The sequence below is a fragment of the Paraburkholderia sp. BCC1885 genome, from assembly GCF_900996235.1.
In the GTDB taxonomy this organism is placed as follows: domain Bacteria; phylum Pseudomonadota; class Gammaproteobacteria; order Burkholderiales; family Burkholderiaceae; genus Paraburkholderia.
In genome coordinates, this window is sequence record NZ_CAAJGM010000208.1 from 114,503 (window position 1) to 229,845 (window position 115,343).

A 115,343-nucleotide genomic window follows, 5' to 3' on the forward strand; every position below is an offset into this window, starting at 1 on the left:
TCAACAAGCACGTGGGCGACGTGCTCGGCAATCGTGAGGCGCTGTCGGGCCTGTCGCCGGCCGAGTTCGTCGACGATCGCTTCGGCCTGCCGACCGTGCGCGACATTCTCACCGAACTCGAAAAGCCGGGCCGTGATCCGCGCCCCGAGTTCAAGACGGCCACCTTCCGCGAAGGCGTCGAAAAGGTCTCCGACCTGTCGCCGGGCATGGTGCTCGAAGGCGTCGTGACCAATGTGGCGGCGTTCGGTGCGTTCATCGATATCGGCGTGCATCAGGATGGTCTGGTCCACGTGTCGGCCATGTCGACGAAATTCATCAAGGACCCACACGAAGTCGTGAAGGCCGGCCAGATCGTCAAGGTGAAGGTGCTCGAAGTGGACGTGAAGCGTCAGCGTATTGCGCTGACCATGCGGCTCGCCGACGAGTTCGGCGCAGCGGCGAGCGGCGCGGCGCGCAGCGGCGGTCAACAGGAACGTGGCGGCGCCCGTCCGGGCGGCAATGGGCGCAACGGCGGCGCACCGCAGCGTTCACGCGAGCCGGAACCGGGTGGCGCGATGGCTGCGGCGTTTGCCAAGCTCAAGCGGTAAGAAGGCGGCGCGCGGCAACAGGCTTCATAAAACGAAAAGCCCACGCGAAAACGCGTGGGCTTTTTGCTTTTGTTCGACCCGCCCGTTGCCTCCACCGCCCCGCCGCACACGCAACGTGGCCGCGGCGAGCGGCGCCGGCACAAATTCAAATCTCGATCTTGGTCCCCAACTCGACCACCCGATTGGCCGGAATGCTGAAGAAATCGGTCGGCTTGGCGGCGTTCTGATGCATCCACGCGAACACCCGCTCGCGCCACACGGACATGCCGGGCAACTGCGTCGGCACCACGGTTTCGCGTGCGAGGAAGAACGACGTGTCCATCAATTCGAAGGTCATGTCGTGCGAGCGGCCCACATCGGTTAGCACCGCTTTCACGTCAGGCGTCTCGTTGAAACCGTAGGCCGCCTTCACCAGGAACAGGCCGCCGCCGATCTCTTTCATCGAGACACGGTCGGCGTCGTTCACGTAGGGAATGTCGAGCGTCGAGAAGGTCAGGAAAATGGTCCGCTCGTGCAGCACCTTGTTGTGCTTCAGATTGTGCAGCAGACTCACCGGCACCAAAGTGTCGCTGCCGGTCAGATAGATCGCCGTACCCGACACCCGATGCGGCGGATGGGCTAGCAGGCCCTGCAGGAACGGCATCAACGGAATACCGTCGGCGGCCGTGCGTTCCTTGACGATCATCCTGCCCTTGAACCACGTCATCAGCAGGAAGAACAGCAGCGCGCCGATGCCAAGCGGCAGCCAGCCGCCCTCCGCGACCTTCAGCAGGTTGGCGCCGAAAAAGCCGAGGTCGACCACCAGCAGGCCGGCGATGATCAGCCCCACCAGCACCTTGTTCCACTTCCACACGTTCACCATCACGACGCAGGCGAGAATGGTGGTGATCACCATGGTGGCCGTCACGGCGATACCGTAGGCCGCGGCAAGATTGTCCGAACTCTTGAAGGCCACCACGATGCACAGGATGATGAACAGCAGCAGCCAGTTCACCACCGGCACGTAGATTTGCCCAATCGCCAGGTCAGAGGTGTGGAGGATCTTCATGCGCGGCACGTAGCCGAGCTGGATGGCCTGGCTCGTCAGCGAATAGGCGCCGGAAATCACCGCCTGCGAGGCGATCACAGTCGCCACCGTCGACAGCACCACCAGCGGCAGCAGCGCCCAGTCGGGCGCGAGCAGGAAGAACGGGTTTTCGATGGCCTTCGGGTCGTGCATCAGCAGCGCGCCCTGGCCGAAGTAGTTCATCACCAGCGACGGCATCACCAGCGCGTACCAGGCCATGCGGATGGGCCTGGCGCCGAAGTGGCCCATGTCGGCATAGAGGGCTTCCGCGCCGGTCAGCACCAGCACCACCGAGCCGAGCACCACATAGGCCTGCAGCACATGCGCGGCCATGAACGAATACGCGTAATACGGATTGAGCGCGCGGATCACATTGGGCGACTGCACGATATGCGCAAGCCCGAGCACGCCGATCACCACGAACCAGAGCACCATGATCGGCCCGAACAGACGCCCGACCAGCGCGGTGCCGTGCCGCTGGATCCAGAACAGCACGATGAGTATGACGATGGTGAGCGGCAGCACCAGATGCGACAGATTGGGCGCCGCGATCTCCAGCCCTTCGACCGCGGAGATCACCGAGATAGCGGGTGTAATCACCGCGTCGCCGTAGAACATGCAGGCGCCGAAGATGCCCAGCATCACCAGCAGACCGGCCAGCTTCTTTCTTGGATCCACCGAGCGCAGTGCCAGCGCCATCAGCGCCAGCACCCCGCCCTCGCCGTTGTTGTCGGCGCGCATGACGAACATCACATACTTGACGCTGACCACGATCACGATGGCCCAGAACAGCAGCGAGATCACCCCGAGGATGGACTGCTCGGTCAGCGGAATACCATGCGCCGGGCTGAACGCCTCTTTGAGCGAATACAACGGGCTCGTGCCGATATCACCGAACACCACTCCGATCGCAGCCAGTGCGAGCGAGGGCAGAGGCTGTTTGTGCAAGTGATGAGTATCTGTCATAAACGCGAAGGATCCGTTCCTGATCGGAAAAACGAGCGCTATTCTAAACTGCCTGTAAGGTAGCACTCCGGCCTGTTGTGCCTACACCACTGCATGCAGCAGCACTCATTCCACGTATGTTGTCCATACAGTGTAGTCGCTGGATTCGGGTCTGACAGAAGCTGGAGGCGCCTTCATGTACAGCCATCAGAACGACCAACACGTTGCCCGCATGCACGTTGCATTGCCCTACACGAACAGCCTGCCAAGGCCGTCGCGCACGAAAAAAAACGGAGCCGCAAAGGGCTCCGTTTTGACGGATTTGGCACGACACGCGAATCGTGTCCATTTGCATCACTGATCCGATCGTTCCTGCGCGGTACCGCGCTTGATCCACGCGCCGAGGTTATGCGGACGCACCGTGTCCCATTCCTCGAACGGTTGATGAATCCACGGATTGGTGGGCAGGAACTGCACGTGATAATCGGGCGTCACCTTCGAGCAGCCCTTGTACCAGAGCACCGCCGAACGCACCGCCGTGATGGCCGGATAGCGGTCCTTCAGATGCTGCTGCACGCGTGCCAGCGTCACGCCCGAGTCCACCAGGTCGTCGACCAGCAATACGTTGCCCGACAGCTCACCGCGCGTCATGGTGATGTATTGCGCGATGTCGAGCTCGCCCTGCTCCGTGCCGGCCGCTTCGCGGTACGAACTGGTGGCGAGAATCGCCAGCGGCAGATCGTAAATGCGCGAGAGCTGGTCGCCTACGCGCAGACCGCCGCGCGCGAGGCACAGGATCTTGTCGAACTTCCAGCCCGACTCATGCACCGCCAGCGCCAGCAGTTCGATCAGACGGTGATATTCGTCCCAGCCCACCCACAGGTTCTTGTCGTCATTGCGCGGGTCTTTCATCGCAATCATCGGTACACCCTGCGTCATGAGTTAAACCTTGAACGGGTGACGAAGCAGAATCGTCTCGTCACGATCCGGACCGGTCGAAACCATGTCGATCGGCACGCCCGCCACTTCCTGCACGCGCGTCAGATAAGCGCGCGCATTCGCCGGCAACTGATCCCACTCCTTGATGCCGACGGTGCTTTCCTTCCAGCCGCCGAAGGTCTCGTAGACCGGTACGCAACGCTCCACTTCCGTGGCGCCGCGCGGCAGGATATCGCAGTCCTTGCCGTCCACCGTGTAGCCGACGCACAGCTTCACTTCGTCGAGACCGTCGAGCACGTCGAGCTTGGTCATGCACAGGCCCGAGATGCCGTTGATCTGGATCGAGCGGCGCAACGCAGCGGCGTCGAGCCAGCCGGTGCGGCGCGGACGGCCGGTGACCGAGCCGAATTCCTTGCCGACCGTGGCGAGCGTCAGGCCCACCTGTTCCTGGCGGCTGGCGTTATCCGCATCGTACAGTTCGCTCGGGAACGGGCCCGAACCGACGCGCGTGCAGTACGCCTTGGTGATGCCGAGAATGTAGTTCAGCTTTTGCGGACCGACGCCCGCGCCCGCGGAGGCCGCACCGGCCACGCAGTTGCTCGAGGTGACGAACGGATAGGTGCCGTGGTCGATGTCGAGCAGCGTGCCTTGCGCGCCTTCGAACAGCAGGTTGCTGCCTTTGGCGTTCGCGTCGTACAGGCGGCGCGAAACGTCCGTGACCATCGGCTTCAGACGGTCGGCGTAGCTCAGCATCGTGTCGAGCGTTTGCTGGAAGTCGACCGCGTCGACGCCCAGGTATTTCGTCAGCACGAAGTTGTGATAATCGAGATTTTCGCGCAGGCGTTCAGCGAAACTTTCCGGATCGAACAGGTCCTGCACGCGCAGGCCGCGGCGCGCCACCTTGTCTTCGTAAGCCGGCCCGATGCCGCGGCCGGTGGTGCCGATCTTGGCCGCGCCACGGCGCTTTTCGCGGCCCTGGTCGATGGCGATGTGATACGGCAGGATCAGGGTGGTGGCTTCGGAAATGAACAGGCGCTTTTGCACATCCACGCCGGCGGCTTCGAGCTCGCCAATTTCCTTGAACAGCGCTTCCGGCGACAACACGACGCCATTGCCGATGTAGCACGCGACGCCGGGATGCATGATGCCCGACGGAATCAGACGCAAGATGGTTTTCTTGCCGCCGATGATGAGCGTGTGGCCGGCGTTGTGACCGCCCTGGAAGCGAACGACGCCGTGGGCGTGGTCCGTCAGCCAGTCGACGATCTTGCCCTTGCCCTCATCACCCCATTGGGTCCCCACGACGACGACGTTACGTCCGGGGTTCACATTCACAGCGCTGGCAGACATGTTGTTTCGTATGCTGGTTAAAAACGTATTCTACCTATGTTCGCGGAAGCTACCGAATTTTTCCGTTTCCGCTCAACGGTATGGACGTTATTCTGGGTATAGGTAAACGACGCGGCTTTCTCGCCGCGCCGCACTTTGCAGTGCTCAGGAACGCGGCTCGCTGGGTTCCACCACCCACGCGCCGTTGCGCTCGACGAGCACGCGGTCGCAGGCAAATTCGTCGAGCGCGTGATCGTGACCGGGCAACGCCTGGATCACCACTTCGCCCGCGTCGCGCAAGGCGGCGACGCTCGCTCGCAGCGCGTCGTCGTGTTGCCACGGCGCGAGAATCGCGCTGCTGCGCCCTTCGACCGGCGAAATACGCGCCACTTCGCGCAAGTCGAGCGAGAAGCCGGTGGCTGCCCGCGCGCGGCCGTAGGCCTGACCCACGTGATCGTAACGGCCGCCGCGCGCCACCGCGTTCGGCACGCCGTCCACATAGGCGGAAAACATCACGCCGCTGTGGTATGCGTAGCCGCGCAAATCGGCCAGATCGATCATCACTTCCGCGCCTTCCACCTGATTGGCAAGGAACGCGAGGTCGTCGAGCGCGCGGGCGATTTGCGGCGTGTTGGGCAAACGCGCTCGCGCGTCGGCGAGCACCGAGGCATCGCCATACAGCGACGGCAAGGCGCGCAATGCATCGCGCGTCACCGGCGTGAGCTTCGCGCTCAGTTCGGCCAGACGCGGCACGTCCTTGCCAGCAAGCGCTTCATACAGCGACTCGCCGAGCGCCGCCGCCGCGGGCTCGGCGTCGACCAGCGCCGCCAGCACGCCCGCGTGGCAGAGGTCCAGACGCACCTTGGCGAGCCCCGCGAGACGCAGCGCGTCGAGCATCAGTTGCTGGATTTCGAGGTCCGCTTCGAGCCCGGCGTGCCCGTAGATTTCCGCGCCGATCTGGATCTGCTCGCGGGTAGCGTGCAGGCCGCGCGGACGCGTGTGCAGCACGTTGCCGGCGTAGCACAGGCGCGTCACGCCCTGACGGTTCAGCAGGTGCGCGTCGATGCGCGCCACCTGCGGCGTCATGTCGGCGCGCAGGCCGAGGGTGCGGCCCGACAACTGATCGACCAGCTTGAAGGTACGCAGATTCAGGTCGTGGCCCCCGCCCGTCAGCAGCGACTCGAGGTATTCGAGCAGCGGCGGCATGACCATCTCGTAGCCGTAGACGCGAAAGCGGTCCAGCAGATGGCGCCGCAGCTCTTCGATCTTGCGGGCTTCCGACGGCAGCACGTCGGCAATATTCTCGGGAAGTAACCAGGTCGACATCGATACAGTCCTACGACGGTGAACACGGCGTCTGGGCGCCGGCCAATAAGGGTGAACGGCCCCGCCGGGCCATGCATATGTGCATCTGCGCGCCGGCCTGCTCGCCCCGGATGGGGGCGCGCGCATGCGTGACATGCGCGGGGCGGCGACGATGGACCACGCGCGCCGGGGCAGATCGTGCCCCGGGCTCAAACGCGTCCTCGGTCGCGAATTCAGGTCGCGATAAACAGCAGCAGCAGCCCGAGCGCCATGACGATCAGCCCGCCAATGCGGATCTGTTGCGGCGAACGCTGCGCTATTTTACGAAACGTGTCGCTCCAGGCGCTCGGAAAAATGAAGGGGAACATTCCCTCGATGATCAGCATCAGTGCGATCGCGAGCAACAACGAGCCGGCTATATCCATGCGAGTGAGGGTGCCGCGATACACACGCCGCGGCGCTCCGGTAATCAGTGTTTGCGCGGTGCCGCGACGGCGTCCGGCGACAGGTCACCGGTCGGGCTACGCATGAAGCGGAAAAACTCGCTGCTCGAATCGACCACGATCACATCGTTCGGCTTGAAGGTGTTCCGGTAGGCCAGCATGCTCTGGTAGAACTGGTAGAACTGCGGGTCGCGGCTGTAGGCGTCGGCGGCGATCGAGGCGGCTTTGCCGTCACCCTCGCCCTTGATGGTCTGCGCCTGCATGTAGGCGTCCGCCAGCAGCGCCTGCTGCTGGGTGGCCGCCTCCGCCTTGATCTGGTCGGCTTCGGCCACGCCCTTGGCGCGCTCCTGGTTGGCGGCCTGCTCACGCGCCGCGCTCATGCGCTTGTAGACCGAGTCGGCCATTGCCGCCGGAAAGTCGACGCGGGCGAGCTGAATGTCGATCACTTCGACCCCCAGCGAGTCCGCCGCAGCCGACATCGTGGCGCGCGCTTCATCCGCGAGTGCCTGCTGTTTGCCGAGCGCGTCGGCCAGCGTCACCTTGGCGAACGCGTCGCCCAGCGCGCTGCGCGAGAGCAGCGCGAGCCGGTCCGGCAGGCTCTGGTCGTCGCCTTTGGTCTGCGCGAACAGCTTGAGCGGATCAGTCACGCGAAACTTGATGACCGGGTCGACCAGCAGGTCGGTTTTGTCGGACGTGACGTAGCGGTCTTCGTCCGGCGTATCCAGCGTCTGGATCCGGCTGTCGACCAGCATCACGCTTTGCAGCGGCGGCGGCAGCCTGACGTGCAGGCCGGGGCCGAGCAGCTCCGGCGTTGCATCGCCACGCCCGGACAGCACCGCCATATGACGCTGGTCCACCACGAACACGGTCGACGACGCCGCAAACAGCAGCAGGACGACAACCACGACGAGCGCAATGATCCGATTCATGTTCGCGCTCCTCATTGGATGTCGTCTTCGCGGCCGCGGCTGCGGAACGCATCGCGCGAACGCAGCGGGTCGCTGGCGGCGTCGGGGTCGCTCGCCGGCCCCGCCGGGCTCGCTGCGGTGGCGGCGGATGCTGCCGCCGAGGCTACGGCGCTGCTCGCCGCCTGCGGCACGAGGGCGGCTGGCACCGAACCCGTCGCGCCGGCTGCTGCGCCGGACGCCTCGCTGGCGGCGGCCGCGTCGGCGGCATGCTGGCGGGTGGCGTCGACCAGCTTGTCGAGCGGCAGATACATCACGTTGTTGCCGGCCTTGCTGTCGACAAAGACCTTCGTCGAATTCGAATAGATGTGCTGCATGGTGTCCAGGTACATGCGCTCGCGGATCACAGCCGGCGCTTTGGAGTACTGCTCGTAGACCTGCTTGAAACGCTCGGCGTCGCCTTGCGCCTGCGCCACCACCTGGTCGCTATACGACCTGGCCTCGTCGACGAGGCGTGCCGCGTCGGCCTGGGCGTGCGGCAGCAGATCGTTGGCATAGGCCTGCGCGTCGGCTTTCGCACGTTCGCGGTCCTGATGCGCTTTCGCTGCGTCGTCGAAGGCGGCCTGCACCTGGTCGGGCGCCTGCACGCCCTGGATCGTCACGCCGGTCACGACCAGACCCGTTTGCGATTCGTCCAGGGAATGCTGGATCGCATCGGACAGTTGCTGGCGAATTGCTTCGCGATCCTGATAGAGGATGTCGTCCGTGCTGCGCCCGCCGACGATGCCCCGCACCGCCGCCTGCGCGGCCAGCGTCACGCTCTGATCGGGGTCGACGCTGCGGAACAGATAGTCGGTGGCGCTGCGCACCTGATACTGCACGGCAAAGCGCACGTCGACGATGTCCGCGTCGTGCGTGAGCAGCGAGGAATCCTTGACGTTGGCAAGCCGCACGACATTGTTGCGGCCAATTTCCACCTGCCGCACGTCGCCGATATTGACGAGCTCATGCGCCTCGAACGGATACGGCAGACGCCAATGCACGCCCTGGGTCGCGGTATAGCGATACTTGCCGAACTGCGTGACGACACCCGCCTGGCCGTCCTGCACGACGAACACGCCGCTGCCGAGATAAATGGCGACCAGCACGCCGATCACGATGCCCACGCCGATGCGCGCGCCGCGGCCGTTGTCGGGACGGCCTGCGCCGCCGCCCGTGCCTTTGCGGCCGAACATGCTGCTCAGGCGGCGATTGAAGTCGCGCCACATCTCGTCGAGATCGGGCGGCCCGTCGCTGTCCTTGCCGTTCGGTGGACGCTTCGAATCGTTTGGCCGTTGCCGTGCGCCATTGCCGTCACCCCGGCCCCAGCGCGGATCGTTCATCGAAAGAATGGCGCGCAGGCGCAGCCAGATACTCCGCTCGTTGTAATCGTTCACCTGTGTTCGTTCACCAGAGTAGACAGCGGGTCAGTGCAATTTGGCACGGGTCGGTTCAGTGCCCGAGTTCTGGGACCTTGCGGTCGTCGCGCGGTTCTGCAAGCCGGTGATCTTCTTCCGGCCCCACGCGCGGCTCGTCGGAGAGAGTTTCGGCAGCCGCGATTTCGGCGATGGCAGCGCGCAGTGTGTCCAGCCCCTGCCCGGTGCGCGCGCTCAAAAAGACGCGCGAAATATTACCATACTCGTCCCGCTCGACCGCCTCGCCGCGGGCCGCCAACTCAGGCACCGCGTCGATCTTGTTGAAGACCAGAACCTGGCGGATCGTGTCGGCGCCGATTTCGTGCAGCACCTCGTTGACCTGATCGATCTGGTCGAGGCGCACGGCGCTCGATGCATCCACCACGTGCAGCAGCAGGTCGGCGTGAATGGTTTCTTCGAGCGTGGCGCGGAAAGCGGCCACCAGTTGGTGAGGCAATTCGCGGATGAAGCCGACCGTGTCGGACACCACCACCTGCCCCACCTCGTCGCCGAGATAGACGCGCCGCGAAGTGGTGTCGAGCGTGGCGAAGAGCTGGTCCGCCGCATACGCCTGGGCTTTCGTCAGGGCATTGAAAAGCGTCGACTTGCCGGCATTGGTATAGCCGACCAGCGACACCGACATGGTGCGGTTGCGTTCGCGCGCGCGCCGCTGCGTGCCGTGCTGGCGGCGCAGTTTTTCGAGCCGTGCCTTGAGCGCCTTGATGCGCTCGCCAATCAGCCGGCGGTCGGTTTCAAGCTGGGTTTCACCCGGACCGCGCAAACCGATACCGCCTTTTTGCCGTTCCAGGTGGGTCCATGCGCGGATCAGCCGCGTGGACAGGTACTGCAATTGTGCGAGTTCGACCTGCAGCTTGCCTTCATGGCTGCGGGCGCGCTGCGCGAAGATATCGAGGATCAGACTCGTGCGGTCGATCACACGCCTGTTAAGCGCTTGCTCCAGATTACGCTGCTGGGCAGGCGCGAGCGCGTGATTGAAGATGACGAGTTCGATGTCGTTGGCCTCGCACGCAAGACGCAGTTCTTCGACCTTGCCGCTGCCGACGAACATCTTGGCATCGGGGCTGGACCGGCGTCCGGTGAGGGTAACGATGGGATTCGCGCCCGCGCTTTGCGCGAGCAGGCTGAGTTCTTCGAGACTGGCTTCGAAATCGATCTTACCGAAGTCGATGCCGACAAGCGCTGCGTTGGTCAAATTGGAGGGTATCAAAATGAAGCGGCCGGGAGAGATCGCCAACGGGCGACGCTACGCCGGCCGCGACGAGAGGTTAGGACTGTTCGGAATCCGGGTGGAAATTCACCGGACGGGCAGGCACGACAGTCGAGATTGCGTGCTTGTAGACCATCTGGGTGACCGTATTCCGGAGCAACACGACGTACTGGTCGAACGATTCGATGTTCCCTTGAAGCTTGATGCCGTTGACCAGGTAGATCGACACCGGCACATGCTCTTTACGCAGTGCGTTCAAAAACGGGTCTTGTAACAATTGCCCTTTGTTGCTCATAGCAAACTCCGTATTTTTTTGCAGGTTGACTAAATTGACGACGAAGAAAAAGAAATCCGTCGTCAACCGCTACACTATAGCCGATTTTCGTTTTTGCGCGCGTGGCCTGGCCATCCGGCCAAACCCAGCACACACGCGGGTTTCAGCCTTTGTCCGCGTAAGGGTTCGTGGATGATCTGAACTCTATGCGCAATGGAGTCCCGGTCAGGCCGAAAGTTTCCCTAAAGCGGTTTTCAAGGTAGCGTTTATACGTTTCCGTGATCGCGTCGAGCGCGTTGCCGTGAATCACGATGATCGGCGGATTCTGCCCCCCCTGGTGGGCGTAACGCAGTTTCGGACGCACCGGACCCCGGCGGCGCGGCTGCTGGAATTCCACCGCGTCGATCAGGGCGCGCGTCAGTTTCGGCGTGGGCAGCTTCGACATTGCGGCGGCATAAGCGTCGTCCACCGAGCGCATCAATGCGCCAATTCCGGTTTTTTCCGCCGCCGAAATGAAGTGGAATTTGGCGAAGTCGAGAAATTTTAGTTTGCGCTCGAGATCCGCCTTGGTGCGCTCGCGCACATGCGGGTCGAGACCATCCCATTTGTTTACGCCAACCACTAGCGCGCGGCCCTGCTCCACCACGAAACCGGCAATATGCGCGTCCTGATCGGAGATGTCCTGACGGGCGTCGAGCAGCAGGATCACCACGTTGGCATCGGAAATGGACTGCAGCGTCTTCACCACCGAGAACTTCTCGATGGCTTCGAAAACCTTGCCGCGCCGGCGCAGGCCGGCCGTGTCGATCAGCGTGTAGGGCTTGCCCTGACGCTCGAAGTCGACGTAGATCGAATCGCGTGTCGTACCGGGCATGTCGAACGCGATCACGCGTTCCTCGCCCACCAGTGCATTGATCAGCGTCGACTTGCCGACATTCGGACGGCCAACGATGGCGATCTTGATGCCACGCGCAGCCTTTTCCTCATCGCTCTCTTCCGGCTGGCCCGCGTAGGCCACTTCCAGCGCCTCGTTGATCATCTCCGTCACACCGTCGCCGTGCGCCGCCGAAATGGCGCGCGGGTCGCCGAGACCGAGTTCGTAGAAATCCGCGGCCACGGCGCTGTACTTCATCCCCTCGGCCTTGTTGACGACGAGGAAGATCGGCCGGCCAACCTTGCGCAGGTAGTCGGCAATCGACTTGTCCTGGGGCGCGAGACCGTTGCGGCCATCGACGATGAACACGACGATGTCCGATTCCTCGACCGCCTGACGCGTCTGACGCGCCATCTCATGGAGAATGCCGTCCTTCGCGACCGGCTCGAAACCGCCCGTGTCGACGACGAGGTACGGCCGCTCGCCCGTGCGCCCCTCGCCGTAGTGACGATCGCGCGTGAGGCCAGGCAGGTCGGCAACCAGCGCATCGCGCGAGCGCGTGAGACGGTTGAATAGCGTGGATTTCCCCACATTGGGGCGCCCCACAAGGGCAATAACGGGTTTCATCAGATGTTGTTCACGGTGAAACGCGAGGCCGAAATCGACCACCCCGCGCGCGACGCCATGCGGCCGCGTCGCGGCTGCGTTTGACGCAAATTATCACGAATTCGGCCGGCCCCGGATACGCCGCATCTATGCGCATCCAGGCGGACGTTGGACTGGTTGTATGGACGGCGCCGCTGCGCCGCCGGGTTCCGGGCTGCGGACGGCTCCGCTCCCGTACCACCATTCAATGGCCCGGCGCCTGGATGGATCAGGCGGTTCGGGCGCCGCCGCACCACCCTGCAAGGCGTTGCGGCCAAAACGCACGCGGCCGGCTAAGCCGGCCTGCGCGCCTCGCGGCCAGCCTGCGCCGCGCTTATATGCCGCAATTAGCGCGGACGGAAGCCGTACAGATCGCCGTCGTGCGTCTGCACGACGAGCGTTTCGCCGGCCAGCACCGGCGCGGCGGTGATCGCACTGCCGTCGGTCGGCATGCGCGCGACGAATGTGCCGTTGTCACGCGACAGGAAATGCACGTAGCCCTGGAAATCGCCCAATACGGCAGCGTGGCCCAGCAGATACGGCACGCTCACTTGACGGTTCTTCAGCTTGTCGTTGGTCCAGAGCTGGTTGCCGTTGGTCGCGTCATACGCGCTCACTACCGACCAGTCGTCGCCGCCCACCACCGTGTTCTCGTCCTGCGCGACGCCCGTCGTGCTCGAGAACGGCTTTTGCCATACCGGGCGGCCCGAGTTGGCGTCGAAGCAGGCCATCTGCCCCTGGAACGTCACCGCGCAGGTCTCGGCGCCGACCAGCGTGGGCGGTCCGGTCACGTCATTGATACGCTCGACCTCGGTGACGCCCTTCGGATACGACACCGGCGTTTCCCAGAAGCTGTCGCCCGTTTGCAGGTTGATGGCCGCGAAGGTGCCGCCCGGGAAACCGGCCAGCACGGCCTGAGCACCCGCGAACGTCATGCCCGAGGACACGCGCAGATTGAGCGGCACCGCGCGGTTGCGGTACACCCATCGCTGCTCGCCGGTTTGCGCGTTGAAGGCCGTGATCTGGCCGTCGACGGTACGCACGATCACGTAGTCGTTGCCCACCAGCGGCGGCGAGATGATTTCGCCAGGCGCCGTGTTCTTCCACAACAGCTTGCCGTCCTCGCCGAGCACGAAGACTTCGCCCTTGAGGCCGCCGACCGCGGTCAGCGTGCCGTCGCTACCCACACCGGCGGACAGGTCGCTGCCGACCTTGATGCGCCAGACGTCCTTGCCGGTTTGCGCGTCGATCTTCGCGACCGAGCCATTCGCACCCGCGGCGAAAACGAAGTTGCCGACCGCCACCGGCGAGAACAGGTAACGCCCTGCCTTGCCGACGCTGGACTTCCAGGCCTGCTGTACGTTCAGCACGGATTTGAACTCGGTGAGCGGCGTCGGCTCGCGGCGCTCGTCTTTCGTGGCGCAAGCCGCCATCATGAGGACGGTCATCGCACAGGCAACGGGCACAGCGTAGCGTTTCAGCAGATTCATCGATTGACGTTGCATTTAGGAAGATTAATCAAATGGGACTGGTTGAGCTTCGTATGACGCTCAACCGCCCAGCGCGTCCAGCTTGAACTGGATCAACTGGCGCGAGGATGCATCGGACTTCGACAGGGAATCGAGAGCGAGCTGATAGGCCGCCCGCGCGTCGGCACGCTTGCCTTGCGCTGCCAGCAGATCGCCGCGGCCGTTCGCCACCGCGCCCTTGAAAGCGTCGGATTGCGGCTCGCCCAACAGCGCGAGACCCTGGTCGTAAGCCTTGTCGTCGAGCAGCAGCGAGGCGAGGCGCAGCTTCGCGATCTGCTTGAATTCGTCGTCCTTGGCGTGGTCGATGGTCCATTGCAACTGGGCCTTCGCACCGGCTTCGTCACCGGCTGCGTAGAGCGCCTTTGCGGCGAGCAGCGCGCTCATCTGCGCATAGGCGGTGCCGCCGAACTTGTCTTCCATGTCGCCGGCCACGCGCGCGACCAGCGCCTTGTCGCTGCCGTTGACAGCCTGTTGCACCTGGTCGAACAGCACCGCGGCTTCCGCCGCCTGATGCCGCTGCCAGTAGTTCCAGCCGTTCCAGCCGGCGGACGCGAGCAGCGCCACCAGCACGATCCACGTGGTGGAGTTGCCCCACTGGGCCCACCAGGCTTTCAGACCTTCAATTGATTCTTGTTCGTCGTGGTAACTCATCGCCAGGCGATTCCTTCTCTTTATTACCTTGTATGTGTCGGACCGCATGGCCGACGACATTGCATTTAGTCGTCGCCGTCTTCGGCGGATGCAACCATCGCATTGATTAGAAATTCGGTCAAGTCTTCGGCCGGCACGTTCTGTTGCTCGCTCTTACCGCCGTCCTGGCTCACATTGCGCAGCGGCTTCACGCCCACCGTGGCGTTGGCGATCTCGTCCTCGCCGAGGATCACCGCGAACGCCGCACCGCTTGCGTCGGCCCGCTTCATCTGCGACTTGAAGCTGGCCGGCTGGCCGTCAGCGCTGCAATGCAGGATCACGTCGAGACCGGTATCGCGCAGGCGCTCGGCAATGATGAAGGCCTGTTCGCGCGCGGCCTCGCCCTGATGAACCAGGTAGACGTCGCAGCCTTCGTCTTCCGGCACGAGATTCTCTTCCTTCAGCAATTCGAGAATGCGCTCGATGCCCATGGCCCAGCCGCATGCCGCCGTCGGCTTGCCGCCCAGTTGCTCGATCAGCGGGTCATAGCGGCCGCCGGCGGCCACCGTGCCTTGCGCGCCGAGCTTGTCAGTCACCCATTCGAACACGGTCTGATTGTAATAATCGAGACCGCGCACGAGACGCGGATTGATCTTGAACGGCAGGTTGTTTGCCTTCAGCAAACGCTGCAGCCCTTCGAAGTGCGCGCGCGATGCCTCGCCGAGGAAGTCGATCAGCTTCGGTGCATTCTGCGCGACTTCCTGCATGGCCGGGTTCTTCGTATCCAGCACGCGCAACGGGTTCGTATACAGGCGACGCTTCGCTTCTTCGTCGAGCACGTCCATGTGCTTTTCGAGATACGCGATCAGTTCGACGCGGTGCGCCGCGCGTTCTTCGGCCAGCCCCAGCGAATTGATTTCGAGACGAATCCCGGTCAAGCCCAGGTCGTCCCACAGACGCTGGCACATCATGATGATTTCAGCGTCCGTATCCGGGCCGGCAAAACCCAGCGCCTCGACACCCACCTGATGAAACTGGCGATAACGGCCGCGCTGCGGACGCTCGTGGCGGAACATCGGCCCGATGTACCACAGACGCTTTGGGCCGTCGTACAGCATGTTGTGTTCGATCGAAGCGCGCACGACCGCTGCGGTATTTTCCGGACGCATCGTCAGATTCTCGCCGTTCAGCGCGTCGGTAAAGCTGTACATCTCCTTCTCGACGATGTCCGTCACTTCGCCGATACCGCGCGTGAACAGTTGCGTATGCTCGACGATCGGCGTGCGGATATTCTGGTATCCGTAAGAACGGAGCATCGACTTGACGGTTGTCTCGAAAAACTCCCACAGACCTGCTTCCTGCGGGAGGATGTCGTTCATGCCCTTCACACCGGACAATTTCTCGAGCTTTTTCTTCTGTTCAGTCATCTGTGTTCGCTTGATACTTCTCAGTTGAGCGCAGTCACGCGGCCGTAGGTCCGCTCGACGTAATCGCTCACGATTTGCTGGAATTCTTCGGCGATATGCTCGCCGCGCAGCGTCTTGACCTTCTCGCCGTCGATGAACACCGGCGCGGCCGGATTCTCGCCCGAGCCCGGCAGACTGATACCGATATTGGCCTGCTTCGATTCACCCGGCCCGTTGACGATGCAACCCATCACCGCGACGTGCATCTTTTCGACGCCAGGATACTGGTCGCGCCACACCGGCATCTGCAACCGCAGATACGTCTGGATCTGCGAGGCGAGTTCCTGGAACAGCGTGCTGGTGGTCCGGCCACAACCGGGGCAGGCAATCACCATCGGCGTGAACGAACGCAGACCCATGGTCTGCAGGATTTCCTGACCGACGATCACCTCGCCGGTGCGCGGGCCGCCCGGCTCCGGCGTGAGCGAGATGCGGATGGTATCGCCAATGCCTTGCTGCAAGAGCACCGACAGCGCCGCCGTCGACGCCACGATGCCCTTCGAACCCATGCCGGCTTCGGTCAGGCCCAGGTGCAGCGCGAATTCGCAACGGCGCGCGAGTTCGCGGTAGACCGCGATCAGATCCTGCACGCCGCTCACCTTGCACGACAGGATGATCTTGTCGCGCCCCAGGCCCAACTCCACGGCGCGCTCGGCCGAGCCGATGGCCGACTGGATCAGCGCTTCGTACATCACGCTCTGCGCTTCCCACGGCGTGGCCCGCGCGGCGTTTTCGTCCATCATCTTCGCGAGCAGGTCCTGATCGAGACTGCCCCAGTTGACGCCGATACGCACCGGCTTGTCATACTGGACCGCGGCTTCGATCATCTGTGCGAACTGCGTGTCACGCTTCGCGCCATGGCCGACATTGCCCGGATTGATCCGGTACTTCGACAGCGCTTCCGCGCACGCGGGGTAATCGCGCAGCAGCAGATGGCCGTTGTAGTGGAAGTCGCCCACCAGCGGCACCGACACGCCCATGCGGTCGAGCTGGTCGCGCACGGCCGGCACGGCCGCAGCCGCCTCCGGCGTGTTGACGGTGATACGCACCAGTTCCGAACCCGCCTGGGCCAGTTCCTTGATCTGGATGGCCGTGCCGATTGCATCCGCGGTATCGGTATTGGTCATCGACTGGACCCGCACCGGCGCATCGCCGCCAATGGTCACCAGATTGCCGCCCCAACGGACATCGACAGCATGCGACTTGCGCCGCGCCGCCTGGCCGCCGAAAACCGGCTCGTTCGAACTAATCTGACTTGCAGACTGAATGCTGGATTGGGATTGAGCTTCGGAGTGCATCGAAAAACCCATTTACGCCGCATGCGCTGCGCCACGCGCATGCCGCATGAATTGAAAAAGCGCCGCGTTCCGGCTGGAACGCGACGCGTACCGTGTATCAAGGCAGCGTCAAGCGCGCCACATTGCCCTTGGCAGAAGCATATTTTGCCGGGTCGACCGGCTGGCCGTCGAGCGACATCGATTCAAGCCCGGCCTTGTTGCCGACCGTGACCTTGAAAGGTCCCACGCCGGTGACTTCCTTGCTGTCGCCCGCGTGCACGAGGCCGGAGAAGATCTCCTTGCCATCGCTCTGACGCACGCTGAACCAGCTATCCTGCGTCACGCGCACCGCGACGATCGACTCGCCCGCCGCCGCCTCGGCTTCGCCCGACGCGCCGTTGGCCGCGGTCGCCACGACCGGCGCACTGGCAGCCTTGGCCACGGCCGGCGTTGCGGTCTGTGGCGCTGCTGTTTGCGCATTAGCCTGGGACGCCGCCTTCGGCGCCGCCGTCACAGCCGCTGCCGAGCTGGCCGCGTCGACCGTCGGCAACGGCGCCGGCAGTGCTGCCGCCGATGCCGCGTTATCCGTTGCGGCCTGGCCCGCGTCCGGCGCCGACGCACCCGGCGCCGCTTCGTCCGCGACAGCTTCCGAACCGCCCGCCTGCCCTTGCGCCACGGCGCCCGACGCACCGCTCGCGTTGCCTGCCGCACTATTGGCGCTCGCCCGCAGACGGGCCAGCCACGCCGACGATTCGCCGCCATTGGTATGCCACATGCCGAGCGCGATCACCGCGACGATCACCGCCGCGATACCCCACAGCCACGAACGATGTTTCTGGCCACCGCTGCCGCCCAGCGACAGCGATACGCGACCGCGCGGCAGATCGCGCCCCGACGAAGCCGGCATCGACAGATCCGGCGCCGGCACGCCTTTCTCACGCCGCAGCGCCTGGGTGAAGGGCGCCGGATCGGCGCCGAGCATCTTGGCGTAGCTGCGCACCACACCGAGCGCGAACGTGGTGTCGGGCAACTGGCTGATGTCGCCCGACTCGAGCGCCCGCAGTTTGGCCGCCGATACCTTCAGACGGGCCGATACGTCGTCGATCGACCAGTTCTTCGATTCACGGAGTTGCGTCAGTCGCGCCCCGACCGCCGCCAGCGAGTCCAATCCCGTCTGCAATGCAGGCTGCACCACAGGCCGCGCGGCGGCCGGCGCCGGATGGCCTGCGTGGGTCCCTGTGTCCTCCGGGTGCGGGTGCTGCGGCTCACTCATCCCAAATCCTTTCGCGTCGATTCTTTTTCACGTGCGCACCACCGAGGCGCCATGCCTCGAGTCGCCTGCGCAAACCGTTTATAACAAAATGTGCGGCCTCATGTGCCGCTTCCGATCGCTTCTGCAAACTTTCTTTTCAATTCTGCATCGCACGGCAGGTTTTTTGCGCTTCGCGAAAAACTCGCAAAGCGCACTCCCCGCCACCGTGCTCACACCGCGCGGACCTCGATGATCTTGCCCGCCTTGCCTGTGCGTTCGGCCAGACGGGTGCGGTCCTTGACCGCGCCCGCCAGTTGCCCGCACGCCGCGTCGATGTCGTCGCCGCGCGTCTTGCGCACGGTGGTGACCACGCCCGCGTCCATCAGCACTTGTGCAAAGCGCTTGATCTGTTCGTTCTTCGAGCGGATCAGGCCCGACTCCGGGAACGGATTGAAAGGAATCAGGTTGAACTTGCACGGCACGTCGCGCGTCACGGCCAGCAGTTCGCGCGCTTGCGCTTCGCTGTCGTTGACGCCGTCCAGCATGCAGTATTCAAACGTAATGAAATCGCGCGGCGCAACTTTCAGATAACGCTGGCACGCCGCCATCAATTCGCGCAACGGATACTTCTTGTTCAGCGGCACCAGCATGTCGCGCAGCGGATCCGTAGGCGCATGCAGCGACACCGCCAGCGCCACCGGCAGATCCGCGCCGAGCCGGTCCATCATGGGCACCACGCCCGAGGTAGACAGCGTGACACGCCGGCGCGACAGGCCGTAGGCGTTGTCGTCGAGCATCAGGCGCATGGCCGGCACCACCGCGTCGTAATTCAGGAGCGGCTCGCCCATGCCCATCATCACGACATTCGTGACGACCCGCTCGCCCTTGCCTTCGCCCCCCGCCGCCCGGCCGCCCGCGACACCCAGCGAGGCGCGCAGCGCGAATTCAGCCATGCGCAACTGGCCGATGATTTCGCCGGTGGTGAGATTGCGTGAGAAACCTTGTTTGCCGGTGGAACAGAAGCGGCAGTTGACCGCGCACCCGGCCTGCGACGACACGCACAGCGTGCCGCGGGTTTCTTCCGGGATGAAGACGGTTTCAACCGCATTGCTGTTGCCGACGTCGATCAGCCACTTGCGTGTGCCGTCGGTAGAGATGTGATCGCTGACGATGCCCGGCATCGTCATGGTTGCACGGCCCTTGAGCTTTTCGCGCAACGACTTCGCCAGATCGGTCATGCCGTCGAAGTCTGCAGCGTTGTACTGGTGAATCCAGCGCTGCAATTGTTTGGCGCGAAACGGCTTCTCGCCCAGGCTGTCGCAATATGCGACGAGCCCCTGGGCGTCGAGATCGAGAAGGTTGACGGTTGGACTGCTCGTCATATCGAATCCTGCCATTTCAGTGCGAGACTTTCGTTCATGCAACAAGCTGCATGAACGCTTTGGCCGTTCGCGCCCGTTCCTGCTGCTTTACCTTACTACTTCGCCGAGCGATTAGCGCGAGTAAACGTTGACTTCCGGGAAGAAGAACGCGATCTCGACCTTGGCCGTTTCCGGTGCATCCGAACCGTGCACGGCGTTTGCGTCGATGCTGTCTGCGAAGTCAGCGCGAATCGTGCCCTTTTCGGCCTTCTTCGGATCCGTTGCGCCCATCAGGTCGCGGTGCTTCAGGATAGCGTTTTCACCTTCCAGCGCCTGCACGACCACCGGGCCGGAGATCATGAAATCGACGAGGTCCTTGAAGAACGGACGTGCAGCATGCACAGCGTAGAACTTCTCTGCGTCAGCACGCGACAGATGAACCATGCGCGAAGCGATGATCTTCAGACCAGCGTTTTCGAAACGGCTGTAGATCTGCCCGATCACGTTCTTGGCCACTGCGTCCGGCTTGATAATCGACAGGGTGCGTTCGATCGCCATAAAAACTCCAGAAAATTAAGAGGTTACAGATTCAAATGAATCCGCTATTGTAGCATGTTCCCATGTATGATTGCGATTGAACCCTTACGGCACTGAAAGACTCCAACGAGGGCTTGTATTTGTCCGTAACAGAGCGCAGCCGGGGATTGAAACTCCTTAAGTCGGCGCTAATCTTAGGGTTGTACAGTACAGTCAAGCGACCGGCGGCGAACTTGCTGGCCGGCGCGGCATAAACCACGGCGAGTCATTTGCCTGATGCAAGGAGAAACCATGAACGACCATCCCTATAGCTTCGGCCGCAACGGTGCGGTCAGCACGGCCGAAACCCGCAACCGCGTGCTACGCAATACCTACTGGCTGCTGGCGCTGTCCATGGTGCCAACGGTGCTGGGCGCATGGGTGGGTGTCGCTACGGGTTTCTCGCTGTTCGCGGCTACCAGCCCGGCCATGAGCATGCTGGCGTTCTTCGCCATCGCGTTCGGCTTCATGTTCGCCATCCAGCGCACCAAAGACAGCGCGGTCGGCGTGTTCGTGCTGCTCGGCTTCACGTTCTTCATGGGCCTGATGCTGTCGCGCATGCTGAGCTTCATCCTCGGCTTCTCGAACGGTCCGTCGCTGATCATGATGGCGTTCGGCGGCACGGGCGTGATCTTCACCGCCATGGCCACGATTGCCACGGTCAGCAAGCGTGACTTCTCGGGCCTCAGCAAGTGGCTGTTCATGGGCGTGATCGTGCTGATCCTCGCTTCGGTCGCCAATATCTTCCTGCATCTGCCGGCGCTGATGCTGACGGTGTCGGTGCTGGCCATCGTGATCTTCTCGGCGTACATGCTGTTCGACGTGCAGCGCGTCGTGAACGGCGGCGAGACAAACTACATCACCGCGACGCTCGCCATCTACCTCGATCTGTATAACGTGTTCGTGAACCTGCTGGCGATCCTCGGCATCTTCGGCGGCAACCGCAACTAAACGTAGAGCCAGGCGCGTAGCCGGCCACAAACCGGCGCGCCGAACAAAAAACGCCCATGACAGTTGTCTGTCATGGGCGTTTTCTTTTGCGCTCGCGCAGCCGCTGCGACAAGCCGCTAGCCGCTAGCCGCTACATCGCTACAGGGCCGCTACAGCTGCAGTCTCACGCCGCCTCAAAGGGTCAGCCAGTCGAATCCATCGTCCTGCGACGCCACCACCACCTCGGTCGCCGCGGCGCCCAGCACGCCCGCCATTGCCGCCTGCGCGAGTTCCGGCGAATTGTTCTGCTGACTCAGATGCGCCGCCACCAGATGACGCAGCCGCGAACGATCGAGCGAAGCAAGGATCTCCGCCGCCGCCTCGTTGTTCAGATGGCCATGATTGCCGCCGATGCGCGCCTTCAGCGACTGCGGATAGCGGCTCGCCGCCAGCATCCGCACGTCGTGATTGCATTCGAGCACCAGCGCGTCGCAGCCGCTCAGCACATTGCTGATATGCGGCGTCGACGTGCCGACGTCGGTCAGCACGCCCAGCCGGCTCGCGCCGTCGGACATCACATATTGCAAAGGCTCGCGGGCGTCGTGCGGAACGGTATAAGGCAGCACGCTAAGATCGCCGATCGCAACCGCCTCGTCGCCCCACAGGACATGCAGCTCGACCTCGGCCTCGTCGGCGCCGACTGCGCGCGCCGTGCCCCAGCTCATGTGCAGGGGAATCGACCACTTGCGCGCCAGCGTCAAGGCGCTGCCGATGTGGTCGCTGTGTTCGTGGGTAATGAGAATGGCGTCGAGGCCCTCGACGCCCAAGCCGAGCCGCGCAAGACGGCGCTCGACTTCTTTCGCCGAAAAGCCGCAGTCCAGCAATACGCGCGTGGTGGTCGCGCCGCTTTGCACTTCCACGAGCAAGGCATTGCCTTCACTGCCGCTTCCCAGGCTGGCGAACCGCACGGCTCGCCTTAGTTCAGTTGCGCATGCAGCAACGAAACGATGCGCTGCGCGTCCGACGAGGTGTCCACCTGACCATTGGCGTCGACCACCGCCACCTGGCTTTGCGTGTCACCCTTCGGACGCACGTTCACGAGGAATTCCTGCGCCGGCTTCTTCGAATTGCCGCTGTAGAACAGCTTGCCGAACAGGCCGTCTTTCTTCAGCTCCTGCGCCGAATCCGCGTAACGCACGTAGTAGATGCCCTTTTCGCGATCGCGGTTGTCGACAGCAAAGTTGGTGCGGTCGAGCGCGAGGCCCACACGCAGCCAGGCGCGGTCGAACGATTCCTGCAGGTCGAGCGTGGCGGCGCCGCCGGCGGCCAGGTCCACCGTGACCGGCGCGGTAGCCGGACGGGCGTCCGTGATCAGTTGCTTCGACTGCGCGTCGGTCAGACCGAATTTCTGCATCAGCTTGGCGAGGAACAGCGCTTCCAGCGCCGGATCGCGCGGACGCTCCACCCAACGCGACGAAGTCTTGTCCTGGCCCGTCAGCATTTCTTCCATCGCGCTATGCGTGATGGAAATGTCGGTGACGTCGTTCGAACCGCGCGAAACCAGCGTGCGGAAGCTGTCACGAGTTCCCGACGAGTACGCGAAGTCCACCACCTTGCCGATGGTTTTGCGGAACCAGTCGTCCGGAATATTGGCGCGGTTCTCGGCCCAGTCGGTGGTCATGATGCCGGTGGTCGGCGCGTCGGTCTTCAGGACAAAGCCATTGTCCTGCCAGAACTCCTGCAACTGCGGCCACAGTTGTTCCGGCGTGCGGCCGTCGACCACCAGCCAGCGATGATCGCCGTCGCGCTCGATGTGCATGCCGAGCGGGTCTTGCGCATTCGGCACGCCTTCGGTCGCGTTGCCGGCGGCCGTCACGTTACGCGTGGGCGCGCCGCCGAGCGCCAGGTTGGTGGGCGGCGCCACGTAGATCTGCGTGGTCGGCGTGGCCTGCAGGTCGCTCGGGACGTTGAGCGGCGGAGCTGTGCCCGCGCCCTTGTAGTTGACGCGGTCGGAGGCAAACCAGTCGTTCAGCGTGTCACAGCCGGCGAGCGTCACCAGGGCAAGCGCCAGCGCCGCCATGCGGGTTGCGTGGAGGGAAAGTGCGGAACGTTTCATGAGGTCCTTCGTGAAGCTGGAACGCGGTGCCTGGTTCAATGCCGGGAACGCGGGCGATGTCGACGTCGGTTAAGGAAATGCCGGTGACGGGCTGCTCGATGCTGAAACTCTCAGCCGAGCAGGCCCGCTTCGCGCAGCGCAGCACGCACCACTTCGTGGTAGCGCGCATCGAGCGGGGTGAGTGGCAGGCGGATACCGCCCTGCACCCGCCCCAGTTGCTGCAACGCCCACTTCGCAGGAATCGGGTTCGATTCGATGAAGAGGTTCTTGTGCAGCGACAGGAGTTTCAGGTGAATCTCGCGCGCGGTTTTCGCGTCGGCCGCCAGCGCGGCCTTGCACAGCTCGCTCATATCGCGCGGCGCAACGTTCGCCGTGACCGAAATATTGCCGTGGCCGCCCAGCAGCATCAGGGCGATCGCGGTCGGATCGTCACCGCTGTAAATGCCGAAATGCGCGGGCGCGGACTTGATCAGGTGCGCGGCGCGGTCGATACTGCCCGTCGCTTCCTTCACGCCCACGATGCCCGGCACCTGCGCGCAACGCAGAATCGTCTCGTTCGACATATCCGCGACCGTGCGGCCGGGGACGTTATACAAAATCACCGGCAGGTCGACCGTTTCCGCGATTTTGGCGAAATGGCGGTAGATGCCTTCCTGGGTCGGCTTGTTGTAGTACGGCACCACCTGCAGGGTCGCATCCGCGCCCACCGCCTTGGCCTGCTGGGTCAGCTCGACCGCCTCGGTAGTGGAATTGCCGCCCGAACCGGCGATCACCGGGATCCGGCCAGCCGTGTGTTCCACGGCGGTTTTGACCATCAGCACATGTTCTTCGACCGACAGGGTGGCCGATTCGCCGCTCGTGCCGACCACCACGAGCGCGTTCGTGCCCTCTTCGATATGCCAGTCGATCAGCTTGCGAAACGCCGGCAGATCGAGGCTGCCGTCTTCGAGCATCGGGGTGATGATGGCGGGAATGCTGCCGCGAATCCGCGGACCGTCGCTGGGGTTGCCGCCGTGAGTGCCGTTAGTCATGAAACGCCATGAATTTAATCAGTAAACCGCGATTGTAGCGGATTAGCCAGCCAGTTCGTAACAAGGCGGGGGTAATGCCTGAGTGTCACCGGAAGCTGGCTCCGCCTCCAGAATTGCGCAGATCCGCTGGACGTAAGCCGGACGCGGCTGCGCAAGAAAACCATCCTGAAACGCCACCACCCGCAGACGCGGACGAACCGTGTCGAGCAACTCGCCCGGCGCCAGCAGGAACGCCGGATTGGACGGCTTGCCGACCGTCTGGTTGCCGTGCGCGAAAGTCTCGTAAATCAGCACGCCGCCGGGCGCGAGCGCCGCGAGCAGTTGCGGGAACAACGGGCGATGCAGGTAATTCGTCACCACCACCGCGGCGAATTTCGCCTCGCCGGGCAATGGCCAGGGCGCGCCTTCGAGGTCGGCCGCGAGCGTCGTGATCAGCGGCTCGTCATGCATGGCGGCAAGCGCTGCCGCGTCGCGATCGAGCGCGGTAACTGGATGACCGTGGCCGGCAAACCAGCGCGCGTGCCGCCCCGCACCCGAGGCGACATCGAGCACCGCGCCGCCGGCCGCCACGAGGTGCGTCCAGCGGCGCACCCAGCGCGACGGCTCGCCGGGCGGCGCGTGAGAAACGGACATAACGGGTTCGCTCATGGCCTGCAAAAAGCGCTGCGCGCGGTAGGTGCCGGACGCCTCGGAAGCGCCAAAGGCATCAATTGTACGAGAGGCCCATTGCCTCACGCACATCGCGCATCGTTTCGGTGGCGAACCGGCGCGCCTTGTCGCAGCCGTCGGCGACGATCGCGCGCAACAGCGACGGGTCGTCCATGTATTTCTGCGCGCGTTCGAGCATGGGCTGCTGTTCGCGCAGGATGCCTTCGATCACCGGCTGCTTGCAATCCAGACAGCCAATGCCGGCCGAGCGGCAGCCCTTTTGCACCCACTCGTGGGTGGTTTCGTCCGTGTAGACCTGGTGCAGTTGCCATACCGGACACTTGTCCGGGTCGCCCGGATCGGTGCGGCGCACGCGCGCGGGATCGGTCGGCATGGTGCGGACTTTCTTGCCGATGGTCTCCGCGTCTTCGCGCAGGCCGATCGTATTGCCGTAAGACTTCGACATCTTCTGGCCGTCGAGTCCGGGCATGCGCGACGCTTCCGTCAGCATGGCCTGCGGCTCGACGAGGATGATCTTGCGCGAGCCTTCGAGGTAACCAAACAGGCGCTCGCGGTCGTTCATCGACAGGCTCTGCGACTCCTGCAACATCGCCCGCGCCTGTTCGAGCGCTTCGTCGTCGCCTTCCTGCTGATAGGCATTGCGCAACTCGTGATAGAGCTTCGAGCGCTTGCCGCCCAGCTTCCGGGCGGCTTCGTTAGCCTTCTCTTCGAAGCCCGGCTCACGGCCGTACAGGTAGTTAAAGCGGCGGGCGATTTCACGCGTCATTTCGACGTGCGGCACCTGGTCTTCGCCGACCGGCACGAGCGAGCCGCGATACAGCAGAATGTCCGCCGCCATCAGCACCGGATAGCCGAGGAAGCCGTAGGTCGAAAGATCCTTATCCTTCAGCTTCTCCATTTGCTCCTTGTAGGTCGGCACGCGTTCCAGCCAACCCAGCGGCGTGCTCATGCCGAGCAGCAGCGCCAGTTCCGCATGCTCGGGCACCTTGCTCTGGATGAAGAGCGTCGCCTGAGCCGGATCGATGCCCGACGCGAGCCAGTCGATCAGCACTTCCCAGACGTTCTTTTCGATGACCTCGGGCGTTTCGTAATGCGTGGTGAGCGCGTGCCAGTCGACCACACAGAAAAAGCACGGATACTCGGACTGCAGCCGGACCCAGTTTTTCAGCACGCCGTGATAGTGGCCGAGGTGCAGGGAGCCGGTAGGCCGCATGCCGGAGAAGATACGGTCAGGGAACATGGTTTTATTGAAAAAGCGAAGCGATAGGGGTCAGGACGGCGGTCACGGCGTCATAACCGAGACTGACGAGCGGGCTCAGCCAGAAGCGGGTCAACAGGCCGGTGAACAGCAGCGCCATCACGATAAAAAAACCATACGGCTCGAGGCGCGCCAGTGCAATCGCCTGACGCGGCGGCAACAGCGCGGTCAGCACACGCCCGCCGTCGAGCGGCGGCAGCGGAAACAGGTTGATCACGCCAAGCACCAGATTGACGCCGACACCGGCCGCCGCCATGCGCGTGAAAAACGGCTCGTCGACGCCGGCCACGCCGAGCGCCACGCTGAACACGCCCCACAGAAGCGCCTGCACGAAATTGCACAGCGGCCCGGCGAGTGCGACCCACAGGCTACCCCAGCGCGGATTGCGCAGATTGCCGAAGGCGACCGGCACCGGTTTCGCGTAACCGAACATGAAGGCGCCGCTGGTGGCGAAGTACAGCAGAAGCGGAATGGCGATGGTCCCGAGCGGGTCGATGTGCCGCATCGGATTGAACGAAACGCGCCCGAGCGCGTAAGCGGTATTGTCGCCGAGCATGCGCGCAACATAGCCGTGAGCGGCCTCGTGCAGCGTAATGGCAAAAATCACCGGCAACGCGTAGACCGCGATTGTCTGTATCAGGGAAGATTCCATAGCCTGCTATTGTAACAACGCCATTGCGTGCGTCTGTCCGCTTTCGCTCATGCAGGCGCCCCTGCGACTGGCCGTCCTGCTGCAGGCACAACCCTGCGGCCCTTCATGCCGGCTGTTCGAGTCCAAAGGGTGCGAGGCTGCCGCGCCCTGCCCGCACCAGTACCGGTTCTGCGCCCGTCAGATCGACGATGGTCGACGGCTCGCAAGGGCATGCGCCGCCGTCTATCACCAGATCGAGCTGTTTTTCAAGGCGCGCGCGAATTTCTTCCGCGTCGTTGAGCGGCTGGCTTTCGCCCGGCATGATCAGCGTCGTGCCGAGCAGCGGCTGGCCGAGTTCTTCGAGAATCGCCAGCGTGATGGCGTGATCCGGCACCCGCAGCCCGATGGTCTTGCGCGACGGATGCGACAGCCGGCGCGGCACTTCCCGGGTGGCTTCGAGCACGAACACGTAAGGCCCCGGTGTGACCGACTTGATCAGGCGGAATTGCCGGTTGTCGACCATCGCGAAATTGGCCAGCTCCGACAGGTCGCGCACCAGCAGCGACAGCAACTGCCGCTCGTCGAGGCCGCGAATCCGCCGCAGCCGTTCCACGGCGTTTTTGTCGTCGAGATGGCAGGCGAGCGCGTAGCTCGAATCGGTCGGCATGGCAACCACGCCGCCGTCGTTGATGATCTGCACGGCCTGCTTGATCAGGCGTGGCTGCGGATTATCCGGGTGGATCCGAAAAAATTGGGACATGGTCGTTATGGCGAGAATCGGGGCCGTGCGCCGCGCAGGCTCACAGCCAGCGTTCCCAGACAGGCGTCAGATCGGACGGCAGTTGCGGCAAGCCGCCTAGCTCGACCCGGCCCTCGCCCGCCGCGTGGAAATCCGAACCGCGCGAGGCTTCGAAACCGAAGCGGCGCGCCACCTCCGCATATTCGCGATACTGGTCCGGCGTATGGCTGCCGGTCACGACTTCGATGGCCTTGCCGCCGAGATCGATGAACTCGCCGAACAGGGCGTCGAATTCCACCTGGGTGTATTCGTAGCGCCCCGGATGGGCGATCACCGCTTCACCGCCCGCTGCCTGAATCCAGCTTACCGCGTCGGCCAGTTTCGACCAGCGGTGGGAAATGTAGGCCGGCTTGCCGTCGCCGAGAAAACGGGTGAACGCGTCCTGGGTCGATCTGGCATAACCGGCGTCCACCATGAAGCGCGCGAAATGGGTGCGCGACATCATGTCGGGATTCGAGACGTACTTCAGCGCGCCTTCGTAGGCATCCGGCACACCGAGCGTGGCGAGTTTCTCGCCGATCGCTTCGGCGCGCGCGGCGCGGCCGTTACGGGTTCGCTCGAGACCGTCGATCAGCGTCTGGCAGGCCGGATCGATATTCAGTCCGACGACGTGCACCGTGCGCGACGCCCATGTCACCGAAATCTCCACGCCGCTCAGATAGCGCATGCCGAGCGCCTCGGCGGTCTGGCGCGCTTCCGCCTGGCCGCCGAGTTCGTCGTGGTCGGTCAACGCCCACAGCGTGACGCCGCCGGCAAGCGCGCGGCGCGCGACGTCGGCGGGCGCGAACTGGCCGTCGGAAACAGTGGAATGGCAGTGGAGATCGGCGTTCATCTGGGTCTTAAGAGGGTTCTGCGTTCATTTTACTGCAACGCAGTAAGCCCAGCAGACGATTCGCCGACGCGCAAGCCTTCGCCGAAAAATCCTCAGAAGAAAAATATTATGCGCAAAAGGCCTCGATCAGCGCAGCAACCTGCTCCGGCTGATCGTGATGGACCATGTGGCCGGCGTCCTCGATGATTTTTTCGCGCCAGTCGGGAAAGGCGCTGAAGCGGGCCTTGAACTCGTCGAGCGACACCTCGCCGGCGATCTGCGCGAGGGTCGGCGAGCCGGCGGCTTCGACATGCAACACCCTGGCGCGGACGTTCGCCCACACCGCCATGATCTCGTCGAGACGGTACAGCAGCGGGCTGCGCAGCTTGTGCGCCGGATCGGCCTGCAGCATGAAGCGGCCCTCGCCGTCGGGCATGGACCAGTGCCCGGCGAGATAGCGGGCGCGTGACGGCGCGAGGCGCGGGTTGGTCCTGGTCAGACGCGCGGCGACCTCGTCGAGCGAGGCGTAGTGCTTCAATTGGGGCGGTTCGCGCAACTCGTCGAGCCAGCCGCGCAGGCGTTTCGGCGACTGACCCGGATGGGCGGCAGCGAGGCCGAAGCCTTCCAGATCCACCACCCGTCGAACCCGCTCCGGGCGCACGCCCGCATACAGGCACACGACGTTCGCGCCCATGCTGTGCCCGACCAGGTTGACCTCGCCGGACGGCGCGTAATGGTCGAGCAGCGCGTCGAGATCGGACAGATACTCCTGAAACCAGTAGCTGCCGCCGCCGCGCTCGGCGACCGGCCAGTCGGACAGACCGAAACCGCGCGCGTCTGGCGCGATTACCTGCCAGTCGCCGCCGAGCGCGTCCACCACGAACTGGAACGACGCTGCGACATCCATCCAGCCGTGCAGCATGAACAGCGTCGGGGCGGTCGGGTTGCCCCAGCGCCGCACGTGCAGGCGCACGCCGCGCACGGTGATGAAATCGGACTCTGGAGTGTTCATGAGCAAACCGCGCCTAAAAAAGAATGGTCGTTCGATTATAACGAGATGGGCGCCAAACGGAAGGCGCGGCGCCGGCGTGGCCTGTCGAGGAAAGACTCAGACTGTCGACGGCGGCGGCTCTTCGAGACCCGCGAGCGCGGCCAGTTCCGCCTCGTCGAAACCGGCGTCGCGGCGCGCCGCGAAATTGAACGGACCGCGTAATTTCGGAGCGTGATACTGCCCGGCAAGACGGACGTAGGTGGTATGTGGGTCCAGACCGCCCGTTTCGCACAGGTGACGGAACCAGCGGTTGCCGATCAGCACGTGGCCGATCTCGTCGCGCAGGATCACGTCGAGAATCGCCGCGGAGGCATGATCGCCCGCCTGCTGGAGCCGCGCGCGGATCGGCGGCGAGGCGTCGAGGCCGCGCGCCTCCAGCGTGCGCGGCACCAGCGCCATGCGCGCCAGCACGTCGCCGCGTGTGCGCTCGCACATATCCCACAGGCCGTCATGAGCGGGAAAATCGCCGTATGCATGATCGAATTCGGCCAGACGGGCGACCAGCAGCGAGAAGTGATGCGCTTCTTCGGCCGCCACCTTGAGCCAGTCGGTGTAGAAGGCGGCGGGCATGCCGTCGAAGCGCCAGACGGCGTCCAGCGCAAGATTGATGGCGTTGAACTCGATATGCGCCAGCGCATGCAGCAGGACCGCGCGACCCTCGGGAGATTGCATGCCGCGGCGGCCGAGCTTGCGCGGCTCGACCAGCTCCGGACGCTCGGGTCGCCCTGGCAAGCCGGACGGTTCATCGATCGATGCGCCCGGCGAGCAGCTCGCGCGGCCTTGCTGGACGCTGGCGTAGAGCGCGCGCACCGCGTCGGCCTTGGCGCGCGGATCGCGCTCGCATAGTGCGTGGAGCGCCGCGGTGCGAGCACAGGCCGGCGGATGGTCCGTGGGACCAGAGACAGCGGGGACGGCGGAGACAGCAGAATTCATCGTGGCGGAACGGAAAAACGGCTAAGGGAGGCAACGGCAAGCGGACGAATGGACGCGCGGGTTGGCAGCTCGCCGCACACCGCGGCACCGGACGGGCGGCGCGCCGCGGTCCATCCACACAACCGTTTACAATACGCCATTCGACCTTACGGCGCGGGCTTTGGCAGCACGCCCGCACGAACTAACCGCAATATCGTTGCATGGGATCGGAGACACTGTGGCAATTTACAAGCTCGGCGATACAGCCCCCAACATCCATGAAAGCGTATTCGTGGCGGACACCGCGACCATCATCGGCAAGGTGTCGCTCGAGGAAAATTCCAGCGTCTGGTTCGGCGCGGCGATCCGCGGCGATAACGAGCTGATTTCGGTCGGTCCGGGCAGCAACGTCCAGGAAAACGCCGTCCTGCATACCGACCCCGGCTACCCGCTGACCATCGAAGCCAATGTGACGATCGGCCATCAGGCCATGCTGCATGGCTGCACCATCAAGGAAGGCACGCTGGTCGGAATTCAGGCGGTGGTCTTGAATGGAGCGGTAATCGGCCGCAACTGTCTGGTCGGAGCAGGCGCCATCGTCACCGAGGGCAAGGTATTTCCTGACAATTCGCTGATTCTGGGCGCGCCGGCCAAGGTTGTGCGCGAACTGACGGAAGCCGACATCGCCGGCATGCATCGAAGCGCGGCCAAATACGCTGAAAGGCGCGCATATTTCAAGGCGCAGCTCGTGCGTATCGGCTAGCAGGCCGCACACGTAGCATCGAGTTGTGCCATTAGACCGAGGAAAAGTTGTGAACGACCAGTTGCAAAAATTCATGTTCAGCGCGGCGCCGGTGCGCGGCGAAATCGTTTCGCTGCGCAACACGTGGCAAGAAGTGCTGACCCGCCGCGATTATCCGGCGCCGGTGCGCACCATACTCGGCGAAATGATGGCGGCGTGCGCGCTGCTGTCGGCGAACCTGAAGTTCGACGGCACGCTCATCATGCAGATTTTCGGCGACGGCCCGGTCAAGATGCTGGTGGTGCAATGCAGCTCGGATCTGTCGATGCGCGCCACCGCCAAGTTTTCCGGCGAAGCGGATACCACCATCGCCGACGACACCACGCTCGTCGAACTGGTCAACGCCAGCGGCCATGGCCGCTGCGTGATCACGCTCGATCCGCGCGTCAAGCAGCCGGGCCAGCAGCCGTATCAGGGCATCGCGCCGCTGTCGGGTATCGACGGCCCGCTCAAGTCGATGGCGGAAGTGCTCGAACACTACATGCATCACTCGGAGCAGCTCGACACGCGGCTGTGGCTCGCGGCCAATACCGAGCGCGCCGTCGGCCTGCTATTGCAGAAGCTGCCGGGCGACGGCGGCATCGTCCCGCATCCGGGCGAGCTCGACGCGGATACGTGGGAGCGGGTCTGCACGCTGGGCGGCACGCTGTCGCAGGACGAACTGTTGAAAGAAGAGCCCGAGACCGTGTTCCGGCGTCTCTTCTGGCAGGAGAACGTGCAGCATTTCGAACCGGCGCCGGCGCGTTTCGAATGCAGTTGTTCGCGCGAGAAAGTCGGCGCGATGCTGAAAATGCTCGGCCGCGAAGAGGTGGACAGCGTGATCGAGGAACGTGGCCACGTCGAGATTCATTGCGAGTTCTGCAACCAGCGCTATGAGTTCGATCCGGTCGATGTGGCGCAACTTTTTGTCGCCGCCGAGCTTTCACAGGGCGTCTCGCCCGCGGCGGACCAACGGCATTGAGAGACTGACGCGGCGGCGAGCGCGGTGCGCGGAATCGGAACAGTCAGCCGCCCTGCTCCGTTGAAAGCCGCCGCCCGCGCCAATGCGATGCCGCCGGGCGTCGCCTCACCGCAGCGCATTGCGTAACCTCAATGCGCCGGCTTCTTCTCTTTCGAACCCTTGTCTTTTGCGTCCTTGCCGCCGTGCTTGCGATCCGGCTTCGCGCGCGATTCCGGATTCGGCACCACCCGCACCGGCGCGGCCGATACCTCGCCGCGTGTCGAGGTGGTCGTGGCGGTGTTATTCGTCGGCGCCGGCAGTGGCGCATTCGGCGCGACGAACTGCACGAACACTTCGCCGTCCTTGACCATACCCATCTCATAACGGGCACGCTCCTCGACCGCGGCCGTGCCGTTCTGCAGATCCTGCACTTCGCCCGCAATGCGTTCGTTGCGCAATTTCTCGTCGGCGTTCTTCTGCGCCTGCTGCGCCAGTTCGCCTTGCAGTTCGTGCACGCGCAACCAGCCACCATGCCCCCACCAAAGCGGGTACTGGATCAGCGCCAGCAGAATGATCAGGACAGCAGTGACGAGCCGCATGAAGTAAGCACAATAAATACACGCCGCCCTGCGCTATACGCAGGGCGGCGTGCTGAATCGGAAACGAAAGAGAACCGGCTCAAGGTTCAAGCCTGATGGTCAGGTCCGGTGTTCAACGCAGATTGTAGAACGCCGACTTGCCCGGATAGCTGGCGATATCGCCCAGGTCCTCTTCAATACGCAGCAACTGGTTGTACTTCGAGATGCGGTCGCTGCGCGACAGCGAACCCGTCTTGATCTGACCGGCGTTCAGGCCGACGGCGATATCGGCAATCGTCGAATCTTCCGTTTCGCCCGAGCGGTGCGAGATCACCGCCGTGTAGCCGGCGCGCTTGGCCATTTCGATGGCCGCGAAGGTTTCCGTCAGCGTACCGATCTGGTTGATCTTGATCAGGATCGAGTTGGCGATGCCCTTCTCGATGCCTTCCTTCAGGATGCGCGTGTTGGTGACGAACAGGTCGTCGCCCACCAGCTGGATCTTCTTGCCGAGCTTGTCGGTGAGGGTCTTCCAGCCGGCCCAGTCGCTTTCGTGCATGCCGTCTTCGATCGAGACGATCGGGAACTTGTCGGCCAGATTCGCCAGATAGTCCGCGAATTCCGTCGACGACAGTTGCAGGCCTTCGCCCGCCAACTGGTACTTGCCGTCGTGGTAGAACTCGCTCGCGGCGCAGTCCAGTGCCAGCAGCACGTCTTCGCCAGCGCGGTAGCCGGCTTTCTCGATGGCTTGCAGGATCGTCGACAGGCATTCGTCGTTGCTGCCGAAGTTCGGCGCGAAGCCGCCTTCGTCGCCCACGGCCGTGCTCATGCCGCGGTCGCTCAGGATCTTCTTCAGCGCGTGGAACACTTCGGCGCCGCAGCGCAGTGCTTCGCGGAAGGTCGGCTGGCTGACCGGCACGATCATGAATTCCTGGATGTCCAGGCTGTTGTTGGCGTGTGCGCCACCGTTGACGATGTTCATCATCGGCACCGGCAGTTGCATGGCGCCCGAGCCGCCGAAGTAGCGGTACAGCGGCAGACCGGCTTCTTCAGCCGCGGCCTTGGCCACCGCCATCGACACCGCCAGCATCGCGTTCGCGCCGAGACGCGACTTGTTGTCGGTGCCGTCGAGTTCCAGCAGGGTCTTGTCGAGGAAGGCTTGCTCGGAAGCGTCGAGGCCCATGATCGCTTCGGAGATCTCGGTGTTGATGTGCTCGACAGCCTTCAGCACACCCTTGCCGCCGTAGCGGCCGGCTTCGCCGTCGCGCAATTCGATCGCTTCGCGCGAACCCGTCGATGCACCCGACGGGACCGCAGCGCGGCCCATCGTGCCCGATTCGAGCAGCACGTCGCATTCGACGGTGGGGTTGCCTCGCGAATCGAGAATCTCTCGACCGATGATATCTACGATAGCACTCATGGTTTCCTCAAGAAATGACGTTGGATTCTTAGGTTGAAACAGTGTCTGACGCGCGGGGCGCCGCCCCTGACCAGACACTTTGGACGACCATTGGGTTCAACTCGGGGTTCAATTCGGGGTTCAACACGCATTCAGACGCGCCGCGCCGGCTCATGAGTCGACCCGGCGCGCGCACCTGCATCAGTTGAAATCGCTTTCGAGAAACGGCGCGCGCTTCACGGCCTGATCGAGCGTAACCAGCGTCTCCAGCAGATCGGCCATACGATGCAGCGGCACGGCGTTGGGACCGTCCGACATCGCCTTCGCCGGATCCGGGTGCGTTTCCATGAAAAGACCAGCCACGCCGACCGCCACCGCGGCACGCGCCAGCACCGGCACGAATTCGCGCTGGCCGCCGGAACTGGTGCCCTGGCCGCCCGGCAACTGTACCGAGTGAGTGGCGTCGAACACGACCGGCGCACTGGTTTCGCGCATGATCGCGAGCGAGCGCATATCGGAGACGAGGTTGTTATAACCGAACGACACACCGCGCTCGCAGGCCATGAAGCGGTCTTCCGAGAGGCCGGCTTCACGTGCGGCGTCGCGCGCCTTGTCGATCACGTTCTTCATGTCGTGCGGCGCGAGAAACTGGCCCTTCTTGATGTTGACCGGTTTGCCCGAGCGCGCGCAGGCGTGGATGAAGTCCGTCTGACGGCACAGGAAGGCCGGCGTCTGCAGCACGTCGACCACCGAGGCGACCTGCTCGATCTCGTGTTCCGAGTGCACGTCGGTCAGCACCGGCAGGCCGAGCTGGCGTTTCACTTCGGACAGGATGCGCAGGCCTTCGTCCATGCCCAGACCGCGAAACGACTTGCCGCTACTGCGATTGGCCTTGTCGTAAGACGATTTGTAGATGAACGGGACGTTCAGCTTCGCGCAGATTTCCTTGAGCCGGCCGGCCACGTCGATCGTCATCTGTTCGGATTCGACGACGCAGGTGCCCGCGATCAGGAAAAACGGCTTGTCCAGCCCGATTTCGAAATCGCCCAGTTTCATGCTTTCTCCTCGACGAGCGACTGCTGATGCGCCAGCGCCGCCTCGACGAACGATTTGAACAGCGGATGCCCGTCACGCGGCGTGGACGTGAATTCCGGGTGGAACTGCACGCCGACGAACCACGGGTGCATGCTGCGCGGCAATTCCATCATTTCCGGCAGATCTTCGCTCGGAGTACGGGCGCTGATGATAAGACCGCCGCCTTCGAGCTGGGGCACGAAGCGATTATTGACTTCATAACGGTGACGGTGGCGCTCGTTGACGTCCTTGCCGTAGATCTCTTCGGCCATCGTGCCGGGTTTGATCGGGCAACGTTGCGAACCGAGGCGCATGGTGCCGCCCAGGTCCGACTCTTCGGTGCGCTTTTCGACCCGGCCGTCACGGTCGTACCACTCGGTGATCAGCGCGACCACGCGGTTCGGCGTGCCCGGATCGAACTCGGTGCTGTTCGCGTCCTTCAGGCCGACCACGTCGCGGGCGAATTCGATCACCGCGAGCTGCATGCCGAGGCAGATGCCGAGGTACGGCACCTTCGCTTCACGCGCATAACGGATGGCTGCGATCTTGCCTTCGGTACCGCGCCGGCCGAAGCCGCCCGGCACCAGCACGGCGTCGAGATGCTTGAGGCTTTCGACGCCCTGCGTTTCGATCTCTTCCGAGTCGATGTATTCGATGTTGACCTTGGTCGACGTGTGGATCGACGCATGGCGCAGCGCTTCGATCAGCGACTTGTACGACTCCGTCAGGTCGACGTACTTGCCGACCATGCCGATGGTGACTTCGTGCTGCGGATGTTCGAGCTTCTCGACCATGGCCGACCACATGGAGAGATCGGCGGGCTTCGGCGTGAGCTTGAGCTCGTCGCAGACGATCGCGTCCATGCCCTGGTCGTGCAGCATTTGCGGAATCTTGTAGATGCTGTCCGCGTCCCACACCGAGATCACGGCGTCTTCCGGCACGTTGGAGAACATCGAGATCTTCGCGCGCTCGTCGTCCGGAATCGGACGGTCGGCGCGGCACAGCAGCACGTGCGGCGAGATGCCGATTTCGCGCAGCTTCTGCACGCTGTGCTGGGTGGGCTTGGTCTTCAGTTCGCCGGCCGTGGCGACCCAGGGCACCAGCGTCAGGTGCACGAAGCACGCGCTGTTGCGGCCGAGGCGCAGGCTCATCTGACGCGCCGCTTCGAGGAACGGCAGCGATTCGATATCGCCCACCGTACCGCCGACTTCGACGATGGCCACATCCGGCTCGCCGCACGTCGCAGACGCTGCGCCGCGTTCGACGAAAGCCTGGATTTCGTTTGTGATGTGCGGGATCACCTGCACGGTTTTGCCCAGATAATCGCCGCGGCGTTCCTTGCGGATCACCGATTCGTAAATCTGGCCCGTGGTGAAGTTATTGGCCTTGCGCATCTTCGTGCTGATGAAGCGCTCATAGTGGCCAAGGTCGAGGTCAGTCTCCGCTCCATCTTCTGTCACGAACACTTCGCCGTGTTGAAACGGGCTCATCGTGCCGGGGTCGACATTGATGTAGGGATCGAGTTTGAGGAGGGTGACTTTCAGACCGCGCGATTCGAGGATCGCGGCGAGGGAAGCGGCGGCAATACCCTTGCCGAGGGAAGAAACTACGCCGCCGGTGACGAAAACATATTTGGTCATCGCTGGATGCTCGCGGGAAAAACGGATTATACCGTAAAGCAGGGTCTCAACCCAGCGAATTGCGCTTGCCCCGCGACGATCCCGCACCGATTTTCGCGCCGCCCGCTGCTCAGGCGCGCTGCTCCAGTTCGCGCAACATCCGCTGCACTGCCCGCGCGGTTTCCAGCGGCTTCTCCATTGGATACAGATGGCTGCCCTCGATCCATTCCAGGTGGCCGCCGGTTGCACGGCGCGTCGCATCCAGCCCGACCTGGCGAATTTCGCGGGAATGCGTGCCGGCGATGAAACCCACCGGCACCGGCGCGCCGCGTGCGAGCCGCGAGCCGAGCGTGTGCGGCAAGGTCTTGTAAATCCGGTACTCGACAAGGCGGTCGAAGGCGAGCGTGCGCGTGCCGTCAGGCGAAGTCTGCGGAATGCCGAACTCGATGTAGTCAGACAGCATGCGCTCGTCCCAGCGCGCGAAGGCCGGCTTCGAGTGGAAGTGCCGCCAGGCTTCGTCGCGGCTCGCCCATTGGGTGCGGCGCGTGCGCGTGGCGGCCGCGGGCGAGAGGCGCTCGTCAAGACCGGTCCATTGCGAGACGCGCAGCACGCTGCTGCGCCAGCCGGCCAGCACCGGCGAATCGAGCATCACCACCCCTTTCACCCACTGCGGCTTTTTCAGCGCGGCCATCAACGAGAGATAACCGCCGAGCGAATGGCCGACCAGCCAGACCGGCTGCTCATAGGAGCGGCTGATGTCGTCGAGCAATTGTTCGACCAGATGCGGCCAGTCCTGCGTCACCGGAAAGCGCGCATCGTGACCGATACGCTCGATGAAACGCACGTCGTAATCGTCGGCAAGCTCGGCGAAAATGGTCCGGTAGGTCGAGGCGGGAAAACCGTTCGCGTGCGAGAAGTGAATGATGTTTTTCAAGTGCGGCTGTCTCCGTTCCTGATTCTGTGTGGCGAGGCATGCACGGCTGGTTGCAACGCGCACGGCCTTCATTGATCCATCCAGTACCGGTGCTGCGAGGTGCGGTAGCGGTCGACCCAGAGCGTCGGGCGCGTGGCCTCGTCGTCCGGCGCCGGCGCGGCCTGCGCTGCTCGCGCCGTTGCCGGCCCGTAGCCCGCCAGAATCTGCACTGCGCCGTCCTCGTCGCTGCGCGCCAGTTCGATGTGGCGCGCCAGATAGCGTTCGAAGACGCCCGGATTGGGATGGTGAAAACGGTTGCGATAGCCTACCTGAAATACCGCGACAAGCGGCTCGATAGAGTCGAGGAACGGCTCGGTCGACGAAGTCTTGCTGCCGTGGTGCGGCACGAGCAGGATCTGCGCGCCCAGAGCGGCACGGTCGCGGGCGAGCAGGATGCGCTCGACGGGCGCTTCGATGTCAGCGGCGAGCAGTGCGGCGAGGCGGGGCTGCGGGGCGGACGTGGACGTGGTCACGTGGTTGGCCGCGTTAGTCGCGTTGCTCGCGTTCACTGCATTGGCCGCGTCGACTGCGGGCGTTGCAGCGTCATTCGAAGGACGTGCTCCCGCCGTGCTGACCCGCAGCACGCAACAATGGTCATTCGGCTTGCCCTCTAGCGGACCCGGATCCGGCCAGAGCATGCTGAACTCGACGCCGTCCCATTGCCAGCGCTGCCCAGCCGCACAGCGCAGCGTCTCGGCCCCAACCGCGCGAGCTTTGTCCCACAACCCGTTCGACGGCTCCAGTCCGGCCAGCAACTGGCGCACTTCCACTCCATCGAGCACGGCCGGCGCGCCGCCCGCGTGATCGGAGTCGGAATGGCTGATCACCATCGCATCCAGTCGATAAACGCCGTTGGCCTGCAGATAAGGCACAACGACCCGCTCGCCGGCATGCGTCGACTCCGGTCCAGGCCCCGCGTCGAACAGCAGCGCGTGATGCGCGGTTTCCACCAAGATCGATGAGCCTTGGCCGATGTCGAGCGCGGTCAGCCTGAACGTGCCCGGCGCCGGACCGGGCGGCGCCGGCAGGAGGAGCGGCAGCCAGGTGAGCGGCGCCGCCCAGCGCAGCGGCCAGCCGCGCGGCGCCAGACACCACGCGACACCGGCCGCCGCCGCGGCCAGCGCCCAGCCGTTCGGCTGCGGTAGACGCCATAGCGCCCAACTGAAGCCCGACAACATCTGCAAGCCGGCGCAGAGCAGTTCGAGCAGGCTGTGAGCGGTGCGAAAGGCATAGGCATCCAAAGGCGCCGGTAACGCGACGCCCGCCAATACCGCGGGTGTCACGAACAGGCTCACCCACGGAATCGCAAATGCATTGGCAAGCGGCCCGATCAGTGGAATCTGCGAGAACCAGTAAACGGTCAGCGGCGCGAGCGCGATCGTCACTGCCCACTGCACCTGCACCGCGCTGCGCAGGCGCGCGATCAATGACCTGACGCGAACACGCAGCGCGGCAAGCATTCGCGTGGCGACGACGCGTGGGCGCGACAGCCGGCGCGGCGACACAGCCGCAGAGGCATCCACGGACGGGTCCAGAACCACCTCCACCGCTTCACCCTCTTTCTCTTCGCGCCGCCGTTCGTCGCGCAGACGAGGCCGTCCCGACATGGCATACACGATCGCCGCCACCGCGCAAAACGACAGCCAGAACCCGGCCGACACCACCGCCCACGGATCGAGCAGCAGCACCAGACCCAAGGCCCACGCCAGCACCCACGACGGCGCGACGCTGCGGCCGCTGACGAACGCCAGCGCCACCGCGCCGGCCATCCATAGCGCGCGCTGCGCCGGCACGTTGAAGCCGGCGAGCGCGGCGTGCATCGCGGCGAACAGCACGCCCGCGCCGACCGCGACTTTCTGCGCCGGGATCTTGAGCGGCCAGTTGCGCCCCACGAAACAGGAGCGCCGCCATAACGCCCCGGCCAGCCACGCGGCGAGTCCGGCGACGAAACCGATATGCAGCCCGGAGATCGCCACCAGATGACTCGTGCCGGTCGCGCGCAGCAGCGCCCAATCGGCGGCGCTGACCTCATCCTGCGCGCCGACGGCAAGCGCCACCACGACGCCGCGATGCGGCGCGTCGGCCAGTACCGAATCGATGCGGGCTCGCAGCGCGGCACGCCAGCGGTCGACGCCGACGCCGACGACACCCACGCCGCTCGCCAGCCCCGCCAGCCGATGCGCCGTCTCCGGTTTGCTGACGTAACCGGTCGCCCGGACATTGCGCGCCAGCAAGCCCGCTTCGGCATCGCGCACGCCGTAATTGGCATTGCCATGCGGGCGCTTGAGGCGCACCGTCAGATGCCAGCGCGCGCCGGGTTCCAGCAGCGGCGGTGGCGGCCCTTTTTGATCGATCCACGAAAGTTGAATGGTGCGGGGAAAATGCGCGATCGGCGCAGCGACGGAAGCGACGTCGAACAGGAAGCGCACGCCCTTGTCGTCGCGATTCGGCAAGCCGCGCACGCTGCCTTCCACCTCGAGGTCACGCCCCTCCCATGCAACGGGCAGGCTCACAGCAAGACGCCACTCCGCACGCCACGCCGCATAGCCAAAACCCACGCAAGCGGCCGCCAGCCAGACCGCGCACCAGCCGCCGCGCGTGCGCCAATGCCGCGACTCGTCACACCGCAAACCCCAGACGGCCCACGCAAGCGTGCCGCACAAGATCAACCACAGCACCAGCCAGCCACGCCATCCAGGCAACGCCGCCTGCTGCTGCAAAGCGATCACGCCCAACCCAAATCCACCCCACACTGCCCGCATTCGCCCTCCACCCTGACTTGCCGAACGCAGCCCGGCGCGCCGCCCGGCTGCCGCCGGGCATCGCCATCAGACACAGGTCAGAACGCTATTTCAGACGAACGGCCGGACGCGGATTCGGCCCGGCGCGAATCCCTCTGGAGATTATGCAGACGAAAGCGCGAGCCGCGGCAACGCAGCGTGAGCGTTAGCCGTTGTGCCTATGGCAAGCTCGTCGATATCGATGCCGCGCAGTTGCGCGAGTCCCGCGCCGATGGCGGGAATCTGGTCGGGCGTATTGCGTTGGCGGTAAAGCCAGGAGGGAGCAATATCGGGCGCGTCGGTTTCGACGACGAGCGCGTCGAGCGGCAATTGCGCGGCGAGACGGCGAATCTGCAAGGCGCGCTCGAACGTCAGATTGCCGCCGAAGCCCAGATGCATGCCGTGATCGATAAATGCCTGCGCCTGCTGAAAACTGCCGTTGAATGCGTGCGCAATGCCGCGATGCACGCGCTGCCGGCGCAACCCCTTGAGCACCTGATCCTGCGACTTGCGCACGTGGCAGATCACCGGCAGATCGAATTCATGGGCGAGCTTCAGTTGCTCGTTGTAGAAGAACTGCTGGCGCGCATCGTCGAGGCCAGGCACGAAGTAATCGAGGCCGATTTCGCCTAAGCCGACGAACAGCGGATCGTCGAGACTCGCTTCGATTTCCATGCGCAGGGCGTCGAGATCGGCGTCCTGCGCATGGGGCGTGAAGAGCGGATGAATCCCGAGCGCATACGCCCCGCCCGTCACGCGATGCGCGAGTTCACGCACCCGCGCGAAGTTCATGCGCGCCACGCCCGGAATCACGATGCGCCCCACCCCGCACGTATGGGCCGCGGCCGCCACGGCGTCGCGGTCCGCGTCGAATTCCGACGCGTCGAGGTGGCAGTGCGTATCGATCCACATGCTCGCGGCCCCGCGCGGAAAGTGCGTTACACCGCCAGCGGCGGCTCTTCGTACAGCACGCCGTCGCGCAGACGCATGGTGCGGTCGCAGCGCGCCGCGAGGTCCGGATCGTGAGTGACGATCACGAAGCTGGTGTCGAAGGTTTGCGACAGTTCGAGCATCAGATTGAACACGGTGTCGGCGGTGCCGCCGTCGAGGTTGCCGGTGGGTTCGTCGGCCAGCACGCAGGCCGGGTTGGTCACCAGCGCCCGTGCAATCGCCACCCGCTGGCGCTCGCCGCCCGACAGTTCGCCCGGACGATGTTTCGCGCGATGCGACAGGCCCACGCGCTCGAGCGTCTGCAGCGCGGTACGGCGTGCTTCGTCGGTGGGCATGCGGCGGATGCGCAGCGGCATCGCGACATTGTCGAGCGCCGTAAACTCCGCCAGCAGATGATGGAACTGATAGACGAAACCGAGCGCGCGATTGCGTAGCTCGTTGCGCTCGCGTTCCGACAGTTTCGTGAACGGCTTGCCGAGCACCGACACTTCGCCCGTGCTCGGATCGTCGAGGCCGCCCAGCACGTGCAGCAAGGTGCTTTTGCCCGACCCGGAGGCACCGACAATCGCGAGCTTCTCGCCACGCCGCACCGAAAGTTGCGTGTTGTTCAGCACCTGCACGTTCAGGCCGCCCTGCACGAACGACTTGGAAATGCCGGTCGCTTCGAGGACGTAGGGATGCAACGCGCTGTCAGAGGGCATGGATTGGGGAATCGAACGGTCATTCATAGCGCAGCGCCTCCGCCGGACGAACCTTGGCGCCGCGCCAGCTCGGATACAGCGTGGCGAGCGAAGCCAGCACGAAGGCGATCACGCCGATTTTGGCGACGTCGCCCGGCACCAGCTCCGACGGCAACTCACTGATGAAATACACCGACGGCGGCAGAAACTGCACGCCGAGCAGATGCTCGATCATCGGCACCAGCCACGGAATGCTCCACGCAATCAGACAGCCGAGCGCCACGCCCGTCGCCGTGCCGATAAAACCGATGGTCACGCCCTGCACCACGAAAATCTTCATGATCGAGCCCGGCTGCGCGCCGAGCGTGCGCAGAATTGCGATGTCCGCCTGCTTGTTGGTCACCGTCATCACCAGCGACGACACCAGATTGAACGCCGCCACCGCGATGATCAGCGTCAGGATGATGAACATCATGCGCTTTTCGATCTGCACGGCCGAAAACCAGGTCTTGTTCTGCTGGGTCCAGTCGCGGATATAGAGGTCGCCCGACAGGGTGCGCGCCAACTGGTGCGCGACCTCCGGCGCGCGCTGCATGTCTTTCAGGCGCAGACGCACGCCGGTCGGCGCGGGCAGCCGGAACAATACCTGCGCGTCCTGAATGTTGATGAGCGCAAGCGTGCTGTCGTATTCGTAGTGTCCCGATTCGAAGATGCCCACTACCGTGAACTGCTTCAGACGCGGCAGCATCCCGGCCGGCGTGATGGTGCCTTCGGGCGCCACCAGGGTGATCTTGTCGCCGATCATGACGCCGAGATTGGCCGCGAGATCGGTGCCGAGCACGATGCCGAAATCGCCCGCCTTCAGATCGGACAACTGGCCGCCGCCCTTCATCTCCTTATAGATATCGGAGACCTGCGGTTCGAGCGTGGGATCGACACCGCGCAGCGCCACGCCGCTCACGGCGTCCTGACGCGTGAGCAGCGCCTGGGCGTCGACATACGGCGCCGCGCCGATCACTTCCTTGTTCTGATGCGCCTCTTTCGCCGTCAATTGCCAGTTCGGCATGGAACCGGTAGGCGAAAAGATTTCGACGTGCGCCAGCACCGACAGCATGCGATCGCGCACCTCTTTCTGGAAGCCGTTCATCACCGACAGCACGACGATCAGCGCCGCGACGCCGAGCGCGATGCCCGACATCGAAACGAGCGCGATGAAGGAGATGAAGCCGTTACCGGTCGTGCGTTTGCCGGCGCGGGTGTAGCGCCAGCCGATGGTCCATTCGTAGGGAAATTTCAAGCGAGTCCTTTTCTGCGTTCTTCGGCCTCTTGCCGCGGCGGCAACAATCGAATCTGCCACCGATCAAGCGCGAAGTTTGCCATATAACGGGCGTAAGCTCCCCGAACTGCTGCGGCCGCTCAGGCTTGCGCCGGGCTGGCGTGCAACTCCAGACCCAGCGCCCGGATCACCTTGATGATGGTCGCAAAGCTCGGGTTGCCATCTTCGGAAAGCGCTTTATAGAGCCCCTCGCGCGACATGCCGGTGTCACGGGCAAGCTGAGCCATGCCCCGGGCGCGGGCAATGACGCCCAGCGCGTGGGCGAGATAAGCCGGGTCGTCGCCCCCTTCCAGAAGGCAGGCTTCGAAATATTCGGCCATGCCGGTTTCGGTCTTCAGGTGTTCTGCCGCATCCCACAGGCGCGTTTTGATCTTTTCCATCGGTCACCGGTTGTACGGATAATCAGCAGGGACAAATGTAATCCATGGTTGACGCATCGTCAACCATGGTTCACGGCTCGCGATCGGCTGCGGGTCGGTGTGCGTGACTCCCTGCAACGCCCCGCATCGGGAATCGAAACACCCGCAGCGTTTGCCCTACAATGCGCAGCATCATGCTCGCCAACCGTCTTCACCTCCTCCTGCCTTTCGCGCTGCCCGCCGCGGCCGACGCCTCCACCGCGCTCCACGACATCCAAAGCCCCGCCCTCGACAAACTGCTCGCCCGCGCCACGCTAGTCGAGCGCGTCGTCGGCGAGGACTTTCAGCGCACGCTGCCGCATGAACGCTGGGTGGCGCGTCAGTTCGGCACGGTGCCCAGCGGCGCGGGAGCCGCGGACGAGGCGCCGCTCGCGCCCTACATGCTGCGCGCGGATGGCGGCGAGCCCGGCACAGCGACGTGGGCATGCGTGCAGCCTGTGCACGTGCGCATCGCCCATGACCATCTGGTGCTGATCGACCCGGCCTCGCTTGCGATCACCGACGCCGAAGCCACCACCCTGCTCGAGGTGGCCCGGCCGCTGATCGAAGAACTCGGCGTGCGCATCGAAGCGCCCCGACCCGCGCGCTGGTATCTCGCGAGCGACGCCTTCGGCACGCTGGCCGGCGCTTCGCCGCTGCGCGCCAGCGGCCGCAACATCGAAATCTGGCTGCCGCACGAAGCCCACACCGGCGAGCGTTCCCGGGCGTGGATGAAGCTGCAGAACGAAGTGCAGATGGCGTGGTTCGAACATCCGCTCAACGAGGCGCGCGAAGCGCGCGGCTTGCCCGCGATCAATTCCATCTGGTTTCACGCGCAAGGCGCGGCGCAACCGGTGCAAAGCCCATTCGCGCGCGTACTGTCGGACGCGGCGGCCACGCGTGGGCTTGCCCTTACGGCTGGAGTGGAGACCGGCGCGCCGCCGGCTTCGTTTGCCGCTCTCGTCTCCGGCGCAAACGATGTAAACGACGCCACCCGCGCGGGTGGCAACAGCGCGGCCGGCGCCACGCTCGTCGAGCTCGATCCGTTTTCCGCGCCCTATATCGAACAGGACTGGGCGCGCTGGAACGAGGCCTTCGCCGCACTCGAAACCGACTGGTTCGCCCCCGCCCTCGCCGCCCTGCAGACCGGCCGGCTCGGCGAACTCGGCCTCACGCTGTGCGGCGACACCGGCTCGGTAACGCTCACCGTCACGCGCGGCGATCTGCGCAAATTCTGGCGGCGGCGCCTGCTCGCCTCGCTTTTCATCGAATGATTCCGCGAATGTTCCATCGCATGTTTTCCGGCCTTTCTGCATGACTCGAATCGTTACGCGCGCCTCATCTCCCGTCGACGCCGAAGTGTTGACCCGTCACGGCCTGCATCCGGTGCTGGCCCGTCTGTATGCCGCGCGCGGCGTCTGCCAGCCGGATGAAATCGAAACCGGCCTCGCGCGCCTCGTGCCGCCCGCGCAACTGAAAGGCTGCGAAGACGCGGCGGCGCTGCTGGCCGACTCGATCGAAGGAAAGCGCCGCATGCTGGTGGTGGCCGATTACGACTGCGACGGCGCCACCGCCTGCGCCGTCGCCGTGCGTGGCCTGCGCATGTTCGGCGCGCAGATCGACTATCTGGTGCCGAACCGCTTCGAATATGGCTATGGCCTCACGCCCGAAATCGTCGCGCTGGCGGCCCGCAACCCATCCGGCCAGCCCGAGCTGCTGATTACGGTGGATAACGGCATCGCCAGCGTCGACGGCGTCGCGGCCGCCAACGCGCTCGGCATCGACGTGCTCGTCACCGACCACCATCTGCCCGGCGACGAACTGCCGGCCGCGCGCGCCATCGTCAATCCGAACCAGCCGGGCTGTACCTTTCCGAGCAAGTGCATCGCCGGAGTCGGCGTGATGTTCTACGTGCTGCTCGCGCTGCGCGCCGAACTGCGCAAACGCGGCGCTTTCACCGACGCGCGCCCCGAGCCGCGTCTGGACGGCCTGCTCGATCTGGTCGCGCTCGGCACGGTGGCGGACGTCGTCAAGCTCGACGGCAACAATCGCGTGCTGGTGGCGCAGGGCCTGCAACGGATCCGCAAGGGCAAGATGCAGCCTGGCATCGCGGCGCTGTTCCGGGCCGCGGCGCGCGACGCCCGCAATGCCTCCGGTTTCGATCTGGGCTTCGCGCTCGGGCCACGGCTGAACGCGGCGGGACGGCTCTCGGACATGTCGCTCGGCATCGAATGCCTCACCACCGACGACATCGGCCGCGCCTGGGAACTGGCGCAGCAGCTCGATTCGATCAACCGCGAGCGGCGCGAGATCGAAGCCGGCATGCAGCAGCAGGCGCTCGAAGACCTGTCCACGGTCGATCCGGCCGGCTCGGCCACCATCGTGCTGTTCAACGAAAGCTGGCATCAGGGCGTGATCGGCATTGTCGCGGGGCGGCTCAAGGAGAAATTTCACCGGCCCGCTTTCACGTTTGCGCCCGCCGACGAAAGCGGCGTCCTCGTCAAAGGCTCGGGCCGCTCGATCGCCGGATTCCATCTGCGCGACGCGCTCGACCTGATCTCGAAACGAGAACCCGGCATGATCGTCAAGTTCGGCGGTCACGCCATGGCGGCCGGCATGACGCTCGGCGCCGCGGACGTGCCGCGCTTTACCGCCGCGTTCGAAGCGGTGGGCCGCGAGTGGCTGTCCGCCGAGGCGCTCGCGCGGGTGGTCGAAACCGACGGCGATCTCGAAGAGGCCTATTTCACGCCGCAATTTGTCGAGATGCTCGATGCCGCGGTGTGGGGCCAGGGGTTTCCGGCGCCGGTGTTTTCCGGCGAGTTCGAAGTGGCCTCGCAGGCGCTGGTGAAGGACAAGCATCTGAAGCTGCAACTGCTGCGCGGCCGCCAGCGCTTTAACGCGATCTGGTTCAATCACACCGATTCGCTGCCCGCGCGCACCACCATCGCGTATCGCCTCGCGAGCGATACGTGGAACGGCGTGTCGCGGGTGCAATTGATCGTCGAACATGCGCTGAGCTGAGCCGCAATCCCCGCCAAACTGCCCCAAACGCCCGCCGCGTCGCGCATTAGCCTCCGGCGGGCAGCCTCGATCGGCTATAATTTCCCCTTTTTACGAAGCTATAAAAGATCGACATGGAAGCGGAACGTCTCAACGCGATCGAAGCCTCTCTGGCCGACCTGCGCCGTCGCGCGGGCGAGCTACGGGGGTATCTTTGACTACGACGACAAAGCACTGCGTCTAATCGAAGTCAACCGGGAACTCGAAGACCCGAACGTCTGGAACGACTCGAAGCACGCCCAGGCCCTCGGCCGGGAAAAGAAGCTGCTCGACGACGTCGTCGGCAAACTCACCGCGCTCGACAACGACCTGCGCGACGCGCAGGACCTGTTCGACATGGCACGCGAAGAAAATGACGAGGAAACCCTCCTCGCCTGCGAAAGCGATGCAGCCGGCCTCGAACAGCGCGTCGCGGACATGGAATTCCGCCGCATGTTCTCGAATGCGGCCGACCCGAACAACGCCTTCCTCGACATTCAGGCCGGCGCCGGCGGCACCGAAGCGTGCGACTGGGCCGCAATGCTGCTGCGCCAGTACCTGCGCTACTGCGAGCGCAAGGGCTTCAAGACCGAAGTGCTCGAACAGACCGACGGCGACGTCGCCGGCATCAAGAACGCCACCATCAAGATCGAAGGCGAATACGCCTACGGCTTTTTGCGCACCGAAACGGGCGTGCACCGGCTCGTGCGCAAGTCGCCGTTCGATTCGTCGGGCGGCCGTCACACGTCGTTCTCGTCGGTGTTCGTATATCCGGAAATCGACGATTCGATCGAAGTGGACATCAACCCGGCCGACCTGCGTATCGACACCTACCGCGCGTCCGGCGCGGGCGGTCAGCACATCAACAAGACCGACTCCGCCGTGCGGATTACGCACATGCCGTCGGGCATCGTCGTGCAGTGCCAGAACGACCGCTCGCAGCACCGTAACCGCGCCGAAGCCATGGCCATGCTGAAATCGCGTCTGTACGAAGCGGAAATCCGCAAACGTCAGGCCGAGCAGGACAAGCTCGAAGCCGGCAAGACCGATGTCGGCTGGGGCCACCAGATCCGTTCGTATGTGCTGGACAACAGCCGCATCAAGGATCTGCGTACCAACGTCGAAATCAGCAATACCAAGAGCGTGCTCGATGGCGACCTCGATCCGTTCATTAGCGCCAGCCTGAAACAGGGCATCTAAAGTAAGCGCATCCGGCGCGGCGAAGCCTGCCGCGCCGCATCTTTCAAGCGCCTGCCACAGGCAGGCCACCCCGAATACCGACCCATCATGACCGAACCGATCCAGACCAACGCCGCGCCCGAGGGGGACGAAAACAAGATCATCGCCGAGCGCCGCGAAAAGCTGCGCGAGCTGCGTGAGCACGGCATCGCTTACCCGAACGACTTCCGCCCCACGCATCACGCCGAGGATCTGCAGACGCAATACGCCGACACCGACAAGGAAGCGCTCGAAGCCAATCCGCTCGAAGTCGCCGTGGCCGGCCGCATGATGCTGAAACGCGTGATGGGCAAGGCCAGCTTCGCCACCGTGCGCGACGGTTCGGGTCAGATCCAGTTCTTCATCACGCCGGCCGACGTCGGCCAGGAAACCTACGACGCGTTCAAGAAGTGGGACATGGGCGACATCGTCGCGGCGCGCGGCGTGCTGTTCCGCACCAACAAGGGCGAGCTGTCGGTGCGTTGTACCGAACTGCGGCTGCTGTCGAAGTCGCTGCGTCCGCTGCCGGACAAGTTCCACGGTCTCGCCGACCAGGAAATGAAGTACCGTCAGCGTTACGTCGACCTGATCGTCACGCCGGAAACGCGCAAGACTTTCGTGGCGCGCACCAAGGCGATGTCGTCGATCCGCAAGTTCATGGCGGATGCCGACTTCATGGAAGTCGAAACGCCGATGCTGCATCCGATCCCGGGCGGCGCGGCGGCCAAGCCTTTCGTCACGCACCACAACGCGCTGGATATGCAGATGTTCCTGCGCATCGCGCCTGAGCTGTACCTGAAGCGGCTGGTGGTGGGCGGCTTCGAGCGCGTGTTCGAGATCAACCGGAATTTCCGTAACGAGGGCGTCTCGGTGCGCCACAATCCGGAATTCACGATGATCGAGTTCTACGCCGCGTACACCGATTATCAGTGGCTGATGGACTTCACCGAACAGTTGATCCGCCAGGCTGCGATCGACTCGCTCGGCACCGCGACCATCAGCTATCAGGGCCGTGAGCTGGATCTCGCCAAGCCGTTCCATCGTCTGACGATCACCCAGGCCATCCAGAAATACGCGCCGCAATACACCGACGCGCAGCTCGCCGATGCCGATTTCCTGCGCCCGGAACTGAAGAAGTTCGGCGTGGACGCCTCGCAGCCGCAGTTCCTGAACGCAGGCGTGGGCGCGCTGCAACTGGCGCTCTTCGAAGAAACCGCCGAGTCGCAACTGTGGGAGCCGACGTACATCATCGACTACCCGGTCGAAGTGTCGCCGCTTGCGCGTGCATCGGACAAGGTGCCGGGCATTACCGAGCGCTTCGAGCTGTTCATCACCGGCCGCGAAATCGCCAATGGCTTTTCGGAGCTGAACGATCCGGAAGACCAGGCCGCGCGTTTCAAGAAACAGGTCGACCAGAAGGATGCCGGCGACGAAGAAGCCATGTTCTACGACGCCGACTACATCCGCGCGCTGGAATACGGCATGCCGCCGGCGGGCGGTTGCGGTATCGGCATCGACCGGCTGGTCATGCTGCTAACCGACAGCCCGAGCATCCGCGACGTGATTCTGTTCCCGCATCTGCGCCGCGAAGACTGATCCGGCGGCGCTAGCCGGACGACCGAGGCCAGCGCGCCCGTCGCACCGGCAGTCATCAACAGAAACGCCCGGCAGAACATGCCGGGCGTTTTTCTTTGCGGCGCGCTCCGAGCTTGCCCGGCGTCCTGCCTCGATAGCCGCAGCGAGCTTGATGGTTTGTAACTATCGGTAAAAGCTGCGCCGCGCGGGCTCGCTCACCCTGCCTTTCCCGGCGTGTTTTCGCCCGCCCAGCCGGACCTTGCGCCGCTATTGATCACGCTTTGCGGACGATGCCCGCATCACGCCTGCGGATTTGGTTACAACTTGAAACCTCGGCCCGGCCTAGCTGTCGGACACTGTGTCTCAATAAAGTCGACTCTGCTTGAGACGGAGGCCCAAATGAACAGTCCAGACACCACTCGTACCCGTCGTATCCACCCGCTCGTCGCGACCGCGGCCGGCGCGGTCATCATCGCCAGCCTCGCTGCCACGGCAGCCGTGACGGGCCTGTTCCCGAAAGCGTCGAGCAACAGCGCGCAAAACGATCAGACCCAGTCGGCCCAGGTCGCCGCGCAGGCGGCCTCCCAGCCGGTGGTGGATTCGGCGCAACCGGCGAACCCCGCCACTTACGCGCAGCAGGATCAACCAGCCCAACAGTCTGCGCAGGCCGCTGCGCCCGTACCCGTGCCTGCGCCGACGCAGCAACAGTACGCCGCGCAGCAGCAGGCCCAGGCGCCTCAGCCGGCGCAGGGGCAATACGCGCAACAGCCGCCGCCGCAACCTGCTTATTGCGCGAGTTGCGGCACAGTGGTCGCGATTTCGGAAGTGCGTCAGGAAGGTCATGGCACCGGTGTCGGCGCCGTCGGCGGGGCGGTGGTCGGCGGCCTCGTGGGTAACCAGTTCGGCGGCGGCGTCGGCCGTGGCGCGATGACGGTGCTCGGCGCGGTCGGCGGCGGCTTCGCCGGCAATTCGGTCGAGAAACACATCCGCAGCACCACCGCGTACTCGGTACACGTGCGCATGGAAAGCGGCAAGAGCCGCTATTTCACGTACCATGACGCGCCGCCGTTCCAGCAGGGCGAGCACGTACATATCGAAAACGGCACGCTTGCCGCGGGTTAAGCTGCGGGCGGCTGTAGCAAGCGCGGCAAACCGCGCCAAAAACAAAAAGGCGATTCCAATGGAATCGCCTTTTTGCCTGATCGAGCCACTTATATCAGCCAGGCCGCTTAAACCGCCACCCGCTCAGTAATCCGCATCCTCGATCCACGCCGTCTGGATCGCCTCGAGAATCTTCTCGTTGGACCGGTTCGGGTCGTCGTCGAAGCCTTCCAGTTCCGTCACCCAGCGATGCAGATCGGTGAACCGTATCTGCTGCGGGTCCACTTCCGGATGTTTGTCGGTGAGGGCCATCGCGATATCTTGCGTGTCGGTCCACTTCATGGCTGCGCGCTCCTGTTAGTGATTTTCCTTCGCGTGGTTGATCGAGTAACGCGGGATCTCCACCACGAGATCCTGATCGGCCGGCACCAGGGCCTGGCACGACAGACGCGATTCGGGTTCGAGCCCCCACGCCTTGTCGAGCAGATCGTCTTCGTCCTCTTCCGACGGCGTGAGCGCATTGAATCCTTCACGCACGACCACATGGCAAGTCGTGCACGCGCACGATTTCTCGCAGGCGTGCTCGATTTCAATGCCGTGTTCCAGCAGACTGTCGCAGATGCTCTTGCCCGGCACGGCGTCGATCACCGCGCCTTCCGGGCACAGTTCGACATGGGGCAGCACAACGATTTGAGGCATACGATTTCCGTTTGGTCTGGGGCACGGACGCCGACGAACGGCTCCGTGCCATTTTACTGGTGGCGCGTGCTTTTTTGACACGCGCCACGTGATTCGTTGAAGTTCGCCGCAGACGCCGGACGAGCCGGCGGCCCTGTCGGGTGTCCGTCCGCTCAGATGTCGTCGAGCTTGCGGCCCGCGAGCGCGCGGCGAATGCCCTTGTTCATGCGGCGGGCAGCGAATTCGTCGGTGCCTTCGGCCACGGTTTTGGTGGCGGCTTCGATCGCGTCGGCGTCGTCGCTTTGCGCCACATTGCGCAGGCCGTTGAGCAGCGCGTCGAGTTCGGCGCGTTCGGCCTCGTCGAGCAGCTCGGCGTCCGCTGCCAGCGCAGCTTCGGTTGCTTCGATCAGGCGTTGCGCTTCCACCTGCGCCTCGCGCAGCGCGCGGGCACGCATGTCGACTTCGGCGGTGTTGAAGCTGTCTTCAAGCATGCGCGCGACGTCGTCGTCGGCGAGACCATACGACGGCTTCACGACCACCGACGCCTCCACGCCCGAATGCTGCTCGCGCGCGAACACCGACAGCAGGCCGTCCGCGTCGACCTGGTAAGTCACGCGAATGCGCGCCGCGCCGGCCGCCATCGGCGGAATGCCGCGCAATTCGAAGCGCGCGAGCGAACGGCAATCCGATACCAGTTCGCGCTCGCCCTGCACGACGTGGATCGCCATCGCCGTCTGGCCGTCCTTGAAAGTGGTGAAATCCTGTGCACGCGCGACCGGAATCGTCGAATTACGCGGGATGATCTTCTCGGTCAGCCCGCCCATCGTCTCCACGCCCAGCGACAGCGGGATGACGTCGAGCAGCAGCCAGTCATCGCCTTCGGCGCCACGGTTGCCGGCCAGCAGATCGGCCTGGATCGCCGCGCCGAGCGCGACCACCTGGTCGGGGTTGAGATTGGTCAGCGGCGGCTGGCCGAAGAGCCCTTCCACCGCGCGGCGGATCACCGGCATGCGGGTCGCGCCGCCCACCAGCACCACGCCCTTGATTTCCTTCGTGGTGACCTTGGCATCGCGCAGCGCTTTCCTGGTCGGCCCGAGCGTGCGCTGCACCAGCGCCTGCGTGATGGCCTCGAAAGTGGGCTCGTCGATGGTCAGATCGAGCCGGGTGCCGTTCGAAAGCGTCGCCTGCAAGCTGGCCAGCGGCGCGTCCGACAACGCCTCCTTGGCCACCCGCACGCTGTCCAGCAGCATGCGCACGTCTTCCGGCGCGAGTGTCTGCGGTGCAATGCCGGCCTGCTCGAGTACGTGACGGTACAGCGCGTGGTCGAAGTCGTCGCCGCCGAGCGCGGAATCGCCGCCCGCCGCGAGCACTTCGAAGACGCCTTTGGTGAGCTTGAGGATCGACAGGTCGAAGGTGCCGCCGCCGAGGTCGTACACGGCGTAGAGGCCTTCGGAGCCGTTATCGAGGCCGTAGGCAATCGCCGCCGCCGTCGGCTCGTTGAGCAGGCGCAGCACGTTCAGGCCAGCGAGGCGCGCGGCGTCCTTGGTGGCCTGGCGCTGCGCTTCGTCGAAATAGGCCGGCACGGTGATCACGGCGCCCACCAGGTCGTCGCCAAGCGTGTCTTCGGCGCGTTGCCGCAAGGTGGCGAGAATCTCCGCCGACACCTCCACCGGGCTCTTCACGCCGTCGACGGTACGGATCTGCACCATGCCCGGCGCGTCGACGAAATCGTAGGGCGCGTTTTCGGCGCCTTCCACTTCCGCCTTGCCGCGTCCCATGAAGCGCTTGACCGAGACGATGGTGTTGCGCGGATCGCTCGCCGCTTCCGCCTTGGCCGTGCGACCGATGCGGCGGCCGCCCTTCTCCAGATAACGCACCACCGAGGGCAGCAGCACATGGCCGTCGTCGTCAGGCAGGACGTCGGGCACGCCGCTGCGCACGGCTGCGACGAGGGAATTGGTGGTGCCGAGATCGATACCGACCGCGAGACGCCGCTGATGCGGCGCGGGCGCCATGCCGGGTTCGGAGATTTGCAGTAAAGCCATCTGAGATCTTCTTCGGGGAGCGTGCTACCCCGTCCTGAATGGTTCGCGTTGCTGGGTTGAGCGGGCCCGTCGACGTGACGCGCGCGTCAGGTGTCGAGCCGCTCGATCTGCGTGACGATTTCCGCCGCCACCCGCTCGATAAACATCAACTGCCGCACCGCCTCGCTTGCCGCCTGGTCCACGCCGCTGTCGAGCAAGGCGCCGAGCCTGGCGAAACGGACCCGCTCTTCGTCGCGCAGTTCGTTAAGCAAGGCGTCGAGCGCGTCGACGTTCTTTGCCGCCGCGGCGTCTTCGATGCCTTCGCGCCATTCCATCTGCTGCATCAGGAACGCCGGCTCCATGGCCGTATTGTTCTCCGCGCCGACATCGATGCCGCGCAGCGCCAGCAGATACGTGGCGCGCTTTAACGGATCGCGCAAGGTCTGGTACGCCTCGTTGGCGCGCGTCGCCCATTGCATGGCAATGCGCTTTTGCGCGTCGCCCGCCGCGGCGAAGCGGTCGGGATGCACCTGCGACTGCACCGTGCGATAGGCGTGATCGAGCACGCCGGCGTCGAGCGTGTATTGCGCCGGCAGGTCGAACAGGTCGAAGTGGCTGTCGTTCAGCGAGGCCATCGAATCAGATGTGGTCCGTTCAAGAGGCGCGTCCCTGCAAAGTCAACCGCCGGGACCGCGCGAAACAAGGTGCGACAAATTAAAAAGGCGGCCCACGCCGCCTTTTTTCCGCTTCACGCGGACTGAAACCGTTCAGACGCGGAACGACTCGCCGCAGCCGCACTCGTCCTTCACGTTCGGATTATTGAACTTGAAGCCTTCGTTCAGCCCTTCGCGTGCGAAGTCGAGTTCCGTGCCGTCGATATAGGCGAGGCTCTTCGGATCGACGATGATCTTCACGCCGTTGCAGTCGAACACCTGGTCTTCCGGCGCGAGTTCATCCACGTACTCGAGCTTGTAAGCCAGCCCCGAGCATCCGGTGGTGCGCACGCCCAGGCGCAGACCGACGCCTTTGCCGCGCCGGACCAGATACTTCTGGACGTGCTGTGCTGCCTTTTCGGTCAACGTAATTGCCATAGCGTTTCTCGTTGCGGCCTTAAGCAGCGTGCTGCTTGTCGCCCGCTTCTGCCGCGCCACCGTGACGTTGCTTGTAGTCGGCCACCGCTGCCTTGATCGCGTCTTCCGCGAGGATCGAGCAGTGGATCTTGACCGGCGGCAGCGCGAGTTCTTCGGCGATGTGGGTGTTCTTGATTTCCATGGCCTGATCGAGCGTCTTGCCCTTCACCCATTCGGTGACGAGCGAGCTCGATGCGATGGCCGAACCGCAGCCATAGGTCTTGAACTTCGCGTCTTCGATAATGCCGTCCGCGCCCACGCGGATCTGCAGTTTCATCACGTCGCCGCAGGCCGGCGCGCCGACCATGCCGGTGCCGACTGCATCGTCGTCCTTGGCGAAGGAACCGACGTTGCGCGGATTTTCGTAATGGTCCAGAACCTTGTCGCTATAAGCCATGATTACACTCCTTGATTCGTTTCAACCTGCATTCGGTGCGATGTTTCGCCCGGTGGCGCGCTACGGCGCTGCTTAGTGCGCAGCCCACTGGATCGTCGAAATATCGACCCCGTCCTTGTACATTTCCCACAGCGGCGACAGATCGCGCAGCTTCGAAATTTTGGTCTTCAGCAGGTTGATGACGTAATCGACGTCCTGCTCCGTCGTGAAGCGGCCCACCGTGAAGCGGATCGAGCTGTGCGCCAGTTCGTCGTTGCGGCCCAGCGCGCGCAGCACATACGACGGCTCCAGCGACGCCGACGTGCACGCCGAACCCGACGACACGGCGACATCCTTCACCGCCATGATCAGCGACTCGCCTTCGACGAAATTGAAGCTGATGTTCAGGTTGTGCGGCACACGCTTTTCCATGTCGCCGTTCACGTAGGTTTCTTCCATGTCCTGCAGGCCGCGCAGCAGACGGTCGCGCAACATGCGGATGCGCTCGTTTTCCGTGGCCATTTCTTCACGCGCGATACGGAACGCTTCGCCCATGCCGACGATCTGGTGCGTCGCCAGCGTGCCCGAGCGCATGCCGCGCTCGTGACCGCCGCCGTGCATCTGCGCTTCGATACGGATACGCGGCTTGCGACGCACATACAGCGCGCCGATGCCCTTCGGGCCATAGGTCTTGTGGGCCGAGAACGACATCAGGTCGACCTTCAGCTTTTGCAGGTCGATCTCGATCTTGCCGGTGGCCTGAGCCGCATCGACGTGAAAAATAATGCCCTTTTCACGGGTGATCTCGCCAATCGCCTCGATGTCCTGGATCACGCCGATCTCATTGTTCACCGACATCACCGAGACCAGGATCGTGTCCGGGCGCAACGCTGCCTTGAACACGTCGAGGTCGATCAGGCCGTCATCCTTTACGTCCAGATAGGTGACTTCGAAACCTTCGCGCTCGAGTTCGCGGGTGGTGTCGAGCACGGCCTTGTGCTCGGTCTTCACCGTGATGATGTGCTTGCCCTTGCTCTTGTAGAAGTGCGCCGCGCCCTTGATGGCGAGGTTGTCCGACTCCGTGGCGCCCGAGGTCCAGATGATTTCGCGCGGATCGGCGTTCACCAAAGCCGCGACGTTCTCGCGCGCTTCTTCGACCGCACGTTCCGCATCCCAGCCATACGCGTGGCTGCGTGATGCCGGGTTGCCGAACTGCTCGCGCAGGTACGGAATCATCTTGTCCACCACGCGCGGGTCGACCGGAGTCGTGGCGCTGTAGTCCATGTAAATGGGCAGGTGGGGAATGTCGTTATTCATGAATCGCTCCGGGGAACATCATTGCTCTGGCTTCTGGGTTCTTCATCTGGGCTCGCCGCTAGACCACGGCGCCCTAGGAACCGGCCATGTTGAAAACGGAATTCGGTCCGCGCGGCGCGACGCGGGCGGGTTCGACCGCCGGCGCCTCGCTGCGGCGGTCGCGCAGCACGGCCGGCGCGCCTTCGCGCGAGCGTTGCTGATCGACCAGATCCTTTAGCGACACCGAATCCAGGTACTCGACCATCTTCTGGTTCAGGGTGGACCACAGTTCGTGCGTCATGCAGTGGCCGTCGTGCTGCTTGGTGCCTTCGCAGGTGCCCTTGCCGCCGCATTGGGTGGCGTCGAGCGGCTCGTCGACGGCAATGATGATGTCCGCGACGGTGACGTCTTCGGCGCGGCGGGCCAGATTGTAGCCACCACCCGGTCCGCGCACGGACTCGACGATTTCATGACGGCGCAGCTTGCCAAACAGCTGCTCGAGGTAGGACAGGGAAATGTGCTGGCGCTGGCTGATACCCGCAAGCGTCACCGGGCCCTGCTCCTGGCGCAGCGCCAGGTCAATCATCGCCGTGACGGCGAAACGGCCTTTCGTGGTGAGTCTCATGATGTGGGGATCGCAATTCTCGACAAGTTTGCTCAAGTATAAATACATGAGCAAATTAGTCAAGTATCCCTACCGCGATTTGGGTCATTTGCTTAATTGACGCGGCATGGACATGGCGCGTTTCGCAGCGCACGGAACCGACGCGGTCCACCTAAAACGCCAGTTGCGGCTGCAACGCCGCGATCAGCCCGCGGCAGGCGGCCTCGCACTGATCGAGCACCTGTTCGAAGCCGGCGGCGCCGCCGAAATACGGATCGCTGACTTCCCGCTCGCCCGACCAGCGGCCATCGGCTTGCGGCACGAATTCCATCAGCAGGCGAATCTTGTCGCGCTGGGCCGGCGGGCAGATCCGCTGCAGGGCGGCGACGTTGGCGTCGTCCATGGCGATCAGCAGATCGAAGCGCTCGAAGTCCGGCGCGCCAATCTGACGGCCGCGCAGTCCGGACAGATCGTAGCCGCGCTGGGCCGCCGCACGCTGCGCGCGCTCGTCGGGCGCCTCACCGACGTGCCAGTCGCCGGTGCCGGCCGAATCAATGACGATGCGCCGCTCCAGCCTCGCCTCGCTCAACTGATGCCGCATCACCCCTTCCGCAGTCGGGGAACGGCAGATGTTCCCGAGACACACAAAGCAGATGGAGATGGTTTTCATCAGGGCGCGGGATGCGATGCATCCGTTTTATTGGGTTAGCGAGCAGTGCCGCGATTATACAAAGGGGACAAAAAACGCGCCGGGGGCGTGTACCGCGCGTGCGGCGGCATCGCCACGGTGCCGGGTGTTGTGAAGCCGCGCGCTAACATGATTGGCTGTGCCGCGCATATTCCACCCGTGCCGTTGTCCGCATACATGGGCTCCCATCACGCGCTCACGACGCTTCCGAAGCCTGCATCGAAGCTACAGCGCGCACCGATTTGACCGGCAACGCGGGATCATTGCCCACCAGCCCATACGAAACCGTGCGCGCCAATTCCGCCGTAAGCTGGCTCGCGCCCAGCGGCGGCTGCGCGATCCGCGAGGCGGTCTCGCCGCCCACATACAGGCACGCCGCCGCTGCAAACGGCATAAACAAAGCCACTGGCCAATACATCGATATTGTCTTTTTCATGATGTCGTTTCTCTTCCGATTGAGGCATCGAGACCCTGTGGCCCACCATGCCCAGTCCAAATGGTATAGAAGAAATCAATCAGGATAAACCCGTCATAGCGGGATACAGAGTTGCGCTGGGGAGAACAGTGGCCCAGACAGCGGCCCAGAGCGACGCCGGAGAAAGGCGCCTCGGCTTGACCGAAGCGAGATTCTTACAAATCTCTACAGTTTTCTTTCGATTTACATTCAGAATGGCTACTTAACCTAACCGCAGCCCGAATCATGTCTCTTCGAATCAAACTGTTTGCCCCTGCTTGTGCCGCCTTGGCCTTCCTCGGCGGTTGCGCGGTCTATCCGGACGGCAGCCCGGCTTATGGGGGACCGGCCTATGGAGGACAAGCGTATGGCGGCGACTACTACGGATATGGGGGCGGACCCGCCGTGATTCAACCGGAGGTAGCGATCGGCATTGGCGGCTATTCCGGCTCCGGCTACTACGATCAGCGTCGCGGCTATGGACCGGGCTACCACGGCCAGTCGAACTGGGGCGAGCACTCGCGGCCGGACCACGGCGAGCACCCGCACGTTGGCGATGGCGGCCCGCATGGCGCGGCGCAGGGCGGCGGCCCAGGCGGACACCCGGGCGGGCCACCGCCACAGGCCGGCAGCAACGGTGGACAGCACGGCGGCGGCTACGGCGGCGGAACCAGCCGTGGCTCAGGCGGCGGCAATAACCGAGCAGACGGGTACGGCTACGGCCAGCATTCCAGTCAGCACTGAGCGGCGGCCAGCTCGCGCGGACAAGGGCGTGTGTCAAAGCCGCCCTGCCCCCCCTCAGAACAAACCATACGCACACGCACGCGCACTACCCGAGGTGACTGCGCTGCGCCGCGTATAGCTCGCGGAACGTGCGGCCCACCGGCGCCGGCATGTCACGGGTATCGGTCCAGCCCGCCGCGAGCGGCAGACGCCCGATCGCGCGCCGGCGTCCTCCCATTTGTTCGAGTACCCGCACCGCCAGCTTCGTAAAAAGCGCGTAGGCATCCGGATGGAGCGCGAGAAAGCCCCACACCTTCAGCCCCACGCGCTCGTGCCAAGGTCGCAGGTGCCGCTCCACCTGCTTTTCACGCAGCTTGCGCAGCAGGTCCGAAAGCGGAATTCCGACTGGACAGACGCTATTGCATTCGCCGCACAGCGTGGCGGCCTGCGGCAGATCGAGTGCCTTGTCGAGGCCCACATAGCTCGGCGTCAGCACCGACCCCATGGGCCCCGGATACACCCAGCCATAAGCATGGCCGCCAACTTTCTGATACACCGGGCAGTGATTCATGCAGGCGCCGCACCGGATACAGCGCAGCATCTCCTGAAAGTCGCCGCCGATCAGCCCGGTACGCCCGCCGTCGACCAGCACCACGTACATATGCTCCGGACCGTCCTGATCGCCGGGACCGCGTGGGCCGGTCAGCACCGAAAAATAGTTCGAGGTCGCCTGGCCGGTGGCTGAGCGCGGCAGCAGGCGCATCGCGGTCGCGAGGTCTTCGAGCGTCGGCAGAATCTTTTCGATACCGGTGACCGCCACGTGCACGCGCGGCATCACCGTACACATGCCCTCGTTGCCTTCGTTGGTCACGAGCGCGACCGAACCGGTCTGCGCCACCAGAAAATTGCCGCCCGTCACGCCCATGTCCGCAGTCATGAAATGCGGCCGCAGGACTTCGCGGGCCTCGCGCGTCATCTCCGTGATCTCGGTCAGGCGCGGCCGCTGGTGCGTTTTCGCGAACAGCTCGGCGATCTCGTCCTTATCCTTGTGGACGACCGGCGCGATGATATGGCTCGGCGGTTCGTTGTCGTTGATCTGCAGAATGTATTCGCCGAGATCGGTCTCGATCGACTGCACGCCCATCTGCCCGAGCACTTCGTTCAGGCGCATTTCCTCGGTGACCATCGATTTGGTCTTGATCACCTTCTTCACGTCGTGCCGGCGCGCGATGTCCGCGACAAGCCGCGCCGCGTCCTGGGTCGTTTCCGCGTACAGGACCGTGACGCCGCGCCGGGTCGCCTCGCGCTCGAACGTCTCCAGCCAGACGTCGAGGTTCTCCAGCGCGCGATTGCGGCGCTCCTTGAGCGCGGCGCGCGTGGCGGCGAAATCGATTGCGGTGATGGCGGCCGCCCGCGCCGAGACGAACTTGGTCGACAGCTTGGTGAGGTTCTGCTGCAGGCGCTGATCGGCGAGCTTCTGGCCCGCGCGGGCCTTGAACTGCATCGTTTGAACTTGCATGGCGGCCTTGGGATTTGCTGGTTGGGTCTACGCGTCGCCAGCCAACACCTGGGCGATGTGCAGCACGCGCGTCGCGGTGTCGCCCTTGCGGCGCAGACGGCCTTCGATATTGAGCATGCAGCCGAGATCGCCGAGCACCACCGCGCCCGCGCCGCTCGCACCGATATTGGCGCACTTCTCGTCGACGATCGCCGTCGAGATGTCGCCGTACTTCACCGCGAAGGTGCCGCCGAAACCGCAGCAATGCTCGCAATCCTTCATCTCGGTGACCGCCACGCCGGCCTGGGCGAGCAGCGCGCGCGGCTGTGTCTTCACGCCCAGCTCGCGCAAGCCCGAACAGGAATCGTGATATGTGACCGGTCCCGCGAACTCGCCCGGCGGCAATTCGACTTTGGCGACCTCGACGAGAAACTCGGTCAACTCGAACACCTTGGGGCGCAGCCGGCCGAAGCGGCTCATCAGGTCCGGATCGTCGCCGAACAGATCGCCATAATGCACGCGGATCATGCCGCCGCACGAGCCGGACGGCACGACGATGTAATCGAACTGCTCGAATTCGCGCAGTGTCTTCAGCGCCAGGTCGCGCGCGAGACCGCGCTCGCCGGAATTGTAGGCGGGCTGCCCGCAGCAGGTTTGCGCCGGCGGCACGACGACTTCGAAGCCGGCTCGCTCGATCAGCTTGATGACCGAAAAGCCGATTTCGGGCCGCATCAGGTCGATCAGGCAGGTGACGAACAATCCGACTCGCATGGGCGCTCCTTTGGGAAAACGTCCCTGATTATCCGCCGTTTGCCGCACAATACCAACGCCAAACCTGCCTGATGCGCGTTACGCTGCGGCGCGGCGAAGAATTGGAATCCGGCCTCGAACGGCGTTCGCTTTTTTCACATTACGATATACAATCAATTCTCCGCTGTTTGACGCGTCAACCGATTTCTCCCCATGAGCGACACGAACCCGGATCCCAAGACCTCGATCCAGGTGATCGAGCGCATGATGCGGCTGCTCGACGCCCTGGCTGCGCATAGCGACCCGGTCAGCCTGAAGGAACTCGCGCTGCGTACCGAGCTGCACCCTTCCACCGCCCACCGCATCCTGAACGACATGGTGACCTGCCGTCTGGTCGACCGGTCGGATCCGGGCACCTATCGACTCGGCATGCGTTTGCTCGAGCTCGGCAATCTGGTCAAGGCGCGCCTGTCGGTCCGCGATGCCGCCTTGACGCCGATGCGCGAATTACACCGTCTGACGGGCCAGACCGTGAATCTGTCGGTGCGCCAGGGCGACGAAATCGTCTATATCGAACGGGCTTATTCGGAACGCTCGGGCATGCAGGTGGTGCGAGCTATCGGCGGACGGGCGCCGCTGCATCTGACCTCGGTGGGCAAGCTGTTTCTCGCCGCGGACGAATCGACCCGCGTGCGCGCCTACGCAACCCGCACGGGTCTGTCAGGACACACGCAGAACAGCATCACCGATCTAGCCAAGCTCGAACGTGAACTGCTGCACGTGCGCCAGCAATCCTGCGCGCGCGATAACGAGGAACTGGAACTCGGCGTGCGCTGTATCGCCGCCGGCATCTATGACGATACGGGCAAGCTGGTCGCCGGTCTGTCGTTGTCGGCGCCGGCCGACCGGCTGCAGGACTCGTGGCTCGGGCAACTCAGCAACACGGCGCTGGTGATCTCCGCCGCGCTCGGCTATCAGGCCGAAACTCCGCCCGCCAGCCCGCATCATCAGCATGCCTGACTGAAGCGCTTTTCCAGACGTCACGGAAGTTGCAGGTGCAGCAGATGCAAAAAGCCCCGCACTTGCGGGGCTTTTCGTTGCGACTGCCTTGAAGCATCTGGCCGTGCGGTGCGTGGCGTTCAGGTGCCCGCGCCGCCCGCATCCGCGCTGGTGATGTGCTGCTCACCACCGTTGTCGAGCCATGTGCGCAGACGCGTCGCGTCCGCAAAGCGCGAGTACTTACCCGACGAATCGAGCAGCACCACCACCATCGGACGGCCGTGAATGGTGGTCTGCATCACCATGCATTCACCCGCCTCGTTGATGAAGCCGGTCTTCTGCAGGCCGATGTCCCACGTGGGGTTACGCACCAGCGCGTTCGTGCTGTTATAGGCGATGGAGCGCTTGCCGGTGTACACCTCGTAGCTGCGATCCGTCGAGAACTCGCGGATCATCGGGTACTGGTACGCCGCCTCGACCATCTTCACCAGATCACGCGCGCTCGACACGTTCTCGCTCGTCAAACCCGACGGGCTTTCGAAGTGCGTATCGGTCATGCCGAGTTGCTTCGCCTTGGCGTTCATGGCCGCGATGAAGGCCGGACGGCCGCCGGGGAAGTAACGCGACAGCGCGGCTGCGGCGCGGTTTTCCGAGGCCATCAGCGCGATATGCAGCATGTCTTCACGCGAGAGCACCGAGCCGACCGCGAGGCGCGAGCCGGTGTTCTTGATGTAATCGCGGTCTTCGTCGGTGACTTCGATCGGCTCGGTCAGCGGCGCCTTCGAATCCAGCACCACCATCGATGTCATCAGCTTGCTGATCGAAGCAATCGGCACCACTGCGCGCGAGTTCTTGTCGAACAGCGTCTCGCCGGTGTTCTGGTCGACCACGTAGGCGACGCTCGAGCGCAAGGCCAGCGCGTCCGGCGTGTCGTGCAGGCCGAACGCCTGGCCGACCGTGGGCTGGCGCGGTTCGAACGCGACCTGGCGCACGACCGTATGACGGCGGCCACTCATGGTGTACGAAACACGGTGACGGCGGCTCTCCACGCGCGGCGTTTCGTCTTCGGCCACGGTTTTCGCGGCCTTGGACGACTTCGCGGCAACGGTGGCGCCCGCTTTCTTCGACTTCGCGTTTCTGAGCGTTTTCTTACTGGCTTTGGCTTTGGCAGGGGCGGCAGCGGCCGTTGCCGTCGCCGCGAAAGCGTCGACAGGCGCGGCAAACGCGGCTGCGATGACCACCGAGGCGGCCACCGACACAGCGGTGCTGAGGGCCACGCCGTGAATCACTTTGAGCGACGAAAACATGTCGGTTTTCATTGGTGTTCTGTCAGGGGCGGCGGGAGTTTTACGCAAGTGTAGTAAAACCACGAAAAATTAGCAATATTAAGCACTTATCGATGCTCCTTAAACCGGCTTATAAGATCCGATTGCAAGAAGCCTATAAGGCTCGCAATCTCGATCGAAAAAAACGATCGCACTTGCGGCGGTTCGTCGGGGCTGTCAAGCGCCGAATTTCGGCGCATCCCAACAGCATAACGGCAATTTCGAGACAACCTTGATCGGGAAAAATACGGTCGTTTCGCGAACCGCAAAACGCCGCAGACCGTGGCCCAGTGGGCGTTCCTCAAGGGCTCCGGCCAATGCTCCAATCGTCAGACAGTTAAGTAACTGCTGTAGATCGGGCCATCGCGCATTCGACCGGGATGCGGGATTAACGTTCCTCGACAGATTCCGGTTTACATCAATTGTTGTTTTTTCGCATTCAAGCGTCAGATTTTTCTTGCACTGCGCAACCCCTCTTCCTTCACCGATATGCCCATGCGGCAGCGATTGGGTCGCCGGCGCAGCAAAATCTACCGTTGCAACACGCACCAGCGCTGTGCAGCGGTCAATCCGACATGCGTCAACGCTATGTCATATGCATTTCATAACGTCTTGTTTTATCAGCAGTTTCTTAAGATGGTGCGACGCACCAAAAGAGCTTGACATCCGCCGCCATCATCCTAAAATAGGTTCCATTGCTGCGATGCACAATACATCGCGGCGTAGCGAAATGCACCGTTTTGCCCATTTTTGTCATTAACCAACACGGTCCGCACCAGACGGGCCGTCCATCCAGGAGCGTAAACATGTCTCTGCTGACCCCTGAGCAAATTGCCGCAGCACAGAAGGCCAACCTTGAAACGCTGTTCGGCCTGACGACCAAGGCATTCGAAGGCGTCGAAAAGCTGGTTGAGCTGAACCTGCAAGTCGTGAAGTCGACGCTCGCGGAAAGCCAGGAAAATGCACAACGTGCGCTGTCGGTGAAAGACGCACAGGAATTCTTCGCACTGCAGGCTGGCCTCGCGCAGCCGGCATCGGAAAAGGCCTTGTCGTATGGCCGTCACGTGTATGAAATCGTCTCCGCCACGCAGGCTGAATTCGCCCGTGTTGCTGAAGCTCAGTACGAAGAGCAGAACCGCAAGGTGCAGTCGCTGGTCGAGAACGTCGCCAAGAATGCCCCGGCTGGTTCGGAAACCGCTGTCGCCGTGCTCAAGTCGGCCATCACCGCCGCCAATACGACTTACGAAACGGTTCACAAGGCCAGCAAGCAGGCAGTCGAAATCGCCGAAAGCAACTTCAACGCAGCCGCTACGGCCGCGTCGAAGGCCGCTTCGCAAGCCGCCGCTCAGGCTTCGCGCTCGGCCAAGAAGGCCGTCTAAGGCTTCGTTTCAGGCTGAAAGCCGAGACTTCTTCGGCCGCCAGGATTGAAAGCATGAGAAACAAGACGGGCTGAATGCCCCGCCCTGCTGAAAGAAAAACGGCGCGCCCTTTGCGGGGCGCGCCGTTTTTTTTCGCCGCCTGATCCCGCTTACTTCTTTTTCTGCGGCGGCAGATCGGTACAGACGCCTTCGTACAGCTCGGCCGCCATCCCAATCGATTCACCCAGGGTCGGGTGAGGATGGATGGTCTTGCCGATATCGGTTGCGTCCGCGCCCATTTCGACCGCCAGGCACACTTCGCTGATCAGATCGCCGGCATTCAGGCCGACGATACCGCCGCCGATCACGCGATGCGTGGCTTCGTCGAAAAGCAGCTTGGTGAAGCCCTCATCGCGGCCATTGGCGATCGCACGGCCCGAAGCGGCCCACGGGAAGACGGCCTTGCCATACTTGACGCCTTCCGCCTTCAACTGGTCTTCGGTCTTGCCCGCCCATGCGACTTCCGGATCGGTGTAAGCCACGGACGGAATCTGCAGCGCGTCGAAGTAGGCCTTCTCGCCGTGCGCCGCTTCGGCCGCGACGTGACCTTCATGCACGGCCTTGTGCGCGAGCATCGGCTGACCGACGATATCGCCGATCGCGAAGATATGCGGCACGTTGGTGCGCATCTGCTTGTCGACCTCGATGAAGCCGCGCTCCGTGACGGCCACGCCGGCCTTGTCGGCACCGATCTTCTTGCCGTTCGGACTGCGGCCGACGGCCACCAGCACGAGATCGTAGCGTTGCGGCTCAGCCGGAGCCTTCTCGCCTTCGAACGTCACGTAGATGCCGTCGTCTTTCGCTTCCGCTGCGGTGGTTTTGGTCTTCAGCATGACGTTGGCGAAACGCTTGCTGTTGTACTTCTCCCAGACCTTGACGAGATCGCGGTCGGCGCCGGCCATCAGACCGTCGCGCATTTCGACGACGTCGATCTGCGCGCCGAGCGTCGAGTAGACCGTCGCCATTTCCAGACCGATGATGCCGCCGCCGATCACCAGCATGCGCTGGGGAATCTGACGCAACTCGAGCGCGCCGGTCGAATCGACCACGCGCGGATCCTCGGGAATGAACGGCAGCTTCACCGCTTGCGAGCCGGCCGCAATGATGGCCTGCTTAAACTTGACGACCTTCTTGCCGCCGTCGGTGACGACTTCCATGTGATGGGGATCGACGAACGTGCCGGTCCCTGTCACGACTTCGACCTTGCGCGCCTTGGCCATGCCGGCGAGACCGCCGGTGAGCTTCTTGACGACGCCGGACTTGAAGTCGCGCAGCTTGTCGAGATCGACTTGCGGCTTGCCGAACGTAATGCCGTGAGCACCGAGCGCCGCGGCTTCGTCGATGACGAGCGCGGTATGCAGCAATGCCTTGGACGGAATGCAACCCACGTTCAGACACACGCCGCCAAGCGTCGCATAACGCTCGACCAGCACGGTCTTCATGCCGAGATCCGCAGCACGGAACGCGGCCGAATAACCACCGGGCCCCGAACCGAGCACGAGCATCTCGCATTCGATATCGGCGCTGCCGGAGAAACTGCCGGCCTGCGGCGCGGGCGCGGCGGCCTTGGGAGCCGCAGCCGGCGCAGACGCCGCTTGCGGCTTCGCTTCAGGGGCAGGCGCGGCAGCCTTTTCGGGCTCCCTGGCGGCGGCCTTGGGCGCATCTTTCGCCGGCGCGGCTTCAGCCGACGATTCGACGATGGCGATGACGGTGCCCTGAGACACCTTGTCGCCAGCCTTGACGCGGACTTCCTTGACGGTGCCGGCGGCATCGCTAGGCACTTCGATGGAAGCCTTATCCGACTCGAGCGTCATGAGCGCCTGCTCGTTCTCGATGACGTCGCCCGGCTTGATATTGACTTCGATGACATCGACATCCTTGAAATCACCGATGTCCGGCACCTTCACTTCGACGAGACTCATAGTGTCCCCTTCTCTTATTGATCGTTGACGAGAGAAGAACCCGAAACTTTCGATCTGACGGTCACCGTAAGCGCGGACAGAAACATCCTTTGCTGTCCGCCGAAGGACGCGCCTTTCTTTTGCCTACTTTTCTTGTCTTCCAAAGAAAAGTAGGTGCCGCCCCGCACAGGGGCGACACTAACAGACCGACACGAAAGCAGGTTCAACGACGAGCGCGGATAACCACCGAAAAACGCGCCGCCGGCATTCATCACCCGATCAAAGAATCACACGCCGAAAATCGGCAAGAATCGCACCCAGGTACGCATTGAACCGCGCCGCCTCGGCCCCGTCGATGACCCGATGGTCATACGACAACGACAGCGGCAGAGTGAGACGAGGCACGAATTGCTTGCCATCCCACACCGGCTTCATGGCGCCACGCGAGAGCCCAAGAATCGCGACTTCAGGCGCGTTGATAATCGGCGTGAAGTGCGTGCCGCCAATGCCGCCCAGCGAGGAGATCGAGAAGCAACCGCCTTGCATCTGATCCGGCTTGAGCTTGCCCTCGCGCGCAGCCTTGGACAGATCCGCCATCTCTTTGGCGATATCGACGAGGCCCTTCTTGTCCGCATCGCGGATGACCGGCACCATCAAGCCATTCGGCGTATCCGCGGCGAACCCGATGTTGTAGTACTGCTTGAAGACCAGGTTGTCGCCATCGAGGCTGGCGTTGAACGTCGGGAATTTCTTCAGGGCCGAGACCACCGCCTTGATCACGAACGCCAGCATGGTGAACTTCACACCCGCCTTCTCGTGTTCCTTGTTCAGTTGCACGCGCAGCGCTTCGAGCTCGGTGATGTCCGCTTCGTCATTGTTGGTGACGTGCGGAATCATGACCCAGTTGCGATGCAGGTTCGCGCCGGAAATCTTCTTGATGCGCGACAGCGGCTTCGGATCGACCGGACCGAATTTGGTGAAATCGACCTTCGGCCACGGCAGCAGATTCAGTTCGCCACCGCCAGCCGCCGCGGGTGCCGCAGCCGTAGGCGCACGCTGGCCCGTCATCACGCCCTTGACGAATGCAGTGATGTCGTCCTGGGTAATGCGGCCTTTCGGACCCGTACCCTGCACGCGCGACACGTCCACGCCCAGTTCGCGCGCGAACTTGCGCACGGACGGCGACGCGTGGCTCGACTTGCGCTCGCCGCCTTCGCCTGCCGGAATCAGCGGCGCCTGCGCCAGGGCGGACGGCGCCGCCGGCGCCGGGCTCGGCGTAGCCGGCGCATCGGACGGCTTTTCAGCGGCGGGCTTGGCCGCGGGAGCCGGCGCTGGGGCGGCCGCGCCGCCTTCCGCTTCGACCACCACGATCACGGAGCCTTCCGAGACCGTATCGCCCACCTTGACCTTCACTTCCTTGACGACACCGGTGGCCGAGCTCGGCACATCCATGGTCGCCTTGTCGGACTCGAGCGTAACCAGCGACTGTTCCTTCTCGACGCGGTCGCCCACCTTCACCGCGACCTCGATCACGGGAATGTCCTTGTAGTCGCCGATATCCGGCACCTTCACTTCCTGCACACCGCCGCCACTGGCAGCGGGCGCGGCAGCAGGTGCCGGCGCAGCGGCAGGTGCCGGTGCCGGCGCAGCGGCAGGTGCCGGTGCCGGAGCCGCGGCGGGTGCGGGAGCCGGAGCCGCCTTATCCGCAGCGGCGCCGCCTTCGGCGCCTTCCAGCACGACGATCAACGAGCCTTCCGACACGTTATCGCCCACCTTGACCTTCACTTCCTTGACGACGCCGGCAGCCGAGCTCGGCACGTCCATGGTCGCCTTGTCGGATTCCAGCGTGACGAGCGACTGCTCTTTCTCGACGGTATCACCCGCCTTCACCAGCACCTCGATCACAGGGATGTCCTTGTAATCGCCGATGTCCGGCACCTTGACTTCGATCGCTTGACTCATTGTGGGTGTCTCCTGGGCCGCGCACGCAGCCTGCTCCCTCTCAGGAGCAGGCGCGCACGCCGTGGCACACGGGGAATGATGCCTTAGACGGTCATCGGGTTAGGTTTGGCGGGATCAAGGTTGTACTTCTTGAGCGCCTCGGCGACGACCTTGCGTTCGATCGTGCCCTCATCTGCCAGTGCATTCAACGCGGCAACCGTGACCCAGTAGCGGTCCACTTCGAAGAAGTGACGCAGCTTTTCACGGGTATCCGAACGGCCGTAGCCGTCCGTGCCCAGCACGACGAATTTCTGCGGCACGAACGCGCGAATCTGCTCGGTCAGCGCGCGCACGTAGTCGGTCGATGCGATGACCGGGCCTTGCGCGTCCTTCAGCAGTTTCTCGACGTGCGAGACCTTCTTCTCTTCGGTCGGGTGCAGCAGGTTCCAGCGCTGCACTTCGTGGCCTTCGCGAGCCAGTTCCGTGAAGCTCGGCACGCTCCACAGATCGGCCGCGACGCCCCAGTCGTTCTTCAGCAGGTCGGCGGCGGCGATCACTTCATTGAAGATCGTGCCCGCGCCCATCAGTTGCACGCGCGGCGCCTTCTTGTCGGCCTCGGCCTTGCGGAACGAATACATGCCCTTGATGATGTCGGCGGCTACGCTATCGCCCTGCGGAATCGCCGGGTGCTCGTAGTTTTCGTTCATCACCGTGACGTAGTAATACACGTCTTCCTGATCCGCGACCATGCGGCGCAGACCGTCCTGCATGATGACGGCGAGTTCGTAACCGAAGGTCGGGTCGTAGCTGATGCAGTTCGGCACCGAAGCCGCCCACAGCAGCGAGTGGCCGTCTTCGTGCTGCAGGCCTTCGCCGTTCAGCGTCGTGCGGCCCGCCGTGCCGCCCAGCAGGAAACCGCGCGAACGCATGTCGCCCGCGGCCCATGCCAGATCGCCGATGCGCTGGAAACCGAACATCGAGTAGAAGATGTAGAACGGGATCATGATCTCGCCGTGCGTCGAGTACGACGTCGCGGCCGCGATCCAGTCCGACATACCGCCGGCTTCGTTAATCCCTTCCTGCAGGATCTGACCGGTTTCCGACTCACGGTAGAACATCAGCTGGTCGGAATCTTCCGGCACGTATTTCTGGCCTTGCTGATTCCAGATACCGATCTGACGGAACAGACCTTCCATACCGAAGGTACGCGATTCGTCCGGTACGATCGGCACGATGCGTTTGCCGAGCGCCTTGTCCTTCAACAGGATGTTGAGAATCCGCACGAACGCCATCGTCGTGGAGATCTCGCGGCCTTCGCCCGTGCCCTTGAGCAGCGGCTCGAAGGCGGCGAGTTCCGGCACCGGCAGCGACTCGGCCTTCTGACGGCGCGCCGGCAGATAGCCGCCGAGTTCCTGACGGCGAGCGCGCATGTACTCGAGTTCCTTCGAACCTTCTTCGAACTTGAGGTACGGCACGTTGACGATGTCTTCGTCGGAGATCGGCAGGCGGAACTGGTCGCGGAATTTCTTCAGCTGGTCCACGTGCAGCTTTTTCTGCTGGTGGGTGATGTTCATTGCCTGGCCGGCTTCGCCCATGCCATAGCCCTTGATCGTCTTCGCCAGAATGACGGTCGGCTGGCCCTGCGAATTCGACGCTTCCTGGAACGCCGCGTAGATCTTATGCGGATCGTGACCGCCGCGATTCAGGTTCCACACGTCCTCGTCGGACCAGTCGGCGACCAGCGCCTTCAGTTCCGGCGTATTGAAGAAGTGCTCGCGCACGTAGGCGCCCGATTCCGACTTGTAGGTCTGGTATTCGCCGTCCACGACTTCCATCATCCGGCGCATCAGCGCGCCCGACTTGTCGCGCTGGAACAGCGCATCCCAGCGGCTGCCCCAGATCACCTTGATGACGTTCCAGCCGGCGCCGCGGAATTCGCTTTCGAGTTCCTGGATGATCTTGCCGTTACCGCGCACCGGGCCATCGAGGCGCTGCAGGTTGCAGTTGATCACGAACACCAGGTTGTCGAGGCGTTCGCGGCCGGCCATGCCGATCGCGCCGAGCGATTCCGGCTCATCCGTTTCGCCGTCGCCGAGGAAGGCCCAGACCTTGCGGCCGTCGGTCTTCGCAATGCCGCGCGCCTGCATGTACTTCATGAAGCGGGCCTGATAGATCGCCATGATCGGGCCGAGGCCCATCGAGACGGTCGGGAACTGCCAGAAGTCCGGCATCAGCCACGGGTGCGGATACGAGGAGATGCCCTCGCCGCCTACTTCCTGACGGAAATTGTCGAGCTGGTTTTCGGACAGACGGCCGAGCAGGAACGCGCGCGAGTACACACCCGGCGACGAATGGCCCTGCACGAACACGAGGTCGCCGCCATGTTCAGCCGACGGGGCATGCCAGAAATGGTTGTAGCCGACGTCGTACAGCGTGGCAGCGGAGGCGAACGAGGCGATGTGGCCGCCGACGTTGGTGTCCTTGCCCGCGCGCAGCACCATGGCGATGGCGTTCCAGCGCGTGTACGAACGGATCCGGTGTTCGATATCCTGGTCGCCGGGAATCGGCGCCTGACGCGAGACAGGAATCGTATTGATGTAGGGGGTATTGGCGGAGAACGGCAGATGTTCGCCGTGCACGCGGGCAAATTCGATTTGCTTTTCGATCAGATAGTGGGCGCGGTCGGGGCCCACAGCAGAAATCACGCCATCCAGCGCTTCCAGCCATTCGCCGGTTTCCTGGGGATCTTCGTCTTTCTCGGCGGCGACATATTTCATGACTTCGTCGGGTACAGCGGACATGCTCGTCTCCTGGGGATAAGGAACGCTCTTTAAACAGACGACGCGGACGAGGCCCGGCCGCGGCAGCTTCGGGCCGATTGTAATAAGGCGCTCGCCGTCTGCGCAACAAAATTTTCGAATTACGAGATCGTTTCTCATAATGCGGAAAATTGTTGCGGCGCACCCTGGTTTCGCCGCGGATCAACGAATACGTCGGCTAGTTTGCGCCGATTGACGGGAGTTTCAGCGCTTTTTTGCGTCATTTGCCATGGGCACGCTGCGCTACAATGCCAGCCATGTTGACCGAACGGCTTTTCGCACGCTCGGCGCGGCCCGCCCGTTCGACGGCGGATTCGTCGCCGTCCCGCTGGCACCATGGACCATGGTGGTCGAATTCCTATTTGCTGACGCCGCTGCTGTCGATCCTGGTGTTCCTGGTCGTCATGAGCCTGATTCTGTGGAGCCTGAACCGGCGCGAGCAGCAGCAGCAGGAAGACACGCTCTACCGCAACGTCGCGTGGGCCCAGCAGCAGATCCGCCTGTCCATGACAGGCGCGCAGGAACAGATCCAGGCTCTCGCGCGCGACCTCGCCGCCGGCCACGCCGATCCCCATTCGTTCCAGGTGTCTACCACGGACATCCTGCAGGGGCATCCCGAAATCCTCTATCTGAACTGGTACACGCCGCAGCAGCAGCCGCGCTGGCCCAATACGGCGCAGCCGGTGTTCGGCCAGCGCCTCGCGCGGCCAAGCGACGTGCAGATGGACGAGGCCGTGAAGGCCGCCTTCGCCGATGCGCGCACCTCGCGCCGCCAGACCTATTCCCCGCTCATCTATGACGATCTCGGCAACGGCTATCTGACGCTGCAGACGCCGATCTATCGCGACCGCGAATTCCTCGGCTCGATCGCCGCGGTGTTTTCGATCGAAGGCGTGCTCAAGCACGACATTCCGCCCGAGCTGTCGGCGAAGTACAAGATCTCGATCATCGATCTGAACAACAAGGAACTGGCCACCACGTCCACCCGTCCGCGCCTGCCGCGCGACATGTTCTACGACCTGCCGCTCGACCCGCCGGGCCAGGGCGTCTCGGTGCGCGTCTACGCGTTCCCGCAGATGACCAACTTCACGAACAACACGCTCGTGTGGCTGGTCGCCGGCCTGTCGTGCTTCGTGCTGTGGAGTTTGTGGAGCCTGTGGAAGCACACGCGCCAGCGCTTCGAAGCGCAACAGGCGCTGTACGCCGAAGCGTTCTTCCGCCGCGCCATGGAAAACTCCGTGCTGATCGGCATGCGCGTGCTCGACATGCACGGCCGCATCACCCACGTCAATCCGGCCTTTTGCCGCATGACCGGCTGGGACGAAAGCGACCTCGTCGGCAAGCAGGCGCCGTTCCCCTACTGGCCGCGCGACGCCTATCCGGAGATGCAGCGCCAGCTCGACATGACGCTGCGCGGCAAGGCGCCTTCGTCCGGCTTCGAACTGCGCGTGCGCCGCAAGGACGGCTCGCTGTTCCACGCGCGCCTGTATGTATCGCCGCTGATCGATTCGTCGGGCCGCCAGACCGGCTGGATGTCGTCGATGACCGACATCACCGAGCCGAAACGCGCCCGCGAAGAACTCGCCGCCGCCCACGAGCGCTTCACCACCGTGCTCGAAAGCCTAGACGCCGCCGTCTCCGTGCTGGCCGCCGACGAAGCCGAGCTGCTGTTCGCCAACCGCTATTACCGCCATCTGTTCGGCATCCGTCCCGACGGCCACCTGGAACTCGCGGGCGGCGGCTTCGATAGCGGCGAGGCTTCGTCCGATTCGATCGACATGGTCGACGCTTATGCAGGCCTGCCCGCCGCCGCGCTCACCGAAAGCACCGCGGACGCCCAGGAAGTGTATGTGCAGAGCATCCAGAAGTGGTTCGAAGTGCGCCGCCAGTACATTCAGTGGGTGGACGGCCATCTGGCGCAGATGCAGATCGCGACCGACATCACCACCCGCAAGCAGGCCCAGGAACTCGCGCGTCAGCAGGACGAGAAGCTGCAGTTCACCAGCCGCCTGATGACGATGGGCGAAATGGCCTCGTCGCTCGCCCACGAACTGAACCAGCCGCTCGCCGCCATCAATAACTATTGCTCAGGAACCGTAGCGCTGGTTAAATCTGGGCGAACGACGCCTGACAATCTGCTGCCCGTCCTCGAAAAAACCGCGCAGCAGGCAGTACGGGCGGGCATGATCATCAAGCGGATCCGCGAGTTCGTGAAACGCAGCGAGCCGAAGCGCCAGGCCACGCGCGTCGCCGATATCGTGGCGGACGCGGTGGGCCTCGCCGAGATCGAGGCACGCAAGCGCCGCATTCGCATCGTCACCGACCTGCGCTCGCGCCTGCCGGTGATCTACGTGGACCCGGTGCTGATCGAGCAGGTGCTGGTGAACCTCCTGAAGAACGCCGCCGAAGCCATGCACGACGCGCGGCCCAATGCGGTGGATCCGGTGATCCGCGTGGTCGTGCGGCTGGAAAGCGGCTTCGTGTGCATCAGCGTGGTCGACCAGGGTCCGGGGGTCGACGAGGCCACGGCCGAGCGTCTGTTTGAACCGTTTTACAGCACCAAGTCCGATGGCATGGGCATGGGGTTGAACATCTGCCGTTCGATTATCGAATCGCATCGCGGCCGTCTGTGGGTGGTCAATAACGTCGAGTCCGACGGTCACATCACAGGCGCCACGTTCCATTGCAGTCTGCCTATTGGAGAGCCCGACGGCCCGAGCAACGGCGGGTCAGAGGCGCCGACACCACAAACCGTTACGGGAGAGCTATGAACAGCCCAGTCACCACTCAGGAAACAGTCTTTGTCGTCGATGACGACGAGGCCGTGCGAGATTCGCTGCGCTGGCTGCTGGAGGCAAACGGCTACCGCGTGCAGTGCTTCTCCAGCGCCGAGCAGTTCATCGACGCCTGGCAGCCGCACACGCATCCGGGCCAGATTGCCTGTCTGATCCTCGACGTGCGGATGTCCGGCATGAGCGGTCTCGAACTGCAGGAACGCCTGATCGCCGACAACGCCTCGCTGCCGATCATCTTCGTGACGGGCCACGGCGACGTGCCGATGGCGGTGTCGACGATGAAAAAAGGCGCGATGGACTTCATCGAAAAGCCGTTCGACGAAGCCGAACTGCGCAAGCTGGTCGAGCGCATGCTCGACAAGGCGCGCAGCGAAAGCACCAACGTGCAGCAGCAGCGCGCCGCGGCCGAACGCCTCGGCAAGCTGACCGCGCGTGAGCACCAGGTGCTCGAACGCATCATCGCCGGCCGTCTGAACAAGCAGATCGCCGACGACCTCGGCATCAGCATCAAGACCGTCGAGGCGCACCGCGCCAACATCATGGAAAAGCTCAACGTCAACACGGTCGCCGATCTGCTGCGACTGGCGCTGTCGAACAAGCCGCAACAGGCGTAGTCAATCACGCCGATAATCCTGCTGGCCCGACCTTGAGTCCGGCCAGCGATGGCTCTCACCACCTTGCAGAATAGGCCTTGGCGCTCGGCACAGACGACGATGCCAGGTCCGCTGAAGTTCACCTGGCTGCGTTCGCAAGCCGTCCACCCGCCTCGACCTCATGCGCCAGGCGCTTTCGCACAATAAACTCGATCGCAGACTCGCTAACCGGCGTCAACGTCTGATCCTCAAGCGGCAGCCGATAACGATAGCTTGAATCGAGCAACTCCGCTTTGAGCGGCTGCGCGGCCGGCCCTAACGTCTGTAGCAAATCAAACAGATTCAACGTGCGAGGGCTCCACGACCGTGCTTTCCATAGCGTAAAAGTCCATTGGTGGTACCTGTTGAACAACGATGGAAAGTGGCCTTGTTCATAAAGGTCCTCGTCGGGAACCAGGCACACGAGATGGCCGCCCGGCTTTAGAACCCTGAACCAGTGATGCAGTGCGACCGCAGGATCACACATGTGTTCGAGACAGTGGGAGGAGTGGACGAAGTCGAGACTCTCGTCGGGCACCCCTTCAAGGAATTGTGCATCGCCATCGGGCAGATCCCAGACGCGCAGTTCTCGCATGCCTGGGAACAGCTCCTGATAAAGGGAAACGGGATCGGCGCCCGCGCCCACGTCAATTCCATTCCCGACGAAATACCGGGTGGCAAATCGCACGTCATGCAAACGGCGGGCCATCGCCTTGCTGGCTTCATACATAAAAACGTTCCTCCAAAGCAACCGGCACCGGTGCTTGACATCGCATGCCTGAAGACGCTGAAAGGGACGCATCATAGCGCCGAGAACCCGCCCCCCATCTCACAAACGGTGCGGCTCCCGCCTTCACGCATCGCCTGCCGGCCTGGCTTCGTCTCGTGTACCCGGCTGAAGACGTCGGGCCGCGACGGTATAATCCCGTACTTCGTAGCAGCGCCCATTGCGCGCCGCACGCTTTTCGCAAGCCGACCGGCTCATGTCGAAAAGCGTTATCGACCGTATCTTGCGCGCCGCCTGTGTGGAATCCGCTGAATCCGCACCGCGAGACGCGCCGCTCGCCCCGCATTCCGAACCGCCCAACCTCGACCGACCATGACAGCCACCCTGATCGACGGCAACGCCCTCTCCAAGACCTTGCGCACCGACGTCGCCACGCGCGCCGCCGCCCTCACCGCCCGCGGCCACCAGCCGGGCCTCGCCGTCGTGCTGGTGGGCGACAATCCGGCCAGCGAAGTGTATGTGCGCAACAAGATCAAGGCCTGCGAGGACAACGGCCTGCATTCGTCCTACGACCGGTATCCGGCGACGCTCTCAGAAGCCGATCTGCTGGCGCGTATCGACGCACTGAACCACGATCCGAAGATCCACGGCATTCTGGTGCAGTTGCCGCTGCCAAAGCATATCGACAGCCATAAGGTGATCGAAGCCATCGCGCCGGAAAAGGACGTGGACGGCTTTCACGTCGCCAATGCGGGCGCACTGATGACCGGCAAGCCGCTGTTCCGTCCCTGCACGCCGTATGGTGTGATGAAGATGTTCGAGGCCTACGGCATCGATCTGAAGGGCGCCAACGCGGTGGTGATCGGCCGCTCGAATATCGTCGGCAAGCCGATGGCGCTGCTGCTGCTCGAAGCCGGCGCGACCGTCACGATCTGCCACAGCAAGACCCGCGATCTGGCCGCGCACACGCGCAACGCCGACGTGGTGGTGGCGGCCACCGGCCTGCGCAACCTCCTGAGCGCGGCGATGGTCAAGCCGGGCGCGGCTGTGATCGACGTGGGCATGAACCGCGACGAGGCCGGCAAGCTGTGCGGCGACGTCGATTTTGCCGGCGTCAAGGAAGTGGCCGGCTTTATCACGCCGGTGCCGGGCGGTGTCGGCCCGATGACGATCACCATGCTGCTCGTCAACACGATCGAAGCCGCCGAGCGCGCCGCCGGCCAACTCTGACCCAGCGCCGGTCTGGCACAAATAACGAAGCGGGCGCACGCCAGGCGAACTTCTGCTAATTTGTGCCGTAGCCCAATTGGAATCGCGGCACTGCGCCCCAATAGTGACGTTACCGGGCGCAGCCACGAGCCACGCCCGCCGATTTCCGCCTATTCACCCGCGTCAGACAGGAAGCCGCCTCATGTCCACTACTCGATCCACACACGACAACCCGCTGCTCGATTTCTCCGATCTGCCGCGCTTTGGCGACATCCGCCCTGAACACGTGACGCCGGCGCTCGACGTGCTGCTCGCCAACGCCACGGCCGCCGTCGAGCGCGCCGCCGAGCCGAGCACGCCCGCATCGTGGGCCGACGTGGTCGAGCCGGTCGAGCGCGTCACCGAGCCGCTATCGCGCGCGTGGGGCGTCATCGGCCACCTGAATGCGGTGGCGGACACGCCGGAACTGCGCGCCGCCTACGGCGAGAATCTGCCGCGCGTCACCGAATTCTGGTCGAGCGTCGGGCAAAATCTCGCGCTCTACGAAAAGTACAAGGCCCTCAGCGCCGCCAGCGACTTCGGCTCGCTCACCGGCGAACGCAAGAAAATCCTCAGCAATGCGCTGCGCGATTTCCGCCTGTCGGGCGCGGAATTGCCGGAAGCCGACAAGCCGCACTTCGCCGAATTGCAGGAACGCCAGGCGAATCTCTCGAAGTCGTTCTCCGATCATGTGCTGGACGCCACCAACGCCTATAGCTATCTGGTCGAGGACAAGGCGCAACTGGCAGGTCTGCCGGAAGACGTGATCGAAGCGGCGCAGGAAGCCGCCGAGCGCGACGGCAAGACCGGCTGGAAATTCACGCTGCATTTCCCGTCGTACTTCCCCGTCATGCAGTACTCGGAAAACCGCGCGATGCGCGAGACGATGTACCGCGCCTACGTCACGCGTGCTTCGGAACTGGGCGGCACATACGGCGGCGGCAAACCGGAGTGGGACAACACCGCCAACATCGCCGAGCAACTCAAGCTGCGCGCCGAAGAAGCGCACATGCTCGGCTACCGCAACTTCGCGGAAGTCTCGCTCGCGCCGAAGATGGCGGAGTCGCCCGCGCAGGTCATGGCCTTCCTCGAGGACCTCGCCACGCGCGCCCGTCCGCACGCGGAGCAGGACTGGAAAGAACTGCGTGAATTTGCCGCCAGCGAACTCGGCATGAGCGAACTGCAGCCGTGGGACATGACCTTCGCCGCCGAGCGCCTGCGTCAGAAGCGCTATTCGTTCTCGGAAAACGAGGTCAAGCAATACTTCCCGGAAGACGTCGTGTTCAAGGGCCTGTTCAAGGTCACGGAAACGCTGTTCGACGTGAAGATCCGCCGCGACGAAGCCGCCGTGTGGCACCCGGACGTGCGCTTTTTCCGCATCGAGAATCAGGACGGCAGTCTGGTCGCACAGTTCTACGTCGACCTGTACGCGCGCGAAGGCAAGCGCGGCGGCGCCTGGATGGACGACGCGCGGGCCCGTCACAGGCACGCGAACGGCGGCGTGCAAACCCCGGTCGCGTATCTGACGTGCAACTTCTCGGCGCCGGTCGGCGGCAAGCCGGCCTGCTTCACGCATGACGAAGTAATCACGCTGTTCCACGAGTTCGGCCACGGGCTGCATCACATGCTCACGCGGGTCGATGAGTTGGGCGTGTCGGGCATCAACGGCGTGGAATGGGATGCCGTCGAGCTGCCCTCGCAGTTCATGGAAAACTTCTGCTGGGAGTGGGACGTGCTAAGCGACATGAGCTCGCACGTCGAAACCGCCAAACCGCTGCCGCGCGATCTGTTCGACAAGATGCTGGCCGCGAAGAACTTCCAGAGCGGACTGGGTACGTTGCGCCAGATCGTGTTCTCGATGTTCGACATGAAGCTGCATACCGATTTCGACGCAAGCGGCCCGCAGAACGCCAACGACCTCGCCCGCGAGATCAACGAGCGCTTCCACGTGGTGCCGCAAGTGGCCTTTTCGCGCTGGCCGAACACGTTTAGCCACATCTTCGCGGGCGGCTACGCGGCGGGCTACTACAGCTACAAGTGGGCGGAGGTGCTGTCGGCGGACGCGTATGCGGCCTTCGAGGAAGCGGCGAGAAGCGCGAGCGGCAGTGTGCTCGATTCGGCCACCGGCACGCGCTATCGCAAGGAGATTCTCGAAGTGGGCGGCAGCCGCCCGGCGATGGAATCGTTCAAGGCGTTCCGCGGCCGTGAGCCGAACATCGACGCGCTGCTGCGTCATAACGGCATGACGCCGGCTACGACGCATTGAGCTTGATGCCTGCGGCGGCTTGAGCGCCGCAGGCATCCACCCGCTTACCCCGACACGCCGCGCGGCGTCGGCATACCTATCGCCTCTATCCGGTCTCCGCGCTGCAGTTTGAAATCGACCTGCGCGGGCCGCCCTTCCAGCGTCAGCGTCGCCCGCGCCGCCGGCGAGCTCGCCACCACCTTGCCGCGCCGGATCACCATCAGGCGCGCGGCGCGCAGACGGATGGCTTCAACCGCATCGCGCGCATCGAGCAGCACGAGATTCGCCTCGCATCCCGGCGCGATGCCATAGCCCTCCAGACCGAGGATGCGCGCCGCATTCACCGTCACCGCGTCGAAGCACGCATGCATCGCGTCGATGCCGGTCATCTGCGCCACGTGCAGTCCCATGTGCGCCACTTCGAGCATGTCGCCCGAGCCGAGGCTGTACCACGGGTCCATCACGCAGTCATGGCCGAACGCCACGTTGATGCCCGCGGCCATCATCTCCGGCACGCGCGTCATGCCGCGCCGCTTCGGATAGGTGTCGCTGCGGGCCTGCAGCGTGATGTTGATGAGCGGATTCGCAATCGCCGCCACGCCCGACTCGCGCATCAGCGGCAGGAGCTTGCTGACGTAGTAGTTGTCCATCGAGTGCATCGAGGTCAGATGCGAGCCGGTGACCCGCCCATGCAGACCCAGCCGATGCGTTTGTGCCGCCAGCGTTTCGATGTGGCGCGAGAGCGGGTCGTCGGATTCGTCGCAATGCATGTCGACGCGCAAACCCTGCTCTGCCGCATATTCGCACAGGATGCGCACCGACTCCGCGCCCTCCGCCATGGTCCGCTCGAAGTGCGGAATACCGCCGACCACATCGACGCCAAGCGCAATCGCGCGCTTCAGGTTGTCGAAGGCGCCGGGACTGCGCAGCACGCCATCCTGCGGAAACGCCACCAGTTGCAAGTCGAGGTAAGGTGCGACGCGCCGCTTCACTTCGAGCAAGGCCTCGACGGCCAACAGGCGCGGGTCGCACACATCGACGTGGCTGCGAATCGCCAGCAGGCCGCGCGCCACGGCCCAGTCGCAGTATTGCAGCGCGCGGTCGATCAGGGCTTGCTGGGTCAGTTCCGGCTTGAGTTCGCCCCACAGCGCGATGCCTTCCAGCAAGGTGCCGGACGCGTTGACGCGCGGCAAGCCGTAGGACAGCGTCGCGTCCATGTGGAAATGCGGGTCCACGAAGGGCGGCGTGACGAGCGAACCGGCGGCGTCGATTTCTTCGGCGGCACTCGCCGCCAGGCCGGCTTGCACGGCGACGATGCGCCCTGCTTCGATGCCGATATCGACGGGCTCCCTATGCGGTCCCGCGCTACGCGGCAGGCTGGCTCGGCGGATGATCAGGTCCATGTCTCGCTCCTTTGACTGTCATCGATTCTATCCGCGCCAGAAAGCGACGGGGAGCGGGAAGCAACAGGGGCAGCGCCATGCCGGTGCGCGAGACGAAAATACACTAGCATGGTCGGCAAGCCCACCTGTCTTGCAACGCCATGCCGTCCGCCATTCGCAACTCACTCGCCTGGATTCTCGACGCCTTCGAGCGCGAGCCCACCTTCATCAGCAAGCGCATGTTCGGCTGCGATGCCGCTTATCTCGACGGACTGATCTGTCTGGTCGCCGCCGATCGCACGCCACCGTGGAACGGCTTGCTGGTGTGTACGTCGAAGGAACGCCACGCGGCGCTCATCGAGGACGTACCCGGGTTGCGGCAACACCCGGATCTCGGCAAATGGCTGTATGTGCCGCAAGACGATCCGGCCTTCGAAGATACCGTCGAGCAGGTCACCGCGCTCGTACTCGCCCGCGATCCGCGAATCGGCGTGGAACCGAAGCCGCGCCGGCGGCGCGGCAAGTCGGAACTGCCGGGGGCGTGAATGAAACTTGACAGCGGGACCGCGATGAAATCCATCGGCATGCCGCGATACGTTCAGGACTCCACGTCTTCCAGACTGAACAGTTCGGTCTGGTCGTTATACGAGAAGATCTCCCCGTAGCGGCCCCAGTTGATGACCGTATCGAGCGTATCTTCCGCCGCGTTGTCCGAGAGAAAGTCCTCCAGCTCCTGCTCGAAACGCACGCGCGGCGCACGGTGACCCGGACGCTCGTTGAGCACCTTCTTGATCCGCGAAGCGAGCGGCACGTGACGCAGCAGATGCTCGGCAAACATCATCTTGCGGTCCTGCGTGCCGAGTTCGGCGAATACACGCGCCGGCGGCGTCAACATGATGTCGCCCTCGCGCACTTCGGCGAAACCCAGATGCTGCAGCACTTCGGCGACCGGGAACAGATCGTCCACCTCCAGATGCAGCGAGCGGGCGATTTCCGGCATGTCGGCACGGCCGTGGTACGGCGCGGCGGCCACCGTTTCGATCAGACCGGCCATCAGGTTGGTCGACACAGACGGCAGCCAGTTGCCCAGCTCCAGGCCCTTTCGGGTCGATTCGGTCTGGCGCGCCGTCATCTTGGCGTAGATCTCGTCCACGAGGCGGCGGAAAGCCGGATCGAGACGGTTACGCGGATGGTTGAACGGCACCTTGATCTCCGCGACCACCCGGCCCGGATTGGACGACAAAACCAGAATCCGGTCGCACATGAACACCGCTTCTTCAATGTTGTGCGTGACGATCAGCACCGACTTGATCGGCATGCGGCCTTGCGTCCACAGATCCAGCAGGTCGGTACGCAGCGTTTCGGCGGTCAGCACGTCGAGCGCGGAAAACGGCTCGTCCATCAACAGCAGCGTCGGGTCGACCACCAGCGCGCGGGCGAAGCCCACCCGCTGACGCATGCCGCCTGACAGCTCACGCGGATAGGCGTTTTCGAAGCCGTCCAGACCAATCAGGTCGATCGCGGCCAAGGCGCGTTCGCGGCGCTCTCGCGCGCCCACGCCCTGCGCTTCGAGACCCGCTTCCACGTTTTGCAGAACCGTCAGCCACGGAAACAGCGCGAAGGTCTGGAACACCATCGCCACGCCCTTGGCAGGACCGTCAAGCGGCTTGCCGAGGTATGAGACTTCGCCGTCGGTCGGCTCGATCAGGCCGGCGATGATCCGCAGCAAGGTGGACTTGCCCGAGCCCGAGCGGCCCAGCATGCCGACGATCTCGCCTTCGCGCAGCGACAGGTTCACGCCGTCGAGAACCAGCAGCTCGTCCTGGTTCTTGTCGAAGCCGCGACTGACGTCCTTCACGCGCAGCACTTCCGCCCCGAGGCGCGATGTCGTCGACGGCGCCGGGAACAGATCGGCAGATACAACTTTTGGATTTAGCATCGTGTTTTCTCTCAATCGAGCCGAAGCCGGGATTCGGCGAAGGCGTACATCGGACGCCACAACGTGCGGTTAAACAGAGTCACGAACAGCGACATCGTCGCAATGCCGAGAATGATCTTCGGGAAGTCGCCCGCAGCGGTAGTCTGCGCAATATACGAACCCAGCCCGTGGGCGACCACCCTGGTGTTGCCCCACTGAACGTACTCGGCCACGATGCTCGCATTCCACGCGCCGCCGGAGGCGGTGATCGCGCCCGTCACGTAGTACGGAAAAATGCCCGGCAGCATCACGTTGCGCCACCACTGCCAGCCGCGAATGCGGAAGTTGGTGGCCACCTCGCGGTAGTCGTTCGGATAGGCGCTGGCGCCCGCGATCACATTAAACAGGATGTACCACTGCGTGCCGAGCACGATCAGCGGCGAGAGCCAGATATCCGGGTTCAGATGAAAGCGCACGATGACGATCACGAACACCGGAAACAGCAGATTCGCCGGAAACGCCGCGAGGAACTGCGCGAGCGGCTGGATCTTCTCGGCGAGCGCCGGACGCAGTCCGATCAGCACGCCAAGCGGCACCCAGATCAGCGACGAAATCGCAATCAGCAAGGCCACCCGCAGCAATGTGATCAGGCCCAGCACCAGCACGTGTTCCACTTCAGCGAGATCGACGCCGGTGCGCACATAGCTCACGACGCGATAGACGACATACAGCGTCAAAGCGATCACGAGCGCGCCCCACACGATGTCGCCCAGCCGCGATGCCTTCGGCCGGCGCGGCAGGCTGAAGCGGATGCGGCTCACGCCCGGCAGGCGCACCGGCAGGCGCGCGGCGTTGGCGAACAAGGCGCCCAGCGGCACGAGGCCACGGTGAATCAGGCGCGTGCGGCGCACGAGGTCGAGCAGCCACGATTCCGGGGCATTTCCCGAGCTGGTGTTCTCCATGCGGAACTTGTCGGCCCACGCCACCAGCGGACGGAACAGCAACTGGTCGTAGGCGAGAATCACGACCGTCATGGTCAGGATCACCCAGCCGATCGCATGCATGTTCTTGTCGGCGATGGCCTGCGCCAGATAGGCGCCGATGCCCGGCAGCGTGATGGTGTTATTGCCCACAGTAATGGCCTCGGACGCCACCACGAAGAACCAGCCGCCCGACATCGACATCATCATGTTCCAGATCAGGCCCGGCATCGAATACGGCACTTCGAGCTTCCAGAAGCGCTGCCAGCCGGTCAGATGAAAGCCGCGCGAGACTTCGTCCAGATCGCGCGGCACCGTGCGCATCGACTGGTAGAAGCTGAACGTCATGTTCCAGGCCTGGCTCGTGAAGATGGCGAAGATCGCCGCCAGTTCGGCGCCCAGCACGCGCCCCGGAAATAGCCCGATAAAGAACGTGACCGTGAACGAAATGAAGCCCAGCACCGGCACCGATTGCAGGATGTCGAGAACCGGCACCAGCACCTTCTCGGCGCGGCGGCTCTTGGCGGCCAATGTGCCGTAGCTCAGCGTGAACACCAGCGAGGCCACCATCGCCGCCAGCATGCGCAGCGTGGTGCGTAGCGCGTACTCGGGCAGGCTCGCGGGGTCGAGCGAGATGACCTGGGTCTTGAGCGTCGACATCGGCGCGAGCGTCTGGTGAAAGCCGATCGCCGTGAGGGCGATCACGCAGATGATCAGCGGAAAGGCCACGAAGTCCCAGCCGTTGGGCAGCAAACGCCAGGCGGATGCATTGGCGGTGCGATTGAGATTGAAACTGAAATTCATCAGGCGTTTCCCCGGTTACGGGTTTTCAAAACATATAGAGCGACGCTGATGCAATGCGCGGCAGCGGAATTCAATACTCGCGGTGCAAAGCCGAAATAACGCATGGCTATACACAATCAAACAGACACCCGCCCGGGTCAGCCGCCGGCGCGTTTCATCGTCATGAATGAAAGCGTCGGCGGACGACAGAAGGCGGCAGGAACTCAGGAAACAAGCGATTTAAAGCGCTGCCAGGCGGCGATCAGCTGGTGCGGCGGATGAGGTTCTTGAGGCTCGCGGGTTTGCAGCGACAGCATGGCGTCGTAATGGACGCGCGATTCCTGCACGTGCGGCAGTTGCGACAGAAGGAGACCGAAATTCATGATGTTTCTCCGGGCGTTGGCTCAACGCCATTACTGGAAGCCAGCAGACCCGGAATGGCCGCGCGGCATGCGCGCAACGGCGAAGATCTACTCGCTTCCTTCAGGCAAACGGAAGGTACAGCGGCATATAGGACAGGTTGTGGGGTAACTGTCAGGGTCCGGCATGGGACACTCCTTATCGACGTCCACCGTGTGCATGGCGAATGCACGCGGCGTGGGTTTGTCTACACGCTTTAACGCACGCGGGAAACACCCGGCGCGCGCAAGAGCGCGGCCACGAGCAAGGCTCGCGACACGGAACCACACGAACGCGCGGCATTAACCGGTCGCAGCGTTGGTATGGCGCTGATAAGGTGCACGGAGAGATTAACTACGGCGCGCACCGTCTGCCTGCTGGCAAGACGGCGGCGTAAAGAATAAGGCGCGGACGTCCTGCCGGTCAGGCGGCGAATCTGATCGAAGATCGACTACTGCTACTGTCCAAGGCATTTGCCCCATTTGTGACGACGCGGAATTCTAGACATTTTGAGAACCAAAAGTCAACTTGAATCAATCAGCAGAGCCGACTCAATTGAGTTCGGTGGCTGAATGCTTTTGCAGGGATATTGAAGGAAAGCGAAGGAAAGCGGCGAGGCCTAAACCCCGCCGCTCGATCGACGCCTGCAAAGCGCGTCTACATATTGATCTGGCCACCCAGCTCGACCACGCGATTGGCCGGCAAACTATAGTATTCGGCGGCCTGCGCCGCATTGCGGCCGAGGAACGCGAACAGCTTCTCGCGCCACAGCGCCATGGCCTTGCTCTCCCCCGTTGCGAGCACCGTGTCGCGCGCGAGGAAAAAGGACGTGTCCTGCGGCTCGTAGTGCCAGTCGGGGATTTTTTTGGCGACCAGCGTCAGAATGGCCGGCACGTTGGGAATCTCCATGAAGCCGTTGCGCACGCTGACCGAATAGCAGCCGTAGCCGAGATCTTCCACGGTGAGCTTCTGATCGTCGTGGACGTGCGGCACGTTATCCGTCGTGCCCGCCATGAAGATGTTGATGCCGTGCATCACCCGGTTGTGCTTGAGGTTGTGCATGAAGGCCGACGGCGTCATGCCCGCTACGCCGCCCGGAAACACCGCCGTGCCTTCGACACGCGGCGGCGGATGCGAGCCGCCGCACAACGACTTGATCAGGCCGGCGAGCGGGATGTTGTCGGTCTTCATGCGCTCGACGACGATCTCGCGGCCCCTGTGCCAGGTGGTCATCACCGTGAACAGTGCACCGCCCGCGAGTAGCGGAAACCAGCCGCCCTCGAACACCTTGCTGACGTTACTCGAGACGAACACCGCGTCCACCAGCACCAGCGGACCGATGACGAGGACAGTCGAGAGCGTCTTCCACTTCCACAGGGAGTGCGTGATGAAATACATCAGCAGGGTGGTCAGCAGCATGGTCGAGGCGACGGCAATGCCGTATGCCGCGGCGAGATTGTCGGAGGACTTGAAGAACACCACCAGAAACACCACCGCCGCGTACAGCGACACGTTGATGAACGGCACGTAGACCTGGCCCACCTCATGCGTCGACGTATGAACCACCGGGATGCGCGGCAGAAAGCCGAGCTGGACCGCCTGCTTGGTCATCGAAAACGCGCCGGAGATCACCGCCTGCGAGGCGATGATGGTGGCCGCCGTGGCCAGCACGACCAGCGGCACGAGCGCCCAGCCGGGCGCCGATTCGAAGAACGGCTGCCCGATCGCCGCGGGCCGCGCCAGCACCAGCGCGCCCTGGCCGAAGTAGTTGAGCACGAGGCTCGGCAGCACCAGCATCAGCCAGGCGAAGCGAATTGGCTTCTTGCCGAAGTGTCCCATGTCCGCATAAAGCGCTTCGCCGCCGGTCAGCGCAAGGAATACCGAACCCAGCACCACGAAGGCGGTGCCCGGCGCGTGCGTCACGAAACGCACGGCGTAAAGCGGCGACACCGCCTTGATGATGGCCGGCCCGGTGACGATATGCAGCAGGCCCAGCGCGGCGAGCGTCACGAACCACACGATCATGATGGGCCCGAAGACCTTGCCGACGGTTCCCGTACCGCGTTTTTGCAGCTTGAACAGCCCCGTCAGGATGACGAGCGAGATAGGCACGATCCAGGCCGTCAGTTTAGGATCGACCAGGGTGACGCCTTCCACCGCCGAGATCACCGAAATGGCCGGCGTGATCATGGAGTCGCCGTAGAACATCGCCGCGCCGAACACGCCCAGCGTGAGCAGCACCTGGGACAGACGCTTGGGCGCCACCCGCGAAGCCAGTGCGGTGAGCGCGAGAATGCCGCCTTCGCCGTCGTTGTCCGCGCGCATCACGAAGCTCACATACTTCAGCGTGACCACCACGATGATCGACCAGAGAATCAACGACACGATGCCGAACACGTTCGCCTGGCTGATGCCGCCCGCGGCCTTCAGACATTCGCGCAACGTGTAGAGCGGGCTGGTGCCGATGTCGCCGAACACCACGCCGATGGCGCCCAGCACGAGGCTCGGCGCGGCGTTGACCGTATGGTTCGAGGGGCTGGTGACAGATGAGGACATAAAGTGTCGTAAGTTAAATGAAATTAACGGCATGCCTGGCCGTATTGGCGCCTGACGGAAATACGGCCCTCGCACCAGCAGAATAGCTAGCTTCTAGCAGGTTCCCGATACAGCGCGATGAAAATATCGCGCGGGCGCGGGAATGATTTCCCTTATGGCGGCCAGATAGGGCTTATCTGAGCTTCCAGATGCCCCAGATCGCGATTGCCAGCGCGAGACCAAAACCGCCGCCCAACAGGATGTAGGTATCCATTTCAACGCCCTGAAACTAGGTTTGCGGCGTGCGTCGTATGGGGTCGCCACACTGCCCGCTCAAACGGCGAATGGTACCTTTGCTTCCTTTCAGAAACTATTGGAAGACGGCCCGAGGCGCCGGCCCGCTACGAAGGCAACAGCATTCATGCAAGGGCCAATTCCTCAGGATTACGTATTAATAAAAAAAGGCCTGCACGGCGTGAATAACTGTTGCCCGTTTGTTGTGTTTTGCGCCGCCCAAAATTGAAAAAGCCCGCATGGCAATCGCCAGCGGGCTTTCCAAAATGCTTGGTTGCGGGGACAGGATTTGAACCTGTGACCTTCGGGTTATGAGCCCGACGAGCTGCCAGACTGCTCCACCCCGCGTCAGAGAAAACGGATTGTATAGAGATGTCGGCCGATCGTCAAACAATCGCGGCGATTATTTTTAGCCTCACAGATCGGCGACCGATGCACCCTCGACCTTGCCGTCGATGATGTCCGCACCGTACTGGCTGGCGCTGCGCTTGGCGATGCCGAAATCGGAGAACGTGGCAGGCCGCACGAGCCGAAACACCCGGCTCGCCTTCGAACCGCTGATCGCGCCTGGGCGGCAGACCCGCACCGCGACGTCATAACCTTCGGCATGGCGCTTGTGGCCGTCGAACTTGTCGAATTCCCGCGAGAACACCAGCGGATGCACTTCGAAGTCCTTATAGATAGCCGGATAAAGTTCTGCCATGACGATTCCCCCGATGCGTGAGTGTTGGCCCACTATACGCTGCGCAACGAAGGGGCCAGGTATTTATTTTGCGCGCGGCCGCCGCATCGCCGCCGCGGCTCGCCGTGCCGTTGCTGCTGGGCCGTGGTTGGGCCGCGGTTGGGCCATAGCCGGATCGCGGTAAGATTCGGGGCATCATCCCGCACGGGCATGTTGCGCCCCGCGTGCGCCGCCGGGCGTAGTCCCAGCACCTGACATCAAAGAGAAACGCCGATGAAAATCGCCACCTGGAACGTCAATTCGCTCAAAGTGCGCCAGCAGCACGTCATCGACTGGCTCGCGACGAGCCAGACCGACATCCTGTGCCTGCAGGAACTCAAACTGACCGACGACAAATTCCCGCGCGCCGAACTCGAGGAAAAGGGTTACCGGAGCTGGTTCGCCGGCCAGAAGACCTATAACGGTGTGGGCATTCTGGTACGCGACGGCCTCACTGTCGACGAAACCACCATCGTGCGCAATATTCCCGGCTTCGAAGATCCGCAGCAACGCGTGATTGCCGCGACCATCGAGGGCGTGCGCGTGATCTCGGCCTACTTCCCCAACGGCCAGGCGCCCGGCACCGACAAGTTCGCCTATAAATTGCGCTGGCTCGAAGCGCTGCACGACTGGCTCGCGGACGAACTCAAGCATTATCCCAAGCTCGCACTGCTCGGCGACTACAACATCGCCCCGGAAGACCGCGACGTCCACGACCCGAAGGCCTGGGAAGGACAGAACCTCGTGTCGCCCGAAGAGCGCGCCGAGTTCATCCGCCTCGTCGGGCTGGGGCTGGTCGATTCCTTCCGGATGTTCGAGCACCCGGAGAAAGTGTTCTCATGGTGGGACTACCGGATGATGGCGTTTCGCCGCAATGCGGGCCTGCGCATCGACCACATCCTGTTGTCCGAGCCGCTCGCCGCCATCTGTACCTCGTGTGAAGTAGACAAGGTGCCGCGCAAGTGGGAACAGCCGTCGGACCACGCACCGGTGGTCGCACAAGTCGGCTGATCAGCCGCCCACACAGCTCCACAAAAACTCATACACCATCGCATCATGAACGGCCTGCTCCAGTTCGTCGGAGCCGCCGCCGTGGCCGCCGTCGGTGTTCTCCCGATACCAGACGCGCTCCGCGCCCTGCGCCTGCATGCGCGCCACCATCTTGCGCGCGTGTCCGGGATGGACGCGGTCATCGCTCGTTGAAGTCGTGAACAGCACCGGCGGATACGTCACGCCGGCCCGCACCTGGTGATACGGCGAGTAAGCGGCGAGCACGCGTGCCTCGCCGGGTTCGTCCGGATCGCCATACTCGTCGATCCACGACGCGCCCGCATGCAGCAGGTGATAGCGGCTCATGTCGAGCAGCGGCACTTCGCACACTACGGCGCCGAACAGCTCGGGCCGCTGCACCATGCACGCCGCCACCAGCAGGCCGCCATTGCTGCCGCCCTTGATACCTAGCTGCGCGGCGGTAGTCATGCCATCGTCGATCAGCGCCTGCGCCACCGCGATGAAATCGTCGAAGGAGCGCTGGCGGTTTTCGCCCTGGGCCGCGAGATGCCACTCGGTGCCGAACTCTCCACCGCCGCGGATATGCGCGACCACGAACATACTGCCCTGCGCGAGCCAGCCGATGCCCGGCCCGGTCAGATAGCTCGGCGTGAGCGGAATCGCGAAACCGCCATAGCCGGTCAGAAGACACGGGCGCGCGCCGCTCGCCCGTTCCGCTTGCGACGATGCCTCGAGCAACGTGCACGGGCCGATCACCGTGTACGGCACGCGCGTGCCATCGGCGGAGCGCGCGTGGCTGCGCTTCACCGCGTAAGGCGTCGCGTCGAACTGGGTCGGCCAGCGATCGAGCAATTCCCACTCCGTGAGCGGCTCCTTCGCCAGATCGGCGAGCCAGTATTCGGGGGGCTGCAGATAATCGTCGACGTCGACAAACACCTCGTCGTTGAGCGTCGGCTCGATGGGCGACACATCGACCTGCGAAGTCGCACGCGCCGGAAACTCGCGCGACGACCACTGCCAGCCGCCCGCATCGGAAACAGAAGCAGAGGCAGCATCGGCGCGGCGCGCTTGCCACAGCACCGTCTTGCTCTGCACGTCATCCAGATACGAGACGATCAGATGGTTGCGCGTGTGGGTCCAATCGCATGCGGAGGTCTGCGCATTCGGCGTGAAGAGCGCGACAAAACGCCGGTCCCCCGCGAAAAAGGCCTGCTCGCGAATCGCCAGCAGCGCGCCGCCCGGATAGCGCGCGTCGCCGCATGCCCAGTCGAGACGCGGCTCGAACATCAGCCAGCCTTCCCAGCCGCTCACCGCGACATGCTCGGGCACGTCATAGCGCTGCCACGCGCCGGCGGCATCCAGGTAGAACGTTTCGGAATCGAAAAAGTCGACACTGCGCACGACCGTATGGCGCAGATCGATCGGATCGTAGTTCGCATCGACGCTGATGTCGTCGAACTCGCCGCGAAACACCACCGGCGCTGCGGTCAACGCCGTGCCGCGCGTCCAGCGTCGCACTTCACGCGGATAACCCGAGCGCGTCAGCGTCTTGCCGCCCTTGTCCCAGCCGGCATACACCGTGTCGCGGTCGATCCATGAGATCGTGTGCTTGCCGGCTTTGGGGATGGCAAAGCCCGCATCGACGAAACGCAGGGCGTCGATATCGAACTCCCGCACCACCACCGCATCCGAGCCGCCCGGCGAGAGCGTGACGAGCGCGCGGTCGCCGTCGGGATAGAGGATGTCGAGTTCGACGCAGACCCACGGCGTGCCCTCCGCCGCGCCGAGCGCATCGAAGTCGAGCAGGTTCTGCCAGGCCGGCGTGCCGTTGCGCCAGCTCGCCCACGACGTGCGGCGCCAGATGCCTTTGGGATTGTGCTCGTCCTGCCACAGGTCGTAAGCCCAGTCTTGCCAGCGGTCCGGAATCACCGGCCGCTCGCGCGGCAGATAAGCGGCGGCGAGTTTTTGCGTGAGCGACTCGCAGCGCGCTCCACTCGAAAATGCAGCGCGCGTGCGGGCGTTCTGCTGCTCGACCCAGGCCATCGCGGCCGGGTCGTCGAGCGACTCGAGCGACAGGAAAGGATCGGGAGATTGCGGCCAGAGCGGCCCGGAAAACGAACTCGAAGCGGAAGCTGGCATGGTAGGCGTCGTAACTGAACAAGGTCGATTATGCCTTGTTCAGTTACGACGCCCGCAAAGCGCCGATGACGCGCATCGTGCCTTCGTTCAAAACTCCTTCAGGGCTCGAGATTGAGTTCCTGAATCTTGCGCGTGATCGTGTTGCGGCCAATGCCCAGCCGCTCGGCGGCTTCGACCTTGCGCCCGCGCGTGAAATCGAGCGCCTCGCGAATCACCGCGGCTTCGAAACGCCGCGCGAGTTCGTCCATTACGTCAGCCGAGTTCTCGCGCAGCATGCGTGCGACCTCGGTGCGCAGCCCGTTTTCCCAGGCGCTGACAGCGCCCGCGACGGGCATGCCCGGCATCGCCGGCGCATGCGAGGCCAGCGCGGCGCCGTTCGCCGCGCCCTGCCCCGCCGCGCCGCCGGCCGTATCGACCGTCAACACGCCGCTGGCGGAAATGTCGGCGAGGCCTGCCTGCGCCGGCATCAGATCGGGCGGCAAATCCTTGATCTCGATGGTCTGCGCCGGCGCCATCACGGTCAGCCAGTTGGCGAGATTCTCCAGTTGCCGCACGTTGCCCTGAAACGGCAGCGAGGCGAGATACGTCAGCGCCTCTTCGGACACGCGCTTCGGTTCGACGCCGAGATCGCGCGCGCTCTTTTGCAGGAAGTGCCGCGTGAGCAACGGAATGTCCTCGCTGCGCTCGCGCAAGGCCGGCAGACGCAACCGGATCACGTTGAGGCGGTGATACAGGTCCTCGCGGAACAGACCCTGACGCACACGCGATTCGAGATTCTGGTGAGTCGCGGCAATCACCCGCACATTGGCGCGCAAGGGATTGTGCCCACCGACCCGATAGAACTGCCCATCCGACAGAACACGCAGCAAACGCGTCTGCAGATCGAACGGCATATCGCCGATTTCGTCGAGAAACAGCGTGCCGTTTTCGGCCTGCTCGAAGCGCCCCTGACGCATCGCCTGAGCACCGGTGAAGGCGCCGCGTTCGTGGCCGAATAGTTCGGACTCCAGCAGATCTTTCGGAATCGCCGCGGTGTTCAGCGCGATGAACGGACCGTTCGCGCGTGGGCTATGTCGGTGCAAGGCGCGCGCCACCAGTTCCTTACCGGTGCCTGATTCGCCGGTAATGAGCACGGTTGCCGCGGAATGGGACAGGCGGCCGATGGCGCGAAACATGTCCTGCATCGCCGGCGCCTGGCCGAGCATTTCCGGTGCATCGGCGACGCGTTCGTCCCACGTCTGCTCGCCGCGCATGCTTTCGTCGACGGCGCGGCGAATCAGTTCGACGGCCTTGTCGACGTCGAACGGCTTGGCGAGATATTCGAAGGCGCCGCCCTGAAACGCGGCCACGGCGCTGTCGAGATCCGAGAACGCGGTCATGATGATGACCGGCAGGCCCGGCAGCTTGTCGCGCACCGTCTGCAGCAATTCGAGGCCTGAACCGCCGGGCATGCGGATGTCGGAGACCAGCACCTGCGGGCTGTCATGATCGAGCGCGGCTGCCGCGTCGCGCACGTTCGCGAAGCTGCGCGTCGCGAAGTTTTCACGGGCGAGTGCCTTTTCGAGCACCCAGCGAATCGATTGATCGTCGTCTACTATCCAGATCGGCTTCATATGGTAGGTCAGAAGTCTTTAGGTGCGCTTGTGACGCATGTGGTATTAGCAGTCGAGCGGCAGCAAAATCTGAAACTCGGTGTGGCCCGGACGGCTCTCCACTTCGATCAGCCCGTCGTGCTGCTGCACGAAAGTCTGCGCGAGCGTGAGACCCAGACCGCTGCCATCGTCGCGCCCCGAAACGAGCGGATAAAAAATACGGTCGCGGATATCTTCTGGAATGCCGGGTCCGTTGTCGATGATATGCAAGTCCAATGCCAGCTTGCACAAACGTTTTGCAATGGTGATCTTGCGCGCCACGCGCGTGCGCAATTCGATGCGCGCATCCCCTTGCGAGATCCGTTCGCGCAGCGCTTCCGCTGCATTACGGACAATATTGAGGACGGCCTGAATCAGCTGTTCCTTGTCGCCGCGCAGATCCGGCACGCTCACGTCGTAGTCGCGCTCGACGGTCAGGCCGCGCGGAAACTCCGCGAGGATCACGGCGCGCACGCGCTCGCACACCTCGTGAATATTCACGTCGCCGACGATATGCGGATGACGGTGCGGCTCCAGCAAGCGGTCCACCAGCGTCTGCAGGCGGTCCGATTCCTTGATGATGACCTGGGTGTACTCGCGCAACTCGTCGCGCTCGCGCACACCCAGTTCGAACTCCAGCAATTGCGCCGCGCCGCGAATGCCGCCGAGCGGATTCTTGATTTCGTGCGCGAGATTGCGGATCAGTTGCTTGTTGACCGCGGTCAGGTCGTTGATGCGCTCTTCGCGGTCGGTGCGCATATGGCGTTCGTTTTCGAACAACTCCAGCAGCACATAGTCCGGCGCGCCTTCCAGATAACCGACGATCGCGTGCACATGCAGCGGCTCGTGGCCCTGACGTTCCAGCACCGCGTCGAGGTGAGTCGCGTGAAAACGCTGTTCGGCAATGGACGCGATGGTCGCGACCAGTTCGTCCGAATTCGCGAAGATTTCGGGCCACGCCATGTGCGTGAGTTGCCGGCGCGACAGATCGAGCATCGCTTCAGCCGAGGGGTTCGCAAACACGACGCGCAGCGTGCGCTTGTCGAGCACGAGCACGACCGTCGGCAAAGCCTCGAACCCCGTCAGCAAGCCGGAATCGACCAGCTGTGCGTTTTCCGACAGCGGCTCGGCATGCCCTTTTCTAGCTTTGATCAAATTCTTCAGAACCATCTTGCAGTCTGGCCGATGAGAGATGGTGGTAAGGCAGACCGCCTGCGCGTCATGAACAGCTTCGCAAACGGCATCGCAAACGTTGGCACTGCTCCAACAAAAAAGGGACGGCGCCGCCGTCCCTTTGTGACCCGCATTCAATCAGTCACGAGCGTCGGGCGTCGCGCCTCGCCACTCGCGCGACGAAGCGCCATCGCCGTTTACAGCGAGTAGTACAGTTCGAACTCGACCGGGTGCGTGGTCATGCGCACACGTTGCAGTTCGGCTTCCTTCAGGCCCAGGTATGCGTCGATCATCGCATCCGTGAACACGCCACCGCGCGTCAGGAACTCGCGGTCGCTGTTGAGCGCTTCGAGCGCCTGGTCGAGGCCGGCACACACGGTCGGGATCTTTGCATCCTCTTCCGGCGGCAGGTCGTACAGGTTCTTGTCAGCGGCTTCGCCCGGGTGGATCTTGTTCTGCACGCCGTCGAGACCTGCCATCATCAGTGCCGAGAAGCACAGGTACGGATTCGCCATCGGATCCGGAAAGCGCGTTTCGATACGGCGGCCCTTCGGATTGCTCACGTGCGGAATGCGGATCGAAGCCGAACGGTTGCGTGCCGAGTAAGCCAGCTTGACCGGTGCTTCGAAGTGCGGCACGAGACGCTTGTACGAGTTCGTCGTCGGGTTCGTGATGGCGTTCAGCGCGCGAGCGTGCTTGATGATGCCGCCAATGTAGAACAGCGCGAATTCCGACAGACCGGCGTAGCCATTGCCTGCGAACAGGTTCTGGCCGTCTTTCCAGATCGACTGGTGAACGTGCATGCCCGAACCGTTGTCGCCGACCACCGGCTTCGGCATGAAGGTCGCCGTCTTGCCGTAGGTGTGCGCGACGTTGTGGACGATGTACTTCAGTTGCTGCGTCCAGTCGGCGCGTTGCACCAGCGTCGAGAACTTGGTGCCGATTTCGTTCTGGCCCTGGCCTGCGACTTCGTGGTGATGCACTTCAACCGGAATGCCGATCTGTTCGAGCAGCAGACACATTTCCGAACGGATGTCCTGGAACGAGTCGACCGGCGCGACCGGGAAGTAGCCGCCCTTGATGCCCGGACGATGGCCGGTGTTGCCGCCTTCGAATTCCTTGCCTGCCGACCACGGTGCTTCTTCCGAGCCGATCTTCACGAAGCAGCCCGACATGTCCGTGTTCCACTGGACCGAGTCGAAAATGAAGAATTCGGGTTCCGGACCGAAGTAAGCGGTGTCGCCGAGGCCCGTGCTCTTCAGATAGGCTTCCGCGCGCTTTGCCAGCGAACGCGGGTCGCGCTCGTAGCCCTTGCCGTCGGCCGGTTCGACCACGTCGCAAGTCAGCACGAGGGTCGACTCTTCATAGAACGGGTCGATGAAGGCCGTGTCGGCGTCCGGCACGAGCAGCATGTCCGACGCTTCGATGCCCTTCCAGCCGGCAATCGATGAACCGTCAAACGCATGGCCGCTCTCGAACTTGTCTTCGTCGAATGCCGACACCGGCACCGAAACGTGTTGCTCTTTGCCGCGCGTGTCGGTGAAACGGAAGTCGACAAACTTGACGTCCTCGTCCTTGACGATTTGCATGACGTCGGCCACGGATTTACTCATAACCTATCTCCTGATTAACGAATTCGGCGGATTGAGCCGCCGCCCAAATCTAGCTGACCCGTCCCGGCACGTCTAGCTCGCATTTCCGCAAACCTTGGTGAAGTCTCGTCGGGAATCCCGAAGCAGACGCCAGAATGCCGGTGATCGAATCGATCGGCACCAAATAAGCAGCTTCTGTGCCATGTATGCGCCAACCCGGCGCAAAGGCTTATCGCCACGCGCGTTTGCGGGGAATCGCCGCACCCCGGACGGCGTGAACGGACCCCGTTTGTCGTCGCCGACGCACCATAATGGGGCGATCGCGAAATGCTCAGTTGGCCGAATCCCCGTATTGGGGCAGACGGTTCATTTTGCACTATTTTGGCGCATTCCGGCCTTGGCTGCTCAACCTGGCGCACGACCGCGGCGCGGCACGCGCGACGAGCCCGCCGCGCTAAAATGCTCATTTGGTCCCCAGGAGATTTGCTGTCATGAGCACGCTCGAACAGTTGTATGCCCAGGCCGAAAAGCGCCGCCTCGACAACCAGTTGCCCTACGCGGGCGCGCTGTCGCCCGCCGAGGCTTTCGAGCTTCTGCAACTGGACCCGGCTACCCGTCTCGTCGACGTGCGCACGCGCGCGGAACTGGATTGGGTCGGCCGGCCGGTGATCGGCGACGGCCAATATGCCCATGTCGAGTGGACCCGTTATCCGGGCGCGGTACCGAACCAGGAATTCATCCAGCAATTGAGCCAGGCCGCCGGCGCCGATACGCCGGTGCTGTTTCTGTGCCGCAGCGCCGCGCGCTCCAAGCTCGCCGCCGTGGCCGCGGCGCAGGCCGGTTTCACGAAGGCGTTCGATCTGCTGGAGGGCTTTGAAGGCGACAAGGACGGCCAGGGGCATCGGAAGACAGTCTCGGGCTGGTGTTTTCGCGGGTTGCCGTGGATCGGGGCTTAAGTCCGTCTGCTCCGAAGAAGATCGCTTCAGGGCGCGGCCCGGTAAGCGTCGTGCTGCGTCAGGGTGGCTGACGCATGCTTTCCTGAACAGACCGCGCCGGCGACACATTGACTGCATCGTCGGCGCGCGATGTGACATGGCGATGTCGCCACCTCGGCGCCGCGTTAGCGCCACCTGAGCGCCGTCAAAGCCTGCTTCAGCTGCGCGCCTTACCCGCCACGGCAGCAGCGGCAGCCGCTTCCGGCTCGACGATGTCGCCGCCCAGCAGATGCACGCCCTCGCGCAGCTTCACGAACGCGGCGGCCACGGCTTCGGGTTCACCCTTCACGCCCAGGTCGATGTGACGCCGCGCATAAATGCCGCCGCGCTCCGCGTCGCCGACGCTCGGCAAACTGAATACGCGCACGCTGGGGAAATCATGCTCGATCTTTTCCATCAGCGGCGTCAGCGTCGATTCCGGCAGCTCGAACACCAGCAGGGACTTTTCCGCGTGCGGCATGGCGTGATGCAGATGCGCGTATTTCGTGTCCAGCACCCATTCGATCATAGGCCACGCCATCACTGGAAAGCCCGGCACGAAATGATGGTCGCCCACCGAAAAGCCCGGAATCTTGTTGTAGCCGTTCGGAATGACGGACGCGCCCTGCGGATACGTTCCCATGTTGAGACGGTGCAGGTTATCCGGTGAATTGAAATCCACCGGGTTCGGGGAATTGACTGGATGCGTCTCGCGAATCCGCTCGCGGATCAGATCCGCCGCCTCGGGATGCAAGGCGAGTGGCACGCCGAGCGCGGCGGCGGCGCACTGGCGCGTGTGATCGTCCGGCGTCGCGCCGATGCCGCCCGTCGAGAACACGATGTCGCCCGAGGCAAAGGTGCGGCGCAAGGTGGCCGTAATGCGCTCCGGTTCGTCGCCGATGTACTCGGCCCAGCCAAGCGACAGACCGCGCGCGGTCAAAAGTTCGATGACCTTCGGCAGGTGCTTGTCGACACGTCTGCCCGAGAGGATTTCGTCGCCGATGATGATGACGCCAAATGCCATTGCGGCCTCGCAGATAAATTCAGTAGGGAACCACCGGCGCCGCGTGGCGGGCGCCTTGCTCTTCCGCGCGCATGCGCTGCAGCGCGCGCAAACAGTAATAGCCGAACCACAGCGCCGAAAAGACGAGGATGAACGCATAGATCCAGATCGTCACGGCGGTGATCACGGGGAACAGCACAATCAGCCAGACCGACGTGGCCCAGATCAGCGTCGGCAGCGAACCGAGCAAGCCGCTCGCGACGCCGATCAGGAGCAGCGGCAAACGGTAGCGCCGCACCAGCGCGCGCCGTTCGTCGCGGCTCGCGTGCAGCGCGAGGGCGTCGTAGGTCATCACGCGGTACGTGAGCCAGCCCCACAGCAGCGGCGGAATCAGCGCGAAGAACGGCGGAATCAGCCACAGCGGCAGCGTCACGACCAGCAGCACGAGGCAGATCAGCGTCGTCCATAGCGCTTGCGCCAGACTACCGTACCACGTTCCGCCGCGACGCATTTCCAGGCTGGCAAACTGCCGCGCGGACAAATGGCGGATCACGCCCGGCATGGACAAGGTGGCGATCAGCAACAGGATGGTGACGACGATCAGCGGAATCGCCACCGCAATCACGATGAAAGGCGCGAGCGCCGCATGCAGCGCGGAAAAGCCGAGCCAGTCGAACAGACGATAAAGCGTGGTAGTGAACGACCAGCTTTCGAGCCAGCCGCGCGTGGTGCCGATCAGCATCTGCCAGGAAAACCACAGGATCACGCCCCACACGACCGTGGCCGCAAAAAACGGCAGGAAGGTCAGCCAGAGCATCCGCGGATGAAGCGCGCTTGCGAGCGCGCGCCCAAATGAGCGCAACAGATCATTCATGCGAGCCAGTGCAAGTGAGCAAAACGATAAGACCAAACGAAACCGCCAAGCTGCGCCGGGAGCGGCGCCGGTGATGCGCGGAAGTCTGCACAGGATAAACCACGCGCGGGGTGGCCGGTAGGGGCGTCAGTGGCGGCCTGGGGCGTGACTCCCGCCGCGCTGCCGCAAAGCCGCAAAGCCACCCGCCGCCAGACGCGGCGGCGCGATGATTGGCCGCTCGATGGCGGTTCAGAGGGAAGCGGTGCCGCCGTCCGCAGTCTTGCGCGATTTGCGCGCTTTGTGCGACAGACGCCCGGCAATGCGTGCGAACGCCAGGCCATGCTGGGCCCAGAATCCTTCGCCATAGCGGCGGCCGTCGAGCTGGTCGCGAATGCCGGTCGGTTCCACCTCGCGATTCCACGAGACGCTGCCGAACAGCATGTCCCACCACGGAAACAGCACGCCGAAGTTGCAGCCGTACTTCAGGCCTTCGTGCCCGTAGCCCACCGCGTGGTGACGACGATGGAACGTGGGACTGACGACGAGACGTTCGCCCAGCCAGCCGAAATACAGCCGGATATTGGCATGCTGGACGCTCTGCGCAAGATTGGTGACGGCCACCAGCACGACGAACTGCGAAGGCGGCACACCGATCACCAGCGCAATCGCCGCGAAAAACGACGCCTGCAACAAGTCGTCGAGCAGATGGTTGCGGTCGTCGCACCACAGCGACATCTGCCGCTGGCTATGGTGCACGGCGTGCAGTTCCCACCACACGCCGATACGATGCTGCCAGCGGTGATACCAGTAGCCGGCGAAATCCAGCACCAGCAGATACATCAGGAACGTAACGATGGGCTGTGTGGTGACGCCGGGCCACAGATTGTCGAAGTCGAGATTCGCGATGTCGTGCAGGCGCAACCATGCCTGGACGTTGTCGAACAGCGGCCGCAGTGCAAAAAAGAACAGCAGGTTCAGGAGGCCGAGCTTGGCGATCCACGTGTAGAGCACGTCGACCCGTACCGACTTGCGGTCTGGCCACTTCTCGGCAGGACGCCACGCTTCGAGCGGCCGCAGCAGCGCGTACATGGCCAGCACCTCGAAGACGCCGACGATCACCCAGTAGAGGCTGTCGTAGGTGTCTTCGTCGTAACCCATCAGGTTGAAACGGAACAGCAGCGGCTGCACGAGGTCGACGTACAGCGTGGTCTGCACGGCCGAAACCAGGCCGTCGAGCAGGGAAACGATCATCTGAAACATACGGCCCGTCCCGCGTCGTGCGCAAACGCGTGCGGCCCGGTGAGATCCGATGGCTGCACGCCCATGATTATGCGCCGTTGGGCGCCGTGACCGGCGCGCGGTCGAAGAAGTAGATGCCGTGCGGCGAGCGGCCCACCGCGATGGTCTCGATCAGCTTGCGCGTGGTCAGGTCGATGATGCCGACATGCTTCGCAAAACGGAACGTGACCCACAGATAGCGCCTGTCGGCCGACAGCTCCATGTCGTCCGGCCCCGGCATGAGGCCGGTGATGTTGCCGACATTGGTGAGCGCGTCTTCGTCGATGATGCTGATGGTGCTGGCCACCCGGTTCGACACGGCGACGTGCTTGCCGTCGGCCAGCGAGCGGAAGTTGTGCGCGCCGTTGCCGGTCTGGATGGTCTTGACGACCTTCTGGTTGCGCCAGTCGACCACCGCGACGTAATCCGAGCCGGTCATGCCGACCAGCAGATATTTGTCGCCCGGCGTCATCCACAGGCCGGCCGGCACCTTGCCGACTTTCATCCGCCACTCGATCTGCTGGGTGGCGAGATCGACGGCCGCCAGTTCGCCCGACACCTGCAGCGTGACGAACACGGTCTTGTTATCGCTCGAGAACGCCATATGGCTCGGCATCACTGCGAGCGGCAGGCGCCTCGCGAGCGTCATGTCATGGCCGTCGTAGTGGTAGATGTCAAGACGGTCGAGCCGCAAGCCCGTTGTCACCACCCACTTTTTATCGGGCGAAAAACCGATCTGATACGGGTCTTCAATATTTTCGACCCAGCGTTGCACCTTGCCGGTTTTCGGGTCGACGTACATCAGGTTGTTGGATACCGAGTTGGCGACGATCAGCGAACTGTTGTCCGGCGTCGCCATCAGGTGATGCGGCTCCTTGCCGGTGGGCACCGTGCCGACCACCTGATGCGTGGCTTCGTCGATCAGGCTCAGCGTGGCTTCGCCCGAATTGAGCACGATCACATTGTTGGCGTGGGCGGCTTCAGAAAACAGGCCGGCGGCGGCGACCAGCGCCGCACCGGCAGCGAACCCGGCGGTCAGGCCCAGGCCGCGTAAAGAAAATTTGCGCATGAAAACTCGCTTCAGAGAACAACGGGCATTGTAGCCCGCCTGTAAGGACGCGCGGTTGACGTAGATCGTGGTGCCGGCGCTAGCAGACAGAAACAGGAATCGGGGCTTGATCGCGGACCATCCCTCCCTGCGATCCGGCAGGCCCTGACTCACCGACCCACGGCCGAATTCGAAAAACAACAAAAACAATCGCGGATGGTTTGCTTTTATAGCGCTCAGGTTAAAACCGGCGCATTCGACGTATTAACCGCATTTTCTTATTCACTCACAGATTCAATAAGAAGTGATGGGATGTTTCTTTATTTTTTCCTATTTTAAAACATGGATTTAATTTTTTAAAAACAAAATCAAGCCTGCTGACACGAATTAAGAGTTAACTCATATCAGGCCGGCGCCACCCGGCCTGAGAATGCCGTCGATCATCGCCCATGCCCTTAATCCCTGTGGAAACCAGAGCGTGTCGCATTCGATCTGGACGCTAAAAAACATCGGCAAGACCTCAACTAACGGAATAACCATGGTCCGCGTGCCAATTTTTGCGCGACCTATCAGGGCGGTGGCACCGTTACCAGATCAGATTGCAATGACGCCATCCACGCGAGTAACACCGCGGAGTTTGTTAGAGAATGAACAGAATTCATAAATCGGTTTGGAATGAGACGACGGGTGCCTGGGTCGCTACGTCGGAAACGGCACGCTCGAAGACGAAGCGCGGGATCTCGCGCAAGCTGGTGGTGGCGCAGGCCGTGCTGGCGGCGACGGTATTGATGGCGAACGGCTTGGCGCAGGCGCAAAACCCGCTCGCGCAGAACTATTTCGATGCGGCCCCGATCAGCGTTGGCGCTGACCGCGGCGCGCTCGCGAACGGCGCGGGCTCCATTGCCGAAGGCGTGGGAGCCGTTGCACAGGACTCCACTTCAATCGCCATTGGCAGCGCATCGTCGGCGGCAGGAACATCGTCGACGGCGATCGGCGCCGGAGCGACCACCAACGGTATCGGCGCGTTTGCGGGCGGCTCGTCCGCGTGGGCAAAAGCCGATTACGCCACCGCTGTGGGCAATCTGGCCACGGTGTATGGCGTCGGCGGCTCGGCTCTCGGCACACTGGCAGAAGCCGACGGAGCCAATTCGACTGCACTCGGCTACAAGGCAAGTGCTTCAAGCGCCAACAGCGTTGCGCTCGGCGCCAACTCGACCACGACCGCCGTGCTGAGCACGACGGCATACACGCCGAACGGCCCCGGCGCCACGGCAATCTCGGGCGCTACCGCGGCAGGCGAAGTATCGATCGGCTCTTCCGGAAACGAACGGCGACTGACGAACGTCGCCGCCGGCTCGGCCCCGACCGACGCGGTCAACGTCAGCCAGTTGAGCGCGGTCGACTCGGAGGTGAGCAACGTCAACGGCCAGGTCACGACCATCAGCGGGCAGGTTAATAACCTTGCTAACCAGGTGACCACGATCGGTGGCCAGGTGAACAGCATCAGCACCGAGGTGAACGACATCGCCCAAAGCGGCACGATGCACTACTTCAAGGCCAGCGGCCCCGCCGACGGCTCGGATGACGCCGTCGCCAGCGGCAGCCAGGCTGTCGCCATGGGCAGCAACGCCAATGCCTCGGCTACTGGGGCGCTCGCCACCGGCGCCTCCTCGTCGGCAACCAGCGCAATGGCAACCGCCGTCGGCACCGCCGCAACCGCTGCGGGCGACGGCTCGACGGCACTCGGCGCCAATTCCGTGGCTGCATCGACCGGCGACACCGCCGTCGGCTTCGGCGCTTCGGCTAGCGGGACGGCGTCCACCGCGATCGGCGTCAATGCCATGGCAACCGGCGCCGGCAGCGCCGCCATCGGTCAAGGCGCCAGCGCCGTTGCCGACAACTCCGTTGCATTGGGTCAGGGCTCCGTGGCCGACCGCGCCAACACCGTCTCCGTCGGCTCGGCCGGCAGCGAGCGGCAGATCACCAATGTCGCCGCCGGCACGCAAGCGACCGACGCCGTCAATTTAAGCCAGCTGAATGCCGCAACCGCCGGCACCGCAAGCGCCGTGCACTACTTCAAGGCCAGCGGCCCCGCCGACGGCTCGGACGACGCCGTCGCCAGTGGCGACCAGGCTGTCGCCATGGGCAGCAACGCCAATGCCTCGGCTACTGGGGCGCTCGCCACCGGCGCCTCCTCGTCGGCAACCAGCGCAATGGCAACCGCCGTCGGCACCGCCGCAACCGCTGCGGGCGACGGCTCGACGGCACTCGGCGCCAATTCCGTGGCTGCGTCGACTGGCGACACCGCCGTCGGCTTCGGCGCTTCGGCGAGCGGCTCTGCCTCCACCGCCATCGGCGTCAATGCCATGGCAACCGGCGCCGGCAGCGCCGCCATCGGTCAAGGCGCCAGCGCCGTTGCCGACAGCTCCGTTGCATTGGGCCAAGGCTCCGTAGCCGACCGCGCCAATACCGTCTCCGTCGGTTCGGCCGGCAGCGAGCGGCAGATCACTAATGTCGCTCCTGGTGTCCAAGGCACCGACGCGGTCAACGTCAACCAGTTGAACGCGGTCGCGAATCAGGCCGCCGCCACGGCCGCTGGCGCCGTCACATATGACAGCAACCCAGACGGCTCGGTCAACAAGAACAGCGTCACGCTGGGCGGCGATCCGGCAGCGGGCGGCACCGTGATCCATAACGTCGCCGACGGCGTAGCCGCCACCGACGCGGTCAATCTCGGCCAGATGGAAGCCGCCATCAGCGGTGCGGTCCAGAACATCGTGCCAGCCGCCGGCAATCCGTTCTTCAGCGCCGATGGCGACACCGCCACCGAAACCGCGCAATCGACAGGCACGCACTCGGTGGCCTCGGGCGCGAACGCCCTGGCAAGCGGCGCGAACGCGGTCGCAGTCGGCGCAAACTCGGTTGCAAGCGGTAGCGGCGCAGCGGCGATCGGCGCAGGCGCGAATGCCAGCGCCGACAACTCGGTGGCGCTGGGCCAAGGCTCGGTAGCGGATCGGGCGAACACGGTATCGGTCGGTGCAGCGGGTAGCGAACGTCAGATCACCAACGTCGCAGCCGGTGTGCAAGGCACGGATGCCGTCAACGTCAACCAGTTGAATTCGACCGTGAGCAATGCCGTTGGCCAGGCCAACAGCTATACCGATGACCAGATCCGCTCGGCACGCCGCGATTCCTACGGCGGCACGGCCTCGGCCTTGGCTGCGGCGGGTCTGCCGCAAGCTGTCCTGCCCGGTCATGGCCTGGTCGCGATCGCGGCCGGCACGTATGCCGGCCAGTCCGCGGTCGCGCTTGGCGTGTCGCAACTGTCGGAGACCGGCAAGTGGGTCTACAAGGTGCAAGGCACCAGTGATTCACGTGGTCAATTCGGCGCATCGATTGGCGCCGGGATGCACTGGTAAGCAACGGAACTTACCGGGACTTAAAGGGGCTCATTAGAGCTCATAGCGGGTAGCAGCGAGTGGATGCAGGTCTGGGCAGACCTGCATCTTTTGCGCGACGCCGATACCTCCAGTCGGCGTCGCGTTTTTTTACGTGCAGCGGGCGCAGCGAATTCTGCGCGGTGCAGCCTCCCCGCGCGGCGCTTAAGGCCAATATCACGCCAGCCTGTTGGGCTTGCGAGCCTCAGACGATTGGCCTGGCGGCTTCAGGTTCCGTCAACCATAATAAGAACAGTCCTAAATGCAGCCGGGCTCAAATTCGAGATAATCTGCTCCCATCGATTAACCCCGTCTATGAACGATTTCCTGCATCGAAGCGAGTCCTTGGATCTCGTACCAATCGCGCAGATTGTTTCGGAATCCGATTCACCCGCCGTCATTTATTCAACATGCGCTTGCAGTCGCACGAAGGCGCGCCAGTCACAATCGCCGCTATGAACACCGAACCCGAACGCACCGAATTTTCTATCGATCATTTCGAATCCGCCGTTCAATCGCGCGACTACGCCGCAGCGCATGAACAATTCGTCGCGTTGCTCAACACACTGGCGAGCAACCGCGGCACACTCGGCGACGAGCGGTTCGCGCGGACTGCACCCGACGATCCACGCAACGCTGCATCGGAGGCGTTCACCACCCGCATCTGCGACACCATCACCACGCTCCTCAGCGATCCGCATTTCAACTTCACGGACCATCAGTTTTCGCAGATTGCCGAGGCACGCTGGTGGCTGAGGAACCTGTTCGGCGCAACACACTACCGCAACACCGATCACATCGTTCGCGCGCTGATCGAGCGCGCGCCGGCCGAACCCACGCTCGTAGACACGCACAATCTGATCACCAAGCAGCTGTTGTTATACACGTCGGAGTCGACTTTCGACATCGATCTGGCCGCGCTTGCCAAGTCCGACCCGGTGTTCGCGATCAGCCTCGGCATGTCGTTGCTGGCGGCGGCCGTCGTCGTTTCGCCGGCCGCGCATGAAAAGCGTGAACGCATGATCGAATGGCTGCCGCGCGCGCTCGATGCGATCGAGGATCTCGACGACCTGCCGAGCCTCGCGGTCTGTGCGGCGTACATGTATTGCAGCTACGCGGAATCGCCGAAGCGGCACGACGTCAAGCGAGGCATCAACGCCCTCGTGCGCAGAAAAATGAAGTCGCTCGGCCTGATGGAACTCGAACCCGATTTCTCGACGTGGCCGAAGCGCGAGAAAGGAAAGAAGCCGCTGATGATAGTTGTGCTGGAATGGTTCACCGGTGGCCATTCGATCTATCGCACGCATTCGCGCACCATGCTCGCGGCCCGCGAGCATTTCGAAGTAGTCGCGTTCGGTGCGGCGGAGCATGTGGATGAAAAAGGCCGGGCCATCTTCGACCGATTCATTCCGTTCGAGCACGACGAGTTCGTCGGCGACTGCATGAAGCAGCTGTTCGATTTCGCCAACGAACATCATCCTGAAGTGTTGTACATGCCGAGTGTCGGCATGTTCACATACACCATCTTCGTCTCGAATCTGCGCTTCGCGCCGCTGCAGATCGCCGGCCTCGGCCACCCCGCAACAATGCATTCCGGCATGATCGATTACGTCAGTGTCGAAGACGATTTCGTCGGCGATCCCGCGTGCTTCAGCGAAAAATTGATGCGTCTGCCGAAAGACGGCCAGCCTTACGTGCCGTCCATGCTGATCAAAAGTGTCACGCCGTCCGTGCCGCCGCGCCGCGAAACCGTGCGGATCGCGGTGACCGCGAGCGCGATGAAGCTCAATCCGCGCTTTCTCGAAGCCTGCCACGAGATCGTGCGCAAGTCGCCCATGCCGGTGACGTTCCACTTCATGACGTCGTGGAGCGACGGCATCGAACTCGCCTATCTGCGACGGATGCTGCACCAGACGCTGCCGGAATCGTGCGCGTATGTTTACGGCTCGCTGGGCTATCCGGTCTATCTGGAAGTCGTCAACATGCTGGACATGTTCGTGAGCCCATTCCCGTTCGGCAACACGAATGGGATTGTCGATTCGTTCACGGTCGGTCTGCCAGGCATCAACCTATGCGGCCGCGAAGTCTTCGAGCATATCGACAGCGGTCTCTTCGCGCGCGCGGGTCTACCGTCGTGGCTGACCGCTCATTCGGTAGACGAATACGTGGAGGCCGCCGTGCGTCTTGCCAACAACCACGATGAGCGCGAAGCGCTGCGCCGCCAACTGATTGACACGCATGCCGTGAAACGCATTTTCGAAGGCCGTCCGGAAGCCTTCGGCGAGCAGGTCCTGAAGCTGGTGAAGCAGGGCAATAAAGCGTAAGTCAGCGCAGCAAAAGCCGCGCAGCGGCATTGCAGATAGCGCGCGCACCCAAAACGCCGCGACCGGCCTGAGATGTAATCCAGGTGCCGGTCGCGGCGTTTTCACATGCCATTTGTCGATGCGCTTACCGCTCGCGCTGCCGAACAACCTCGCCGCTGCCGTCGGCGAGCACTACCGGCCCAGGTTATTGCCCTGACCACGCCCCGCCTTCGGCTTTGCATCCTGATTCAGGAAGACCCGTATAAAAAAGGCCTGCTCGACGGCAGGCCTTCATGGTCAAACAATGCGTTGTTGCTTATTCGGTGAACACGCGGACATCGACGCGGCGGTTCTGCAAGCGGCCTTCGGCCGTCGCATTCGACGCGACCGGATCCGCACTGCCCAAGCCTCGAGCGACGAACTGATCGGCGTGGAGGCCGCCGTCGCGCAGATATTGCACGACTGCTGCAGCACGAGCCTCGGACAGTTTCAGGTTATGAGCTTCCGAACCTGTATTGTCGGTATACCCCATCACCGTCACGCGACGCAGATTGAGACCTTGGTCCACTTTCATAAAGTGATCGAGGTTGCTCTTTGCAATCGGGCTGAGCACGGCGCTATCGGTTGCGAAATTCGCGTTGCCTTGCAGCAGCAATTGACGCTGCGGCGCCGGCTGTTCTACTTGCGGCTGAGGAACCGGCTGCGGAACGGGTTGCGCGACAGGTTCCTGCACAACCGGCTTACCGCACATGAAGGTCATTTCACGCGGATTGTTCTTCGGTGCGGCGTCGCTCACACCGTCGATCGTTTGCAGCCACGTCACCGGCTGAGTCTTACAGGTTTCCTCGGCCACACGCACGCAACTGTTCGAGCTTTCGAAGAGACCCAGACAGCTCACCCGGTAAGTCGGCGCCTGCTGGTTCGGCGAATTAACCGCGTGAAGCGTATAAGTCGGTCCGGACTGCGTGGTACACGCAGCAAGGCCGGTCATAAATGCGCCGAGCAAGGGCGCGCGGAGATATTTAAAGAGAGTTGCTTTCATTTTCACAAATTCCGTCATCGAAGCGGCGCTCTTGCCACGTATGCCATGGACAAGAGCGTGCCTCCGGTTAAAGTCAAGGCATGTCCGGCTGACGGACGGGACTCACGCCCCATCCGTCGCGGCACTTACCCGCGCTCGCACCATTGCCCAGTGCGACTGCGTTGGTGGCGCTCGCCACCGCTGCCGGGCCTGCTGCCAGGCTGTTCGTACCCGTCGCCAACGAATCCGCCAGCGTCGAATTTGCGTGGAAGTACTTGATGCCACCACCGTTGGTGATGTTGTTCACCGTGTTGCTGATGTTGGTGACGTCGCCCGCGATGTTGGTGACGTTGCCCGCAATGTTGTTGACGTTGTTGCTCAGGTTGTTCACGTTGTTGTTGACCGTGTTCACCTTCGCGTCTTCCGACATCAGCTGGCTCACGTTCACTGCATCCGTGGGTGCCGCACCGGCTGCCACGTTCGTGATGCGACGTTCCTTGCCTGCCGAACCTACCGACACTTCACCATTGGCCGTCGAAGCCGTACCCGACAGCGTCGACGTACCCGGGTTGTAACCCGGTGCCGACAGGTTGGCCGTCGTGGTCGAGCCCGAGCCCAGGGCTACCGAGTTCGCTGCCGAGGCCGATGCTGCACCGCCAATCGCCACTGCATCCGTACCCGTCGCCGAGGAGTCCGCCAGCGTCGAGTTCGTGTGGAAGTACTTGATGCCACCACCGTTGGTGATGTTGTTCACCGTATTGTTGATGTTGGTGACATTACCAGCGATGTTGGTGACGTTGCCCGCAATGTTGTTGACATTGTTGCTCAGGTTGTTCACGTTGTTGTTAACCGTGTTCACCTTAGCGTCTTCCGACATCAGCTGGCTCACGTTCACTGCGTCCGTGGGCGCCGCGCCGGCTGCCACGTTCGTGATGCGACGCTCGGCGCCTGCCGAACCCACCGACACTTCACCGTTGGCCGTCGAAGCCGTACCCGACAGCGTGGACGTACCCGGGTTGTAACCCGGTGCCGACAGGTTTGCCGTCGTCGTCGAATACGCGCCCAGCGCCACCGAGTTCACCGCACTTGCCGTGGCATTATGGCCCAGCGCCAATGACGCGGTCGCGCTGGCGGTGGCAGTATTACCGAATGCGTCAGCGCCCGTCGCGCTCGCAACGGAATCACCGCCGATAGCATTGGAATTGTTCCCTGTCGCCTGGGCATTCGCACCGAATGCGTCGGCCGAAGTCCCGCTTGCCACCGTAGCGTTACCTTGCGCTATCGAGTTGGCGCCGCTTGCTGCCGCCGCGTTACCGAGCGCCATCGCACCCGACGCCGACGACGTCGCTGCATAACCAAGCGCCACCGCACTCGTCCCCGCCGACGTCGCTGCATAGCCGATCGCCAACGCACTATTTCCCCCCGACGACGCTGCATAGCCGAGCGCCACCGCATTATCCCCCGACGACATCGCTACATAGCCAATCGCCACGGAGCTCGCCCCCGAAGCCGTTGCGTTCGAGCCAACCGTCGCGGCGCCGCCGCCCGATGCGGACGAATAATCGCCAAGTACGACCGAACTCACGCCAGACGCTTTCGACTGTGAGCCCACCGCCGTAGCCCCGCTCCCTGTAACGCTTGTATTGAAGCCGATCGCAACGCCATTTATGGCACCACTCTGGACGTTGGCCCAGACGCCCAAGGCTGTACTCTGTCCGCCCGCAGCGAGGCTACCCCCGCCAATAGCAGTCGAATAGCTTCCGGACGAGGTCGCGTTACTCCCGATGGCGACGCCCGTCCCGTTATCGTTGGTGTTCGCCGTCACCGCGGCCCCGGTGCCAATGGCTTCCTGAGTCGACTTGACCACAGTCCCGCCATCGAGCGCACCCGCGTTTGCGTCGGCCATCCCGCCCACACCTGCTGCCAACAGCGCAAGCGCCAATACCTTCTTGCTCGTGCTCTTCTTCCCACGGCTCTTCGCCGTTTCCGACGCGGCCACATAAGTGCCGGTTGTTTCATTCCAAACGGTTTTGTAAGTCTTGTTCACGGTTTCATCCTGTAGAACGTTTGATAACAGTCTGATTTGCGGACGATTGGCGTTCGCGCAGCAAGCAGATCAGGGGGTTACCGAAGGATGAAAAAGCGCTCGTATGAACAGGAACTTGCGAACTATCTCACTAACCCTTCGGCCGATAATCCGAATATAGATTTGGCCGAGAGGTGCTTAAATGGGATGATTCTTAAAAGACCACAGACGCATCAAACCTCCCTACAGGCAGGCACCAATACCGGCGGGCGCAGGCACATTTCAGCAACATTTGGCGCCGTTCCGAGGATCACGATTTATTAACAAAAACCTTACAATCAAGGGACAAAACTGAGGTCAATCCGGCTGACGAATCCGCATTTAGGATTATTCCGACTGGACAAAACCACTAACCGGAGCCGATAAAAAATCGGTTGTATTAAACGGAAAAAACAATGGGATTTTTGACAATCTACTCAGGCATTTTTAAGAATAGTCTTATAGAGGAATTCGCGCGTCGCCGGGAAAATCCAGACTATCGCCTGAACCTGGTTTGCTTCAACGCGATGATGGAATAGACGTACCCGCCCCCGAGCGAAACACACGCTCAACCGTCCGTGACGTGTTGTCCGTTTGCATGCAAGAGCGCTCAGCAGATCCGGCGGCCCGGTACCGTGCCTGAATGAACTTTCAACAAGGAATAGTTATGAAACGCGCCACCATTCTGACCACTCTGGCTCTGCTTCTCTCGGCGGTCGTACCCTGTTCATATGCCGCCACGTCAGACGAAGCCGCCCTCGTCGCCCTCGAACAAGCCTGGGCCAGCGCCGCCTCCAGTCACAACACGGCCGTACTGGATAAAGTGCTTGACGACTCCTACGTCGAAGTCTCGCCCAACGGCATACGCCGCAGCAAAGCCGACGTCCTCGCGGCCCCCGGGTTGCCCGCTGGTGCGTCTCAGTCGCTTGATCAGGTCGAGGTCAGCGTGCACGACAATATCGCCGTCGTCACGGGCGTGAATTACTACTCGTCCGGTCCGGGCGCCTTAGCGACCAAGTTCGTCTTCACCGACATTTATGCAAAGCAGCCGGACGGTTGGCGCGCCATTTCATCGCACATGACGCGCAGGCCCATGTGATCACGGCGCATTGCTGAAGTTCAGGCGCATATCGCGTCCGCCGCGCAGGCCCTAACCCGCGCGGCTTCGGCAATTTCGCGACGGTTTCCGGCGTCGATCACGACACGCCGGCCGGCAGCATGAAGGCGAGCGATTAAAGAACCGCCCTTGCGTCAAGCATCCGACTCAAAACCCTCACCGCTGCATCGACTCCCACACCTTGTAGAGCCGCTTCACCGAAACCGGCATCGGCGTGCGCAACTCCTGCGCAAACAGCGAGATCCGCAACTCCTCCAGCAGCCAGCGGAATTCCAGCAGCCGCGCATCCATCACGCCGCCACGTTGCGCCAGCGCGCGCTGGTAGTTCTGCAGCAACGGGTGAAATTCGGCAAACTGGCGCGCGTCGCGGGCCGGGTCGGCCTTCAGCTTGTCGATCCGTAGCGCCATCCCTTTCAGGTAACGCGGGAAGTGCGCCAGTTGCGCATAGGGTGTGTCGATCACGAAGCGTTTGCCGATCAGCGCGTCGAGCTGGTTCTGCATGTCCGCATACGCCGCCGCGAACGGCTTCGCCTGCACCAGCTTCTTGCTGACGCTCGCGTATTCGCCGAGGATCTGTCCCACCAGGCGCGCAATTTCCTGCGCCAGCAGCGTCAGGCGGCTGCGCCCCTCATCGCGGCGCGTATGGAACGATACATCGTCCGCGGGCAAGGGGTCCTGCAGACAGGCACGGTCCAGCGCGGTGTCCACCAACTGATCGCGCAACTCTTCCTGAGTGCCGCGCGGCATGAACTGCATCGCCATCTCGCGCAAGCCCGGCAGATTCTTCTCCAGATACTTGATCGGCTCCTTCAACTGCAGCGCGAACAACCGGCGCAGCCCCGCCCGATGAATGCGCGCGGCTTCGTCGGGCGAATCGAACACCTCGACGTCGCAATGCGTGCCGCGATCCACCAGCGCCGGATAGCCGAACAGCGTCTGCCCACCACGACGAATCTCCAGCAACTCCGGGAGCTTGCCGAAGTTCCATGTTGTCAATTTCTCGTAGAGTGCGGTGCTCGTGGGCGCGTCTGCGGATATCGTCTGCGGCACGGGCGCGCCAGCCCGCCCGCGCGGCGCCGCGCCCGCAGCCTGAGCGCGTGAATTGCCGCCCTGCCCCTGCGCAGTCCCCCGCGCCAGCCCTTCTGCCGGGCCACCCTCATCGCTCGCACCGGCGCCGCTCGCCCCCGCCAGCGCCACACCTGCCGCGCCGGAAGCAATCTTCTGAAAATGCTGCTGCGCCTGGCCGCCCAATTCCGCGCGCAACTGCGCCAGATTGCGGCCCATGGCGAGTTGCCGTCCGTGCTCGTCGACGACCTTGAAGTTCATGAACAGATGCGCGGCCAAGGTCTCGAGTTTGAAGTCGGCCTGCTTCGTCGCCACCTGGGTCTGCTCGCGCACGTCGGCGATCAGCGACTCAAGCAAACCACCCGCGCCAAAGCGCGGCCCGCCGTGGCGATCCACAAATCCCGCGGCGTATTCCGGCAACGGCACGCAATGGCGGCGCAATTTCTGCGGCAAGGACTTGAGCAACAGTTGCGTCTTCTCCTTCAGCATGCCGGGCACGAGCCATTCGCAACGCCGCGCGTCCACCTGGTTCAGCGCGTACAGCGGCACCGCGAGCGTCACGCCGTCGCGCGGCGAACCGGGCTCGAAGTGATAAGTCAGCGCCATTTCGACGCCGGACATCGTCATGCGTTTCGGGAACAGATCCGTGGTGACGCCGGCGGCCTCGTGGCGCATCAGATCGTCGCGCGACAGATACAGCAGACGCAGCTTGTCTTCCGGCTGCCCGCTCTTTTTCACCTCGTCGCGATACCAGCGTTCGAACGACGCGCCCGTATAGATGCCTTTCGGCAGCGCCTGATCGTAGAACGCGTAAATCAGTTCGTCGTCGACCAGCACGTCCTGGCGGCGCGATTTGTGTTCGAGCTGTTCGATATCGGCGAGCAGCTTGCGGTTGTGCGCGAAGAAGGCCAGTTTGGTATCGAACTCGCCTTCCACCAGCGCGCCGCGAATGAACAGCTCGCGGGCCCGCGCCGGGTCCTGCTTGCCGAAGCTCACGCGTCTGCGGTGATAGATCGGCAGACCGTACAGCACTGCCCGCTCGAAGGCCGACACCTGCGCCGCACGCTTTTCCCAATGCGGCTCGGAAAGCGACTTCTTCAGCAGATGCGCGCCGATCTGTTCGATCCACTCCGGCTCGATCTTCGCGATACAGCGCGCGTACAGGCGGCTCGTCTCCACCAGTTCCGCGGCCATCACCCAGCGGCCGGCCTTCTTCACCAGCGCCGAACCCGGCCACAGATAAAACTTGATGGTGCGCGCGCCGAGGTAGTAAGGCTCGTCGTCGGCTTTCAGGCCGATATTGCCGAGCAGGCCCGTGAGCAGCGCGAGGTGAATCTGCTCGAAGGTCGCCTCGGCTTCGTTGATGCGCCAACCGTGCTCGCGCACTACCGTCAGCAATTGCGAATGCACGTCGCGCCATTCGCGCAGACGTAGCTGCGACAAAAAGTTAGCGCGGCACTCGTCCTGCAATTGACGGTTCGATTTCTTGTGCGCGATGGCTTCTTCGAACCAGTTCCAGATTTTCAGCCACTGGAGGAATTCGGAGCGCTCGTCGGCGAACCGGCGATGCGCCTGGTCGGCCTGCTCCTGCGCCTCGATCGGCCGGTCGCGCGGGTCCTGCACGGAAAGCGCGCTGGCGATGATCAGCACCTCGCGCAGCGCCTGCTGATCGCGCGCGGCGAGAATCATGCGGCCGACGCGCGGATCGAGCGGCAGGCGCGCCAGTTCGCGGCCGAGCGGCGTGAGCTCGTTGTCGTCGTCGACGGCGCCGAGTTCGTTCAGCAGTTGATAACCATCGGCGATCGCGCGGCCCGGCGGCGGCTCGATGAACGGGAAGGTTTCGATCGCGGTCAGATGCAGCGACTTCATGCGCAGAATCACGGACGCGAGCGACGAACGCAGAATCTCCGGATCGGTGAAGCGCACCCGCGACTGAAAATCGCTCTCTTCGTAGAGGCGAATGCACACGCCATCCGCGACCCGGCCGCAGCGACCGGCGCGCTGGTTGGCCGCCGCCTGCGAGATCGATTCCACCTGCAACTGCTCGACCTTGTTGCGATACGAATAGCGCTTCACGCGCGCGAGACCCGTATCGACGACATAGCGAATCCCCGGCACCGTCAGCGAGGTTTCCGCCACGTTGGTGGCCAGCACGATGCGCCGCGCGTTCGAGGCACGGAACACGCGCTCCTGCTCCGCCGCCGAGAGGCGCGCAAACAGCGGCAGGATTTCGGTATGCGGCGGATGGTGCTTGCGCAGCGCCTCGGCGGCATCGCGGATTTCACGCTCGCCGGGCAGGAACACCAGCACGTCGCCGGGGCCTTCGCGGCACAGTTCATCCACGGCGTCGATGATGGCGTCCATCAGATCGCGGTCGGTCTCGCGCTGGGTTTTGGGGCGTTCGCGCGATGCCGACGAAGATGACGAGCCTTCCGCCGATTTCACCGCCGGGCTGTCTTCCGCCACCGGCCGGTAACGCACCTCGACCGGATAGAGCCGCCCGCTCACCTCGATTACCGGCGCGGGCTTGTCTTCTGTGCCGAAGTGGCGCGCAAAACGGTCCGCGTCGATGGTCGCCGAAGTCACGATCAGTTTCAGATCGGGACGCTTGGGCAGAACCTCACGCAGATAGCCGAGCAGAAAATCGATGTTCAGGCTGCGCTCGTGCGCTTCGTCGATGATCAGCGTGTCGTAGGCTTTCAGCAGCGGATCGGTCTGCGTCTCGGCGAGCAGAATGCCGTCCGTCATCAGCTTGACGGACGCGCCCGGCGAGAGGTTGTCGGTGAAACGCACCTTGTAGCCGACCACTTCACCGAACGGCGTGCCGAGTTCCTCGGCGATGCGCCGGCCGGTCGCCGAGGCCGCGATCCGCCGCGGCTGGGTGTGGCCAATCAGACCCGGGCCGCCCGCGCCAAGCCCGCGCCCGAGTTCGAGACAGATCTTCGGCAACTGGGTGGTCTTGCCGGAGCCGGTTTCGCCGCAGACGATCACCACCTGATTTTCGGCGATCGCCCGTGCGATTTCCGCGCGGCGGCCGGAAACCGGCAGCGCCTCGGGAAAGGTGATGGGCGGAATCGGATTCGGCTCGACCGTGCGGGCGGGACGTGGTGGGCGTGGCGGCCGCGGCGCGCGTGCTTCGGGCTGATTGCGGCGCGCCTGATCCGGCCCTGGCTGGCCGGCTGGCGGCGGGTTTGCGCCGCCGGCGGCGCGCGCGCGCCGCTCCGCCCCGCCGCGCGACTCGCGCGCTGGGTTTGATCCGGCGCCCTGCGCCGTTTTCTCGTTCGCCGGAGCGGGACTTTTGGGTACATTCGACATGGGGGCGCATTATAATCCCGGGCATGAATTCCCAAACCGACCTCGTCCCCACGCCCGCGAGCGCTCCGGCCACGTCCGGCGCCACGGATTCCGACTCGCAACACGCGCAATTCGTCGACTGGATGCGCTCGGTTGCCCCGTATATCCACGCGTTCCGCAACAAGACGTTCGTCGTCGGGTTCGGCGGCGAGGTGGTGCATCAGGGGCTGCTGAATGCGCTCGTCTCCGACATCGCGCTGTTGCAGGCCATGGGCATCCAGATCGTGCTCGTGCACGGCTCGC

Annotated in this window: 95 protein-coding genes and 1 tRNA gene (2 of these 96 running past the window's edge); 23 read left to right on the forward strand and 73 right to left on the reverse strand. The window is 63.6% G+C overall.

Going from position 1 to position 115,343, the window contains the following annotated elements; all coding sequences use genetic code 11:
• On the forward strand, window positions 1-587 hold the 3' portion of the coding sequence (locus FQ755_RS18965) for a Tex family protein (RefSeq protein ID WP_144156351.1). Its footprint begins 1,762 nt before the window's first position; only the last 587 of its 2,349 coding nucleotides appear in the window; the start codon falls outside the window, past its left edge; it ends in the stop codon at window positions 585-587.
• A 145-nt stretch (window positions 588-732) separates the two neighbouring features.
• Here FQ755_RS18965 and FQ755_RS18970 read toward each other — a convergent pair whose 3' ends face one another.
• The 17 genes from FQ755_RS18970 to ndk all read right to left on the reverse strand — a co-directional run bounded on the left by FQ755_RS18970 (window position 733) and on the right by ndk (window position 20,067).
• Window positions 733-2,619, reverse strand: coding sequence for a potassium transporter Kup (locus FQ755_RS18970; protein ID WP_144156352.1), 1,887 nt, complete (start codon window positions 2,617-2,619; stop codon window positions 733-735).
• Between the two features lie 333 nt (window positions 2,620-2,952).
• Entirely contained in the window at window positions 2,953-3,537 is a 585-nt protein-coding gene (locus FQ755_RS18975) for a phosphoribosyltransferase (RefSeq protein ID WP_144156353.1), read from the reverse strand.
• Between the two features lie 3 nt (window positions 3,538-3,540).
• Entirely contained in the window at window positions 3,541-4,887 is a 1,347-nt protein-coding gene (locus tag FQ755_RS18980; protein WP_144156354.1) for an adenylosuccinate synthase, read from the reverse strand.
• Window positions 4,888-5,031: 144 nt separating this feature from the next.
• The gene (locus tag FQ755_RS18985) at window positions 5,032-6,192 is read right to left on the reverse strand and encodes an ATP phosphoribosyltransferase regulatory subunit (protein WP_144156355.1); all 1,161 of its coding nucleotides are present in this window, start codon (window positions 6,190-6,192) and stop codon (window positions 5,032-5,034) included.
• Window positions 6,193-6,404: 212 nt separating this feature from the next.
• Window positions 6,405-6,596: a DUF2065 domain-containing protein gene (locus FQ755_RS18990; RefSeq protein ID WP_144157032.1), complete on the reverse strand. Its 192-nt coding sequence runs from the start codon at window positions 6,594-6,596 to the stop codon at window positions 6,405-6,407.
• Window positions 6,597-6,640: 44 nt separating this feature from the next.
• On the reverse strand, window positions 6,641-7,543 hold the full coding sequence (gene hflC, locus FQ755_RS18995) for a protease modulator HflC (RefSeq protein ID WP_144156356.1): 903 nt from the start codon (window positions 7,541-7,543) through the stop codon (window positions 6,641-6,643).
• 11 nt (window positions 7,544-7,554) lie between these two features.
• Window positions 7,555-8,955: an FtsH protease activity modulator HflK gene (gene hflK, locus FQ755_RS19000; protein WP_144156357.1), complete on the reverse strand. Its 1,401-nt coding sequence runs from the start codon at window positions 8,953-8,955 to the stop codon at window positions 7,555-7,557.
• Window positions 8,956-9,010: 55 nt separating this feature from the next.
• A complete protein-coding gene (gene hflX / locus FQ755_RS19005) occupies window positions 9,011-10,228 on the reverse strand; it encodes a GTPase HflX (protein WP_186308589.1) in 1,218 nt (405 codons plus the stop codon).
• A 31-nt stretch (window positions 10,229-10,259) separates the two neighbouring features.
• Entirely contained in the window at window positions 10,260-10,496 is a 237-nt protein-coding gene (gene hfq, locus FQ755_RS19010) for an RNA chaperone Hfq (protein ID WP_006051315.1), read from the reverse strand.
• 142 nt (window positions 10,497-10,638) lie between these two features.
• Window positions 10,639-11,976, reverse strand: a complete 1,338-nt coding sequence (gene der / locus FQ755_RS19015; RefSeq protein ID WP_144156359.1) for a ribosome biogenesis GTPase Der — start codon at window positions 11,974-11,976, stop codon at window positions 10,639-10,641.
• 365 nt (window positions 11,977-12,341) lie between these two features.
• Window positions 12,342-13,484, reverse strand: a complete 1,143-nt coding sequence (gene bamB / locus FQ755_RS19020; protein WP_144156360.1) for an outer membrane protein assembly factor BamB — start codon at window positions 13,482-13,484, stop codon at window positions 12,342-12,344.
• Window positions 13,485-13,544: 60 nt separating this feature from the next.
• Window positions 13,545-14,174 (reverse strand): tetratricopeptide repeat protein, encoded by a 630-nt coding sequence (locus tag FQ755_RS19025; RefSeq protein WP_144156361.1) that lies wholly within the window; start codon window positions 14,172-14,174, stop codon window positions 13,545-13,547.
• Between the two features lie 65 nt (window positions 14,175-14,239).
• Window positions 14,240-15,580 (reverse strand): histidine--tRNA ligase, encoded by a 1,341-nt coding sequence (hisS, locus tag FQ755_RS19030; RefSeq protein ID WP_144156362.1) that lies wholly within the window; start codon window positions 15,578-15,580, stop codon window positions 14,240-14,242.
• A 20-nt stretch (window positions 15,581-15,600) separates the two neighbouring features.
• Window positions 15,601-16,929, reverse strand: a complete 1,329-nt coding sequence (ispG, locus tag FQ755_RS19035; RefSeq protein WP_144156363.1) for a flavodoxin-dependent (E)-4-hydroxy-3-methylbut-2-enyl-diphosphate synthase — start codon at window positions 16,927-16,929, stop codon at window positions 15,601-15,603.
• Window positions 16,930-17,014: 85 nt separating this feature from the next.
• Window positions 17,015-18,169, reverse strand: coding sequence for a helix-turn-helix domain-containing protein (locus FQ755_RS19040; RefSeq protein WP_144156364.1), 1,155 nt, complete (start codon window positions 18,167-18,169; stop codon window positions 17,015-17,017).
• A 209-nt stretch (window positions 18,170-18,378) separates the two neighbouring features.
• Entirely contained in the window at window positions 18,379-19,530 is a 1,152-nt protein-coding gene (rlmN, locus tag FQ755_RS19045) for a 23S rRNA (adenine(2503)-C(2))-methyltransferase RlmN (RefSeq protein ID WP_144156365.1), read from the reverse strand.
• A 111-nt stretch (window positions 19,531-19,641) separates the two neighbouring features.
• Window positions 19,642-20,067, reverse strand: a complete 426-nt coding sequence (gene ndk / locus FQ755_RS19050; protein ID WP_074264186.1) for a nucleoside-diphosphate kinase — start codon at window positions 20,065-20,067, stop codon at window positions 19,642-19,644.
• A 270-nt stretch (window positions 20,068-20,337) separates the two neighbouring features.
• Between ndk and FQ755_RS19055 the strand changes: the two genes are divergently transcribed.
• Window positions 20,338-21,036, forward strand: coding sequence for a Bax inhibitor-1/YccA family protein (locus FQ755_RS19055; RefSeq protein WP_144156366.1), 699 nt, complete (start codon window positions 20,338-20,340; stop codon window positions 21,034-21,036).
• 173 nt (window positions 21,037-21,209) lie between these two features.
• On the opposite strand, the gene FQ755_RS19060 is transcribed toward FQ755_RS19055, so the two are convergent.
• The 10 genes from FQ755_RS19060 to FQ755_RS19105 all read right to left on the reverse strand — a co-directional run bounded on the left by FQ755_RS19060 (window position 21,210) and on the right by FQ755_RS19105 (window position 30,314).
• On the reverse strand, window positions 21,210-21,983 hold the full coding sequence (locus FQ755_RS19060; protein WP_144156367.1) for an MBL fold metallo-hydrolase: 774 nt from the start codon (window positions 21,981-21,983) through the stop codon (window positions 21,210-21,212).
• Between the two features lie 8 nt (window positions 21,984-21,991).
• A complete protein-coding gene (gene bamC / locus FQ755_RS19065; protein ID WP_144156368.1) occupies window positions 21,992-23,131 on the reverse strand; it encodes an outer membrane protein assembly factor BamC in 1,140 nt (379 codons plus the stop codon).
• Window positions 23,132-23,241: 110 nt separating this feature from the next.
• Entirely contained in the window at window positions 23,242-24,162 is a 921-nt protein-coding gene (gene dapA / locus FQ755_RS19070; protein WP_144156369.1) for a 4-hydroxy-tetrahydrodipicolinate synthase, read from the reverse strand.
• A gap of 42 nt (window positions 24,163-24,204) precedes the next feature.
• Window positions 24,205-24,795, reverse strand: coding sequence for a class I SAM-dependent methyltransferase (locus FQ755_RS19075; protein ID WP_144156370.1), 591 nt, complete (start codon window positions 24,793-24,795; stop codon window positions 24,205-24,207).
• A gap of 73 nt (window positions 24,796-24,868) precedes the next feature.
• Window positions 24,869-26,071 carry a tryptophan--tRNA ligase gene (locus FQ755_RS19080; protein WP_144156371.1) on the reverse strand — a complete coding sequence of 401 codons (1,203 nt, stop codon included), beginning with the start codon at window positions 26,069-26,071 and terminating at the stop codon, window positions 24,869-24,871.
• Window positions 26,072-26,075: 4 nt separating this feature from the next.
• Window positions 26,076-26,741 carry a site-2 protease family protein gene (locus tag FQ755_RS19085; RefSeq protein ID WP_144156372.1) on the reverse strand — a complete coding sequence of 222 codons (666 nt, stop codon included), beginning with the start codon at window positions 26,739-26,741 and terminating at the stop codon, window positions 26,076-26,078.
• Window positions 26,742-26,844: 103 nt separating this feature from the next.
• Complete coding sequence (locus FQ755_RS19090) at window positions 26,845-27,480, reverse strand: L-threonylcarbamoyladenylate synthase (protein WP_144156373.1); 636 nt, start codon at window positions 27,478-27,480, stop codon at window positions 26,845-26,847.
• A gap of 40 nt (window positions 27,481-27,520) precedes the next feature.
• Entirely contained in the window at window positions 27,521-28,351 is an 831-nt protein-coding gene (locus FQ755_RS19095) for a 3',5'-nucleoside bisphosphate phosphatase (protein ID WP_144156374.1), read from the reverse strand.
• Window positions 28,352-28,457: 106 nt separating this feature from the next.
• Window positions 28,458-29,342: an alpha/beta fold hydrolase gene (locus FQ755_RS19100; protein WP_144156375.1), complete on the reverse strand. Its 885-nt coding sequence runs from the start codon at window positions 29,340-29,342 to the stop codon at window positions 28,458-28,460.
• A 96-nt stretch (window positions 29,343-29,438) separates the two neighbouring features.
• Window positions 29,439-30,314, reverse strand: a complete 876-nt coding sequence (locus FQ755_RS19105; protein ID WP_144156376.1) for a ferritin-like domain-containing protein — start codon at window positions 30,312-30,314, stop codon at window positions 29,439-29,441.
• Window positions 30,315-30,531: 217 nt separating this feature from the next.
• Here FQ755_RS19105 and FQ755_RS19110 point away from each other — a divergent pair, with 217 nt between their 5' ends.
• Together FQ755_RS19110 and hslO are read left to right on the forward strand one after the other, a co-directional pair.
• Complete coding sequence (locus FQ755_RS19110) at window positions 30,532-31,056, forward strand: gamma carbonic anhydrase family protein (protein ID WP_144157034.1); 525 nt, start codon at window positions 30,532-30,534, stop codon at window positions 31,054-31,056.
• Window positions 31,057-31,105: 49 nt separating this feature from the next.
• Window positions 31,106-32,056, forward strand: coding sequence for an Hsp33 family molecular chaperone HslO (gene hslO, locus FQ755_RS19115; RefSeq protein ID WP_144156377.1), 951 nt, complete (start codon window positions 31,106-31,108; stop codon window positions 32,054-32,056).
• 128 nt (window positions 32,057-32,184) lie between these two features.
• Here the strand turns inward: hslO and ftsB are convergent, their stop codons facing one another.
• The 10 genes from ftsB to FQ755_RS19165 form a co-directional block, all read right to left on the reverse strand.
• Complete coding sequence (ftsB, locus tag FQ755_RS19120; protein WP_144156378.1) at window positions 32,185-32,634, reverse strand: cell division protein FtsB; 450 nt, start codon at window positions 32,632-32,634, stop codon at window positions 32,185-32,187.
• Between the two features lie 112 nt (window positions 32,635-32,746).
• Window positions 32,747-34,030: a phosphopyruvate hydratase gene (gene eno, locus FQ755_RS19125; RefSeq protein WP_144156379.1), complete on the reverse strand. Its 1,284-nt coding sequence runs from the start codon at window positions 34,028-34,030 to the stop codon at window positions 32,747-32,749.
• Between the two features lie 180 nt (window positions 34,031-34,210).
• Window positions 34,211-35,065 carry a 3-deoxy-8-phosphooctulonate synthase gene (gene kdsA / locus FQ755_RS19130; protein ID WP_144156380.1) on the reverse strand — a complete coding sequence of 285 codons (855 nt, stop codon included), beginning with the start codon at window positions 35,063-35,065 and terminating at the stop codon, window positions 34,211-34,213.
• A complete protein-coding gene (locus FQ755_RS19135) occupies window positions 35,062-36,723 on the reverse strand; it encodes a CTP synthase (protein ID WP_144156381.1) in 1,662 nt (553 codons plus the stop codon). The genes kdsA and FQ755_RS19135 overlap by 4 nt, the downstream gene beginning before the upstream one ends.
• 109 nt (window positions 36,724-36,832) lie before the next feature.
• Window positions 36,833-37,636 carry an alpha/beta fold hydrolase gene (locus FQ755_RS19140; protein ID WP_144156382.1) on the reverse strand — a complete coding sequence of 268 codons (804 nt, stop codon included), beginning with the start codon at window positions 37,634-37,636 and terminating at the stop codon, window positions 36,833-36,835.
• A gap of 68 nt (window positions 37,637-37,704) precedes the next feature.
• Complete coding sequence (locus FQ755_RS19145; protein ID WP_144156383.1) at window positions 37,705-40,437, reverse strand: ComEC/Rec2 family competence protein; 2,733 nt, start codon at window positions 40,435-40,437, stop codon at window positions 37,705-37,707.
• A 141-nt stretch (window positions 40,438-40,578) separates the two neighbouring features.
• Window positions 40,579-41,367 (reverse strand): TatD family hydrolase, encoded by a 789-nt coding sequence (locus FQ755_RS19150; protein WP_144156384.1) that lies wholly within the window; start codon window positions 41,365-41,367, stop codon window positions 40,579-40,581.
• Between the two features lie 26 nt (window positions 41,368-41,393).
• A complete protein-coding gene (gene lolD / locus FQ755_RS19155; RefSeq protein WP_144156385.1) occupies window positions 41,394-42,134 on the reverse strand; it encodes a lipoprotein-releasing ABC transporter ATP-binding protein LolD in 741 nt (246 codons plus the stop codon).
• Entirely contained in the window at window positions 42,127-43,383 is a 1,257-nt protein-coding gene (locus FQ755_RS19160; protein WP_144156386.1) for a lipoprotein-releasing ABC transporter permease subunit, read from the reverse strand. Before FQ755_RS19160 ends, lolD begins: the two co-directional genes overlap by 8 nt.
• Before the next feature lie 119 nt (window positions 43,384-43,502).
• Window positions 43,503-43,802 carry an addiction module antidote protein gene (locus FQ755_RS19165; RefSeq protein ID WP_144156387.1) on the reverse strand — a complete coding sequence of 100 codons (300 nt, stop codon included), beginning with the start codon at window positions 43,800-43,802 and terminating at the stop codon, window positions 43,503-43,505.
• A gap of 161 nt (window positions 43,803-43,963) precedes the next feature.
• Between FQ755_RS19165 and FQ755_RS19170 the strand changes: the two genes are divergently transcribed.
• The 5 genes from FQ755_RS19170 to FQ755_RS19190 all read left to right on the forward strand — a co-directional run bounded on the left by FQ755_RS19170 (window position 43,964) and on the right by FQ755_RS19190 (window position 50,774).
• Complete coding sequence (locus FQ755_RS19170; RefSeq protein ID WP_144156388.1) at window positions 43,964-45,094, forward strand: regulator; 1,131 nt, start codon at window positions 43,964-43,966, stop codon at window positions 45,092-45,094.
• A gap of 40 nt (window positions 45,095-45,134) precedes the next feature.
• Window positions 45,135-46,841: a single-stranded-DNA-specific exonuclease RecJ gene (gene recJ, locus FQ755_RS19175; protein ID WP_144156389.1), complete on the forward strand. Its 1,707-nt coding sequence runs from the start codon at window positions 45,135-45,137 to the stop codon at window positions 46,839-46,841.
• 113 nt (window positions 46,842-46,954) lie between these two features.
• Window positions 46,955-48,059, forward strand: a protein-coding gene (gene prfB / locus FQ755_RS19180) for a peptide chain release factor 2 (protein ID WP_144156390.1) whose coding sequence is annotated in 2 segments (ribosomal slippage) — window positions 46,955-47,035 and window positions 47,037-48,059 — 1,104 coding nt in all. Because the reading frame shifts where the segments join, the coding sequence is not laid out codon by codon here.
• 87 nt (window positions 48,060-48,146) lie between these two features.
• Window positions 48,147-49,673 carry a lysine--tRNA ligase gene (gene lysS, locus FQ755_RS19185; RefSeq protein WP_144156391.1) on the forward strand — a complete coding sequence of 509 codons (1,527 nt, stop codon included), beginning with the start codon at window positions 48,147-48,149 and terminating at the stop codon, window positions 49,671-49,673.
• Between the two features lie 378 nt (window positions 49,674-50,051).
• The gene (locus FQ755_RS19190) at window positions 50,052-50,774 is read left to right on the forward strand and encodes a glycine zipper 2TM domain-containing protein (RefSeq protein ID WP_144156392.1); all 723 of its coding nucleotides are present in this window, start codon (window positions 50,052-50,054) and stop codon (window positions 50,772-50,774) included.
• 123 nt (window positions 50,775-50,897) lie between these two features.
• On the opposite strand, the gene iscX is transcribed toward FQ755_RS19190, so the two are convergent.
• The 10 genes from iscX to FQ755_RS19240 all read right to left on the reverse strand — a co-directional run bounded on the left by iscX (window position 50,898) and on the right by FQ755_RS19240 (window position 57,985).
• Window positions 50,898-51,095: a Fe-S cluster assembly protein IscX gene (gene iscX, locus FQ755_RS19195; RefSeq protein ID WP_090685552.1), complete on the reverse strand. Its 198-nt coding sequence runs from the start codon at window positions 51,093-51,095 to the stop codon at window positions 50,898-50,900.
• 15 nt (window positions 51,096-51,110) lie between these two features.
• Window positions 51,111-51,452 (reverse strand): ISC system 2Fe-2S type ferredoxin, encoded by a 342-nt coding sequence (gene fdx, locus FQ755_RS19200; protein WP_144156393.1) that lies wholly within the window; start codon window positions 51,450-51,452, stop codon window positions 51,111-51,113.
• A 152-nt stretch (window positions 51,453-51,604) separates the two neighbouring features.
• Window positions 51,605-53,476: a Fe-S protein assembly chaperone HscA gene (gene hscA / locus FQ755_RS19205; RefSeq protein WP_144156394.1), complete on the reverse strand. Its 1,872-nt coding sequence runs from the start codon at window positions 53,474-53,476 to the stop codon at window positions 51,605-51,607.
• A gap of 86 nt (window positions 53,477-53,562) precedes the next feature.
• A complete protein-coding gene (gene hscB / locus FQ755_RS19210) occupies window positions 53,563-54,090 on the reverse strand; it encodes a Fe-S protein assembly co-chaperone HscB (protein WP_144156395.1) in 528 nt (175 codons plus the stop codon).
• Between the two features lie 132 nt (window positions 54,091-54,222).
• Window positions 54,223-54,546, reverse strand: a complete 324-nt coding sequence (gene iscA, locus FQ755_RS19215) for an iron-sulfur cluster assembly protein IscA (RefSeq protein WP_074299878.1) — start codon at window positions 54,544-54,546, stop codon at window positions 54,223-54,225.
• Between the two features lie 19 nt (window positions 54,547-54,565).
• Window positions 54,566-54,982 (reverse strand): Fe-S cluster assembly scaffold IscU, encoded by a 417-nt coding sequence (iscU, locus tag FQ755_RS19220; RefSeq protein WP_144156396.1) that lies wholly within the window; start codon window positions 54,980-54,982, stop codon window positions 54,566-54,568.
• A 72-nt stretch (window positions 54,983-55,054) separates the two neighbouring features.
• Window positions 55,055-56,278 (reverse strand): IscS subfamily cysteine desulfurase, encoded by a 1,224-nt coding sequence (locus FQ755_RS19225; protein ID WP_144156397.1) that lies wholly within the window; start codon window positions 56,276-56,278, stop codon window positions 55,055-55,057.
• A 73-nt stretch (window positions 56,279-56,351) separates the two neighbouring features.
• Entirely contained in the window at window positions 56,352-56,882 is a 531-nt protein-coding gene (iscR, locus tag FQ755_RS19230; RefSeq protein ID WP_074299886.1) for a Fe-S cluster assembly transcriptional regulator IscR, read from the reverse strand.
• Window positions 56,883-57,033: 151 nt separating this feature from the next.
• A complete protein-coding gene (locus tag FQ755_RS19235) occupies window positions 57,034-57,531 on the reverse strand; it encodes a low molecular weight protein-tyrosine-phosphatase (protein WP_144156398.1) in 498 nt (165 codons plus the stop codon).
• 214 nt (window positions 57,532-57,745) lie between these two features.
• Window positions 57,746-57,985: a hypothetical protein gene (locus FQ755_RS19240; RefSeq protein ID WP_144156399.1), complete on the reverse strand. Its 240-nt coding sequence runs from the start codon at window positions 57,983-57,985 to the stop codon at window positions 57,746-57,748.
• A gap of 264 nt (window positions 57,986-58,249) precedes the next feature.
• On the opposite strand from FQ755_RS19240, the gene FQ755_RS19245 reads away from it, so the two are divergent.
• The gene (locus tag FQ755_RS19245; protein WP_260858707.1) at window positions 58,250-58,747 is read left to right on the forward strand and encodes a hypothetical protein; all 498 of its coding nucleotides are present in this window, start codon (window positions 58,250-58,252) and stop codon (window positions 58,745-58,747) included.
• An 85-nt stretch (window positions 58,748-58,832) separates the two neighbouring features.
• On the opposite strand, the gene FQ755_RS19250 is transcribed toward FQ755_RS19245, so the two are convergent.
• Entirely contained in the window at window positions 58,833-60,245 is a 1,413-nt protein-coding gene (locus tag FQ755_RS19250; protein WP_144156400.1) for a lactate utilization protein B, read from the reverse strand.
• A 27-nt stretch (window positions 60,246-60,272) separates the two neighbouring features.
• Window positions 60,273-60,995, reverse strand: a complete 723-nt coding sequence (locus FQ755_RS19255; RefSeq protein WP_144156401.1) for a (Fe-S)-binding protein — start codon at window positions 60,993-60,995, stop codon at window positions 60,273-60,275.
• 192 nt (window positions 60,996-61,187) lie between these two features.
• Here FQ755_RS19255 and FQ755_RS19260 point away from each other — a divergent pair, with 192 nt between their 5' ends.
• Complete coding sequence (locus tag FQ755_RS19260; RefSeq protein ID WP_144156402.1) at window positions 61,188-61,994, forward strand: IclR family transcriptional regulator; 807 nt, start codon at window positions 61,188-61,190, stop codon at window positions 61,992-61,994.
• Between the two features lie 119 nt (window positions 61,995-62,113).
• Here the strand turns inward: FQ755_RS19260 and pbpG are convergent, their stop codons facing one another.
• Together pbpG and FQ755_RS19270 are read right to left on the reverse strand one after the other, a co-directional pair.
• Window positions 62,114-63,292, reverse strand: coding sequence for a D-alanyl-D-alanine endopeptidase (gene pbpG / locus FQ755_RS19265; RefSeq protein WP_144156403.1), 1,179 nt, complete (start codon window positions 63,290-63,292; stop codon window positions 62,114-62,116).
• A 183-nt stretch (window positions 63,293-63,475) separates the two neighbouring features.
• Window positions 63,476-63,847: a hypothetical protein gene (locus FQ755_RS19270; RefSeq protein ID WP_144156404.1), complete on the reverse strand. Its 372-nt coding sequence runs from the start codon at window positions 63,845-63,847 to the stop codon at window positions 63,476-63,478.
• Between the two features lie 257 nt (window positions 63,848-64,104).
• Here FQ755_RS19270 and FQ755_RS19275 point away from each other — a divergent pair, with 257 nt between their 5' ends.
• Window positions 64,105-64,677, forward strand: coding sequence for a phasin family protein (locus FQ755_RS19275; RefSeq protein ID WP_144156405.1), 573 nt, complete (start codon window positions 64,105-64,107; stop codon window positions 64,675-64,677).
• 149 nt (window positions 64,678-64,826) lie between these two features.
• On the opposite strand, the gene lpdA is transcribed toward FQ755_RS19275, so the two are convergent.
• The 3 genes from lpdA to aceE all read right to left on the reverse strand — a co-directional run bounded on the left by lpdA (window position 64,827) and on the right by aceE (window position 71,359).
• The gene (lpdA, locus tag FQ755_RS19280; protein ID WP_144156406.1) at window positions 64,827-66,638 is read right to left on the reverse strand and encodes a dihydrolipoyl dehydrogenase; all 1,812 of its coding nucleotides are present in this window, start codon (window positions 66,636-66,638) and stop codon (window positions 64,827-64,829) included.
• Window positions 66,639-66,896: 258 nt separating this feature from the next.
• A complete protein-coding gene (gene aceF / locus FQ755_RS19285) occupies window positions 66,897-68,579 on the reverse strand; it encodes a dihydrolipoyllysine-residue acetyltransferase (RefSeq protein ID WP_144156407.1) in 1,683 nt (560 codons plus the stop codon).
• An 83-nt stretch (window positions 68,580-68,662) separates the two neighbouring features.
• On the reverse strand, window positions 68,663-71,359 hold the full coding sequence (aceE, locus tag FQ755_RS19290; protein ID WP_144156408.1) for a pyruvate dehydrogenase (acetyl-transferring), homodimeric type: 2,697 nt from the start codon (window positions 71,357-71,359) through the stop codon (window positions 68,663-68,665).
• 275 nt (window positions 71,360-71,634) lie between these two features.
• Between aceE and fixL the strand changes: the two genes are divergently transcribed.
• On the forward strand, window positions 71,635-74,148 hold the full coding sequence (gene fixL, locus FQ755_RS19295) for an oxygen sensor histidine kinase FixL (protein ID WP_144157038.1): 2,514 nt from the start codon (window positions 71,635-71,637) through the stop codon (window positions 74,146-74,148).
• Window positions 74,145-74,786, forward strand: coding sequence for an oxygen response regulator transcription factor FixJ (fixJ, locus tag FQ755_RS19300; RefSeq protein ID WP_144156409.1), 642 nt, complete (start codon window positions 74,145-74,147; stop codon window positions 74,784-74,786). Before fixL ends, fixJ begins: the two co-directional genes overlap by 4 nt.
• A 118-nt stretch (window positions 74,787-74,904) precedes the next feature.
• On the opposite strand, the gene FQ755_RS19305 is transcribed toward fixJ, so the two are convergent.
• On the reverse strand, window positions 74,905-75,534 hold the full coding sequence (locus FQ755_RS19305; RefSeq protein ID WP_144156410.1) for a class I SAM-dependent methyltransferase: 630 nt from the start codon (window positions 75,532-75,534) through the stop codon (window positions 74,905-74,907).
• A gap of 369 nt (window positions 75,535-75,903) precedes the next feature.
• Here FQ755_RS19305 and folD point away from each other — a divergent pair, with 369 nt between their 5' ends.
• Both folD and FQ755_RS19315 read left to right on the forward strand, forming a co-directional pair.
• Window positions 75,904-76,761 carry a bifunctional methylenetetrahydrofolate dehydrogenase/methenyltetrahydrofolate cyclohydrolase FolD gene (folD, locus tag FQ755_RS19310; RefSeq protein ID WP_144156411.1) on the forward strand — a complete coding sequence of 286 codons (858 nt, stop codon included), beginning with the start codon at window positions 75,904-75,906 and terminating at the stop codon, window positions 76,759-76,761.
• A gap of 181 nt (window positions 76,762-76,942) precedes the next feature.
• Window positions 76,943-79,045 (forward strand): M3 family metallopeptidase, encoded by a 2,103-nt coding sequence (locus tag FQ755_RS19315; protein WP_144156412.1) that lies wholly within the window; start codon window positions 76,943-76,945, stop codon window positions 79,043-79,045.
• A gap of 44 nt (window positions 79,046-79,089) precedes the next feature.
• Here the strand turns inward: FQ755_RS19315 and FQ755_RS19320 are convergent, their stop codons facing one another.
• Window positions 79,090-80,427, reverse strand: coding sequence for an amidohydrolase family protein (locus FQ755_RS19320; RefSeq protein WP_144156413.1), 1,338 nt, complete (start codon window positions 80,425-80,427; stop codon window positions 79,090-79,092).
• Between the two features lie 140 nt (window positions 80,428-80,567).
• On the opposite strand from FQ755_RS19320, the gene FQ755_RS19325 reads away from it, so the two are divergent.
• On the forward strand, window positions 80,568-80,951 hold the full coding sequence (locus FQ755_RS19325; protein WP_144156414.1) for a hypothetical protein: 384 nt from the start codon (window positions 80,568-80,570) through the stop codon (window positions 80,949-80,951).
• A gap of 53 nt (window positions 80,952-81,004) precedes the next feature.
• On the opposite strand, the gene FQ755_RS19330 is transcribed toward FQ755_RS19325, so the two are convergent.
• From FQ755_RS19330 to FQ755_RS19350, 6 genes are all read right to left on the reverse strand, one after another.
• A complete protein-coding gene (locus FQ755_RS19330; RefSeq protein WP_144156415.1) occupies window positions 81,005-82,345 on the reverse strand; it encodes an AAA-associated domain-containing protein in 1,341 nt (446 codons plus the stop codon).
• 11 nt (window positions 82,346-82,356) lie between these two features.
• Window positions 82,357-84,108 (reverse strand): ABC transporter permease, encoded by a 1,752-nt coding sequence (locus tag FQ755_RS19335; RefSeq protein ID WP_144156416.1) that lies wholly within the window; start codon window positions 84,106-84,108, stop codon window positions 82,357-82,359.
• 203 nt (window positions 84,109-84,311) lie between these two features.
• On the reverse strand, window positions 84,312-84,470 hold the full coding sequence (locus FQ755_RS37500; protein WP_186308591.1) for a hypothetical protein: 159 nt from the start codon (window positions 84,468-84,470) through the stop codon (window positions 84,312-84,314).
• 673 nt (window positions 84,471-85,143) lie between these two features.
• Entirely contained in the window at window positions 85,144-87,042 is a 1,899-nt protein-coding gene (locus tag FQ755_RS19340; protein ID WP_144156417.1) for a potassium transporter Kup, read from the reverse strand.
• Between the two features lie 544 nt (window positions 87,043-87,586).
• Window positions 87,587-87,663 (reverse strand) — tRNA-Met (locus FQ755_RS19345).
• Window positions 87,664-87,730: 67 nt separating this feature from the next.
• Complete coding sequence (locus FQ755_RS19350; protein ID WP_074299926.1) at window positions 87,731-88,018, reverse strand: hypothetical protein; 288 nt, start codon at window positions 88,016-88,018, stop codon at window positions 87,731-87,733.
• Window positions 88,019-88,270: 252 nt separating this feature from the next.
• Here FQ755_RS19350 and xth point away from each other — a divergent pair, with 252 nt between their 5' ends.
• Window positions 88,271-89,047 (forward strand): exodeoxyribonuclease III, encoded by a 777-nt coding sequence (gene xth / locus FQ755_RS19355; protein ID WP_144156418.1) that lies wholly within the window; start codon window positions 88,271-88,273, stop codon window positions 89,045-89,047.
• Here the strand turns inward: xth and FQ755_RS19360 are convergent, their stop codons facing one another.
• The 4 genes from FQ755_RS19360 to glnA all read right to left on the reverse strand — a co-directional run bounded on the left by FQ755_RS19360 (window position 89,048) and on the right by glnA (window position 95,603).
• A complete protein-coding gene (locus tag FQ755_RS19360; RefSeq protein ID WP_144156419.1) occupies window positions 89,048-91,186 on the reverse strand; it encodes a prolyl oligopeptidase family serine peptidase in 2,139 nt (712 codons plus the stop codon).
• A 98-nt stretch (window positions 91,187-91,284) separates the two neighbouring features.
• Window positions 91,285-92,799 carry a nitrogen regulation protein NR(I) gene (ntrC, locus tag FQ755_RS19365; RefSeq protein ID WP_144156420.1) on the reverse strand — a complete coding sequence of 505 codons (1,515 nt, stop codon included), beginning with the start codon at window positions 92,797-92,799 and terminating at the stop codon, window positions 91,285-91,287.
• Window positions 92,800-92,844: 45 nt separating this feature from the next.
• On the reverse strand, window positions 92,845-93,987 hold the full coding sequence (gene glnL, locus FQ755_RS19370) for a nitrogen regulation protein NR(II) (RefSeq protein ID WP_144156421.1): 1,143 nt from the start codon (window positions 93,985-93,987) through the stop codon (window positions 92,845-92,847).
• Window positions 93,988-94,187: 200 nt separating this feature from the next.
• Window positions 94,188-95,603, reverse strand: coding sequence for a type I glutamate--ammonia ligase (gene glnA, locus FQ755_RS19375; RefSeq protein WP_074299962.1), 1,416 nt, complete (start codon window positions 95,601-95,603; stop codon window positions 94,188-94,190).
• 470 nt (window positions 95,604-96,073) lie between these two features.
• Here glnA and FQ755_RS19380 point away from each other — a divergent pair, with 470 nt between their 5' ends.
• Window positions 96,074-96,538: a rhodanese-like domain-containing protein gene (locus tag FQ755_RS19380; RefSeq protein WP_144156422.1), complete on the forward strand. Its 465-nt coding sequence runs from the start codon at window positions 96,074-96,076 to the stop codon at window positions 96,536-96,538.
• A 196-nt stretch (window positions 96,539-96,734) separates the two neighbouring features.
• Here the strand turns inward: FQ755_RS19380 and FQ755_RS19385 are convergent, their stop codons facing one another.
• From FQ755_RS19385 to FQ755_RS19400, 4 genes are all read right to left on the reverse strand, one after another.
• On the reverse strand, window positions 96,735-97,580 hold the full coding sequence (locus tag FQ755_RS19385; RefSeq protein ID WP_144156423.1) for a competence/damage-inducible protein A: 846 nt from the start codon (window positions 97,578-97,580) through the stop codon (window positions 96,735-96,737).
• Between the two features lie 19 nt (window positions 97,581-97,599).
• The gene (locus tag FQ755_RS19390; protein WP_144156424.1) at window positions 97,600-98,433 is read right to left on the reverse strand and encodes an EI24 domain-containing protein; all 834 of its coding nucleotides are present in this window, start codon (window positions 98,431-98,433) and stop codon (window positions 97,600-97,602) included.
• A gap of 228 nt (window positions 98,434-98,661) precedes the next feature.
• A complete protein-coding gene (locus FQ755_RS19395; protein ID WP_144156425.1) occupies window positions 98,662-99,672 on the reverse strand; it encodes a sterol desaturase family protein in 1,011 nt (336 codons plus the stop codon).
• A 67-nt stretch (window positions 99,673-99,739) separates the two neighbouring features.
• Window positions 99,740-100,759 carry a beta-propeller fold lactonase family protein gene (locus tag FQ755_RS19400; RefSeq protein WP_144156426.1) on the reverse strand — a complete coding sequence of 340 codons (1,020 nt, stop codon included), beginning with the start codon at window positions 100,757-100,759 and terminating at the stop codon, window positions 99,740-99,742.
• Between the two features lie 626 nt (window positions 100,760-101,385).
• On the opposite strand from FQ755_RS19400, the gene FQ755_RS19405 reads away from it, so the two are divergent.
• Window positions 101,386-104,157 (forward strand): YadA-like family protein, encoded by a 2,772-nt coding sequence (locus FQ755_RS19405; RefSeq protein ID WP_144156427.1) that lies wholly within the window; start codon window positions 101,386-101,388, stop codon window positions 104,155-104,157.
• Window positions 104,158-104,630: 473 nt separating this feature from the next.
• Window positions 104,631-106,499, forward strand: a complete 1,869-nt coding sequence (locus tag FQ755_RS19410) for an adhesin (protein ID WP_144156428.1) — start codon at window positions 104,631-104,633, stop codon at window positions 106,497-106,499.
• Window positions 106,500-106,794: 295 nt separating this feature from the next.
• Here the strand turns inward: FQ755_RS19410 and FQ755_RS19415 are convergent, their stop codons facing one another.
• Both FQ755_RS19415 and FQ755_RS19420 read right to left on the reverse strand, forming a co-directional pair.
• Window positions 106,795-107,520, reverse strand: a complete 726-nt coding sequence (locus FQ755_RS19415; RefSeq protein WP_144156429.1) for an OmpA family protein — start codon at window positions 107,518-107,520, stop codon at window positions 106,795-106,797.
• 73 nt (window positions 107,521-107,593) lie between these two features.
• Window positions 107,594-109,546: a YadA family autotransporter adhesin gene (locus tag FQ755_RS19420; RefSeq protein WP_144156430.1), complete on the reverse strand. Its 1,953-nt coding sequence runs from the start codon at window positions 109,544-109,546 to the stop codon at window positions 107,594-107,596.
• A 685-nt stretch (window positions 109,547-110,231) separates the two neighbouring features.
• Here FQ755_RS19420 and FQ755_RS19425 point away from each other — a divergent pair.
• Window positions 110,232-110,663, forward strand: a complete 432-nt coding sequence (locus FQ755_RS19425) for a nuclear transport factor 2 family protein (protein WP_186308593.1) — start codon at window positions 110,232-110,234, stop codon at window positions 110,661-110,663.
• A 174-nt stretch (window positions 110,664-110,837) separates the two neighbouring features.
• Here FQ755_RS19425 and hrpA read toward each other — a convergent pair whose 3' ends face one another.
• Window positions 110,838-115,061 carry an ATP-dependent RNA helicase HrpA gene (gene hrpA / locus FQ755_RS19430; protein WP_144156432.1) on the reverse strand — a complete coding sequence of 1,408 codons (4,224 nt, stop codon included), beginning with the start codon at window positions 115,059-115,061 and terminating at the stop codon, window positions 110,838-110,840.
• A 23-nt stretch (window positions 115,062-115,084) separates the two neighbouring features.
• Here hrpA and argA point away from each other — a divergent pair, with 23 nt between their 5' ends.
• Window positions 115,085-115,343, forward strand: the beginning of a protein-coding gene (gene argA / locus FQ755_RS19435; RefSeq protein ID WP_144156433.1) for an amino-acid N-acetyltransferase. Its footprint extends 1,130 nt past the window's final position; 259 of the gene's 1,389 nt are visible here — the first part of the coding sequence; it begins with the start codon at window positions 115,085-115,087; its stop codon lies off the right edge, out of view.

What these genes read in the sequence shown, in the direction of transcription:
- FQ755_RS18970 (WP_144156352.1), bottom strand. Translation starts at nt 2,619, where the DNA reads ATGACAGATACTCATCACTTGCACAAACAGCCTCTGCCCTCGCTCGCA.
- FQ755_RS18975 (WP_144156353.1), bottom strand. Translation starts at nt 3,537, where the DNA reads ATGACGCAGGGTGTACCGATGATTGCGATGAAAGACCCGCGCAATGAC.
- FQ755_RS18980 (WP_144156354.1), bottom strand. Translation starts at nt 4,887, where the DNA reads ATGTCTGCCAGCGCTGTGAATGTGAACCCCGGACGTAACGTCGTCGTC.
- FQ755_RS18985 (WP_144156355.1), bottom strand. Translation starts at nt 6,192, where the DNA reads ATGTCGACCTGGTTACTTCCCGAGAATATTGCCGACGTGCTGCCGTCG.
- FQ755_RS18990 (WP_144157032.1), bottom strand. Translation starts at nt 6,596, where the DNA reads ATGGATATAGCCGGCTCGTTGTTGCTCGCGATCGCACTGATGCTGATC.
- hflC (WP_144156356.1), bottom strand. Translation starts at nt 7,543, where the DNA reads ATGAATCGGATCATTGCGCTCGTCGTGGTTGTCGTCCTGCTGCTGTTT.
- hfq (WP_006051315.1), bottom strand. Translation starts at nt 10,496, where the DNA reads ATGAGCAACAAAGGGCAATTGTTACAAGACCCGTTTTTGAACGCACTG.
- der (WP_144156359.1), bottom strand. Translation starts at nt 11,976, where the DNA reads ATGAAACCCGTTATTGCCCTTGTGGGGCGCCCCAATGTGGGGAAATCC.
- bamB (WP_144156360.1), bottom strand. Translation starts at nt 13,484, where the DNA reads ATGAATCTGCTGAAACGCTACGCTGTGCCCGTTGCCTGTGCGATGACC.
- FQ755_RS19025 (WP_144156361.1), bottom strand. Translation starts at nt 14,174, where the DNA reads ATGAGTTACCACGACGAACAAGAATCAATTGAAGGTCTGAAAGCCTGG.
- hisS (WP_144156362.1), bottom strand. Translation starts at nt 15,580, where the DNA reads ATGACTGAACAGAAGAAAAAGCTCGAGAAATTGTCCGGTGTGAAGGGC.
- ispG (WP_144156363.1), bottom strand. Translation starts at nt 16,929, where the DNA reads ATGGGTTTTTCGATGCACTCCGAAGCTCAATCCCAATCCAGCATTCAG.
- FQ755_RS19040 (WP_144156364.1), bottom strand. Translation starts at nt 18,169, where the DNA reads ATGAGTGAGCCGCAGCACCCGCACCCGGAGGACACAGGGACCCACGCA.
- rlmN (WP_144156365.1), bottom strand. Translation starts at nt 19,530, where the DNA reads ATGACGAGCAGTCCAACCGTCAACCTTCTCGATCTCGACGCCCAGGGG.
- ndk (WP_074264186.1), bottom strand. Translation starts at nt 20,067, where the DNA reads ATGGCGATCGAACGCACCCTGTCGATTATCAAGCCGGACGCAGTGGCC.
- FQ755_RS19055 (WP_144156366.1), top strand. Translation starts at nt 20,338, where the DNA reads ATGAACGACCATCCCTATAGCTTCGGCCGCAACGGTGCGGTCAGCACG.
- bamC (WP_144156368.1), bottom strand. Translation starts at nt 23,131, where the DNA reads ATGAAACGTTCCGCACTTTCCCTCCACGCAACCCGCATGGCGGCGCTG.
- dapA (WP_144156369.1), bottom strand. Translation starts at nt 24,162, where the DNA reads ATGACTAACGGCACTCACGGCGGCAACCCCAGCGACGGTCCGCGGATT.
- FQ755_RS19075 (WP_144156370.1), bottom strand. Translation starts at nt 24,795, where the DNA reads ATGTCCGTTTCTCACGCGCCGCCCGGCGAGCCGTCGCGCTGGGTGCGC.
- FQ755_RS19080 (WP_144156371.1), bottom strand. Translation starts at nt 26,071, where the DNA reads ATGTTCCCTGACCGTATCTTCTCCGGCATGCGGCCTACCGGCTCCCTG.
- FQ755_RS19085 (WP_144156372.1), bottom strand. Translation starts at nt 26,741, where the DNA reads ATGGAATCTTCCCTGATACAGACAATCGCGGTCTACGCGTTGCCGGTG.
- FQ755_RS19090 (WP_144156373.1), bottom strand. Translation starts at nt 27,480, where the DNA reads ATGTCCCAATTTTTTCGGATCCACCCGGATAATCCGCAGCCACGCCTG.
- FQ755_RS19095 (WP_144156374.1), bottom strand. Translation starts at nt 28,351, where the DNA reads ATGAACGCCGATCTCCACTGCCATTCCACTGTTTCCGACGGCCAGTTC.
- FQ755_RS19100 (WP_144156375.1), bottom strand. Translation starts at nt 29,342, where the DNA reads ATGAACACTCCAGAGTCCGATTTCATCACCGTGCGCGGCGTGCGCCTG.
- FQ755_RS19105 (WP_144156376.1), bottom strand. Translation starts at nt 30,314, where the DNA reads ATGAATTCTGCTGTCTCCGCCGTCCCCGCTGTCTCTGGTCCCACGGAC.
- ftsB (WP_144156378.1), bottom strand. Translation starts at nt 32,634, where the DNA reads ATGCGGCTCGTCACTGCTGTCCTGATCATTCTGCTGGCGCTGATCCAG.
- eno (WP_144156379.1), bottom strand. Translation starts at nt 34,030, where the DNA reads ATGAGTGCTATCGTAGATATCATCGGTCGAGAGATTCTCGATTCGCGA.
- kdsA (WP_144156380.1), bottom strand. Translation starts at nt 35,065, where the DNA reads ATGAAACTGGGCGATTTCGAAATCGGGCTGGACAAGCCGTTTTTCCTG.
- FQ755_RS19135 (WP_144156381.1), bottom strand. Translation starts at nt 36,723, where the DNA reads ATGACCAAATATGTTTTCGTCACCGGCGGCGTAGTTTCTTCCCTCGGC.
- FQ755_RS19145 (WP_144156383.1), bottom strand. Translation starts at nt 40,437, where the DNA reads ATGCGGGCAGTGTGGGGTGGATTTGGGTTGGGCGTGATCGCTTTGCAG.
- FQ755_RS19150 (WP_144156384.1), bottom strand. Translation starts at nt 41,367, where the DNA reads ATGTGGATCGATACGCACTGCCACCTCGACGCGTCGGAATTCGACGCG.
- lolD (WP_144156385.1), bottom strand. Translation starts at nt 42,134, where the DNA reads ATGAATGACCGTTCGATTCCCCAATCCATGCCCTCTGACAGCGCGTTG.
- FQ755_RS19165 (WP_144156387.1), bottom strand. Translation starts at nt 43,802, where the DNA reads ATGGAAAAGATCAAAACGCGCCTGTGGGATGCGGCAGAACACCTGAAG.
- FQ755_RS19170 (WP_144156388.1), top strand. Translation starts at nt 43,964, where the DNA reads ATGCGCAGCATCATGCTCGCCAACCGTCTTCACCTCCTCCTGCCTTTC.
- recJ (WP_144156389.1), top strand. Translation starts at nt 45,135, where the DNA reads ATGACTCGAATCGTTACGCGCGCCTCATCTCCCGTCGACGCCGAAGTG.
- lysS (WP_144156391.1), top strand. Translation starts at nt 48,147, where the DNA reads ATGACCGAACCGATCCAGACCAACGCCGCGCCCGAGGGGGACGAAAAC.
- FQ755_RS19190 (WP_144156392.1), top strand. Translation starts at nt 50,052, where the DNA reads ATGAACAGTCCAGACACCACTCGTACCCGTCGTATCCACCCGCTCGTC.
- iscX (WP_090685552.1), bottom strand. Translation starts at nt 51,095, where the DNA reads ATGAAGTGGACCGACACGCAAGATATCGCGATGGCCCTCACCGACAAA.
- fdx (WP_144156393.1), bottom strand. Translation starts at nt 51,452, where the DNA reads ATGCCTCAAATCGTTGTGCTGCCCCATGTCGAACTGTGCCCGGAAGGC.
- hscA (WP_144156394.1), bottom strand. Translation starts at nt 53,476, where the DNA reads ATGGCTTTACTGCAAATCTCCGAACCCGGCATGGCGCCCGCGCCGCAT.
- hscB (WP_144156395.1), bottom strand. Translation starts at nt 54,090, where the DNA reads ATGGCCTCGCTGAACGACAGCCACTTCGACCTGTTCGACCTGCCGGCG.
- iscA (WP_074299878.1), bottom strand. Translation starts at nt 54,546, where the DNA reads ATGGCAATTACGTTGACCGAAAAGGCAGCACAGCACGTCCAGAAGTAT.
- iscU (WP_144156396.1), bottom strand. Translation starts at nt 54,982, where the DNA reads ATGGCTTATAGCGACAAGGTTCTGGACCATTACGAAAATCCGCGCAAC.
- FQ755_RS19225 (WP_144156397.1), bottom strand. Translation starts at nt 56,278, where the DNA reads ATGAATAACGACATTCCCCACCTGCCCATTTACATGGACTACAGCGCC.
- iscR (WP_074299886.1), bottom strand. Translation starts at nt 56,882, where the DNA reads ATGAGACTCACCACGAAAGGCCGTTTCGCCGTCACGGCGATGATTGAC.
- FQ755_RS19235 (WP_144156398.1), bottom strand. Translation starts at nt 57,531, where the DNA reads ATGAAAACCATCTCCATCTGCTTTGTGTGTCTCGGGAACATCTGCCGT.
- FQ755_RS19240 (WP_144156399.1), bottom strand. Translation starts at nt 57,985, where the DNA reads ATGAAAAAGACAATATCGATGTATTGGCCAGTGGCTTTGTTTATGCCG.
- FQ755_RS19245 (WP_260858707.1), top strand. Translation starts at nt 58,250, where the DNA reads ATGTCTCTTCGAATCAAACTGTTTGCCCCTGCTTGTGCCGCCTTGGCC.
- FQ755_RS19250 (WP_144156400.1), bottom strand. Translation starts at nt 60,245, where the DNA reads ATGCAAGTTCAAACGATGCAGTTCAAGGCCCGCGCGGGCCAGAAGCTC.
- FQ755_RS19255 (WP_144156401.1), bottom strand. Translation starts at nt 60,995, where the DNA reads ATGCGAGTCGGATTGTTCGTCACCTGCCTGATCGACCTGATGCGGCCC.
- FQ755_RS19260 (WP_144156402.1), top strand. Translation starts at nt 61,188, where the DNA reads ATGAGCGACACGAACCCGGATCCCAAGACCTCGATCCAGGTGATCGAG.
- pbpG (WP_144156403.1), bottom strand. Translation starts at nt 63,292, where the DNA reads ATGAAAACCGACATGTTTTCGTCGCTCAAAGTGATTCACGGCGTGGCC.
- FQ755_RS19275 (WP_144156405.1), top strand. Translation starts at nt 64,105, where the DNA reads ATGTCTCTGCTGACCCCTGAGCAAATTGCCGCAGCACAGAAGGCCAAC.
- lpdA (WP_144156406.1), bottom strand. Translation starts at nt 66,638, where the DNA reads ATGAGTCTCGTCGAAGTGAAGGTGCCGGACATCGGTGATTTCAAGGAT.
- aceF (WP_144156407.1), bottom strand. Translation starts at nt 68,579, where the DNA reads ATGAGTCAAGCGATCGAAGTCAAGGTGCCGGACATCGGCGATTACAAG.
- aceE (WP_144156408.1), bottom strand. Translation starts at nt 71,359, where the DNA reads ATGTCCGCTGTACCCGACGAAGTCATGAAATATGTCGCCGCCGAGAAA.
- fixL (WP_144157038.1), top strand. Translation starts at nt 71,635, where the DNA reads ATGTTGACCGAACGGCTTTTCGCACGCTCGGCGCGGCCCGCCCGTTCG.
- fixJ (WP_144156409.1), top strand. Translation starts at nt 74,145, where the DNA reads ATGAACAGCCCAGTCACCACTCAGGAAACAGTCTTTGTCGTCGATGAC.
- FQ755_RS19305 (WP_144156410.1), bottom strand. Translation starts at nt 75,534, where the DNA reads ATGTATGAAGCCAGCAAGGCGATGGCCCGCCGTTTGCATGACGTGCGA.
- folD (WP_144156411.1), top strand. Translation starts at nt 75,904, where the DNA reads ATGACAGCCACCCTGATCGACGGCAACGCCCTCTCCAAGACCTTGCGC.
- FQ755_RS19315 (WP_144156412.1), top strand. Translation starts at nt 76,943, where the DNA reads ATGTCCACTACTCGATCCACACACGACAACCCGCTGCTCGATTTCTCC.
- FQ755_RS19320 (WP_144156413.1), bottom strand. Translation starts at nt 80,427, where the DNA reads ATGGACCTGATCATCCGCCGAGCCAGCCTGCCGCGTAGCGCGGGACCG.
- FQ755_RS19325 (WP_144156414.1), top strand. Translation starts at nt 80,568, where the DNA reads ATGCCGTCCGCCATTCGCAACTCACTCGCCTGGATTCTCGACGCCTTC.
- FQ755_RS19330 (WP_144156415.1), bottom strand. Translation starts at nt 82,345, where the DNA reads ATGCTAAATCCAAAAGTTGTATCTGCCGATCTGTTCCCGGCGCCGTCG.
- FQ755_RS19335 (WP_144156416.1), bottom strand. Translation starts at nt 84,108, where the DNA reads ATGAATTTCAGTTTCAATCTCAATCGCACCGCCAATGCATCCGCCTGG.
- FQ755_RS37500 (WP_186308591.1), bottom strand. Translation starts at nt 84,470, where the DNA reads ATGAATTTCGGTCTCCTTCTGTCGCAACTGCCGCACGTGCAGGAATCG.
- FQ755_RS19340 (WP_144156417.1), bottom strand. Translation starts at nt 87,042, where the DNA reads ATGTCCTCATCTGTCACCAGCCCCTCGAACCATACGGTCAACGCCGCG.
- FQ755_RS19350 (WP_074299926.1), bottom strand. Translation starts at nt 88,018, where the DNA reads ATGGCAGAACTTTATCCGGCTATCTATAAGGACTTCGAAGTGCATCCG.
- xth (WP_144156418.1), top strand. Translation starts at nt 88,271, where the DNA reads ATGAAAATCGCCACCTGGAACGTCAATTCGCTCAAAGTGCGCCAGCAG.
- FQ755_RS19360 (WP_144156419.1), bottom strand. Translation starts at nt 91,186, where the DNA reads ATGCCAGCTTCCGCTTCGAGTTCGTTTTCCGGGCCGCTCTGGCCGCAA.
- ntrC (WP_144156420.1), bottom strand. Translation starts at nt 92,799, where the DNA reads ATGAAGCCGATCTGGATAGTAGACGACGATCAATCGATTCGCTGGGTG.
- glnL (WP_144156421.1), bottom strand. Translation starts at nt 93,987, where the DNA reads ATGGTTCTGAAGAATTTGATCAAAGCTAGAAAAGGGCATGCCGAGCCG.
- glnA (WP_074299962.1), bottom strand. Translation starts at nt 95,603, where the DNA reads ATGAGTAAATCCGTGGCCGACGTCATGCAAATCGTCAAGGACGAGGAC.
- FQ755_RS19380 (WP_144156422.1), top strand. Translation starts at nt 96,074, where the DNA reads ATGAGCACGCTCGAACAGTTGTATGCCCAGGCCGAAAAGCGCCGCCTC.
- FQ755_RS19385 (WP_144156423.1), bottom strand. Translation starts at nt 97,580, where the DNA reads ATGGCATTTGGCGTCATCATCATCGGCGACGAAATCCTCTCGGGCAGA.
- FQ755_RS19390 (WP_144156424.1), bottom strand. Translation starts at nt 98,433, where the DNA reads ATGAATGATCTGTTGCGCTCATTTGGGCGCGCGCTCGCAAGCGCGCTT.
- FQ755_RS19395 (WP_144156425.1), bottom strand. Translation starts at nt 99,672, where the DNA reads ATGTTTCAGATGATCGTTTCCCTGCTCGACGGCCTGGTTTCGGCCGTG.
- FQ755_RS19400 (WP_144156426.1), bottom strand. Translation starts at nt 100,759, where the DNA reads ATGCGCAAATTTTCTTTACGCGGCCTGGGCCTGACCGCCGGGTTCGCT.
- FQ755_RS19405 (WP_144156427.1), top strand. Translation starts at nt 101,386, where the DNA reads ATGAACAGAATTCATAAATCGGTTTGGAATGAGACGACGGGTGCCTGG.
- FQ755_RS19410 (WP_144156428.1), top strand. Translation starts at nt 104,631, where the DNA reads ATGAACACCGAACCCGAACGCACCGAATTTTCTATCGATCATTTCGAA.
- FQ755_RS19415 (WP_144156429.1), bottom strand. Translation starts at nt 107,520, where the DNA reads ATGAAAGCAACTCTCTTTAAATATCTCCGCGCGCCCTTGCTCGGCGCA.
- FQ755_RS19425 (WP_186308593.1), top strand. Translation starts at nt 110,232, where the DNA reads ATGAAACGCGCCACCATTCTGACCACTCTGGCTCTGCTTCTCTCGGCG.
- hrpA (WP_144156432.1), bottom strand. Translation starts at nt 115,061, where the DNA reads ATGTCGAATGTACCCAAAAGTCCCGCTCCGGCGAACGAGAAAACGGCG.